Here is a 115,343-nt window from a genome sequence, read left to right as displayed (position 1 = left end):
AAACCAGTTCAAGCTGAATATTGCCGCTACCTTCACGGGCGGTGGAGCTCATTTCCTCAATGCTCTGGATACCCTGGACCGCCTCTTCGACGGGCAGGAGTATGCCCTGCTCCACTTCTTCCGGCGCCGCGCCGGGATAACTGACCGTGATCTGAACCAGATCAAGCTGGAATTCCGGGAAGACCTCCTTTTGCACCTGCGTGGCCATCCAGAAGCCGCCAGCCAGCAACAGGATCATCATCAGGTTGGCGGCGATGGAGTTGCGGGCCATCCATTCGATGGGCCCGACCCAGCCCTGCCCTCTGGGCGAATCACTCATCGCCGTCACCCTCCAGCCTCAGCCGGGCACCACTGACAACCGATGAGAGATCATTGGTTATGACCTGGTCACCATGTTCCAGTCCTGCCTGTATATAGGCGTAGTCATTATCACGAAAGGCGATTTCAACGTCGCGAATGGCCAGTTGGCGTTCCTCCATGACCCACACCGTGTTATTACGGCGAACCAGATCTCGCTCGATACGTACAACGTTGTCCAATGGCCGGCCCTGTATTTCAGCTCGCACAAACCCACCAAGAATCATCGGTGGCTTACCTTCCGCCCGATCCAGCGCCAGTGGGTCTTCGACAGTGATAAGAACCCGGGCCATGCGGGCGTTATCGTCCAGTTCGCCAACCAGTTGTGCCAGCCGGCCCTCGCGAGTCTGGCCGGCTGGCCAGACGGTGTCGTGGTGCAGGGTAACAGGGGCGCCGGACGTTTCCGGATCAGAGGTAAAAGTCAGCCAGCGGAGTCTGGATAGCGGAACGGTCGCCTCCACCCAATACTGACCGGTTCCCGCCAACCTGCCAAGAGACTGACCGGTGCTGACCTGTGAGCCCAGCGACACCTCCCGGCTGAGCACCTGGGCAGGAAACGGTGCGCGGATTCGTGTTCGGGCAAGATCAAGCTCGGCCTGCTTGACCGCAGCCTCAGCGCCAGCCACTCGGGCTTTGGCCTGTTTCAGCTGTGGCTCGCGGAGTATCAGCGCGTCATTAACCGCCGCAATATCGTCGCCCAGTAATTCAAATTCCTGCCGGGCAACAACTTGTTGTCCCTGTTCAAGCTCAAAATCAGCCTTTGCCTGCTGCAGCTCACTGCGTCTCTGTTGCAGCGTGGCTTCAAAATCCGCCGGATCGATCCGAAGCAGTTCTGTCCCCTCTTCGACTCGCCTGCCTGGCGTAAAAGCATCGGTCTGGCGAATAACTTCACCACTCACCCGGGAACCCAGCGTGATCTGGCGGGAAGGAACCACCTGCCCCATTACTTCTACGATGGGCGTGAAGCGCCCGCGGTTGACACTCTGGACATCCACCAGCATGGCGGTCTCACGGGCGGTATCTTTGCGGGTGGCAGTGGGTTCTGTGCTGAAGATCAACCAGATCAGGGCAAACCCCACCAGAACAATCATCAGCGACACCAACACGGTTTTCAGAAGGCCGGCTCTGCCTCTCTCAGGACGGACCGCTTTCTCATCAATGGGTTGGTTCATACCTCGTTGTTCTCCGGAGTTTTCGCGGATTCGATGCTTCCGGCCAGTGCCCGGTAAAGCGCCACACGGGTGGTGAGCAATTGCTGGCGAGTGTTCAGAATCGTGCGCTGAAGATCCTGTTTGTCCTTCAAGGCGGTCAACACCTCAATGTAACTGACTGTACCATTCAGATACTGGTTACGAAGCTGCCGATAGGTTGTATCAGCCAACCGGCCCTGATCATTGAGGCTCTGCAACCGCCGGCGCTGCTGCTGTTCCCGGGCCAGTGCATCTTCGACTTCCCGGACGGCAACAATAACGGCCTGCCCGTATTCCTGAATGAGTTCTTCGAGCACGGCCCCGGAGCGGCGAACCTCGGCACGGCGCTCGCCCCCGTCCACCAGGGGAACCACCAGATTGCCGGCCAGTGTCGACAGCCAGTTGTCGAACAAGTCCCCGGCATCATTCGCCTGCGAGCGGATGGACGCCTCGATGGAAAATCGCGGGAACCGGTTACTGATGGCGGCTGCCAGGTCCCGGTCAGCCGCCTGTACCACTCTCCAGGCCTGCTGCAGATCGGGCCTGCGCTGGACCAGTTCTGCAGGCACACCGGTTTCCGGCAGCGGCGGTAGCGCTGGCAGGGTATCGTCTTCTGGGAGGTTGCCCTGGCCCGGCGACTGCCCGAGCAGAACCGCCAGCTGATGCTGCAGTACACCGGCTTCGCCTTCAATGTTACTCAGACGTTCCCGGGAAGCGCTGACCAGCTGGCGTTGGCGAAGCACATCGGCACTGCTGTTCTGACCCATGGCAAACCGGGACTCAATCACCGTCAGTACCTTGTTATTGGTTTCCAGCTGGCTCTCTGCCAGGGCGAGCTGAGCCCGTTGTTCCACCAGCTGAAACCAGGTATTGGCAATTTCCCCGCTCAGGGAGACAGCGGCAGCCTGGTAATCCGCCAGGGACGCAGAGGCCCGAAATGACTCCGCCTCGCTAACCGATTGTACGCGCCCCCAGAGGTCTACCTCATAACTGGCACTCAGGCCGGCACTGAAGGTATCGGTTTCTGTATTGTCGGTTTCCTGTCGCTCTGCTCCAGCAGTGGCGTCCAGTGAGGGAAACAGTGCGGCACCCTGCCTGTCTGCCACAGCCCGGGCCTGACGTAATCTCTGATAGCTGGCACGAAGGCTCAGGTTATCGTCCAGGGCCCGCTCAACGAGTCTGTCCAGTTGTCTATCGTCAAACGCCTTCCACCATGTGTCGGAAACAGCCAGGTGGCCGGTTCGGGTATATTCAGCCGGCAATTCCACCGGAGCCCGGCTAGGTTCCTGACGGGTAGCGCAAGCGGTGAGAAAGAGAACGGTGACCAGCAGGACGAGCCGTAAGTGTGATCTGGTTATTGCGTCAATCATGGAGAGCCGGATACAGTCGTTGGTCCAGAGTTACGTTTGACCTGAACATAGCATTTTCCTGGCTGCAACGTTTTACCATATTTCTGTCTTCCACCGGGAAAATCGCCTCGAACAAGGAATGTCTCTATGAAAACCATTGGTCTACTTGGCGGCATGAGCTGGGAGTCCAGCCAGACCTACTACCGGCTGATCAATGAGGGCGTGAAAGCCCGCCTGGGTGGCCTGCACTCCGCAAAGCTGGTGCTCTACAGCGTGGATTTTGCCGAGATTGAAGCGCTTCAGCACAGCGGAGACTGGGCGGCCACTGCACGGATTCTTTCTGAAGCTGCCCTTTCGGTGCAGAACGCCGGCGCCGATTTCCTGGTGATTGGAACCAATACCATGCACAAGGTGGCGCCGGAGATAGAACAAAACCTTCGTATTCCCCTGCTCCATATTGCCGATGCCACTGCGAAGGTTCTGCTCCGGGACAGTATCGATTGCGTGGGCCTGCTGGGTACAAGATTTACCATGGAACAGGCGTTCTACCGCGACCGTCTGGAGGCAGCCGGCCTGGAGGTAATCACGCCGGATGAACCCCAGCGGGACAGGGTCCACCACATCATCTACGAGGAACTGTGCCAGGGTACGATCAACCCGGAATCCCGTCAGGCATATCTGGATATCGTCACCTCGCTGTCGGAGCGCGGTGCCCAGGCGGTTATTCTCGGATGTACCGAAATTGGCTTACTGATCCGACAGGCCGATACCCCGGTTCCGCTTTACGATACAACGGAGATTCATGCTGCGCAGGCAGTTGAACAGGCCCTTGGTGAGAGCAAGGCGCACTAGGAAAAAGCGACCTTCAAGCCAATGCACATCAACAGCAATGCAAAGACGTTGTTCTGAGCCTTCTGGTACCTGGCATTTTCCGCAGTAATGGCCCATAACCCGCGGCCCATCAGTGCATAGCCAACGTCGAAGGCAAACCCGGTCAGCACCAGTATCAGCGCCAGAATGGCAAACTGGCCCGCCACACCGGAAAGCTCCGGATGGATGAACTGGGGAAGCAGTACCGAGCAGAAAATCAGCGATTTCGGGTTGAGCAGATTGGTTGCCAGGCCCCGGCGGAAGGCAGCCAGATAGCCCCGGCTCGGCAACCCCGCAGCTGCCAGAACACTCCGGGTAGGCAAGGCGCTGGCCTTACGCAGAAACTGCCAGCCCAGGTAGAGCAGATAGCCAGCCCCCAACAGGCGAACGGTATGGTACGTCCAGGGTTGTGACTCAAAAAGCGCGGCAAGCCCCACTGCCGCCAGCAACACGTGGATGGACCGGGCCAGAGCAAGCCCTGTTGCGGTGGCAATGGCGTGTTTTGCTCCCTCGCTGACCGTTGTGCCCAGAACCAGGATCATGTCCGGCCCAGGGGCAAGATAGATCGCTACCAGGGCGGTAAAAAACAGAAAAAGGTCACTCACATCCATATTGCTCCTGCTGGATCAACGCATTGAGTATACCCCTACCCTGATAGCGAAGGGTTGCTTTACAAGCCAATTAATGCTTTAACATTGGCACATACAACTACTTTTTCATCATTTATAAGCCACGCATGCCAAATTATAAGCTTGACCGATTCGACCGGAAAATTCTGGAGGCGCTGCAGGCCAACGGCCGCTTGCCCAATATCGACCTGGCCGCAGACATTGGTTTGTCACCTTCCCCCTGTTCACGCAGGGTGCGCCTGCTTGAGGAATCCGGGGTGATCAAGGGTTACAGTGCGGTGCTGGACCAGGAGCAGGTGGGCCTTGGGCTTACCGTCTTCGTAGGCGTCAAAGTGGAGCGTCATCGCGAGAAAGAAGCGGAAGCCTTCCGCGAGGCGGTCAGCGTGTTACCGGAAGTCGTTATGGCCCACCTGGTTTCCGGCGAATCTGATTTCCTTCTGCAGGTGGTAGTGCCGGATCTCCGGTCCTACGAAAACTTTCTGACAGGAACATTGCTCAAGATACCGGGCATCAGGGACATTCGCAGCAACTTTGCGATTCAGACCGTTAAGCCCCTGTCACCGCTACCATTGATCCACCTGCCAGACTAATTAGGCGAGTTGCCGTTGTTAAGACTGTGTTTGTTATCAAAACCTGCCGCTATTCTATGCAGTTCTTGATCGTCTGCTATTTGTTACTTTGGAATGTGTAATCGAAGTCAGACCCATCAATGGCACAAGGAGGAACTCGCCATGGATACGTTATTGAAGGTTTCACTGATCAGCGTGTTGTTTGCCTCAGGCACTTTGCTGCAGGGATGTTCAGACAGCAGTGAGGAGGAACAGCCCATGTCGCAGAGTGAGGCGACTGCGGACGAAAGAGAAGCAGCAACGGAAGACCTCTCGTCGAAACGCACGAGTGCGCCGGCCAGCGCTGAAGTGACCATTCTGACCCCGGAGGATGGCGCCACTGTAACCAGCCCTGTGACCGTGGAATTCGGACTGGAAGGAATGGACGTCGCCAAAGCAGGCACTGACGAGGAGAATACCGGCCACCATCATCTGTTGATTGACCTGGATAAGCTGCCACCATTGGACGAGCCGCTGCCGTCCACGGATCAGGTGGTCCACTTTGGCGGTGGGCAGACCACCACCGAGTTGGAACTGGAGCCCGGGGAACATACCCTTCAGTTACTCCTGGGCGACCACATGCATGTTCCCCACGAACCACCGATCATGTCCGAAAAGATCACAATTACTGTGGAGTAATCCTGGCAACAGGGCCAGTAGCTACGACAACGGCAGGCTGACAGCGTCAGTGCCGGGAAACGAACGCGCTTTTACTGCGATTTAATACGCACGGGGTGGCAATGGACCGTTGAAGAGCGCATCGTGAGCGGCTCAGAACCCTCCGAGGTTCCCGGCACACTGACATTCTTCGATGAGCTATCTATGACCACTGCCACCTGGTTTATACTGCTTGGCTCACTACTGCTGGTAGTGGGCTTTACCGCCTCCTACATCAAGACCGTGCCTGCCACGTCCGCCATCGTGTACCTGCTGATCGGGTTTGTGGTCGGTCCCATGGGCCTTGGCCTGTTTCACTTCAATCCGCTGGAAGAGTCGGCGCTGCTGGAACTGCTGACCGAAATCGCAGTGCTGATTTCGCTGTATTGCGCCGGGGTGAAAATGCCGGCACCCGTTACCTTCAAACGCTGGCGCAACCCTCTGCAACTGGCAGTGATCTCGATGACGCTTACGGTCGGGCTGGTCGCGTTTTTCGGATACTACTGGCTTGCCCTGCCTCTGGGCGCGGCTGTCATCCTCGGCGCTGTGGTTGCCCCGACAGACCCCGTGCTGGCGACGGAAGTTCAGGTTCGCCATGCCGATGACCCTGACCGTTTGCGGTTCGCGTTGACCTGCGAAGCCGGCATGAACGACGGCACCGCATTTCCGTTTGTGATGTTGGGGCTGGGCCTGCTGGGCCTGCATGACCTCGGTGATGATGGTTCTCGCTGGCTGGTGATTGATGTGGTCTGGGCCACCGGCGCGGGAATTGGCATTGGCATTCTGGCGGGCTATGCCGTTGGCTGGTTAGTACAGAGACTGCGCACTACGTTCACCCATTCCGAGTTCCTTGAAAGTTTTCTGGGCCTGGGGCTGATTGCGCTCGCCTATGGCGTCAGCCTGTTGGTGAATGCCTGGGGCTTTCTGGCCGTATTCAGTGCCGCAGTGGCATTGCGCCACACGGAATTGAAGCTGAGCGGTCTCAAGCAGCAGTACTCGGATCCGACCTCCGGAGAAGCAAAGCCGGGCGAGGCGCCCAAGGCCATTGCCCATGTTCACCAGAGCTCGTTGGTATTCAACGAACATCTGGAAAGGCTGGCCGAAATTGTGTTGGTGCTATTGATCGGAGGGTCACTTTTCTGGGACTCCTGGAGCTGGCGGGCCGTTGGATTTGCCGCATTCCTGTTCTTTGTCGCACGCCCCATCAGCGTCCATCTCGGCCTGCTCGGAACCAATGCCCCTATGCGCATGCGCAACCTTGCAGGCTGGTTCGGTGTTCGCGGCATCGGTTCGCTGTACTACCTGATGTACGCAATCCAGCATGGGCTACCGGAAGAGATTGCACTGGAATTGATCCACCTGACCTTCGTGGTGGTTGCACTGTCGATCCTGGTTCATGGCGTAAGTGTAAAACCCACCATTGCCCGTTTCTGGCGCTCGCGGAAATCAACCAGCTGAGAATTGGACACTGTGCGCCGGTGATTCCTATACTCGAAGTTCATTCAGCTGGAAGACTTATTCTATGCGCGTTTTCGCAAACCCCGTCGGTTCCGGCTCACTCTGGTTCGATAATCTTGCCACTGCCGACGGTACTCCCGTTGCTTACGACCCACAGGCACGGGCCTTTCTGCCCATGCCGCCCTTCTGCGCCAACCGCGATGTGATTGGATGCAACTGGATTGCGCCTGAGCAAGGGGCTTTCTGCCGTTCCTGTGCCATGACGGCATTGGCACCAGACCCATCCATTCCCAACGCAATGCCTAATTGGGCTCAAACCGAGGCGGCCAAACGTTGGGCGCTCGACAATCTGGGGCGCTGGCACTGGTTCCGCCCGGAAGACCCGGGGGCACGGCCCGTTTTCCACATGCTTGCCGAAGGGCCCACCCCGGTACCCATGGGGCATGCCCAGGGTGTGGTGACTATCAGCGTGGCCGAGGCGGATCCGGTGTTGCGCACCACCCGCCGTGAAGCACTGGAAGAGCCCTACAGGACCATGATTGGCCATATGCGCCATGAGATCTCCCATATGCTCTGGTGGCGCCTGAGCCTGCGGGAGGATTTCCTCGATGCCTTCCGTGCAATGTTTGGTGATGAGCGAATCAGCTACCCCGGGGCGCTGCAACACCACTACGAAAACGGCCCGCCGCCGGACTGGAAGCAGTATTACCTGACCAGCTACGCTTCGGCCCATCCCCATGAAGACTGGGCGGAAACGGCTGCCCACCTGTTGCACCTGACAGATCTGACCGACAGCTTTGTGGCTGCAGGCCTTACCTCTCCGGATGTTCCGGGTACCAACTGGGACCCCTATTCCGAGCCCGATGCCCAGCGTCTGATCCACATTGCCGCATCGATTGCCGTGGGCGTAAACCACGTGAATCGGTCCATGGGTCTTTCAGACCTGTACCCCTTTGTACTGTCGGATTTCGCACGCCAGAAGCTCTCGTTTGTGCACGACTGGCTTCGCAGGGGGGCCCAGGGACTCTGACCCGGTTGGCCCGCCGGGCATCCATCCCCGGCAGCCAATCCGCATACCGGATGCCAGCGTAGCTCTTGTAAACAACCAAGGAGTCGGCTTATGAGCAATCCCGTAATCGCAGACAACAAACCCAGGAAAGTCTCGTTAAAGAAGGGCGAGGAGTACCTTTTCTGCACCTGCGGACGTTCCGACGACCAGCCTTTCTGTGATGGCTCCCACGCCGACACGGATTTCACGCCCAAGAGTTTTACCCCCGACAAAGACGAGGAGGCCGTGCTGTGCCAGTGCAAACACACTCACGATGCCCCCTACTGCGACGGCACCCATCAACGGTTCAGCAAAGACCAGGTGGGAAAAGAAGGGCCCGGTAAAGATAGTGAAGACAATGGGGAAAACGGAGATTCCGATAAGGCGCCGAAGGCGAAGGCAACAACGGAGGAGCCGACCGTTGCGTTCATCCACCAACTTGCCCGGGAAGGCCTGAGCAACATGGGCCCACACGGCCCCACAACGGCGATGGGCGTTCCGCGCCATACCCTGCCCCACTGGGACGATCTGCAGCTCATGGTGGCCCAATTGGCCTCCAGGCCGCTGATGGAAGATGCGGAAGTGTCCACCGAACTGGTTATTGGCCCGGAAGCAAAGAAGCCCCTGACTCTCAGCATGCCGCTGTTTGTGTCTGACATGAGCTTCGGGGCACTGTCTGAAGAAGCCAAAATCGCGCTGGCACGGGGGGCAGAGATGGCCGGAACCGGCATCTGCTCCGGTGAAGGCGGCATATTGCCGGAAGAGCAGCAGGAGAACTCCCGCTACTTCTATGAACTCGGTAGCGCGAAGTTCGGCTATGACGAAAAAATACTGAAGCAGGTTCAGGCGTTTCACTTCAAGGGTGGTCAGGGCGCGAAAACCGGCACCGGCGGCCACCTGCCCGGCAACAAGAACACTGGCAGGATTTCCGAGGTACGAGGCATCAAGGAGGGTGAGCCTTTTACATCACCACCCACCTTTGAGGATCTGCAGTCAGTGGAAGACTTCCGGCAGTTCGCCAACCGGGTTCGGGAGATCACCGGTGGTATTCCGGTGGGTTTCAAGCTAAGTGCCAACCACATTGAACGCGATGTGCAGTTCGCCCTCGACGCCGGTGCCGATTATATCATTCTGGATGGCCGTGGCGGTGCTACCGGTGCTGCCCCGGAGATTTTCCGGGACCACATCAGCGTCCCCACTATCCCTGCACTGGCCCGGGCCCGGCGCTACCTGGATGACCATGGGGCCAGCGGCCGGGTCACTCTGATTGTGACCGGTGGTCTGCGGCTACCCATTGATTTCGTCAAGGCCATGGCTCTGGGTGCCGACGGTGTTGCCATCGCCAACAGTGCCATCCAGTCTATCGGGTGTGTCGCCGCACGGATCTGCAACACCAACAACTGTCCCGCAGGCGTCGCCACCCAGAGAAAGGACCTGCGTCAGAGGCTTGATATCGAAACGTCGTCCAGGCAGCTCAAGAACTTCCTCGAGGCGTCCGTGTCCCTGATGCAGGTCATGGCCAGAGCCTGCGGCCACGACAGCCTCAGCAAATTCAACCGGGAGGATCTGTCGACCTGGCATCGGGACATGGCCCTGTTAAGCGGGGTACGCTACGCGGGTATGGTCGACCCCTCCGCCTGAGTCTCTTCTCTGGCCGCCAGGATTCGGACACGTTCGAAATCCTCTTCGGTGAACACCCCATTCACACCGGAGATGGCGGCCAGCTTCATGCCGTGTTTCAGGCCCAGTTTGTAGATTTCCCTTACTTTTTCCCACTCTATATTCCGGCCCAGCGTAAAGTTCTCGAACCGCCCTTCCAGGGCAAGCACAATGGTTTCCGCCAGGCAGGCATAGGCAATCCCTTTGGGCAGGCCAATATCTTTCATATGGACTTCACCGGGCAGCTGGATCTCACCGGATTCAATCACCAGAACGTCCGGGCGTTTGGCTACGTCCTCTGCGGGAATATCCAGTGGCCGGGCGACGTCTGTGATCACGCAGCCGGGCTTCACTTTCATGATGTCCAGAATGCGCTTACCGGCGCCGGAGGTGGCGGTGACGATCATATCCATCTCGGACAGATCCCGTTCTGCAGAGCCGGCAACGTGTACGATCGCTCCGGGGGTTTCCTGTTCGATGCTCTCTTTAAGCGCCAGCAGTTTTGCGGGCTCTGGCGCAGCCAGGTAGATTTCCTCCACAGCCTTGGCAAGCAGGCGCGCGCAGACTGAGCCGATGGCGCCCGTCGCACCCACCACCATGGCCTTGCCGGCGGCTTTTCCGCTAGGGCCGATGTCTACCCGCCCTATTTTTTTCATCGCGTCGTGAGCCGCCCAGAGAGCGCCCGAGGCACTGTAGCTGTTGCCGGTGGTAATGGGCAACGGTGCCCGCTTTGCCACCGTGATGCCGGCATCGCCCACTACTTTGGTGAAGGCACCAAGCCCCATAATCTGGGCCCCCAGCTTTTTCGCCAGTTCCGCAGCCTGCAACAGTCTGGCGTAGGTAAACTCCGGGTCATGAGCCATGATTTCCCGGGGCGTGCCTCCCACGGTTATCAGCCAACCCTCGACTTCATCACCCGTGGGTGACCGGACGCCGGAAACCTTCGAGTAGATAAACGGCGGCGTATAGGCAACAGCCTTTTCAACCAGGTTCATCACCATGGGCGGCGACACATTGGCAATCCAGTCCAGAGGTGGCGTTTTGGTGAGGTATTGCTGCGAAAGCGGATGGATCACAAAAGCAAACCGGTTTACCCGACGATAGCCGTCCGGGTAGAGAATGCGGGGCTCGATGCCAAGGTTCTGGATGACATCCAGATAGTCGTCCGGCCCCAGTTGTCCCGGAGTCCTGGACAATGCTGCACTGATCATTGCCTCCATTACGTTGACACCGACCGGCCGGCCTTCCAGCCAGGGGCTGTAGTCCACAACCATGGCGACACGCCGGGAACGCATCCAGTCGAGGGCGGAATCAGTGACACGGGAGGTGATTACCGTCTTGCCGTCCAGTTCCTTATGGGTGAAATTCTCCAGATCTCCAATGGCCGAAACAATAACGTGAGCCTCGGAAACGGCGTGGTTCAGAGACCCTTTGACCAGTCCCTCGCCAAGCCGGTACAACGGAGTCCGCAGGATGGTCTCGACGGCTCTCACCGCTGCGGGCCGGAACATTATCGGCGCTGTGAGTGAAGTATAGGTTTCCAGCTGTTTCAATGATGTCAGCAGTCTGGGCACACCGAAATCAGTGTAGGGATCAGCAAACAACAGATTGTCGGTGTGCTCTGAAAGCGCCTTCGCAATGCGATAACCTGCCTGGCCATTCAGGAACAGCACCCGCGCGTTGTCGAAAAAATGCCCGAGCTCCGATTGAGTGTGGCGCACCGCCCATTCCTGAAGAATGGCACGCAGACCGGCGCCGGTGGTAACCGACTTGTCCGGGACACAGGCCTCCAGCCGTGCGGTGTCCGGGTGCTCAAGCTGCTCGCGCCCCACTTCGTAGTGGTCGTGAAGCATGCTGAGGCCGATAGCATCCGCCTGCGAGTGGACCGATTCGAGCACTGATTCTGCCCTGGCAAGATCGCCGTCTGTCCCGATACGGATAACACGAAAGGGCTGGCCCAGAAACTCGGTTTCCAGCTCGTAATCGTATTCGGCGGATCCCTGGCTGATACTGACGACGGTTTTCATATTCAGGCATTCCCCCTTCCTTGTTGTTATCATCTATAGACTAAATCATGGCATCTGTTTTTGCCTTAGCGCAGATCAAAATCCGGAGCGCCATTCTCCGTCTACAATGGTGATTACAGCACAAATTACGCTCAGACCGTCACAGATCAATAAGGAGCTCTCCATGACCATTCAGGAAGATCTGAACGCTACAGTCCGGGAACTGGTTCAGCCCGGCAAGGGAATTCTCGCGGCGGACGAAAGCCACCCTACCATCGCCAAGCGATTCAAGGCGGTTGGCGTTGAGTCCAGCGAAGAAAAGCGTCGCCAATACCGCAGTCTGCTGCTTGAAACGCAAGGCCTGGGCGAATACGTCAGTGGCGTTATTCTGTTTGAAGAAACCCTGGGCCAGAAGTCGGACGATGGCAAGCCACTGCCATCGGTCGCCGCCAGAGAGGGGATTGTTCCGGGTATCAAGGTGGATAAGGGCAAAGGCCCTATGGTCAATGCCCCGGGTGATGAGATTACCGAGGGCCTGGACGGGCTGGCCGAGAGGCTTGAGCATTACAAGGAGTTGGGCGCGCGGTTTGCCAAGTGGCGAAACGTTTATCATATCACCGACACCAATCCCAGCCGTGCAGCCATTGAAGCCAATGCCGAAGTTCTGGCCCGTTACGCGGCAATCTGCCAGTCCTGCGGCATTGTGCCTATCGTTGAGCCGGAAGTACTGATTGATGGCAGCCACACCATCGAGCGCTGTGCTGATGTCAGTGAGGCGGTTATCAGCGAAGTCTTCAGGGCCCTGCAGCGCCACCGTGTTGAACTGGAAACCATGATTCTCAAGCCCAGCATGGTTACTCCTGGTAAAGCCACCGGCCATAAGGCCAGCCCCGAGGAAGTGGCAGAACACACCCTGCGGGTGTTTCGAAGAGTGGTTCCAGCGGCGGTCCCCGGCATCAATTTCCTCTCCGGCGGCCAGACACCCGAGGAGGCAACCCTGAACCTTAACGCCATGAACAGCGGCAACTCACTGCCATGGGTACTGAGCTTCTCATACGGCCGCGCCCTTCAGGAGCCCGCACAAAAGGCCTGGGCGGGAATTTCCTCTAACCGGACCTCTGCCCAGAATGCACTGCTGAAACGGGCAAAGCTCAACAGCCTGGCGACCCTGGGGCATTATTCAGCGGATATGGAAGGCTGACCCTAAGGGGCAGCCTTCAGGCTGCGCGGGGCCCGGCCACCGCTATCGGCTTCTCCAGGCAGGCCAGCATGGGCGCCACCTGGCGAATCTTGCGAGCTTCCGGCCAGAGGGCTTCGGCTTCGGCAAAACCCTGGCGCAGGAAGTTGAGCCACTGCTTGATGCGGCCTGTTACATAGCGGTCTTCCAGCCAGCCCTGCAGAACGGTGGCATATTCACGCACCAGAGCCACAGCTTCCGGCCAGGTCATGTCCGTTATGGTCTCGCCCTGCTGGCTTGCCTTGATCTGCCGCGCCAGGTCCGGCCGTGCAATCAGGCCCCGGCCAATCATCACATCGTCACACCCGGACACTTCCCGGCATCGCCAGTAGTCCGCCACGGTCCAGATTTCACCGTTGGCAATGATGTGAGTGTCAACCGCTTCCCGGGCCCTGGCAATTTCCTCCCAGTAGGCCGGGGGCTTGTAGCCATCCACCTTGCTGCGGGCATGGATGACAATTTCTTCAGCACCGGCCGCTTCCAGTGCCTGGGCACAGGCGACGCCCATGGAGCGGTCGTCATAGCCCAGCCGCATTTTTGCGGTAACCGGCACGCTCTCGGGCACAGCCTGGCGAACAGCGGCCACAATTTCGTGCATCAGCTCTGGCTCGCGCATCAGCACGCAGCCACCCTTGTGTTTGTTCACGGTTTTGGCAGGACAGCCGAAATTGATGTCGACCTGGGTTGCCCCCAGTTCGGCGGCTTTTACTCCGTGGCGCGCCATCTGGTGTGGGTCTGAGCCGAGAAGCTGAACGGCCACCGGCGTGCCCACTTCCGTCAGTGACTGGTTATGCAGTTCCGGGGCGTATTTGTAGAACACTCGCGGCGGCAGCATGCCGTGGGTAACGCGAATGAATTCGGTGACGCACCGGTCAATCCCGCCGACTCTGGTCAGGGTTTCACGGATAGGTGCATCGACCAGCCCTTCCATCGGGGCGAGGATAATTCGCATAAGTGCTCCAGCAAAAACGAGATATGTTCAGATCAAGGCTGATCAAAAATCAGGCGAGGCGGATTGTAAGTAATTTGGCGGGAAGTTGGTAGCTGGGCACCCCGTCACCGGGATGCCCTTTCGTTGGCAGGGTTTATTTAGCGTCGAAACGGTCCGCGTTCATGACTTTGGTCCAGGCGGACACGAAGTCCTTCACAAACTTCTCTTCGTTGTCGTCCTGGGCGTACACCTCTGAATAGGCACGCAGGATGGAATTGGAACCGAACACCAGATCAACACGGGTCGCGGTGAACTTGGTGTTGCCGTTCTTGCGATCCACAATATTGTAGGAGTTCTTTCCGGTAGACTCCCAAGCATTCGCCATGTCCGTCAGGTTCACGAAGAAGTCATTGGTCAGTTGGCCAACACGGTCGGTGAAAACACCGTGCGTGGTACCACCATGGTTGGTGCCCAGCACCCGCATACCACCGATCAGGACAGTCATTTCCGGCGCAGTCAGCCCCAACAGCTGGGCGCGGTCCAGAAGCATTTCTTCCGGTTTGACCACGTAGTCCTTCTTCTGCCAGTTGCGGAAGCCATCGGCCAGCGGTTCCAGCGGCTCGAAGGAGTCGGCGTCGGTCATCTCATCCGTTGCGTCACCACGGCCTTTGAGGAACGGCACATGAACTTCATGTCCGGCAGCCTTTGCAGCCATCTCGATGCCCAGGTTACCACCCAGAACAATCACGTCCGCTATGCTGGCACCCGTGTCGGCGGAGACCTTCTCGTAGGCTTTCAGCACTTTCGCCAGGCGATCCGGCTCATTGCCTTCCCAGCTTTTCTGGGGAGCCAGCCTGATGCGGGCACCATTGGCGCCACCGCGCATATCTGAACCCCGGAAGGTACGGGCGCTGTCCCAAGCCGTAGAGACGAGCTCGTTAATGCTAAGGCCGGCCTCGGCGATCTTCTCTTTGACCACTTCTTCGATGTAGTTGGTCTCGCCCTGGGGCACCGGATCCTGCCAGATCAGATCTTCCGACGGCACATCCGGACCGATGTAACGGGACTTCGGGCCCATATCCCGGTGAGTCAGCTTGAACCAGGCGCGTGCGAAACAGTCCTTGAAATACTCCGGATCTGCCATGAATTTCTCGCAGATTGCGCGGTACTTCGGATCCACCTTCATGGCCATATCCGCATCCGTCATCATCGGATTACGGCGCACGGAAGGGTCGGTTGAATCAACCGGCTTGTCTTCTTCCTTGATATCGACGGGCTCCCACTGGTTCGCGCCAGCCGGGCTCTTTGTCAGTTCCCACTCGTAACCGAACAGCAGGTCGAAGTAACCCATGTCGAACTGGGTCGGGTTGGTGGTCCAGGCGCCTTCGAGGCCTGAAGAAACGGCATTGGTCGCTTTGCCTTTCAGGTTCGGGTTGTGCCAGCCAAGCCCCTGTTCATGAACATCAGCGCCTTCAGGCTCTGGCCCAAGTGCTTCCGCATCGCCGTTACCGTGGGTTTTACCTACGGTGTGCCCACCGGCGGTCAGTGCTGCGGTCTCTTCGTCATCCATTGCCATACGGGCAAAAGTCATGCGAACCTGCTCGGCCGATTTCTGCGGGTCAGATACACCGTTCACACCTTCAGGGTTCACATAAATCAGACCCATCTGGACTGCGGCGAGAGGATTTTCCATGGTGTCAGGCTTCTCGACATCCTCATACCGGCTGTCAGACGGCGCCAGCCACTCTTTTTCTGCGCCCCAGTAAATGTCCTTCTCCGGATGCCAGATGTCCGCACGGCCGTAGGAGAAGCCGAACGTCTTGAGGCCAAAGGATTCGTAGGCGACATTGCCAGCCAGAATAAACAGATCGGCCCAGCTTACCTTGTTGCCATACTTTTTCTTGAGCGGCCACAGCAGACGCCGCGCCTTGTCCAGGCTTACGTTGTCGGGCCAGGAGTTAATCGGGGCAAATCGCTGGTTGCCGGTACCGGCACCGCCACGCCCGTCAGCTATACGATAAGTACCGGCAGCGTGCCATGCCAGGCGGATCATCAGACCGCCGTAATGCCCCCAGTCCGCAGGCCACCATTCCTGGCTGTTGGTCATCAGCTCGTGCATGTCTTTTTCGAGTGCTTCGTAGTCGAGCTTTTTGACCTCTTCCCGATAGTCGAAATCCTCCCCCAGCGGATTGGTCTTTCTGTCGTGCTGATGCAGTATGTCCAGATTCAGGTTTTCCGGCCACCAGTTGGCAGACACATCGGCTTTTTCCTGGGTATTGGACCCATGCATGACCGGGCACTTTCCGCCTGAGCTATTGTTCTCTGTCATTTCTCTCTCCTGATTCGGTTTGGCAAAACGACACTACATTTACGTGAGCAACCCTAACTATAGGTCAAATAAACTGCTCTGCTCTGAGGATTTATTATGTCCTGGATAGCGTATGCCTATTGAGTTCCGGGAGACCGCAAAAGCCACTCTCCCGTTTACGGAGCGCAGACAGGTTCGGTGGACTGATTCGCCAGAATCCGGTGCAACCGGGGTGGCCTGAAAGGTCAGATTCTTTCTATGGACGTGAACTTCCCGGCATCGTCGAACAGAATGCGGAAGCTTCCCTGAATACCATCACGGAGATAGAAGCGTGAAAGGATACGGGCCGGGAAACGGACAGAACGTCCATCCCGGGCCGTGGTACGGACATCAGTGGCAACGCCCTGATAGAGCTTTATCCACTCATCAGGGCTGATATCGACGTCCACAATTATCTGCTGCATGGCACCTTTACAGTCGTAACAGTCGTAGGTCGGATTAGGCGAAGCCGTAATCCGACACTACATTCGGCTCGGTTGTCGGATTACGGCTTCGCCTAATCCGACCTACACTGCCTTGCTTTAGTTAGCCAGTTCCAGCAGCAGACGGTTCAGGCGGCTGACATAGGCACCGGGATCAGGCAGCTGCTCACCACTGGCCAGGGTCGCCTGGTCCAGCAATACCGCAGACAGTTCCTTGAAGCGGTCTTCGCCCTGCTCCTTCTCAAGGCGCTGCACGAGCGGGTGCTCCACATTGACTTCGAAAATCGGCTTGCTATCGGGCACTTTCTGGCCGGCAGCTTCCATGATTTTCTTCATCTGGGCCCCCATATCAAAGTCGGCCACCACCAGGCAGGCTGGTGAATCAGTCAGGCGATTGGTGACGCGCACTTCCTGCACCCGATCCCCGAGGGCCGTCTTGATGCGCTCCAGCAGCTCCTTGTGCTCCTCTGCAGCCTCTTCCTTATGCTTCTTGTCTTCCTCGGTTTCCACTTCGCCAAGATCAAGATCACCCCGGGCAACGTCCTGGAACTGCTTTCCGTCGTACTCGTTCAGGTAGCCCATCATCCACTCATCAATCCGGTCAGAGAGGATCAGTACCTCAATGCCCTTCTTGCGGAACACCTCCAGGTGCGGGCTGCTCTTGGCCGCCATGAAGTTGTCAGCGGTGATGTAGTAGATCTTGTTCTGGCCTTCTTTCATGCGGCCGATGTAGTCGTCAAGAGACACCGTCTGCGCCTGTTCACCGGTATGGGTGGATGCAAAACGCAGCAGACCGGCGATCTTCTCACGGTTGCTGAAGTCTTCCGCCGGGCCTTCTTTCAGCACGGTGCCAAACTCGTCCCAGAACTGCTGGTACTTCTCAGGCTCTTTTTTCGCGAGTTTGGAGAGCATGTCCAGAACCCGCTTGGTGACGGCAGTGCGAATGCTGTCCACGGTGCTGTCGTTCTGAAGGATTTCGCGGGAGACGTTCAGTGACAGATCGTTGGAGTCAATCACACCCTTGGTGAAACGCAGGTAGAGCGGCAGGAACTGCTCGGCATCATCCATGATGAACACGCGCTGCACATACAGTTTCAAACCACGGGGCGCTTCGCGATTATAGAGATCAAACGGCGCGCGGCCCGGGATGTACAGCAGGCTGGTGTAATCCAGCTTGCCTTCCACTTTGTTGTGGGACCAGGTCAGCGGGTCTTCAAAGTCATGGGAGATGTGCTTGTAGAACTCCTTGTACTCCTCGTCCTTGATCTCGCTGCGGGACAGGGTCCACAGGGCAGTGGCGTCGTTGACGGTCTCGTACTTGTCCTTTTCGCCTTCCTCTTCGGATTCTGATTTCATGACCACCGGGAACGAGATATGGTCAGAGTACTTCTTCACCAGGTTGCGCAGGCGGAAGCCATCAGCAAACTCCTTGGCGTCGTCCTTCAGATGCAGAACGATTCTGGTGCCGCGTTCTTCCAGGTCCACGTTCTCGATAGTGAACTCACCGTCGCCTTTGGATTCCCAGTGAACACCCTCTTCAACCGGCGCACCGGCGCGACGGGTGAAGACTTCCACAGCATCCGCCACGATGAAGGATGAATAGAAACCGACACCAAACTGGCCAATCAGCCTGCTGTCTTTCTTCTCATCGCCGGAAAGCTGCTTGAGGAATTCAGCGGTGCCAGAGCGGGCAATAGTGCCCAGGTTCTGAACCACATCATCACGGGTCATGCCGATGCCGTTATCGGTCAGAGTAACGGTGTTTTTGTCGGCATCGTAATCCAGGCGAATCTTCAGATCCGGATCATTCTCGAACAGGCTGTCATCTTTGAGTGCAGCAAAGCGGAGTTTATCTTCCGCATCCGAGGCGTTTGAGATCAGCTCACGAAGGAAAATCTCCTTGTTGGAGTACAGGGAATTGATCATCAGGTTAAGCAGTTGCTTAACTTCCGTCTGAAAACCCAGAGTTTCTTTTTGCGATTCAACCGTCATGGCTTATTTTGTCTCCTGCTGTGTTTGCTTCGGTGGAGCGGTGCGGCTGGGTACTTCTTTCCAAAACACGCTGTGAATACGTCCATGTAAGCTCCGCTCCGCCATCCATGGCTCCGCAGGGTTTTGGAAAGAAGTACCCAGCCACACCGCCCGACTGTTGAGTAATATCGATTCCTGCACGGAGCCTGGGCGAGCAGTTGGGGATGGGTTTACGAAACCGTGCGGAGCCATGGATGGCGGAGCCCGAGCCGCACAGGGACGTCTCGAGGCGTGTATCGTAAACCCATCCCCAACTGCTCGCCTGCACCAATGCCTGAATTGTTAGGACCAGAAATGGGGTTAGACCGGGGCATTTCAACCCCCGACAGGCTGAATTCAGTCTTCCAGCAGGAAGTGCGCCCGGGCCGTTGCGATGGGCTGGGAACGGGATTTCTGCCAGGCAGTGATCATCACGTTGGCCACGCGATTGCCCTGGCGGGTGAGCTGGCACTCGGCAAAGGTTTCCCGGTTCAGCCCGGCTCGCAGGTAATCCAGGGAGAAGTCCACAATACGGGGCATACGCAGGGTTTCCTGGGACATCATCAGGTAGATAATTGCGGACAGCTCCATAAAGCCACCGATTACGCCCCCGTGAATAGCCGGTAGTACCGGGTTCCCCAGGTTTTCTTCCTTTTTCGGCAGGCGGAAAATCAGATCATCACCGAAGCGGTCGCATTCCAGACCGATAAAGCGCGCGTAGGGAATGCTCTCAAGCATGCGAGAGAAATCACCGGTTTCCTGGGTGTAGCGAAGGATTTCCGGGTTCGTCATTTTGTGTCTCCGTCGATCAGCTCACGGAAAGACTTGGGCATTGCCTCCTTGCCAATCCTCATGAAAGTGCCAACACAGTTGGCGATGGTCTCGCCAGGGTCCTGGAAAGCCTCACAGCGGGTAAAAATGATATTGCGGGTAACCCTGTAGGTTTCAGCGCGGGCATATACCGGCTTATGGGGTTCGGCCGGGCGCATGTAATCCACTCTCAGATCCAGCGTGGGGCACAGCTCGAAATCTTCCAGGGCACACATAATGACCGAACCAGAAGCAGTATCCATCAACGTGGTGATGGCGCCACCATGGATCACGCCGGTGTCCGGGTTGCCGATAATACGGTCACTGTACGGCAGGCACAGAGTCAGTTGTCCCTTCTTTGCCGACGTCACTGTCAGGCCCAGTTCACGACACTGGTTGAGGGTCGCTATAAAACGGCGAACCCGGTCCATTCTCATGGCATTGTTCATAAAGTCTGGCTCGTCAGATCAGCTTCGGGTTTCTTTATCGGTTTCCTGCCTGGATGGTGGTTCCTCGAATACCTTACCCGAACGCAGTGCCTGTAAGGCAGCGGAACGGAACTCCCGGCGGTACAGGATGATCACAGTCAGGGTAGAGGCGCCCATGAACACAACGGGATGGATGAACCAGGACACCACGGCCAGCGCATAGTAGTAGGAGCGCAGACCCAGGTTGAAAGCATCTCCAGCCATGTTGCAGACATTGCCGGCGCTTCTGGCGAATGCCTCCCTTGAGGCCGGGCTGGCCTTGGTGTCGGAGGGAAGCGGCGCACTGCCAATCAGTACCGCCACGAAATTGTACATCCGCATCGACCAGGTAAACTTGAAGAAGGCGTAAATGAAGATAACCATCAACACCAACATGCGCATTTCCCAGATTTCACGGCTGGGCAGGGTTCCGAACGGCATGGTGCTGAACACTTCCATCACTTCCTGTGTATAGCCCAGGGCTGTGATAATACCCGCTACAATCAATAGGCAACTGGACGCAAAAAAAGCACCGTTGCGCTCCAGATTGCCCACCACGGACGCATCCGAGATGCGGTTTTCCCGCTTCAGCATCACCCGCATCCAGTCTTCACGGTACAGGTCCAGCGTATTTGACAGGCATGGTCGCTCGTTCGCCTTGCGTTTGGAGTACTCGGTGTAACCGAGCCAACAAATGAGAAACCAGACGAGTGCAATCAGTTCCAGGTAAATACCCATGAAGGGATTCCGGGTGTTGATGAACAATAGAAGAGTAATAGCCAATGATGATAACGCAACGGGGGAGCAGCCTCCACACGCCTGGCGTTTCGCTGTGGTAACACCGTACAGAACGGGGATATGGTATAAACGTAGCAACGCTCGCAGAAGGCGGCGAAGGCAATCGAAAACGTCGCCCAGGGACATCGACCAAGGAGTTTTATCCGTGAACATTCACGCTGGATTACGTTACCTCACCGTTATTGTTGCACTCGCGATTCTTTCAGGGTGTTCCGTTAATCCGGTTACCGGAGAAAAACAGCTTTCGCTGATCCCGGAAAGCCAGGAACTGTCGATCGGCAGTGAACAGTACAAGCCCACCCAGCAAACCCAGGGCGGCCAGTTTTACCTGGACCCAGAACTGAACCTGTACGTCAGTGAAGTGGGCCAGAAGCTGGCTGACGTGAGTGATCGACCCGACCTCCCCTATGAATTTGTGGTGCTGAACAGCAGCGTGCCCAATGCCTGGGCCCTGCCCGGTGGCAAGATTGCCATTAACCGGGGACTACTGATGGAGCTGGATGATGAAGCCCAGCTCGCCTCGATTCTCGGCCATGAGATTGTCCATGCCGCCGCACGCCATAGTGTCCAGCGCATGCAGCAAGGCATGCTGATCAGCGCCGGCGTAGCCGGGCTGGGGTTTGCCCTGTCGGATAACGAATGGGCCGGACTGATCATGGGTGGCGCAGCCATGGGCGCCCAGCTTGCTCTTGCACAGTACAGCCAGGCAGACGAGCTCGAGTCAGACCATTATGGCATTCGCTACATGAAAGAAGCTGGCTATGACCCACAGGCGGCCGTGGAACTGCAGGAAATCTTTGTACGGCTTTCCGAGAACCGCAATACCAGTTTTATAGAGGGCATGTTCGCCACTCACCCACCCTCCAGGAAGCGCGTGCGTGAGAATCAGGAGTTGGTGAACGAGATCGGCGCTGGCGGTTACCGTGGCCGGGAAACCTACCAGAAAAAACTCGCCTTTCTACGCAGCCGGCAGCCCGCCTACGATGCCCATGATGAAGCGATGAAGCTGGCAAGCGATGACAAGTTTGACCAGGCACTTGCCAAGGTAAACGAAGCCATCAGGATCGAGCCAGAGGAAGCAGCGTTCTACTCCCTTCGCGGTCGCATCCACAAGGCACAGGACAATCCGGGGAAAGCCGAAGCCGACTTTGACAAGGCCACATCCCTCTATCCGGAGATGTTCACCTACCAGCTCTACAGTGGCCTGAACGCCCTTGAGCTGAGCAAACTGGACAAAGCGAGACAGCGGCTGAACAAGGCCAATGAAACAGTCCCGACCTCTATTGCCTATTTACGCCTCGGGGATATCGCGGTGAAACAGGGTCGCCGGAACGATGCAATCCAGTATTACAGCACCGCAGCAGAGGCTCAGGGGCAGGTTGCACAGGAGGCGAGACAGAAGCTGGCCCAACTGACGCAGAATTGATGTCATCGTCCGCATTGACTTTTAGAGCAATAACTCTAAAAATCAGGGTAATCATACAACAACCGGACGATTGCCATGCTCGCGAAACGTATCCAGCCGATGGTCTTCCAAGCCCGCCGGCTTTATGTGGAGCTGATGTTCCAGGTCATGGGGCGTGCGCTTCAGGCCGTCAGTGAAATTGACGCTGATGTACAGAAGGAAGCCCGGGCCCTGCCTACGGGCTTCCTGTTTGAGATGATGGTGATGCCGAACGGCTCCCGTCTCATTGTGGAGCACCTGGGTGACGGCTGCTTCCACTACCACGGCGACTCGGCACCCCGGCCGGTGAACCTGTCCATTCAGTTCAAGCACATCGTTCATGCCTTTCTGGTGCTCTCCTTTCAGGAAAAAACATCGGTGGCTTTTGCCAATGACAGAATGCTGGTGGACGGGGATATCAGCTACGCCATCCGGATGACCCGGATTCTGAACCGGCTTGAGACCTTTATTCTTCCCAAGCTCGTGGCCAAGCGGGCGGTGAAGGAATACCCCTCAAATCTGCACCTGCCCGAGAAGCTTCTCAGTGCAGCCCGCATTTACCTCAAGGTAGCAACCAATTTTGTCGAGACGGTGAGAACATAATGACCAATCAATACTACGAATTTTTCTGCCCGGTTAAGGTAATCGCCGGCAAGGCGGCACTGGAACACATTCCCTATGAACTGACCGGCCTGGGTGCCAAGCGCCCGATGATCGTGACCGACAAGGGCGTGCGTGCTGCCGGCCTTCTCGATCCCGTGATTGCCGCCTGTGAGGAAAGCGGGCTGGAAATCATCAGCATTTACGATGATGTGCCCCCGGACTCTTCCACCGGTGTGGTCAAGGATATTGCGGGGATCTATCGCCGCGAGAAATGCGATTCACTGATTGCCGTGGGCGGCGGTTCCGCCATTGATACCGCCAAGGCTGTGAATATTCTGGTGTCTGAAGGAGGCGACAACATAGCCGAATACAGCGGCGCCGGCATCATCAAGCACCCGTTGAAGCCGTTCCTGGTGGTTCCAACCACCGCCGGCACTGGCTCTGAAGTCACATCCGTCGCAGTGATTACCGACACTGCCAAGTCAGTGAAACTGCCATTCACATCGTCGTTTCTACTGCCCAACGCTGCAGTAATTGACCCGCGGATGACCCTGACACTGCCGCCGCATATTACTGCCGCCACCGCCATGGATGCCATGACCCATGCCACGGAAGCCTTCACCTGCATGGCCAAGAACCCGCTCAGTGATGCCTACGCAACCGCAGCAATCAAGAAAATCAGCGGCTCACTGTTGAAGGTTATGGATAATCCCAAGGACAGCGATGGCCGGCTGGAGCTGGCACAGGCGTCCACCATGGCTGGCATTGCCTTTTCCAACTCCATGGTTGGGCTGGTTCATGCGCTTGGTCATGCAACTGGCGCTATCTGCCATCTACCCCATGGCCTGTGCATGAGCCTGTACCTGCCTTATGTACTGGAATACAACCTTGAGTCCATTCGGCAACCGCTGGGCGAACTCCTGCTCTACCTTGAAGGCCCGGAGGTCTATTCCGCCACACCATCAAGCCGCCGGGCGGAGGCCAGCATTTCCGCCCTCCGCAAGCTACGTGACGAACTCCACAAGCGTTGTAAGCTACCCCGCACGCTGAAAGAAACCGGTAGCGTGGAGGAGCATCAACTGGACACCATCGCCGAACTGGCCATGGACGACGGGTCCATGATGTTCAATCCGAAAGAAGTCACTTTGGACGACGCGCGCGCGGTTCTGAAGAAGGCCTGGGCCTGACCCCATGGCCCCGACCCCCGTTGTCGTCGGGGTGTCGGGGCCATAGCGGCTCCGGGAACTCAGACACTTTGCTGCAAAACATTCTCCCCAAATCCTTGAAATCAACACCGGAAAAAGTGACAATTCTTCCTGCTGGCAGGGATGTAGCCGGGTTAGTTCTTTATTTGAAATCAGAGCCTCGCATCTATGCGCAACGCATCATCCACCCGGCCACTGCCGATTACCCTCGCGTCATTGACACTCCTTGTCTATTCCCTGTTCGGAACAGGCGCTCTCACCGCAGAGGAGGCCTCCTCACAGGAAGATGAGCGGGTTTTCCGGTTCAATGTATCTCCCAATGGCTATCCGCCCTATCTGATCAGCGAGAATGGGAAGCAGTCCGGCATTATGTGGGATGTAGTCACCGCGATTGCGGACCGGCTGGATTACCGGGTCATTCCCGAAAAGATCCCCCGCAAGCGTGTTGACCAGATGATTATTGAAGGCTATATCGACGGCACAACCCGGGCCAGGGAGTGGACCAAAAACGCTGACAATTTCATCTTTACCGATCCAGTGGTGAGTATCGAGGAAGTATTGTTTGTGCCCAGGGACTCGAACCTGGAATTTGAATCACCTGAAGACCTCTTCTCACTGACGCTGGTCACCCATCTCGGCTACCACTATCCTGCGCTGGAGCCCCACTTCCAGGCTGGCCGGATCACCCGTTTTGATGTTTCCAGGGATAGGGACATGTTCAGATACGTGCTCCATGGCGACGACCTGGATGCCGCCGTTGCTGACCGCCTTGTCGGCAGATGGATTCTGCTGAACGAGGGCATGCAGGACGACTTCCGAACCACGTCGACAGCACTGAGCGAATACGGCTTCAGATTGATGCTCAGAAAAGACTGGGCAGACTTTGCCGAATCTTTCGACCGCGAACTTCAAGCCATGCGGGAGAGCGGCGAGCTGGACGAGATTCTGGCCAACTACCGCTAACTCCCTGGCCAGACAATGATTATTCCAGGCGCCGTAGCAAAAGCATCGGCGACACGCTCAACACTGGCTTGAGCTGCCAGCGGCCAAAAAGCGCCAGCACCAGCGCGCTGAGCAGTGGAATAGGCAGGATAGCCTGCCAGTGCCAGCGGAACTCCCCTTCAAACATCCGGAACTGCAGCGCCCAGACAGCACCTTCGGCCGCTGCAACCCCCAGGATGCCGGCAAAGAACCCCAGCAGGGCAAACTCCAGCATGGTGCTTCTCACCAGCAACGACTGCCTGCCACCGAGGGTTCGCAGCAGCGCGCCTTCCCGCTGTCGGTCCTGCATGGTGGCGCTGACCACCGCCGCCATCACTACCAGGGCTGCCGCCAGAATCAATGCCAGTATTGCTTCGATTGCCTGCGTTACCTGGCGCACGATTTCCTGGATACGTTCAATCACGTGGTCAATCTCCAGGACGGAAACGGTAGGGAACCGACGGGAAAAGTCGTTAAGTTCGCTTTTTTTGTCTGCAGGCAGGTAAAACGCGGTTATCCAGGTAGCCGGCATGTCTTCCAGCCCACCACCTGGCGGAAACGCCATGTAGAAATTCGGCTTCATGCTGTCCCACTGGACCGTACGGATGCTGGTCACGGTCTCCGTTACCTTGTCCGATCCGATAGTGAATCCAAGCTCGTCCCCCACTTGAACCCCGAGTTTGCCGGCCAACTCTGCCTCGATGGAAACACCGTCTGTCTGGCCCTCCTGGAACCACTCTCCCGCCACGATCTCGTTATCTTCGGGCAGTTCCTCCATCCAGGTCAGGTTGAGTTCGCGGTTCAGGGCGCCCACCCGCTCTTCCTTGGTCACCGCTTCTTTCACTGGCTGACCGTTCATTTCCGTAAGCCGGCCACGGACCATGGGGTACAGTTGCTCCAGAGGATGCCCACGCTCGGCCCAGAACCTGTCCACATCATCCACCGCTTGTGGAGAAATATTGATCAGAAAGTGGTTTGGTGTATCCTCCGGCAATTGCGCCTGCCAGTCGTCCAGCAGGGACGTTCTGACCAGAATCAGAGTTGCCGCCAGCATCAGCGTCATGGCAAACACGGCGATCTGAGACAGACTGGCGCGGCGATGCCGGTACAGACCGACCAGAGCCAGCCGCCAGGCATTTCCGCCGCCACTGATTCTGCGCAGCGTGCTCACCAACAGCCACCCCAGCAACGCAAGCGTGCCAAGCAACAGAACCAGGCCACCCAACAACGATAGCACCAGAGAAACTTCCCTGGCGTACATCCACACCAGGCCGAAAATCGCTATGACTGCAATTGCAAGATCGGGAATAGCCTCGCGGCCCGATTCACCTGGCTGACTTCGCAACACCCGCATGGCCGGCACGTTGCGCAATCTCCGAATCGGAGGGTAGGCAAAGGCAAACAGGGACACCAGCGCCGTCAGAAGCGCCGGTGCCAGTGCGTTGGGGTCCAGTTGATAGTCGATCTGCTGTTCCAGCACATCACCCAGCACACTGGACAGCAGCCAGTACAGCGGCAGAGCCACCAGAAGCCCTCCGAAGGCTCCAACGATGCCCCAAAGCGCCAGCCGCCGGAGGTACAACCGGCCAATCCCTTTGCTGCTTACACCCAGAGTTTTTAGCAGGGCAACGGTATCCCTCTGCGACAGCGCATACTGGCGGCTGGCCACCGCCACGGCAACAGCCGCCAGCATTACCGCCAGACTGCCACCGAGTAGCAGAAACCGCTCGGCCCGCTCGAGGGACCGGGAGAAGGTCTCGCCATCGCGCACACCCTCCCATTCATGGCTGGGTTCCAGTTGTGGTTTCAGCCAGCGGTAATAATCGTTGAGGACAGACTCTTCCCCGGCAAACAGGTACACATACTCCACGCGGCTGCCTTCCTGAATCACGCCGGTGGGCTCCACATCGTCCACGTGCATCATCACCCGGGGAGCCAGCGATGACATGCGGAACCCGCCATCCGGTTCCCGGACCAGCAGCCCGGAAATGGTCAGCTCATGGTTACCCACTTCCAGGCTGTCGCCCAGTTCAAGTTCCAGTAATCGCAACAGGCGCGGGTTGATCCAGGCCTCGCCGCGGCCGGGCCCATGGGCGACGGTCTGTCTCGGTGCATCCGCGCCTTCCTGATATTCAACCTCGCCACGCAGCGGGTACTGGTCATTAACGGCTTTTACCGACACCAGCTGGAAATTGCCAGCGCCAAAGACCATGGTGGAAAACTCGATCATGCGGGCGGTTTCCAGACCCTGCGCCTCCGCTTCCTGCATCCAGGCTTCAGGGATTGGGCGGCCGTTTTCCGCTTCCAGTTGTCGGTCCGCGGCCAGGAAGGAACTGGCGGATGTCACCAGAGTACGCTGCAACTGGCTGGCAAACAGGGCAATGGTGGCGACGGTAGCAACGGCGATAATCAACGCCGACAGAACAACCCGAACATCCCTTTCACGCCAGTCACGTTTGACCGACATCAGTTTCTTCGATGCCGCCATCAGTTCACCACTTCCGGCTGCTGTTCCATGGACGGCTCAGTGAGAACGCCCGCCTCAATGTTGAACTGCCGCCCACAGCGGGCCGCAAGCCGCTCATCGTGGGTGACCATGACCAGCGTAGTCCCCTGCTCCCGGTTCAGGGTCATCAACAGGTCGGATACATCCGCGCCGGTGCGGTTATCCAGATTGCCCGTGGGTTCGTCCGCAAACAGAATGGACGGTTCCGAGGCGAAGGCCCGGGCGATGGCAACACGCTGCTGTTCGCCGCCCGAGAGCTGTCTCGGGGTATGATAGAGCCGCTCGCCAAGGCCGACACGCTCCAGCAGTTCCCGTGCCTTTACTTTGGGTGAGTCAAAACCGCCCAGTTCCAGTGGCAACATGACATTTTCAAGCGCCGTCAGTGCCGGCAATAACTGGAAAGACTGGAAAACAAAGCCAACCCTGCGGGATCTGAGTTTTGCACGCTCATCCTCTGTGAGCTGGCTGATCACGGAACCATCCAGCTCGACTGTCCCCTCCGAGGGTGTGTCCAGCCCCGCCAACAGGCCCAGCAAGGTGGTCTTGCCTGAGCCAGAGCGCCCCACGATCGCAACGGATTCACCACGGTTGATTTCCAGACTGACCCCCTGCAAGATCGTCAGCGTATCTGTCTCAAGGCTGACTTTATGTGTCAGGTTACTGACCTTCAGCATGGGGCGCTGACTATCCGGTTTGTGATCACTTAGGTCGCTCACGGGCTCTCCACCACGGTTGTATTGGAAACATATCCTGTATGCATACGGTATTTTTACGTCTCAGATCAATACTTTTCCTCGCTTTAATTTGTGTCGGTGTGCAAGCACAAGCCGCCCGGAACACGCTGATGATTGTAGGTGACAGTCTCAGTGCAGCCTACGGCGTGCAGACCGAGGAAGCCTGGGTGACGCTGCTGAAGGAGCGGCTTGACGAGGAAGGTCTGGACCAATGGCAGGTGGTGAATGCCAGCATCAGTGGCGAAACCACCGACGGCGGCCTGCGTCGCCTGCCCCAATTGCTGGATAAAAACGACCCGGATGTTGTCATCATTGAACTGGGCGGCAATGACGGACTTCGTGGATTTCCCCCGGGTGTCATCCGCAAGAACCTCGCCAGTATGATCGAACAGGTGAATGAAACAGGGGCCCGGGCTTTGCTGATAGGGATGCAGATTCCCCCGAATTATGGCCAGCGCTATACCCGTGCTTTCGCTGACATCTACCCGGAATTGGCGCAGGAACACGATACAGAACTGGTTCCCTTTTTCCTGGAAGGGATCTACGACCAGGAAGACATGATGCAGGGTGATGACATTCACCCGACGGCCGAGGCCCAGGGTCAGCTGCTGGACAACGTCTGGCCTGTGCTGGAGCCAATGCTGCGCCAGTAAGCCCCTGCGTTATGCCAGTAGCGCCGCGGCATGTGCGACGGCCCGGCGCTCGGACCAGTAATAGCCGTCCAGGGCATGCTCGACAAAACCCACATGCCCGCCCCAACGAGGTGACTCCAGCCGGACATGTGCTCCCAGTTGCAGGCGGGATTCGGGGAAGCACTTTCTGGACAGGAACGGATCGTCGGCGGCATTAACGATCAGCGAAGGCACACGAATGTCTTTCAGTTTCCATAGTGCGGAACAGCTGGCCCAGTAATCCTGCGCATCCCGGAAACCATGCAACGGCGCGGTGTAGCGGTCGTCAAACTCATGGAAGCTGCGAATATTGTCAAAACCTTCGAGATCAATAAGATCGGGGAAAAGCCTTGATTTCTCTTCTATCTTCTCCCGCAGGTCCCGCAGAAAGCGCTGCATGTAGATACGACGGCTGGGCAGGGCCAGGGTATCGGCACTGCCAGCCAGATCGCAGGGCACAGAGTATGTGACGGCGCCGCAAATGCGGCTGTCCACCTGCTCTGACTGCTGCCCCAGATAGAGCAGGGTCAGATTTCCCCCCATACTGAAACCGGAGAGGAATGCCGTTTTATAGCCCTTGCCCAACCCGTGCCGGACCACCCGGTCCAGATCTGCGGTAGCACCGCTATGATAGAAGCGGGGTTGAAGGTTCATCACCCCGCCACAGGAGCGAAAATTCCAGGCCAGCACGTCCCAGCCGTCATTCAACAGCGCACGCGCCAGCCCAAGCATATATGGGCGCTGGCTATTCCCTTCCAGGCCATGGGACAATACCGCCAGCCGATCACTACCCTGGCGGTACCAGTCGAGATGTAGTTCGTCATCGTCATCGGTGGGCAATACCTCCCGTTCCGGCTCCGCAATTATCACGTTGCGGAACAGCGTCGGCCATACCGATTGAATATGGCCGTTACGCAGCCAGAGCGGTGGTTTGTAATCCAAAGACCGGTAGTACAAAATTTAACCTTTCAATTCATGGGGTTGACGCCGCCGGGGAAAGCCCCTATCATGCGCGCCATTCCGACTTTGTTCCCCGATAGCTCAGTTGGTAGAGCAACGGACTGTTAATCCGTTTGTCGCTGGTTCGAGCCCAGCTCGGGGAGCCACCTAAAGCACTTCCTCTCGCTGCATGAACGCCCGCAGCACCCTGAACAGCGTCACACCATCCCTGGTTCCAGCCATCTCCCGAATAGAGTGCATGCCGAACTGTGGCACGCCAATATCCAGTGTTGTCACACCCAGGTTGGCAGCGGTCAGTGGGCCAATCGTGCTGCCGCACCCCATGTCACTTCGCACCACAAAGGTCTGGTATGGCAGATCCAGCTCATCGCTGATATGGCGGTACAAGGCGGCTGAACGACTGTTGGTTGCGTAGCGCTGGTTGTGGTTGACCTTGATCACCGGTCCCTGGTTCAGGATGGGGCCGTGATTCTCATCGTGCCGGTCCATGTAATTGGGATGAATGCCGTGGGCGTTGTCCGCCGAAATCATCATGGAGCGTGCGATGGCCCGCGCCCTGCTCTTGCCGCACCAGCGATCCAGAACCGAAGACAGAAACGGGCCCTGGGCGCCCTCAGCGGACATACTGCCCACCTCCTCGTGATCATTACACACCAGCAGGGCAGGCTCGTCTCCCGAAGAGTCGATCAGTGCCTGAAGCCCGATGTAACAGCTCAGCAGGTTGTCGAGCCGTGCCGAGGCAATAAAATCGTCCCGCAGCCCAACGAATGACGCCGGCTGGGCATCGTAGAAACCGAGCTCATAGCCGAGTATCTTGCGGAGCTCTATACCTGGCTGCTCTCTGGAAAGCTGCTCCGAAAGCAGGTCAGAAAAAGCCGTAGTGTCATCTTCGGGAACCTGCATCAGCACGGGCGGCAGGTCCGTTTGCGGATTGACGGTGCGGTTGCTGTTGGCCTCCCGGTCAAGGTGAATGGCCAGGCTGGGGATGTATGCAACGGCCTTGCGGAAGTCCACCAGTGTATCGCTCACCCGGCCGGACCCATCCACATAAGTCACTCGCCCAGCCAGGGACAGGTCGCGGTCGAACCAGGGATTCAGCAACACGCCACCGTAGACTTCCACACCCAGCTGGAAAAACCCCTTGCGTCGCAACTCAGGGTTTGGCTTGACCTTCAGGCAGGGGCTATCGGTGTGGGCGCCAACCATGCGAATCCCCGCCTCGGCAACGTCCCGACGACCGGTACGGAAGGCGACAATGGAGGAGCCATTACGAATGGCGTAGTAGCCCTCGCCGGCCTCCAGGTTCCAGTCCTCTTTTTCGTCAAGGGCCTTGAAACCGGCCTCATCCAGCCGCTGCTTCATGGTTGCGACTGCGTGCCAGGGTGTGGGCGAAGCGTTGAGAAATTCAATCAGATGGTTGTTAAATTCAGCGTGTTCCATGATGTTCCTGATAAACTGATAATTGCGGCGCCAGTATGGCATGATGGCGCCCGACGTCATATCCGTACAAAACGGCTGCCAGAGTGCAGCCCGGCTACCCGGAGAGTGTACCTTGCCCGCACCACGTTTTCTCGATATCGAATACTGCCAGACCGACGACGTGCTGTTTCCCGTGGCCATGGCCTGGTCGCTGGAAGACGGACAGATGAAAACGGTCGTCATCGCGCCTGCCGACGAATGGATTCCCGAAGATGCCGATCTTGGCGACATTGACCTCCTTTATCTGGAGGAACAGGGCGTGCCGCTGATCGAGCTGGCCCAGGAGCTCCACCAGGATCTGCCCGACCAGACCGTTTACGTTGACGGCATGGACCCGGATGAAATTCTGGTGGACCTTATCTTCACCGCCGTCAGCATGGATGCCCCCTTCGAAATCGCCGGCGTTGAGGAACTCATCACCACCATGCCCCGGGAAGACCTTGATGACCGCCGCCGTCAGCTGTTGTCAGACGAGGGCCTTGAACCTCAGCTTCCGGAAAATGGGGTCTATGCGTTACTTCTCATCGCCCGCGAAGAGGGACTCTTCGACCAGACCTGAATAGTACAACCCCGCGAGCAGGGCGAACTGTGACTTGTGTCGACGTAACAAACAGTTACAGAAGGCAGAATCTGTCGGAATCCGACAACGCCAGGAAGCCTGATAACAATGAACACCCTGTTGCGACATATCTCCACGGCTGCCCTGCTAACGGCAGCCCTGCTGACCGCCACAACGGCCATCGCCCAGAATAAGAAATCGCGCGAAGGCATGACCTATATCGGGATACTGGCCACTGCCCTTAATCACCGTTCCGTGGGTCAGAGTACTCTTGAAACAACCTGGTCCTCCACGGGCTCAATGGTACTGGGGACACACATCTCAGACCATTTTCATGTTGAGATCCGCGCGGGCGCGGGCACCACAACGGGTGAAATCGACAACGAGCTGGAACTGGACATCAATTATTTTGCCAGTTGGTACATTGGCGGCCATTACCCCATCACCAACTACGCCAATGCCTACGCCCAGTTCGGATTTTCCCATATTGACGGGGTAGCCACTCTGACTCCCCTCGGCAAGGCGCGCGAAGCCGACCCGGATGACCGCTCTCCCTACGCCTCACTGGCAGACGAATACCCCGACAGCTCGTTCAGCGTCAGCTGGATCCTTGGCATGGATTTCGAAGTGGTCGATAACGGTTTCATCGTCCTGGAAGGCGGCCGGCTGTTTGAGGATACCGAAACCGGCGCCAATACCTTCCAGTTCTCTACAGGTTTCAAATACGAGTTCTGATGTGCCAGCAGCGGTGAATCCGCGCATTGCGCTGAAAGTCCCGGTCGAGCGTGTCGCGGGTCACCTCTTCAATGGCAAACTCGTCCTCCAGGCTTTCATCGAGTTTGAAGCGCCTGAAATTGGTCGAGAAAATCAATAATCCCTCAGATGTTAACCGCTGCATCGCCTGCCGGATCAGCCGGCCATGATCCTTCTGGATATCCAGCACCCCGGCCATGCGGGCAGAGTTCGAGAAGGTGGGCGGGTCCATGAAGATCAGGTCAAACCGCTGGTCAGCGGACGGCTTGCCAGCCAGCCAGGCCAGGCAGTCCGCCTGCTCCACCCGGTGATGGGTCAGATCGGCACCATTAAGTGCGAGATTTTCCTGCGCCCAGTTAACATACGTCTTCGACATATCCAGGCTCAGTGAACGCGTCGCGCCGCCCACCGCAGCGTGAACGGTGGCCGCCCCGGTGTAACAGAACAGGTTCAGAAACCGCTTGCCAGCGGCATGCTGCTGAATCCAGTGCCGGACCGGGCGGTGGTCAAGAAACAGACCCGTGTCCAGATAATCCTTGAGGTTCACCTTCAGCACGCAACCATGCTCGTGAACGTTGAAGAATTCACCACTGGCCGCCTGCTTTTCGTACTGACTGGTGCCGGTCTGCCGCTGGCGCTGCTTGCAGACCATAGCTTCACGATCCACACCAATCGCTTCCGGGATCACTGCAAGTGCTTCTGCCAATCTCTCCCGGGCAGAGCGTTCATCGACAGATTTGGGAGCCGCGTATTCCTGGACATGCACGCGGCCCTCGTAAATGTCGATAGCCAGGGCGAATTCCGGCATATCCGCATCGTACAGGCGATAGCATCCAATGCCCTGCTTGCGGGCCCACTGGCCCACCGTTTTCAGGTTCTTCCGGAGACGGTTGCGCAGCATGGCGGCACGCTCCTCGTTTGCGATCCGCGGCGTCACCTCCCCTGGCACATCCGGTTCCCTCGGCGTCATGGCGCTGACATCGTCCACATTGAACAGCAGCAGCTGGGCCGGCAGTTTGCCATTGTAAAGGCGGTACTGCTTGTAGCTACGCAACCCTATGGATTTGCCGTATTCCGGGGCGCCGGTGAACACCCCCAGCCGCCAGCCGGGCAGTGAGGCCTTTACGGCTTCGCCCAGACTTTGATACAGACTGCCCAGCTCTTTACGTTCGCTCAGACGCTCGCCATAGGGTGGATTCACCAGCACCAGACCTTGTGCCGCCCAGTCTTCGCCTCGGGTGAACTCATCAACAGCCCGCTGCTCAACCTTTACGATGCTTTCAAGGCCCGCGCGCTGGAGGTTATTTCTGGCTGTCTGGACAACCCCCCTGTCCTGGTCGAACCCAAGAAACAGGGGCATACGGCCATCGATGCCCTGTTTGCCTTCATAGGCACGCTTCTCGGCCTCCTGGCGCAACGCCAGCCAAAGATCAGGCTGGTGACCCAGCCAGCGCTCAAAACCGAACCGCTCGCGCTTGCGGCCCGGCGCCAGGTCCAGGGCCATCATGGCTGCCTCGATCACCAGCGTGCCGGAGCCACACATGGGGTCGATGAAATCACCCCCCGCTTTTGCCATGTCCGGCCAGCCACATCGAATCAGCAAGGCCGCCGCCAGGTTTTCCTTCAGCGGCGCAGCACCTTTCTCGGTGCGATAGCCGCGCTTGTGCAGGCTGTCGCCACTGAGCTCAACGCCCACCGACAGCTTGCCGCGATTGAGGCGGGCGGAAACCGTCACATCCGGGTTCTTTGCATCCACCGAAGGCCGCTGGCCACTGGCGCTACGCAAACGGTCGACAATGCCGTCCTTTACGCGCTGGGCACCGTATTGGGTGTTGCGGATGGCCTCATTCTGGCCCACAAAGTTGACGCGGAAACTGCCGTTTGCCGGAATATGCTGCTGCCACTCAAGATCGGTCACGCCACCGAGCATCTGTTCATCAGAGGTGGCGTCTACATCCGCCAGGTGAAGAATGACGCGGTTCGCCAGCCTCGACCACAGACAGGCACGATAGCCGCTCTCCAGGTTGCCGTTGGCCCAGACGCCTGCCGGCGCATTGCGGACCGGGTCCATGCCAAAGGTACGCAGTTCGTCCTCCAGCAGATACTCCAGGCCCTTCGGGCAGGTTACGAAAAAGTTAAGGTCTGACACGTGCGACTCCTGAGTCGTTACTGGTGTAGCTAAGGCCGTGGGATTAGCGCGATTTCCACGGTTTTCACGGATTTGTTATGTCACACAACTATAAGAGAAGCTTCATCTAGATGAAATAAATAGTGTACAAGGGCGCTGGCTTAGTCTTACCTTGTAGGTGACGCGTCGTTCCGGGGAGCCGAAAAAAAAGCTCTCTGTTAACAGGATCCTGACTGCTCTGGCCACACGTGACAATAGTGGGTTACCCCGGAAGGGTTGTCCCAAGTCCCGGCCACTGCAGATGTGTACACGCTTGTTCTGTTAATCCATTAGTGAGGAACGGCATGAAAAGACAGAAAAGAGATATGTACGCTCGTGCATTCAAACGGGGTTATCTGGCCGGCGTGTCCGGTAAAGCAAAAGACAGCTGCCCGTTGGAACAGCCGGAAGTTCGCCAGGAGTGGCTCAACGGGTGGCGAGAAGGCCGCACAGATCAATGGGAGGGCATGACCGGCGTATCCGGTATCCACAAACTGGCAAACGTAACTGCATGACGGTGTTTGCCAAAGCCCCGAATCTTTAATCTGATCTTTCAATAATCAACAACACAATTTGACGCAGTACTCAGAGCAAACCAAACGGGTCCTCCCGACCCGTACCATGCGATGAAGCGCCACGGGGTTCGTTCCCCGCACGGGCCCGCTTAGCGGGCCCACCTTATTTCTGCCCCCACGGTTGCCAGAAACCCTCATCCCAGACGTCGAATTGCCTCAACCGATTCCCTTATCAGTGCCGGCCCGCGATAGATAAAGCCGGTATACACCTGTACCAGCTTTGCCCCGGCCCGGATCTTTTCAGCTGCGCTGTCACCATCCGTAATACCGCCTACCCCGATAATGGGCAATGAATCCCCCAGCTCTGCGTAAAGCGCCTGGATCACCCGGGTGGAAGGTTCCCGCACCGGGGCACCGCTCAGACCGCCGGCTTCGTCTGCATATCTGTGCCCGGCAACGGCTTCGCGGCTGATAGTGGTATTGGTGGCGATAACCCCATCCAGCCCCGACTCTTTCAGGGCCGCAGCCACAAAACCTATTCCATCATCATCCATATCAGGAGCGATTTTCACCGCCAGAGGCACATAACGACCATGCTCTTTTTCACAACGGGCCTGCTCATCCTTGATGGCGTACATAAGGCCTTTCAGTGAGTCACCGAATTGAAGATCCCGCAGTCCGGGCGTATTGGGGGATGAAACATTCACGGTGATGTAATCGGCACGGGAGTATACAGCCGCAATACCCTTGCGATAATCCGATTCCGATTCCTCATTGGGCGTCACTTTGTTTTTGCCGACATTGATGCCCAGTACACCGTCGTAATGACGCCTGTCCACACGCTCCAGCAAATGATCAAGGCCGTGGTTATTGAAACCCATCCGGTTGATAATGGCCTGATGCTCAGGAAGCCGGAACATGCGCGGCCTGGGGTTGCCCGGTTGGGCGAGGGGCGTGACAGTGCCCACTTCAATAAACCCGAAACCCAACTGCCCCAGGGCGTCCAGATGATCCGCATTCTTGTCCAGACCGGCAGCCAGGCCTACCGGATTCGGGAAATCCAGGCCCATTACCCGCACGGGGAGCGGCGCCGGCCGGCTCACAAATGTATTGAGCAATCCAAGCTTTCCGGCCACGTCCAGGCTGGACAGGGTCAGGTTATGGGCAGTTTCCGGTGGCAGCCGGAACAGTAGTTCACGCATAATGCCGTACATACAGAATCTCCCTGATCGAGAATGACGCGGAGTATACCGGAACTTTTCCACAGCATCGCCTTACACCACTCACATGACAGCTAAATGTCTGTAGCGTTAAGGTGTTGTGACCTTTTCCACGGAATCTGTGGATAACCCTGTTGAAAATCGCGGGGCAACCCCGTCGAACCCTTGATATCCGCGCCAGTCTACAGATTGATCATTTTTTAACCAGTTTATTTTTTCAATGTTTTCAATAGGTTAAACTTGTTTTTATCAGGGTGACGGCAGAGACGATACGAGATGTCACCTTGAAGCCAGCTCGCAGGCATGTGCATAAATCATCCAGGGTTGGCTTTGCCAGGCTTGTTACAAAGTCAATCGGAAATATCGTTATACTGGCTATCTCAGCCGCTGGAGAAAATTAATGAAAGACCACCAGAGCCGGGCCTCAGAACATCAGGAAAACCTGACTGCGGAACTCAGAGCCGCTTCCCGGGTGACCGTGATTGGCATGGTCCTTGATGCCGTTCTGGGCGTCATCAAGGTAATCGGCGGACTACTGTTTCATTCCCAGGCCCTGTTGGTGGATGGTATTCACTCATTCAGTGATGTCGCCTCGGATATTGTGGTTCTGGGGGTCATGCGTGTGTCCCGTCAAGGTCCCGATGCTGACCACCCCTACGGACATCAGCGCATTGAAACCATGGGCACCATGGTGCTGGGCAGTTTTCTGATTGCGGTTGGTGCAGCCCTGGCGTGGGACAACACGCTTCGGCTTATGGGAGAAAGCGCCGTGAACCTTCCCGAGTGGCCTGTTCTGGTGGCCGCTGCGATATCGGTTGGTAGCAAGGAATGGATTTACCGCTACACCCGTCACGTAGGCATCAGAATTCGCTCTGACCTGATCATTGCCAACGCCTGGCACAGCCGTACCGACGCATTTTCATCCATCATTGTGCTGTTTTCCACGGCCGGCGCCATGCTTGGCTACGTCTGGATGGATATCCTGGCTGCTGTTGTTATTTCCATCATTATTATTCGCATTGGCTGGAAATTTACCTGGGACAGCGTCAAAGAGCTGGTAGACACTGGCCTCTCTCCGGAAGACACCAGAATGCTCAAGGAAGTCGCTACCAACATTGACGGTGTGCGGAACGTTCACGAGCTCCGTAGCCGGCGGATGGGTCACGACATAATGCTGGATATTCACCTGGTGGTGCGACCTGAAATCAGTGTTTCCGAGGGGCATCAGATCGGAATGCAGGTAGTAGCCGCAATGCGGGAGCAGTTGGACAATATCTTGGATATCAATTTCCACATTGATGCCGAGAACGACGAGGACCATCCCCAGACTTCAGAGCAACTGCCCAGCCGACAGGAGATCCGGGAGCGGTTGGACCAGCACATCGACAAGCTGCCGGCCAACAGCCGGCTGAGACTCCACTATCTGCGTAACAAGGTCCATATGGAACTGTTTATGGAGATTCCCGAATCCGAAGAGCTGCCGGATGCTCGCCGAATCAGCCGGGAGCTGGAACGCTACCCATGGTTTGGCAGCCTGCGAATCTGGCACGCTCACACGGACAACCATCTGACCACCTAACGGCGGCGATTGTCTTCCATGCGGGACAGGAACTCCTGCATGATCAGGGTATACAGTTCTCCCCCCAGAAAACGGTCCTCTACCCCCGCGTCGATGCTGGGGTTGTCGTTCACCTCGATGACAGCCACCCGGTTGCCGGACTGCTTTATATCCACTCCGTAGAGCCCGTTACCGATCAGCCGGGTTGCATTGAGCGCCGCCTGGATCACGTTCCGGGGCACCTCATAGGTCGGCATGGTTTCGAAACCACCACTGTCCACTTCGGCGCCACCATGCTGGTAGATCTGCCAGTGCCCCTGCACCATGAAATACTTGCAGGCATAGATAGCACGGCCGCCCAACACACCGATGCGCCAGTCATAGTCGGTATAAAGGTATTCCTGGGCCAGCACCAGTGCAGACTGTTTGAACAGCTCCTTCAGACCAGCCCGCAGGGATTTTTCATCCTCAGCCTTGGTAACGCCTCGCGAGAAGGCGCCGTCGGGTATCTTGATAACCGCAGGAAAGCCCAACTCGCGGATGACCTGCTCAACGCTATCTTTCTGGTCCTTGGAAAGGATCAGAGTTTTCGGCGTGGGTATCCGGTTGTTATTCAGAAGATCCGCCAGATAGACCTTGTTGGTGCAACGCAGGATGGACACCGGGTCATCTATGACCACCATGCCCTCGGCTTCGGCCTTGCGGGCAAAACGGTAGGTATGATGGTCGATGGCCGTGGTTTCGCGAATGAACAGGCCGTCGTATTCCGGCAACCGCATGTAGTCCCGGCGGCTGATCTGCTCCACATTGATGCCCAGTTTACGACCGGCTTTCTCGAACTTGTTCAGAGCTTCCCTGTCGCTTGGCGGCATTGCCTCTTCGGAATTGACCAGCATAGCCAGATCAAAGCGATAGCGACGGCGGGTGCGGGGCTTTCGCCAGACCATACTGCTGAAGCGGTCAAACGCAGCCGCGAAGTCATCCTGTTCTTTACCTTTGAGGTCGGCCGGACAACCCGGCTTCATGGAGGCAATCTGCCAGGTTTTCCCCCGGCGAAAGACCACTTCCAGAATCGGACAGGGAAAGCGGTCAAACAGCGCCCGCGCGACCGGCTTCAGGTCAGCATGTTCTGCCTGGCCAAAATAAGTGCGGATACGCACTTCATGGGTCGCGTTCTTCTCGTCAGAAGCCGGATCAATTTCAGAACCGGACGCCTCGAGCCAGTTAATAACACTGGCATCCAGTTCATCCAGCTGCAGGGAGAACAGTCCCTTGCGGCTGAGGTCGTTGAGGGTTATTACCGATGGCACAACATGATGGCCGCGGGCCTCCGCCAGCAACGAACAATAGTAGCCACGGCTGAGGTAACGGGCGCTCTGACAAAGATTGATGACCCGCACCCGGCTGGACGCCGGCGCTGTAAACTGCAGATACTGGTCAAAGGTCAGCACGTCTTCGCTGGGGTAATAAGGCGCCCAGTCCCTGGCACGATCAACAACAATCAGCAAACGAGACATCAGAGGCATTCCTCCATGAAGGCAGTGCCGTATAGCAGAGGGTAAACAGGTCGGGCGCAAGGCGCCCGGTCCTGTACAATGTCGCAACAATACGCCGGAAACCGTCGGCCTACAATTAGTAAAAAATGCGTGCTTTTACGCATAATTGCCTGCTTCCGGCGAGGTCGGCACTCCCCCATAATAGCCAACAGAGCTGAACCCGGCCAAGCCGCCACTTTTGCGTTACCCAGAGCCTCGTAACCATGACATCACTTCAATACCGTCACGCCGTCAGCGAAGACCTGGACGCTCTGGTGAAGCTGGAAGACCGCTGTTTTACCGAGGACCGCATTTCCCGCCGAAGCTTCCGCCGTTTCCTGGACATGCCCAGGGACAGGTTGATTGTTGCATTGGATGGTGAGGAACTGGTGGGCTACTGCCTGGTGCTGATGAGTGCGGCCACACGACTGGCGCGAATCTATTCCATTGCCGTATCCCCCTCGGAACGCGGACGTAACATCGGTGAACAATTGGTCCGCCACGCCGAAGCCGCCGCTGTTGAAGCCGGCCGTATCGTGATGCGACTGGAGGTACGGGAAGATAACACCCCGGCAATACGCCTATACCAACGCCTGGGCTATCGTCAGTTCGGTACCTATCGGGACTACTACGAAGACCACGGCACCGCCCTGCGCTTTGAGCGCCGCATCCTGTTCTACGCTCCATCGCGGGAATTTCCGGCGGTGCCCTATTATCCCCAGACCACGGAGTTCTCATGTGGCCCAGCGGCCCTGATCATGGCCATGGCAACCCTGGACGAGCAGCAGCCCATGACCACACTGGAAGAGCTGAAGCTCTGGCGTGAGGCCACCACCATCTTCATGCTCGCCGGCCACGGCGGCTGCGGCCCCCACGGCCTGGCACTGGCTGCCTGGCACCGGGGGTTCCACGCCAGCGCCTATATCAGCAAAGAGGGCGCGCTATTCAAGGACACGGTTCGCAACGACGATAAGAAGCGGGTTCTGGAACTGGTGCACGAGGGCTTCCTCCACGACATCGGCCAGACTGGCATCGAACTGCACCACGACCCCCTTACCCTGGACGGCATGCAGGCCGCACTCCATGACGGCCGTATACCGGTGATCCTGATCAGCACCTGGCAGCTCAACCGCAGCCGCGTTCCCCACTGGGTAACCGTGTGCGCCATCGACGACCAGTTCGTGTACCTGCACGATCCGGAGATTGATACGGAGATCGGTGAAACCGTCGCTGACAAGCAATACCTGCCAATAGACCGCCGCGTGTTCGACCGCATGTCGCGATATGGCAAGAACCAGCCTTTGCAGGCTGCGGTTATTGTTGGGCCTAAGCGGGATTCTTCGGCTACCAATTAGCCTGAGGGTTTGGTGGTTACACAAGGTGGGGAACCCCTGTTCAGGAAACGCCCGTGAATACTTCCACGTAGGTCGGATTAGCGAAGCGTAATCCGACAAATCATAGGCACGTATGGCCTTTGAGGGGACACAGAAATTGTCGGATTACGGCTTCGCCTAATCCGACCTACGTGAACCAGGGCGATAACGCCGATGCCAAAACAAGCACGGCCGGTGACCCTTTGCAAAACCGTGGAGCGCCAGGGATGGCGCGACCGAGCCCCACATGGACGTGCTTGTGGGCGTGTTTTGCAAAGGGTCACCGGCCGGGCGGCAAACTCCCCAATGCAGCAGGCTACGTAAGCACGAACTAACCGGTCCGCAAAGCCGCCTCTTTAAGCTCCGAAATATCATCCCGCAACCGAGCTGCAGTCTCGAAATCCAGGTCGGCGGCGGCCTTGTACATATCGTCTTCCAGACGGGTGATCTCCTTGAGGATCTCCTCCGGAGAGCGATTGCCAGTCTTCGCACGGTACCTCTCGGCTTCCTCGGCAGCCTTCTCGCCGGGACGCTCGGCCTTGCGGCGACCGCGGCCACTGCCACCACCGGCACCTTCCATGATATCGGCGATCTTCTTGTTCAGGCCCTGTGGCGTAATGCCGTGCTCTTCATTGTGGGCGGCCTGTTTTGCACGGCGGCGTTCGGTCTCGTCGATTGCCCGCTGCATTGAGCCGGTGATCCGGTCGCCATAGAGAATTGCCTTGCCATGGAGGTTACGCGCGGCACGGCCAATGGTCTGGATCAGCGAGCGCTCGGAGCGCAGGAAGCCTTCCTTGTCGGCGTCCAGGATGGTCACCAGTGACACTTCCGGCATGTCCAGGCCTTCACGAAGCAGGTTGATGCCCACCAGTACATCAAACTCACCCCGGCGCAGGTCGCGGATAATCTCCACCCGTTCGACCGTGTCGATATCCGAGTGCAGGTAACGCACGCGGATGTCGTGCTCCATCAGGAAATCGGTGAGGTCTTCGGCCATGCGCTTGGTGAGTGTGGTCACCAGCACCCGTTCGTTGACGTTGGTACGCAGGCGAATCTCCGACAGCAGATCATCCACCTGAGTGGACGCCGGACGAACCTCGATTTCCGGATCCAGCAAGCCGGTTGGCCGGACAACCTGTTCAACCACCTGCCCTGAATGTTCGGCTTCGTAGTTGCCGGGGGTCGCCGAGACAAACAGCATCTGCGGTGCTATCCGTTCCCACTCGTCAAAGCGCATGGGCCGGTTGTCCAGGGCCGACGGCAGTCGGAAGCCGTATTCTACAAGGGTTTCCTTGCGGGAACGGTCGCCCTTGTACATGGCTCCAATCTGGGGAATGGTGGCATGGGATTCGTCCACTACCAGCAACGCGTCGGGCGGCAGGTAATCGAACAGTGTCGGCGGTGCCTCACCCGGCTGGCGCCCGGAGAGATAGCGCGAGTAGTTCTCGATGCCGTTGCAGTAGCCCAACTCCAGCATCATTTCGATGTCGTAACGGGTACGCTCCTCCAGCCGCTGGGCCTCCACCAGGCGGTTGTTATCACGCAGTTGCTGCAAGCGCTGATCCAGTTCCACCTTGATGTGTTCCACCGCATCCAGAACCGTCTGCCTTGGCGTTACATAATGGGACTTCGGGTAGATCGTAACTCTTGGCACCCGGCGCAGCACTTCTCCGGTCAGGGGATCGAAGTAGCTGAGATTTTCCACCTCGTCATCGAACAGTTCGATACGGATAGCTTCCTTCTCGGATTCCGCCGGAAAGACATCAATTACGTCACCTCGCACCCGATAGTTGGCACGGTGAAACTCAACATCGTTACGAGTGTACTGCAGTTCAGCCAGCCGCCGGAGGATATAGCGCTGGTCAATCTGGTCACCCCGGTCCAGATGCAGCATCATTTTCAGGTAGGACTTGGGATCACCCAGACCATAAATGGACGACACCGTTGCCACGATGATGGCGTCCGGCCGTTCAAGCAGCGCCTTTGTGGCAGACAGACGCATCTGCTCAATGTGCTCGTTGATGGAGGCGTCCTTCTCGATAAAGGTGTCGGACGACGGCACATAGGCTTCCGGCTGGTAGTAGTCGTAGTAGGAAACGAAGTACTCCACCGCATTGTCCGGAAAGAATTCCCGGAACTCCCCATACAGCTGGGCTGCCAGGGTTTTGTTATGGGCCATGATAATGGTTGGCCGTTGCACCTGCTGGATAACATTGGCAATGGTGAACGTCTTGCCCGAACCGGTCACACCCAGCAATGTCTGGTGCGCCAGCCCGGAGCGAATACCATCCACCAGCCCATCAATAGCCTTGGGCTGATCGCCCGCAGGCTGGAACGGGGAATCCACCTTGAAAGCACCGTCTTTCATCAGCGCGCCGGTTTCTGAAGTGGCCATAGTCGGGAGACATCCTCCGTTCAATCAATTTTGTGTTGGATAGCCGGTTGCAAAGGTTGCAATCTGCAGAGAAACTTATCGTCACGCAGGCATCATGGTACCATCTGTGCCATTCAAGGCGGCCTGAACATGGTGAAATCCACTACCTCACATCCGCCGGAGCCCTATCAGACGCAGCTTTAAGGAGCGCAAGTTTGGACCTTCAACTTTCCAGCCGAGTACAGGCAATCAAGCCCTCTCCCACCCTCGCAGTCACCAACAAGGCAGCGGAACTCCGCGCGGCCGGCCAGGACATTATCGGCCTTGGCGCTGGCGAGCCGGACTTCGACACCCCGGACCACATCAAGCAGGCAGCCATTGAGGCCATTAACAACGGCCAGACCAAGTACACTGCCGTGGATGGTACGCCCGCCCTCAAGAAGGCGATCATTGCGAAGTTCAAGCGGGACAACGGGCTGGAATACGAAGCCAACCAGATACTGGTATCAAGTGGTGGCAAACAGAGCTTTTTCAACCTCGCCCTGGCCACACTGAACAAGGGTGATGAAGCCATTATCCCGGCTCCCTACTGGGTGTCCTATCCGGACATGGTACTGGTCGCCGAAGGCAAGCCGGTCATCATCGAAACCGGCGCCGACACCCGCTTCAAGATCACCCCGGAACAGCTGGAAAACGCCATAACCGAGCGTACCCGCCTGTTCGTGATCAACAGCCCGTCCAACCCCAGCGGCATGGCTTACAGCCTGGACGAGCTAAAGGCGATTGGCGAAGTGCTGAAAAAGCACCCGCAGATCATGATCGCCACCGACGACATGTACGAGCCAATCCTGTGGACCGGCCAGCCGTTCTGCAACATCCTGAATGCGACACCAGAACTGTACGACCGCACCTTCGTGCTGAATGGTGTTTCCAAGGCCTACTCCATGACGGGCTGGCGCATCGGCTATGCCGCGGGTCCGGCAAAGATTATCGGCGCCATGAAAAAGATCCAGTCCCAGAGCACTTCCAACCCGGCCTCCATCTCCCAGGCGGCGGCCACCGCGGCCCTTGATGGCCCACAGGACTGTGTTCAGGAAATGGTTACCGCATTCAAGGAGCGCCACGACTATCTGGTAGAAGCCCTGAACGCCCTGCCAGGCGTTGAGTGCCTGCACGGCGATGGCACCTTTTATGTATTCCCGAGCTTCCAGGGCGCCATTGAGGCGGATCCCGATGTCAGCAACGACGTGGAGTTTGCCGAAAAGCTGCTGAAGGAAGCGGGCGTTGCCCTGGTACCCGGTTCCGCCTTCGGCGCGCCTGGCCATATGCGCCTGAGCTTCGCCACCAGCCTGGACACCCTGAAGCAGGCAATTGAGCGCCTGCAGAAAGCCCTCGGCTAAAATTTCCAGCAAGGGGTTGACGAGGCGTTGGGGTAACCTTAATATACGCGCCTCGTCACACGACGACGTTCCCCGATAGCTCAGTTGGTAGAGCAACGGACTGTTAATCCGTTTGTCGCTGGTTCGAGCCCAGCTCGGGGAGCCACTATTCCGAAAAGCCGCTAGTCCTCTGGATTAGCGGCTTTTTTCGTTCCAGCCCAACCACTTCATTCGCCTCCAGCACCCGTAGGTCGGATTAGCGCAGCGTAATCCGACAATACCCGTCAGCCTGGCCCCCCAGCCTTCCAATGTGGCGCCACGGCGAGGTAGGACTTCCTTTCCAAAAAACGCTACAAGCACCCCTGCGGGGTCCGGCCAGCAATCGTAGATTGCTGTCGTTCGGCTGTCGCATGAAGCTTCGCTTCATAAGCGCTCGGCCGAACCCATGTGCGCTTGGGCTCCGCCATCCCTGGCTCCGCACATTTTTGGAAAGGAAGCCCTACCTCACCTGTTTGAACCTCTGGAGTTATCGCGTCGGAAGTCTTCAACAGGTAGGTCGGATTAGCGAAGCGTAATCCGACAAATGGCGGACCACTCACAAATCGAACGTGCCTTCGGTTTGTCGGATTACGGCTTCGCCTAATCCGACCTACGTTCTACGTTCCTTTTACGGCGATATCAGAGATGTCAAAACCGGTGCGGTGGGGGCTCCCTCACAAAAATGTGCGGAGCCATGGATGGCGGAGCTCAAGCGTACATGGATGTACTAGAAGCGGTTTTTGGGAGGGAGCCCCCACCGCACCGAAACACCACACCATCAGGCTAGGGCCAGACTAAAGGCAAGAACCAAAATCAGAGCCCAATCACCTCAGAGTGAATAGCCTCCAACGCCGCCAGAGGGTCTGCAGCCTGGGTTATCGGGCGGCCGATGACCAGGTAATCAGAACCGGCTTTGAGGGCGTCCGTGGGTGTCATGATGCGTTGCTGGTCGCCCTTTTCGGCAGTCAGTGGGCGGATGCCTGGTGTGATGAGTTTGAAATCGGCGCCCTGCTCCGCTTTCAGTGCCGGAGCTTCCTGCGCTGAACAGACCACGCCGTCCAGGCCACAGTTACGGGTCAGGGTTGCCAGACGGGAAACCTGAGCTTCCGGGGAGCCCGCGATACCGATCGCGGCCAGGTCCTCGGCTCCCATGCTGGTCAGCACGGTGACCGCAATCAGCAATGGCCGCTCCTTGCCGAAACTCTCCAGCCGTTCGCGGCAGGCAGTCATCATTTTTTCGCCGCCGGAGGCATGCACGTTAACCATCCACACGCCAAGATCCGCAGCGGCCGCCACCGCAGCCGAAGTGGTGTTGGGAATGTCATGAAACTTCAGGTCCAGGAAAACATCGAAACAGCGGCCCTGGAGGTCCCTGACCAGGCTCGGGCCGGAACGGGTGAAGAGTTCCTTGCCCACCTTAAGACGGCATTTGGCCGGATCCAATTGGTCAACCAGGGCCAGCGCCGGCTGCTCTGATGGAAAATCCAGGGCCACAATGATTTGGGGAGAGTCGGGGTTTTGCACAGTCGGTTTCCTGAAGAATGTCGTGTTATCGGATTATTCGGCTTCCACACCCTGGATCGGGCGAACGGTTTCCCATTGCTTGCAACTGGGACATAACCAGTGCAGTTGCTGCCCGGAGAAACCACAGTTCACACATCTGTAAATGGGCCGGTTCGTCAGTATCAGATGACCAATGCGGCTAACCAGACGGCCTTCGTCAGTCGTCATGCCTTTTTCGTAGCCTGCCAGCTCCACCAGCCGCAGCAAACCACGAACGCTGGGGCGAACCTCCAGCTCACGACGGAGCAGCTCAATGGCCGCCGAACGACCGGAAGTACGTTCAACCGCTTCCACCAGCGCCAGCAACAGACTGGTGCTTGGCCAGGATTCGTATAATTTGCCAAGTTTCTTGACCAGCCGCCCCACATCGCCATGCTCTCTTTCAAGCTTCATCAGACGGTCGACAGCCTCGGAGCCGAATTCGGGGTTCTGACCAAAAACCTTCAGGCTCTGATTAGCCGCATCCCGGTAATTACCCTGACGAACGAGGAGCTTCATCATGATGAACGTGGCTCTGACACAGGAACTGTCGTATTCCAGCGCTTCCTTGGCCAGTTTCTGGGCCATCCAGCGATCGTCATGCTTGAGAGCATCTTCCGCCAGCTCACAGGTAATGTAGGCCAGCATCTTGTATATGCCGCCATCCTGGTTTCCAGTGGTCAACGTCCGGGCTACCTGTCCGGCCTTGCCCCACTCTTTTTCCTGCTGGTATAGCTCGATCAGTTGCAGCGAGGCCTTGCGACCGTACTCCCTGTCTCCCATGAGTTGCTGGAGCAATGCTTCCGCCCGGTCCAGCAGTCCGGCGTTCAGGTAGTCAATGGCCAGCTCGTATGTGACCTGCTGTGAATAGCGGGCGGGCAGTTCGGGACGGGCAAGCAGATTCTGATGAATCAGGATCGCACGATCAGTCTCGCCCTTGAGGCGGAAATGGGCACCGATGGACAGATGAAGTCCCACAGTTTCTTTATTGACCGCCAGAGACTGGACAAAATTCTCTACCGCCTGATCGGAGTAGTTGGTGAACAGGAATTGCAGGCGGTCCTTGACCGATTCTTCATCCGAAATGGGCGTTTTGGAGCTGTCCCGGGTGTTGCCCATACGCCCGACAAACCAACCTGCAGCCACTGCAACGGTCAGCAGCAGCCACTGAAGTACTATATCCATTAAAGCGTCCGGTCGTTCTGGGCCCTGGATTTCTCCAATGCCTGCTCGGTGCGAGCAAGTCGTTTCTCTAGTTTGCGACGGGAAACCGATGTGCGAACGGTTGCAAGCATGGTAATCAGAACTCCAATCAAAGCGCCGATCACAAAGGACATAATAATCCAGACCGCAATGCCGTGGGGCGCAGTCTCGAAAAGAAGGAAGTTGAGGGAGACAGCCATTTGATTATTGAGGGAAAAAACAAGTGCCACCAGAACCAGAAACAACACCAGCAGAATGAGAAGGACCTTCTGTAATCCGGCCATAGTCGCAACGCTCCACGCGGGCCCGATGGTTTACACCAGGACCTGGTTAGAATCTTTTCCCGAAAGGGTAATCAGAAACCCTTTTTCAGGCTATCGTTAACCTGTTCCCGCAATTCCTTACCTGGCTTGAAGTGCGGAACAAACTTAGCCGGTAACTGAACAGCTTCGCCGGTTTTCGGATTGCGCCCGGTTCTGGCTGCCCGGTGATGCAGTGAAAAACTGCCGAAACCGCGGATCTCGATTCGCTGGCCATCCGCCAGTGACTGGGACATGTGTTCAATTATTGTTTTTACAGCCAGTTCCACATCCTTCACTGAAAGCTGCGTCTGTTTGGACGCAATCAGCTCTACCAGTTCAGATTTCGTCATTGGGCTCATCCCTCTTCACATTATTATTGGATAGCCGGTTACCAGCTCCTCGCTCTAGTTTAGCCAAACCAGAAAAAAACACAAAAAAAACGGGCTCTTAGAGCCCGTTTTTTTATACCAACCGGAAAACTTATTCCTTATTGGCGTTTTGCTGCTGCATCTGCTCCTTGATGAGATCACCGATGGTGGTCGCACCAGAGGAAGATTCAGCCGTCTTCGCACGAACACCTTCCAGTGCCTGCTTGTCGTCTTCAACGTCCTTGGACTTCACAGACAGGTTGATGACGCGGTTCTTACGGTCAATGCTGATAATCTTGGCTTCTACTTCGTCGCCTTCGTTCAGCGCGTTGCGTGCATCTTCAACACGGTCACGGCTGATTTCAGAGGCTTTCAGAACGGCTTCAACTTCGTCGTTCAGGGTGATGGTGGCTGCCTTGGCGTCAACAGCGGATACCGTACCCTTAACAATGGAGCCTTTGTCGTTCAGCTGGACAAACTCGGCGAACGGATCGCTTTCCAGCTGCTTGATACCCAGGGAGATACGCTCGCGCTCGGGATCAACAGACAGGATAACGGTCTCAACTTCGTCGCCCTTCTTGTATTCACGGACAGCTTCTTCGCCAGTCTCGTTCCAGCTGATGTCTGACAGGTGAACCAGACCATCGATGCCACCGTCCAGGCCGATGAAGATACCAAAGTCAGTGATTGACTTGATCTTGCCGGAGATGCGGTCGCCCTTGTTGAACCTGCTGGAGAAATCTTCCCAGGGGTTGGGTACACACTGCTTGATACCCAGGGAAATACGACGACGCTCCTCGTCGATATCCAGAATCATCACGTCCACTTCGTCGCCTACCTGAACGACCTTGGACGGATGGATGTTCTTGTTGGTCCAGTCCATTTCGGACACGTGAACCAGACCTTCAACACCTTCTTCCAGCTCAGCAAAGCAGCCGTAATCGGTCAGGTTGGTTACACGCGCGGTAACCTTGGTGCCTTCCGGATAACGACCCTTGATATCCACCCAGGGATCTTCGCCCAGCTGCTTCAGACCCAGAGATACGCGGTTGCGCTCACGGTCAAACTTCAGAACCTTTACGTTGATCTCGTCACCGACATTGACGATTTCGCTCGGATGCTTGATGCGCTTCCAGGCCATATCGGTAATGTGCAGCAGGCCGTCAACACCACCCAGATCCACGAACGCGCCGTAGTCAGTCAGGTTCTTGACGATGCCCTTGATTTCCAGACCTTCGGTCAGGGTTTCGAGCAGAGCTTCACGCTCGGCACTGTTTTCAGCTTCCAGAACGGCGCGGCGGGAAACAACCACGTTATTACGCTTCTGGTCGAGCTTGATAACCTTGAATTCGAGTTCCTTGTTCTCCAGGTGCGCAGTGTCGCGAACCGGACGAACATCTACCAGAGAGCCCGGCAGGAAGGCACGGATGCCAGCCAGATCGACGGTGAAACCACCCTTGACCTTGCCGTTAATAACACCCTTAACCACTTCTTCAGCTTCGAAGGACTTCTCGAGTACCTTCCAGGCTTCTGCACGCTTGGCTTTCTCACGGGACAGACGGGTTTCGCCGAAGCCGTCTTCAACAGCGTCGAGAGCTACGTCAACAACGTCGCCAATAGCAACTTCCAACTCGCCTTTTTCGTTGAGGAACTGGGAGGCGGGGATAACGCCCTCGGACTTCAGTCCGGCGTTAACGGTGACCCAGTCGTTATCGACGTCAACTACGGTTCCCTGAACGATGGAACCCGGTTGCATGTCAATTTCTTTTAGGCTTTCTTCAAAAAGATCCGCAAAGCTCTCGCTCATTATGTGTCCTATGTGATCAACGCAAGTTTACTCCGTGCTACCAGCAACACGGTCTGTTAGTTTCGATCCGGATTCAGCCAGTGGCTGGCCGATAACGCCAAATCCGGAATTTCAACGACAAAAAGGTGTAGTCAGGCCTGACCTGCAGCGGCCATAACCCTGACTAGCACCTCTTCTATACTCAGACCTGTCGAATCAATGACTTGCGCATCATCCGCGGGCCTGAGCGGGGCGGCGGCGCGGTTCATGTCCCGCTCATCGCGCACCCGTATCTCCTCTAAAAGGGCATCAATATTAACATCGACCCCCGCGTCCTTCAACTGGCTGTAACGTCTTTGCGCACGCTCTTCGGCGCTGGCGGTCAGAAATATCTTCACCGGCGCGTCCGGAAACACCACCGTGCCCATATCGCGGCCGTCCGCCACAAGCCCCGGGGGCTTGCGGAAATCGCGCTGGCGCTGCAGCAGCGCGTCCCGCACCGGCTGCATCACGGCGACCTTCGACGCGTTGTCGCCACAGGTTTCCGTACGTATATCTGCGGTCACGTCCGTACCGTCCATCAGCACCTTAACCGGCTCACCCGGCGGCGTTGGCTCAAACGCCACATCCAGATTGGCGGCAACGTCCACCAGCGCGGGCTCATCGTCCAGCGACACACCCTTGCGCTCTGCAGCCAGGGCAGTCAGGCGATACAGTGCTCCGCTATCCAGCAGGTGCCACCCCAGCTTTCGGGCCAGCATCTGTGTGATGGTACCCTTCCCCGAGCCGCCCGGGCCGTCAACCGTGACAACGGGTGCCTTGTCTTCAGCCATCAGTCAGCCCCTTCGGCCAGGATATTGATGCCCGTGCGCCTGGCGAGGTCTACAAAACCCGGGAAAGAGGTTGCCACATTGGCGCAATCCGTCACTTCGATGTTGCCTTCGGCCCGCAATGAAGCCACCGAGAACGCCATGGCAATGCGATGATCCCCGTGGCTGTTGACGGTACCACTGCCCATGACCTGGCCACCGTCGATAACAATGCCGTCTGGCGTGACCGTGGTTTCGACGCCCAGGGCGCCCAGGCCATCGGCCATCACCTGAATGCGGTCGCTCTCCTTGACCCGGAGCTCTTCAGCCCCACGGAGCACCGTTCTGCCCTGCGCACACACTGCAGCGATAAACAGTACCGGAAATTCGTCAATAGCCAGAGGCACCTGGTCTTCGGGAATATCGATGCCCTTCAGATCTGCGGAGCGAACACGAAGATCGGCAACCGGCTCACCACCAATCACTCTCTCTTCAAGCACTTCGATATTGGCACCCATCAGACGCAGAATGTTGATTACCCCTACCCGGGTCGGATTCATGCCCACGTGGCGGATGGTCAGGTCTGAACCGGGGGCGATGCTGGCGGCAACCAGGAAGAACGCTGCCGAGGAAATATCTGCGGGCACATCGATGGCAGTTGCAGTCAGGCGCCCGCCACCGGTAACGCTGGCCGTGGCCATATCGCGGTGTACATGGTAGCCGAAGCCCTCCAGCATGCGCTCGGTATGATCCCGGGTGGGCGCCGGCTCAGTCACCGAGGTCACACCTTCAGCATAGAGCCCGGCCAGCAGCAGGCAGGATTTTACCTGGGCGCTGGCAACCGGCATTTCATAATGAATACCGGTCAGCACCTGGCCACCCCGTATCTTCAGCGGCGGTCTCCCACCCTCAGCGGTGTCGATCACCGCGCCCATGGCACGAAGTGGATCGGCCACCCGGCCCATGGGGCGTTTGGAGAGGCTATCGTCGCCGGTAAGCTCGGAATCGAACGGCTGCGCTGCCAGCAACCCTGAGAACAGGCGCATGGCAGTACCCGAATTGCCCAGATAGAGCGGCCCGCGCGGTGCCTGCAGGCCATTGATACCCACACCATGAATACGAACAAAGCCTTCGTCCGGCCCTTCAATGGTGACGCCCATATCGCGAAAGGCCTGCAGGGTGGCAAGACTATCTTCGCCCTCCAGAAAGCCTTTCACTTCAGTAATGCCATCCGCGAGAGCGCCCAGCATGATGGAGCGGTGAGAGATGGATTTATCGCCCGGCACGCGGATCTCGCCGGAAATCCGGCCACCGGGCTGAAGACGGAACGTTACCTTTTTCTGACTGTTGTTTGTCACGTAAGCCTGTCCTGAAAGCATCTTTGAAAAATGTTCCCGCGCCGCCTTGGCGCGACTGAAAACCCGCAACAGGGTTGTGCTGTCCTGATCAGCAATGGCAGTGCGGAGCTGATCCAGATCGTGGGTGAAATGATCAATCACCCGTAGCACCGCATCACGATTAGAGAGAAAAATATCGTGCCACATCACCGGGTCGCTGGCTGCAATACGGGTGAAGTCCCGAAAGCCGCCTGCCGCGTAACGGAAAATATCGAGATTCTCATCCTCACCAGCCAGCGTGTCCACCAGTGAAAAGGCTATAAGGTGCGGCAGGTGGCTGGTGGCGGCAAGCACTTCGTCGTGATACGCCACCGACATGGTAAGCACCGTTGCGCCGCAACCTTCCCAAAGTGCCTTCAACTTGTCCAGATCCGGCTGACTGACGTTCTCCGGTGGGGTCAGGATCACCTTGTGATTCACAAACAGCGCCGGATTGGCCGCCCGGATACCGCTTTTTTCAGAACCTGCAATTGGATGGCCCGGTATCACCCTGGCCGGCAGCTCACCAAATACCTCGCGCACATCGTTAATGAAACTGGTCTTGGTACTGCCCACATCCGTTAACACGGCGTTGTTGCCAAGGTGTGGCCGAATCTCTTCCAACACAGACTTCGCGGCCCTGACAGGCACTGCCAGCACCACCAGGTCGCTGCCGGCCACTGCCTCGGCGACAGATCCGGCGGCCTCATCAATAATGCCCAGCTCCCTGCCAAGAGCGAGCTCGTCCCCGCGCTTGTCGGCACCGACCACGGTTACGGCAAGTCCGTTTTCCCGGATGGCCCGGGCCAGCGAGCCGCCGATCAGACCAAGGCCAATGACAGCAACACGCTGGAACAGTGGCTGCACCTCGGGCACTTTATGCTCCCCGCCCGGATTCAGCGAGAGACAGGCTGTCCAGCGCCCGGGACAGGGACTCAATGAATCGGTCGTTCTCCCCGGGTAGCCCTATGGAAACCCGCAGGTGTCGGGGCATGCCATAGCCGGCGATGGGCCGCACAATCACACCCTGCTCCAGCAGTGACTGGTTAATGTCGTGGGCTTTTTCCCCTACGTCTACCGCGATGAAATTTCCCGCAGACGGAATGTAATCCAGCCCCATTTCGTCAAATGCAGTCTCAAGCTGTTTCATGCCTTCCGCATTCACATCACGGGAGCGCTGTAGGTAGTCTTCATCGTCCAGAACGGCAGTCGCCGCTGCCAGCGCCAGAGTATCCACATTAAATGGCTGACGCACCCTGTTAAGAACATTGGCTATTTCCGGCGAGCTGATACTGTAGCCAACCCGCAGCGATGCCAGACCCCAAGCCTTGGAAAAAGTCCGCGTAACGATCAGGTTGGGGTATCGTTCAAGCAATGACAGACCGTCTGCATACCCTTCGCCCTGCAGGTATTCACAGTAGGCTTCATCCAGAACAACTATTACGCGCTCTGGAATACGGGCCAGAAATGCCTCGATTGCTTCTGCGCCGTGGACCGTACCGGTGGGATTGTTCGGGTTGGCAACGAACACCAGTCTGGCGCGATCGGTTACTGCCTCTGCCATGGCATTGAGATCATGACCATAGTCTCTGGCGGGCACCGAGACGCCAGTGGCGCCAATCGCCTGAGTCACCAGCGGATACACGGCAAACGCGTACTGGGAAAACACCACTTCCGACGCGGGATCGGCAAAGCATCGGGTAATCACTTCGAGAACATCGTTGGAGCCGTTACCGAGGGTAATCTGCGCTGGTTTTACATTAAAACGCGAGGACAGCGCCTGCTTGAGTGTATATCCATTACCGTCAGGATAGCGGCAAAGCTCATCCAGTGCGTCCCTGACCGCCGACAGCGCCTTTGAACTGGGCCCCAAGGGATTCTCATTGCTGGCCAGTTTGATAATGCTGTCCGGGTTGAGACCCAGCTCCCGGGCCAGCTCATCGATGGGCTTGCCCGGCTGATAAGGGGATAGCGCCTGCACACCTTTGACTGCCAGACTTTGGTAATCAATCGACATCTCACCCTTCCTCAACAATCCGTGATTCGTTACAAAACCCCGATGGGATAAGACCCCAGGCGCTTCAGTTCCACCGCCTCTTCTTCAATCTCGGAAAGCACCCTGCTGACCTGTTCGTCATCAACATGGCCTTCAAAATCGATATAGAACACATAGGCCCAGGTGCCGCTCGGAGACGGCCGGGTTTCGATGCGCGTCAGGCTCAGATTGTGCTTGTGGAACGGTTCCAGCAACTGGTAGAGCGCGCCCGGCTTGTTGCGCATGGACACAAGTATGGAGGACTTGTCATTGCCGCTGGCCGGCACTTCCTCGCGTCCGATGATCAGAAAGCGGGTGGTGTTGTCCGGCCGGTCTTCAATGCTGGTCGCCAGCATCTCCAGACCATAAAGCTCCGCCGCCATATCGCCGGCGATGGCGGCCGTGCCCGGCTCTTCCGCGGCACGCCGGGCCGCCTCTGCATTGCTGCTCACTGTGACCCGCTCGATACCATAGCGGTGGGTATCCAGCCATTGCCGACATTGGGCAAATGACTGCTGATGGGAATAGATGCGGACGATTTCTTTGTCTTTATTCTGCGGAGACACCATCAGGTGATGATGGATACGCAGCTGGACTTCGCCACAGATCTTGAGAGGCGAGGACATGAACATGTCGAGGGTATGGTTGATCATGCCCTCGGTGGAATTTTCTACCGGCACCACACCATAGTGGGCCGCACCGGATTCCACCTCGCGGAAAACCGCATCAATGGCCGGCAGTGGAACGCTGACCACGGAATGACCAAAGTGCTTGAGAGCCGCCGCCTGGGTAAAGGTGCCAATGGGCCCCAGGAAAGCGATGTGCATGGGTTTTTCCAGGGCAAGGCATGCGGACATGATCTCCCGGAACAACCGCGCCATTTCCTCACCGGACAGAGGGCCAGGGTTACTTTCCTTGATTCGCCGCAACACCTGCGCTTCCCGCTCGGGACGATAGAAAAACACATCCTCGCCGGGATGGGCTTCCATTTTTACCCGGGCCACTTCCTGAGCGCACTCTGCCCGCTTGCTGATCAGCTCCATGATCTCCCGGTCCAGCCGGTCAATTTCGTCCCTCAATTGCCCGAGACGGGCCTGCTCATCACCGCTCATGATCAGCCCCGCTCCTTCGCAAATACGGTCATGTAGTCAATCAATGCATCAACCCCGGCCTCTGGCATCGCGTTGTAGATGCTGGCTCGCATACCACCAACGGAGCGATGGCCCTTGAGATTCAGCAGGCCACGCTCCTCTGCCCCTTGCAGGAACGCGCTGTTAAGTGACTCATCCGCCAGGGTGAAAGGCACATTCATCCAGGAGCGGAAACGCGGAGAAATCGGGTTGGCGTAGAAATCATTCTCGTCGATAAAGCCATACAGCTTGCTGGCTTTGCGACGATTGATCTCACCCATCGCTTCGACACCGCCCTGCTCTTTCAGCCATTTGAACACCAGGCCGGCGAGGTACCAGGAATACGTAGCAGGCGTGTTGTACATAGAACCATTATCAGCAATCACCTGGTAGTTCATCATGGTAGGCGTCATCTTCAGGGCGCTGCCCAACAGATCCTTGCGAATGATCACCACCACCAGGCCGGACGGGCCGATATTTTTCTGGGCACCCGCATAGATCAGACCGAACCTGGACACATCCACCGGTCGAGAAAGCATGGTGGAGGACATATCCGCAACCAGCGGCACGGAACCGCTCTCCGGCACGAAGTCGAACTCCAGCCCCCCGATGGTTTCGTTGGGCGTGTAGTGCAGGTACGCCGCATCGGCATGGGTGTCCCAGCTATGCTGGTCAGGAATACTGGTGAACCCATCGGCTTCGCTGCTGGCCACCACGTTGACCTGGCCGTAGCGACTCGCTTCAGCAATCGCCTTCTTCGACCAGATTCCGGTGTTGACGTAATCCGCAGAGGTCTTGTCGCCCAGCAGGTTCAACGGAATGGTCGCAAACTGGCTGGACGCACCGCCCTGCATGAAGAGCACCGCGTAGTCGTCCGAAACTCCGGCCAGTTCCCGAAGATCTTTTTCGGCAGTTTCAGCGATTTCCACGAACGCATCACCGCGATGGCTCATCTCCATCACCGACATGCCGGTGCCGCGCCAATCCAGCATTTCTTCCCGTGCCTGTTGCAGCACGGGCTCCGGCAGGGTTGCCGGGCCTGCACAAAAGTTATACGCCCTGCTCATCGTCCTCACCATCTACGCTGGCCTCACCATCTACAACGGTCTCGTCTTCCGCATCGGTTTCAGCAATACGCTCAACGCCCACAAGGCGCTCATCTTCCTGGCTCAGCTTGATCAGGCGAACACCCTGGGTATTCCGGCTCAGAACCGATACTTCGTCGGTGCGGGTACGCACCAGCGTACCCTTGTCCGAGATCAGCATCATTTCGTCGCCTTCGAACAGCTGCAGTGCTGTCACCAGGTTACCGTTACGCTCGGAACACTGCATGGCGATGACGCCCTGGCTGCCACGACTGTATGTGGGGAACTCGTCGAAAGCAGTGCGTTTGCCGTAGCCGTTTTCGCTCGCCGTGAGCAACATCCCACCTTCCTCGGGAATGATCAACGACACCACGTGATGCCCTTCTGGCATCTTGATACCACGCACGCCGCGGGCTGTCCGGCTCATGGGGCGCACAGCTTCCTCATTGAAACGAACAGCCTTGCCAGCTGTGGAGAACAGCATGGCTTCCGCATCGCCCTTGGTAATGGCGGCGCCAATCAGGGTGTCGCCTTCATCCAGCGACAGCGCAATCAGACCACTGCTGCGCGGGCGGGAGAAGTTCGGCAGTGGGGTTTTCTTGACCACACCAGCCGATGTTGCCATCAGCACGTACTGGTCTTCCGGATAATCGCGCACCGGCAGGAACGTGGTAATCCGCTCACCCTCTTCCAGCGGCAGGATATTAACCATCGGGCGACCGCGGGAAGCACGGCTGGCCCGGGGAATCTCGAATACCCGCAACCAGTACACCTTGCCACGGTTGGAGAAGCACAGGATGGTGTCGTGGGAATTGGCAACCAGCAGCTTCTCGACGAAATCCTCGTCTTTCATGGACGTTGCAGCCTTGCCACGACCGCCACGGCGCTGAGCCTGATAGTCTTCAACCGCCTGGGTCTTGGCGTAACCACCATGGGAAATCGTCACCACCAGATCTTCCTCATCGATCAGATCGGCGATGGTCAGGTCACGCTTGGAACTGGTAATTTCAGTCCGACGCTTGTCGCCAAACTCGGTAACAATGGCTTCCAGCTCTTCGCGAATCACCGCCATCAATCGGTCCGGATCACCCAGAATTTCCAGCAGACCCGCGATCTTCTCGAGGATCTCCTTGTATTCATTCTGAAGTTTTTCGGTTTCAAGACCGGTTAGGCGATGCAGGCGCAGATCCAGAATGGCCTGGGCCTGTTCCGGCGACAGATGATAAAGGCCATTGCGCAGGCCAAATATTTCCGGCAGGTCGTCAGGACGACAGGCATCTTCACCTGCCCGCTCCAGCATGCCCAGAACGTCACCCGGTGCCCAACCCTGGGCCATCAGTTTTTCTTTTGCCTCGGCAGCTCCCGGAGAAGCCTTGATCAGGGCAATAATCTCATCAATGTTCGCCAGCGCAACCGTCAGGCCTTCCAGGATATGGCCACGGTCGCGGGCCTTGCGCAATTCGTAGATGGTACGACGGGTAACCACTTCCCGGCGGTGGCGAACAAACGCATCGAGCATTTGCTTCAGGTTGAGGGTCTTCGGCTCACCGTTGATCAGGGCAACCATGTTGATGCCGAATACGGTCTGAAGCTGGGTATGGGCAAACAGGTTGTTGACGATAACGTCCGGATTCTCACCACGGCGCAGTTCGATCACCACCCGGATGCCTTCCTTGTTGGACTCGTCCCGCAGCTCGGAAATGCCTTCCAGGCGCTTTTCTTTAACCAGCTCTGCTATTTTCTCGATCAACCGTGCCTTGTTCAGCTGGTATGGCAGCTCGGTGATAATAATGGCATCGCGGTTGGTTTTCTTGTCGTGCTCGATTTCATGACGGGCACGGATATAGATACGCCCACGACCGGTGCGATAGGCCTCAACAATGCCGGCGCGACCGTTGATAATACCTTCGGTGGGAAAGTCGGGGCCCGGGATATGCCCCATGAGATCGTCAACGGTCATGTCCGGGTTGTCGATCAGCGCCAGGCAACCATTCACGATCTCGGTGAGATTATGGGGCGGAATGTTGGTCGCCATGCCCACGGCAATACCGGAGGAGCCGTTAACCAGCAGGTTCGGTACCCGCGTGGGCAACACTTCCGGAATCTGCTCGGTGCCATCGTAGTTGGGGACGAAATCCACCGTTTCCTTGTCCAGATCCGCCAGCAGGGAGTGGGCAATCTTCTCCATGCGGATCTCGGTGTAACGCATGGCGGCTGCGTTGTCACCGTCGATGGAACCAAAGTTGCCCTGGCCGTCCACCAGCGGATACCGCAGGGAGAAAGGCTGGGCCATACGGACAATGGTGTCGTAAACAGCGGAATCGCCATGGGGATGGTATTTACCGATGACATCACCCACCACACGGGCGGACTTCTTGTAAGACTTGTTCCAGTCGTTGTTCAGCTCGGACATGGCGAACAATACGCGGCGATGTACCGGCTTGAGGCCGTCCCGCACGTCCGGAAGCGCACGGCCAACGATAACGCTCATGGCGTAATCGAGGTAGGACTGTTTCAGCTCGTCTTCAATATTTACCGGCAGGATCTCTTTGGCTAACTCACCCATCGAGAAAGGTTCCTTTGCATTTGCTGGAAGTCGTTTCAGGGCCCTTCAGAGCACCCCATAGTTATTCTTTAACAAGCGGCCAATACTACCACATTCAACCCTTTAGCGGAGCATATGGCAGTGTCCGTCAGTCAAAAACCACGGTCTTGTTTTCGTAGGTGATCACACGGTCTTCAATGTGCGCCCTCAACCCCCGGGACAGGGCATTTTTCTCCACGTCCTTACCCAGGCGCACCATATCCTCGATGGAGTCGCTGTGGCTGATGCGGATCACATCCTGCTCGATAATGGGGCCTTCATCCAGATCCTGCGTTACGTAGTGGCAGGTGGCGCCGATAAGCTTCACACCCCGGCTGTACGCCTGGTGATATGGCCGGGCGCCGGCAAACGATGGCAGAAAGCTGTGATGGATGTTGATGACCTTGCCCGAGTATTTTTCGCACAGACTGGCCGGCAGTATTTGCATGTACCGGGCCAGAACGACCACATCGGCCTCGTACCCTTCGATCAGACCGTCCACTTCGCCGAAGGCTTCGTCGCGGTTGTTCTTGTTCACAGGGATGTAGTGGTAGGGTATTTCGTGCCACTCCACCATTCGCCTGAGGTCTTCATGGTTGGAGATAACGGCAACGATCTCGGCGTTGATTTCCTTGCTGTGCCAGCGGTGAAGCAGGTCTGCCACGCAGTGGGACTCCTTGCTGCACATGAGGATAACTTTCTTGGGCTGGGCCGAATCAGCAATATGCCAGTCCATATCAAACTCGCGGGCAATAGGCTCAAAGGCAATGCGGAACTGCTCAAGTCCAAACGGAATCGAGTCGGCCTTGATTTCGTGCCGCATGAAAAACCTGCCTGCCTGGGTATCCGAGTGGTGACTCGCCTCGGTAATCCAGCCATTGTAGGTCGACAGAAAGTTACTGACCTTGGCAACGATCCCCACCCGATCCGGGCAGGAAATCACAAGACGATAGGTATGCTCCATGGAAGCCTTTCCTTAATCTGATCCGGGAAAGCGGGCGTGCGGGTTCACACCCTAAAAAATGACCGGCTATGATAGCCTATCTGAGCACCAGAAACGAGGCACAGTAACATGGACAGACACCCCCTACAGGTACGCATGAAAAAAGCCGTGCTGCGCCATTCACTGGCCGGCAGGCTGATTGTCGCCCTGACACTACTTTTACCGCTGCAACCTGCGCAGGCTGATGCCATTCTGGAGGGTGAGCGACACCACCCGGTCAAGGGATCGAACGGCATGGTCGCCACCAGCCATACACTGGCTACAGAGGTGGCGCTGGAGGTCCTCAGAAATGGCGGCAACGCCATGGATGCGGCGGTAACGGCGGGTTTTGCGCTGGCGGTCACCCAGCCGCGCTCAGGGAATATCGGCGGAGGCGGGTTCATGCTCTATGCCCCCGGCAACGGCGAGGCGATTGAAGCGATCGACTACCGCGAGAAAGCGCCGGCAGCCGCCACCGAAACCATGTTCCAGGACGAAGACGGCAACGTGGTGCCGAACCGCAGCCGGTTCACCCACAAGGCGGCGGGAGTGCCCGGCACTGTTGCCGGCTTGGCCATGGCACTGGAGCGGCATGGCACACTTTCCCTGGAGCAGGCCCTGGCACCGGCGATCAGGCTGGCAAGGGATGGATTTACAGTACCCGACCGATTTACCGAAGGTCTGGAACAGGCCCGGGATCGGCTGGCGCGCTGGCCGGCGACCCTGGAAACCTTCTACAAGGAAGACGGCTCTGCCTGGCAGCCCGGGGAACGCTTCCGGCAACCGGAACTGGCGGACACCCTCCAGCGCATTGCCGATCAGGGCATTGAAGGCTTCTATGAAGGCAAGACCGCGCAACTGATCGTGGAGGAAATGGAACGTCATGACGGCCTGATTACCCTGGACGACCTGAAAAACTACCAGCCGCAAATCCGCCAGCCGGTTCATGGCAACTACCGGGGACACGACATCTATTCCATGTCGCCACCCTCTTCCGGTGGCACTCATATTGTCCAGATTCTCAATATCCTCGAGGGCTACCCGCTGGCCGAGTTTGGCCACAACTCCGCTGCCAGCATTCACCATATGGCGGAAGCCATGAAACTCGCCTATGCCGACCGGGCCGAGTTTCTGGGGGATACGGACTTTGTAGAGGTTCCCCTTGAAGGTCTGACCAGTAAAGCCTATGGCGAGGCTTTGCGGAAAACCATCAACCCGGACAAAGCCCGACCCTCCTCCGAGATCAGCGCCGGCAACCCAAGCGCCTATGAGAGCCCGGAAACCACCCACTTTTCCATTGTTGACCGCTGGGGCAACGCCGTTTCCAATACCTACACCATCAACTTCAGTTACGGTTCCGGCATCACCGTTACCGGTGCAGGGTTCCTGCTGAACAATGAAATGGACGATTTCAGCGCCAAACCGGGCGAACCCAACGCCTATGGACTGATCGGCGGCGAAGCCAACAGGGTGGAACCCGGCAAACGCATGCTGAGCTCCATGTCGCCAACCATTGTCAGGCGTGATGGCCGCAACTACCTGGTCACCGGCAGCCCCGGCGGCTCGCGGATCATCACCACCACCTTGCAGGTGCTGCTCAATGTGATTGACCATAATATGAACATACAGTCTGCAGTCAGTGCCCCCCGGATTCACCACCAGTGGCTGCCAGATGAGATCCGCATTGAACAGGGAATCAGTCCCGACACCGTGCGGTTGCTGGAAGGTAAAGGCCACAAAGTGGTAACCGGTAGCGCGATGGGCGCCATCCAGAGCATACTGATTGACAGCGAAGGAACACTGCATGGCGGTGCGGATCCGCGCCGCAGTACATCGTCAGCCATGGGTTACTGAACCCGGGAGGTTGTTATGTTTTTATCAGTACAGTTGAGTTGTTATCCGCTCACCGATGACTATAAACCACCGATTCGCGCCGTCATTGAACGGCTGGAGAAAAGTGGCCTGGAAGTGCATTCCGGGCGCATGAGCACGGAAATGTTCGGTGAGTACGATGAGGTTATGCGGGTGCTTTCCGATACCATGAAATGGTCGTTCGAGGAGTACGGCAAATCGGTATTCGTGGCGAAGATTATGGAAGGCGACCGCAGGCCAAGGTAGCTTCACCCGGGCAGGCAACGAACCGGGCCGTGGGTAGTCGCCCTACCCGCGGCCAATAAACAGCGCACCCACCAGCACAAGGCCCAGAAAGGCCACCACCATATTGACCGCCAGGCCCCAGCGAAATCCATATCCGGTGGGAAACTCCGCCGGGCTGAGGGTACGCAGCAGGGCACGGAACTGGCGTGACGACCATACCGCGGCAAAGGCCCCAAGCAGTATAAACAGGATGCCAATCCAGAACCCCAGCATCGCGTTCATTACGCCCACACTTTCCGGCGCCAGAACATGCAGGAGCAGCCCTGCCCGCTCAATCAGAAAACCGAAGGCAATGAAGGACAGACTGGTGCGGTTCCAGGCCAGCAACGTGCGTTCGGCAGCAAACAGAACTCTCGGGTCTTTCAGGTCGGACATGGGCTTCCTTTAGTTATGCCTCTCTTTAACTGCAGGCTTCATGCAGCCAATGCCTGGCGCATCATGTTCAGCAGGCCGCCCTCTATGACCATACGGACCTGGCGTTCACTCAGGTTGTGCGTCAACTCATAACGTTCGCCGGTGCGGGTGTTCTCAGCAAAAATACTGTCTCCCGACTTCAATGCTTCCACCAGCCCCTTAAGTACCAGATTGTCACCCTGCTCGATACTGTCAAAGTCGTCCTGCGTCACAAAATTCAGCGGCAGTACACCGAAGCTGCATAGATTCTGCCAGTGTATTCGTGAATAGCTTTTGGCAATGACCGCCCGCAAGCCAAGATAACGGGGCGCCAGCGCCGCGTGTTCCCGGCTCGAGCCCTGGCCATAGTTTTCACCACCAACAATCAGCGAGCCGCTGTCCTGGTATTGTTTTGCCCGTTCCGGATAGGTGGGATCCAGCCGAGTATAGGTGAACTCGCTGATCGCGGGAATATTACTGCGAAACGGTAAGATTCTGGAGCCTGCAGGCAGGATATCATCCGTGGAGATGTCATCACCAACCTTGAGCAGAACCGGCCCCTCCAACGAATCCGGAAGCCCCTCAAACGTCGGCAGTGTGCTGATATTCGGCCCTTTTTCAACCACGCTCAGTTCCGGGTGCCTGGCCGGTGGGCGAATATTGCGATCTTCCACGAAAAAGGTGGTGCGCTCATCGAAGACGGGATAACTCATATCCAGATCACGGGGGTCTGTAATAACGCCCCGGAGTGCCGAAGCAGTCGCCGTTTCAGGACTGCAGAGGCAAACCTTGTCTTCACTGGTACCGGACCGACCCGCAAAATTCCGCGGAACCGTGCGCAGGCTTATCTGGTCCGTCGCCGGCGCCTGCCCCATGCCAATGCAGCCATTGCAGCCGGTCTGATGCAAACGCGCGCCGGCACTGAGCAGATCCGTAAGATGGCCCAGCTCGACCAGGTTCTCCAGCACCTGACGCGAGGTGGGGTTAATGTCAAAGGAGACCCTCTCATGAACCTGACGTCCCTTGACCATCATCGCCGGAACTGCAAAATCCCGCAGCCCCGGATTCGCGGAAGAACCGATATAGGCTTGGTAGATGGGCTCTCCTGCCACTTCCCTCACCGGGAATACCTTGCCAGGACTGCTTGGTAGCGCAATCAACGGTTCCAGTTTACCCAGGTCGATCTCATCGTACATATCATAGGTGGCACCACTGTCGGCCTCCAGTCTCTGGAAGTCGTTTTCCCGCTTTTGCTGCTTGAGAAAATCATGCACCACATCATCTGCCGGGAACACCGTGGCGGTATGACCCATCTCCTGCCCCATGTTCGCAATCACATGGCGATCCATGGCAGACAGCCCTTTCAGGCCCGGACCATAGTATTCAATGATTTTCCCGGCACCGCCTTTGACGCCATGGCGCCGGAGCATTTCCAGAATGACATCCTTTGCACTCACCCACTCCGGAAGCCTTCCTGTAAGTTTTACTCCCATCACCCTGGGCATATTGAGATAGAAAGGCTCGCCACACATTGCCGTGGCAACGGAAAGACCGCCTGCGCCCATCGCCAGCATGCCGAGAGACCCTGCTGCGCAGGTATGGCTGTCAGAACCAAGAAGGGTTTTGCCCGGTTTACCAAAGCGCTCCATGTGTACGGGGTGGCTCACACCGGAACCGGCGGGGCTGAACCAGATGCCGAACTTCTCGCAGGCACTGCGCAGAAACACGTGGTCGTCCGGGTTGCGATTATCGGTCTGCAGAAGGTTGTGGTCGACGTACTGAGCAGACAACTCGGTCTTGACCTGGTCAAGCCCCATGGCCTCCAGCTCAAGCATGACCAGGGTTCCAGTGGCATCCTGAGTAAGCGTCTGGTCAATCTGCAGCCCGATTTCCTCGCCGGGCTTGCCCTTTCCCGACACCAGGTGCGACTCAATCAGCTTGTGGGCAAGATTACGCGGTTGACTCTTCGTCTGTTTCGTCATTGGATAACCCCCATGCGAGCCAGATTTCAGAAATTCATACCCTTAACTATAGCTGCCCCACGCTGACTCTGCTGTCAAGGCGGGGAAAACCACCTTTCCTATTCAGGCGTCACCCTCAGCAAGCGCCCATCAGAACTGTCCGTGAGTAGGTATACCGCGCCATTCGGACCAGTCTGAACAGCCCTGATACGCTCTCCCAGTTCACCGAACAGAGTTCCCACTTCCCTTGCCTGACCGTTCTCCAATCTGACGCGATGCACCTGCCTGGTAACCAGTGCGCCCACCAGCAAGTCACCTCGCCACCGGGGAAACAGGCCCCCGGTGTAGATCGTCATACCCGAAGGCGCGATAGAAGGCGTCCAGTGCAGCAGGGGTGACTCAATCCCCTCCTGATCCTGGAATGGCGTTACCCGGGCGCCGGTATAGTCCAGCCCGTGGGTGGTAATGGGCCAGCCGTAATTAGCTCCCGGGCGAATGATATTGATTTCGTCACCGCCACGGGGCCCGTGCTCATGGGCAATGAGCCGGCGCTGTTCGCTATCGTAGACCAGCCCCTGAACATTGCGGTGGCCATAGCTGTAAATCTCACTCTGATACGAGTCGCTGCCGAAAAAGGGGTTGTCATCCGGCGCAGTGCCGTCGGGGTTCAGGCGAACAATACTGCCAATGTGGTTTTCAAGACGCTGGGCCTGCTCCCGGTAATCAAAACCGTCTCCAAGGGTCAGCACCAGCGTATTGTCAGGCAACCATGCCAGACGGCCACCGTAGTGGGCATTACCCTGCTTGGCCGGCTGAACCCGGAAAATCTCGGTCACATTGTCCAGGCCCTGCTCACCAAGTTCGCCCCTGGCCAGACAGGTGTGGTTGGCCTGCATGGTGCCGCAGGCATAACTCAGGAAGACCCGTCGGCTCTGTTCAAAATTCCTTGCGGGCAACACTTCAAACAGGCCGGCCTGACCAGATGCAAACACCTCCGGTACGCCAGTCAGCGCGTCGGGCATGAGCTCCCCTTCCGCGGTCAGCATTCGCAACCTGCCGGGCCTCTCTGTAACCAGCATTCGCCCGTCTGGCAGGAACGCCAGTGACCAGGGGTGCTCGAGGCCGCTGGCGACTGTCTCTACTTTGTAGCCCAACGTCTCATCCGCCAGGGCCTCAGACTCGGGCAGAGCCAAACCGGCACTTGCGAGCAACGCCACAACAGGCACGGCAGACGATTTGCCGTTCCTGTTGGGCAGCCGGGAAGCAAGAACGGTAAACACCCAGCCCGATATGGCGGCAGTCAGAAGCATCAACATCAGACCACCCGTATCACGAGTCGCTGCGATTAACGTGGGCATGGGCGCCAGGGCGTCCACTATTCGCAAGGTTGCCCAAAGACCGACCGCCGCGGCAACGGGGTGCAACCACAGACGACCTGAATTCCCTGCCAGCCTCACCACCAACGATGCAGCCACCTGTGAAACCAGAAAACTCAACCCGAACAGAATGGCGTAAAGAGGCGCAAAGTTGATCAGGTCAGCGAGCGTGGTTTCCAGCCGGACTTCCGGGCTGATCTCAACCCCCAGGCCTGCCAGTGCCTGGAGATTGATCTGGGTCTGCACAAGACTGCCCAGCACCGAGCCCAGCAGAAGCGCAATGACAAAGGCCAGAACAACTTTCCACCTGCTGACCGATGCCATCATCACTTTTCCCCGGAAGGCGCCAGCTTGTCCTGGGTACGAAGCTCGAAGTCACTTGCGTCATGGCGTTCGTGCAACTGTTTGCTCTCGTCACCCCAGGTGCGGTTGACCATCAGCCCGCGTTTGACGGCCGGGCGCTGGGCTATTTCATCGGCCCAGCGCACAACGTTTCTGTAAGTGTGGACCTCAAGGAACTCCCCTGCCTCGTACAGCTTGTTTTTGACCAGCGCGCCGTACCAGGGCCAGATGGCCATATCGGCAATGGTGTACTCATCCCCTGCGATATAGTGATTATCCGCCAGATGGCGGTCCAGCACATCAAGCTGGCGCTTCACTTCCATGGTGTAACGGTTGATCGGGTACTCGTACTTTTCCGGTGCGTAGGCGTAGAAGTGGCCAAACCCGCCACCCAGGAAAGGTGCACTACCCATCTGCCAGAACAGCCAGTTCATAGTTTCGGTGCGGGCTACAATATCGGTAGGCAGGAATTCACCGAATTTCTCCGCCAGGTACAGCAGGATGGAGCCGGATTCGAATACCCGTACGGCCGGCTGATGGGTGTGATCCATCATGGCCGGAATCTTGGAATTCGGATTCGCCTTCACAAACCCGCTGCCAAACTGGTCGCCCTCGGTAATGCGGATCAGCCAGGCATCGTATTCCGCCTCTTTGATACCTTTCTCCAGCAATTCCTCAAACATGATGGTGGCTTTTACACCATTAGGAGTTGCCAGCGAGTAAACCTGGAATGGATGCTTACCCACCGGCAGCTCTTTCTCATGGGTAGGCCCGGCAATCGGCCGGTTGATCTTCGAGAAGGCTCCACCACTCGCGGCGTCCCATTTCCAGACTCTCGGAGGCGTGTAGGTATCGTCGGTCATTCAATCATCCTCGTCTCGTAAGTAATTCATGGCTCTGGGTTGTCAGGAGTTTGGCAGGCAGACCTCTCTGCTTCTTGATGAAAGCCTGCTCCACTTGCCTTTGTTGTTATTACGTACCTTGTTCAGATAACTGGTCACATCGGAAAAGTGCTTCTCAGTGGCGCCCATTTTCCGTGCCTCATCGCCGTGAGTGTCCGACATGAACACGAGGGCCTTGTAGTCCTTACCTTTCTCGGGAAGCAACTCACTGAGAATAGCCAGGTGACTTGCACAGAAAATGTGCAGGTTGCGCTTGTCATAATCCATCTCCTGGGCCCACACGTTAAGGCTTGAAGCTGCCAGGAGCGCCGAGAAAAAGAGCGCTTTTTTCATAAGTATCTACTCCGAAGACTGGGCTCTACCCTGCTGCGCGGGCCGCATGTAGCTTTTTATAGCTCTCGACAAGACGCAGATGCTTCTCCAGCCCTTCCAGTTGCATATTGGTCGGTGTCAGCCCGTGGAAGCGAACACTGCCATTCACTGAGCCTACCACGGCTTCCATGGTTTCCTCACCGAACATACGCTGAAGGTTTACCAGGTAGTCATCAAGCTCCAGCTCATCATCCACGGTAATTTCCAGCACCGCATTGACCGCCCGGTAGAACAGATTGCGTTCCACGGTGTTGTCATTGAATTGCAGGAAGGCCTCTACTCTCTCAAGCGCTTCCTCATATTGCTGCAACGCCAGATTGATCAGCAGCTTCAGCTCCAGAATGGTGAGCTGGCCCCATACGGTGTTCTCGTCGAACTCAATACCAATGAGGGTAATGATATCGGTGTAGTCATCCATCTGGCTCTCTTCCAGGCGCTCCACCAGATCGGCCAATTGGTCATCGCTCAGGGAATGGAGGTTCAGGATATCTTCCCGGTAGTCCAGGGCCTTGTTGGTGTTATCCCAGATCAGGTCGTCGGCCGGGTAAACCTCGGAATACCCGGGAACAAGGATACGGCATACCGGCGCTCCCAGTTCTTCATAGACGGCTACGTAGACTTCCTTGCCCATGTCTTTGAGGATATTGAACAGACAGGCTGATTCTTCCTGATTGGTACCCGAGAAATCCCACTCGCAGAATTCATAGTCCGACTTCGCACTGAAGAAGCGCCAGGACACCACGCCGGTGGAGTCGATAAAGTGCTCCACAAAGTTGTTGGGCTCGGTAACCGCAAGGCTATTGAACGTGGGAGGTGGCACATCGTTCAGCCCCTCGAAACTGCGGCCCTGCAGCAACTCCGTGAGACTGCGTTCCAGCGCCACTTCCAGACTCGGGTGCGCGCCGAAGGAAGCGAATACGCCACCGGTTCGCGGGTTCATCAGGGTGACGCACATCACCGGGAACTGGCCGCCCAGAGAGGCATCCTTGACCAGAGTTGGGAAGCCCTGCGCTTCCAGCGCCTCCACGCCTTCCAGGATGTCCGGGTACTTCTCCAGTACCTCCCGGGGCACATCCGGCAGGGCAATTTCTTCTTCGATAATCTGCTTCTTCACGGCCCGCTCGAAGATTTCCGAGAGGCACTGCACCTCTGCTTCATGCAGGGTATTACCCGCACTCATGCCATTGCTGAGATAAAGGTTTTCAATCAGGTTCGAGGGGAAATACACCACCTCACCGTCCGACCGGCGCACAAAAGGCAGGGAGACAATCCCACGCTCGGTCTTGCCGGAGTTGGTGTCGATCAGGTTGGAGCCATACAGCTCGCCATCCGGGTTGTAGATGGCCAGGCAGTAGTCATCCAGAATCCCTTCGGGCAGTTCGTCGTCAGGGCCAGGCTTGAACCACTTTTCGTTCGGGTAGTGAACGAACTCGCTATTGGCAATGTCTTCCCCGAAAAACTGGTCGTTATAGAAGAAGTTGCAGTTCAGCCGTTCAATGAACTCACCCAGCGCCGAACACAACGCACTCTCCTTCGTGGCGCCCTTGCCGTTGGTGAAACACATGGGGGAAGCAGCATCACGGATATGCAGTGACCAGACATGGGGCACGATATTGCGCCAGGAGGCGATCTCGATTTTCATGCCCAGATTCTCGAGAATCCGGGTCATGTTGGCGATCGTCTGTTCCAGGGGCAGATCCTTGCCCTCGATATAGGTACTGGTGCCACCCTCCGGTCTGGTCATCAGCAAAGCCTGGGCGTCTGCGCCCAGGTTTTCGACAGTTTCAATCTCGAAGTTCGGGCCCGTTTGCACCACCTTCTTGACGGTACAGCGGTCAATAGACCGCAGAATGCCCTGACGGTCCTTGTCGGAGATATCTTCCGGCAGCTCTACCTGAATCTTGAAAATCTGGTTGTAACGGTTTTCAGGGTCCACGATATTGTTCTGGGACAGGCGGATATTCTCGGTGGGAATGTTCCGGGCCAGGCAATAGACACGTACAAAATAGGCCGCACACAGTGCCGAGGACGCCAGAAAATAATCGAAGGGGCTGGGCGCCGATCCATCGCCCTTGTAGCGGATTGGCTGATCAGTAACGACGGTGAAATCGTCAAACTTGGCTTCAAGCCTGAGGTTGTCGAGAAAATTGACGTTGATTTCCATGACGAAGTATCCGGATTGGAGAATTTTGCGAGCCGTAGCTTTGAATGGTCGCCATTATCCAGTTTTTACCGGTCTTCGTCTTGGTCAGTCGTCCACATACACCAAATGTGGAACCTTACCACCTGAACAGAAGGATCTTTATTCGTTCAATATCAGCGGCTTTTCAGGTTAATCTGCTTGGGACCTGCGGATACGAGCTGTCCACTTTTACCCTTGACCACATATTCAACAGCACCACCGGACTTTAAAAAAGCAGCGGTTTGCTCCTCTATAGCAGCGGTAGTGATTGTCTCTTTTATGGGTTTCTTACTCATTATGTTCTCCCGGTTGAATGTTGGCTTGCTCGCCAACTTCTACCGCCTATAGTATATGAAATAGGCAAACATTGATGTAGTGAATGATGAAACCAGATTTTCACTATAGCCATGACGGAAATAATCCGTGCAAAAACAGCAATGAAGGGGCCAGACATTCACCTGAACCGCCAACCATATCGCCATCCGGGATGAAGTGCCTGCGGCACGTCCACTGCACTGGGGAAGCTCACCCCCGTGTGCAGCGACTTGTTATCGGTCAGGAGCACAACATCCTGCCCCTTGTTGAATTGGAGGGCACGGTACTGTGCCGTAAGAACAAAAGACACAGCAGTCTCCATGCTTGGGCTTCAGTAAAACATGGCAAGACTCACACTCGTAAAAATACTGGCACGAGTCGGTAGGCATGATTTCCGTTTTCTGGTGTCCACAGTTTGGACACTTGATCGTTGATTCCAAGACTACATCGGCCATAGCCATGCCCTCCCGAAATGTATGAATTCAGCCAAATCCACACCGGCCTGGACTCAGCACAGAAGCTGACCGTGCCTGTAAGGCGGCAGGGAACGGGAGCTATCCGACAACCCTTTACCTCGCTCCAATGTCAGGACCTGTAGAAAGCGCTTTGGCATCGTACCAGCCCAACGACAAAATAGCCGTTGGAAGCGATAGGGACTGAGATGCACTTGGGCGGCTATCTCCTCCAGACTGGGCTGATCAGCCGCACGTTCGACCAAACAGGAAACAGCGCTTGCGATTCGGTTATAGTCCGACATGGTGCGGCCTCTCAGACCCGATTTATGGAAACACCGCCGTCGACCAGCATTGCAGAACCCGTAGTGAAGCTGGAAGCGTCGGAAGCCAGGTACAATGCGGATTGAGCAATTTCCTCTGGCGTCGCCATACGCTTGAGAGCATGCAGATTTTGCACAAACTCTAGTGCTTCGGGCGTATCGGCAAACTCCCGCCCCGTCGGCGTATCAGTGCCACCAGGCAAAAGGGCATTGACCCGGATATTCTGAGATCCGTGCTCAGAGGCCAGTACTTGGGTCAGCCCAACAAGGCCCGCCTTACTAGCTGCGTAGGCAGCCATGCCCGGCATACCAGCGGTATAACCAACGAAGGTAGAAGTGAAAATTAATGAGCCGCCTCTTCGGGCTGCCATAGCAGGCAACTGGTACTTTGCCCCTAAGAACGCACTGGTTAAGTTGGTCGCAATGACTTGATTCCAGTCTTTTTGCGACATCTCAGGGACAGGACCCATGGCACCCAAGGTGGCTGCATTGTTGAAAGCAATATCCAGTCCGCCAAAATGGCTTACTGCCCTATCAACCAAAGCTTTGGCAAAACCTTCATCGCCAACATCGCCTGCTATTGCTAGTGCCTGCCCGCCTTCAGCGTTGATTGAGTCTGTAAGGTTATCGAGCTCCTTCTGTCTCCTTGCAGCCACCACTACGGCAGCACCTTCTCTCGCAAAAAGTTTCGCGGCTGCGTTGCCAATACCGGTGCTGGCGCCAGTAACAATAGCAACTTTATTGGAAAGCATCGTCATCACTCATTCCTCCTAGCTCTGTTCACTATAAAAGGGCAAATGCCCGAACAGGTTCGATATTAGGAGGCCAAACTATTGCTGCCGACCCGAATCTTGCGGTATTTCAACTGGCATCATCACGCGAAGCTTAGCGGCAATTTTGGAGGTCGAGTAGGCAATGGGAACCGCCCCCAAAGCCTCTCACAGAACCGTACGTGAACCTCTCGATTCATACGGCTCTTATTACCCAACCGCTACCTGTTATCCCACCCAATGGGCAAATAGCCGAGGGTGTCGCCACCTCAAAGCATTTACCCTACGGGCAGCCTGTATTAGTCCCCTGAGCTTCTTGTACTTCCCTTTTGCCCACCGGCTTAGTCGCAAGTCGAAGTGAAACAACACATTACGAATATAGCGGCGACCAAATAGGCCATAGTACTGCATCCAACCACGGATTCGGGACTGGCAGAACCGGACAAATTGCCCAAACTCCCGCTGACGCCACCGTTTCCAGGGCCACTCAGTGATCTTCGTACGGATCTCTTTTGCTGCCCGTTGGCTAATGGCTCCCATGAAGTACACTCCACGGCGACCCTGCCGGTTGCGCATCCAGCGCGGCCGGAAGGTGAAACCGAGGAAGTCGAACGCGAAAACCGGGTAATCCTGCCGATGCTGCCCACCCTTACAATAGACAATTTTCGTCTTCTCTGGGTGCAGCATCAGACCACAAGCCCTGAATCGTTCCTCAAGGACAACTTTAAGCGCTTTGGCTTCTCGCTCACTGGAGCAGTGACAGACAATATCGTCCGCATAGCGTTCGAACTGAATGCCGCCCCAGCGCTTTTCTATCCAGCGATCAAAGACGTAGTGCAGGAATAGATTCGCAAGTAAGGGACTGATCACACCGCCTTGCGGCGTGCCCCGGTCGCGCGATTCGATGGCACCATTCGCCAACTGAACCGGAGCGCTTAGCCAGCGCCGGATGTACATCTTCTGCCAGTCTTGCGTCACATGCCGATCCACCGCCTTCATTAGCAAGCCGTGGTCGATGTTGTCGAAGAAGCCCTGGATATCCATGTCCAACACCCAGGCACTCTTCCAGCATCGGGCCTGAACTTGTCTCAACGCATCATGCGCCGATTTTCCAGGTCGATAGCCATAAGAATCTGGGTGGAAGTGCCGTTCCAGTTCCGGTTCGATTTGCAGCTTAACCACCGTCTGTGCAATACGGTCCGCTACGGTCGGAATGCCCAGAGGACGTGTTCCTCCCGTTGCTTTCTCAATATCTACACGCAAGACCGGTGGTGGATGATAACTTCCCGACGATAAACGGTTCCAAAGCTTGTAGAGGTTGTTGCTGAGGTCAGCATCAAAGTCTTCCAGACTCTGACGATCTACTCCCGCGCTACCTTTGTTGGCCCGAACCCGTTTGTAGGCTTGATACACCAAGCCTTTCGGGATGGTAAACGGTTTTGTCGAATTCACACGGCTCCTCCCGGAATCCGGTTGGCCATACGAACCCAACGGGATAATTTGCCCCCTTCGCTCCACACCCATTACAGGTGCTTCAACACTACTACGGGGCAATCCGTCCCTGTGTCCTGCATCGGTACTCTCGCCTCGTGGGGTTGCCACTTGTGCTTCTCCCTTAACATCAGGACGACAGGTTCTCATGTTCCATACTCAAGCCTGTACCCAGGTCATGCCGCCTCTATGCCGGCTGCCGCTACGCCCGTCACCAGTCCTGCGTCGTAGCGCATCCCGGAGTATCGCGGGAACCCCGGTTTTGACAGCAACATTCACCGTTTCGACACCTCATCGGCGGTTCACTTACGTTCATCTCCTTGGGCACGTACCTGACAGCTCTCGGCTGCCTTTTCCTCTGTCGCTCACGACCCGCACTCTTAATGCGAGCCGCACAGGGCGGTTTGATCCCGGTGTCTGGTCACCGAGACCGAGGGGCCTTCCCTCATCTTGAGTACAGCAAGAAAGACCGGAGTCTTTCGTCATGACACACCCGCGAAGCGGTGGAAAAATTGTCCGGCAACAGCGACTGGTTATGCATTATTCATAGTGGCTCCAGAGCCTGAGGACTTTCACCACTTGCTCGTCCTCCAGCACTTGGTAGACCAGACGGTGCTGAATATTGATTCGGCGTGAATAGGCCCCCGCAAGATCACCAATGAGCTTCTCAAACGGAGGCGGCTTGCGGTATGGATCTTCCGCTATCAGCGCTAAAAGTTCCTGGGCCTTTGGTTTGAGGCCGCTGGAGGCCAACTTCTTTGCATCTTTCTGGGCTTGCTTGGTGTAAACCAACTTCCATGTCACCAGTCCAGCTCCTCATCGCATTCATCTACAGGGGTATCCATCCCCTCACGAATAGACTCCCGGATACCTGGTACGGAGAGCAGGTAAAGTGTTTCCTGAATTGCAGACCAGTCTTCCTCGGAAACCAGGACGGCTTTGTTCCGCTTACCCATGATGACGATTGGTTAGTGGGACTCGGCGGTCTCGTCGATCAACCGATATAGGTTGCTGCGCGCCGGAAAACCGGTCCTGTAGAGGCCCGCAAGGGCCGGAACGTACTTGAATGACTGGTTATGTGCTTGGACTACTGGGTGCACGGTTGCAGTGAAAAAATGAACAAACCAAACCATACATTACCCAGTAATATCAGTAGGTTGATCGCTTCCCGAGCAAATTTGGGAATATTTTGATAGCGGTATAGATAGCCAATGACCACCCATTGCACAGCTAGCCAAACCGCTGAGAAATACAACATGCCTTTGTGGCACTCTATGTCAGAGGCGGTGTGATAGGCATACCACCAACCCGAAACCATACCCGTCGTGAAAAGCACGAGAATCGTGCAAGACAGCAAATTTCGCCAACGCGGGTACTCTGTGCTTAAAAGCTTTTCCTTCGCTTCAGTCAAATTTTCCGTCATTCAAATCTCTTCACGAACTGCCACATAACGCCAGTGGTAATGGGCGCCAACGGAGCGAAGCGTAGTTGGCGTGGACTTTGACACGTTTGTCAGGCTTGCGGGCCATCATAGGACATTACCCCGACAAGCTCCGCGTTGGGCTCATCATCAACAGTGATTACCCATTGCTCCATAAGCTGCCCCTTACGAAATATCTGGTACGACGTCGTCGAAAGCGGCCCTGAACGCGACTCCATCATTTCCCTGTAAGTACCAGCGAGCAAGCTCCCATGAAGACTTTAATCGGGAATGTTTTTCTCAATGCGAGCGATTCGTCGCTGTCTTGTGCTGTAGCCCAGCCTGTAAGGGACAGAAGCATTGCTATAAATGCTGGCAATCTCTTCATCTTATTTTTGCCTAACACCTATGCTCACCGGTAAATTGAGAGCGCAGCGAGTAATTTATCCGAGTGCAGCAGCTGGTTAGGCACACTAGGCCCACCCCCTCAGCCGCGCGGCAATGTACGGTGCAAGGGCGGTTGCCGCGAGAACAACAGGCCAGATGTTGCCGCCCTTGAATGTATACGCCTCAAGCAACTCGGGCCACGACTTGCCCTGCAAGAGCCCCAATGAAAACTCAAAAACGAGTGTGAGTGCTAGCCAGCCCAACCCAACGGCCCAGAGCTGAACGGGGCGGCTAATTTGCAGCCAAGGAAGCGATAAGTACGCCACGCCAATGATCAAGGTTGAAAGTAGCAACCCGCTCACCACGAGTGCGGCCGGTGTTCCGACCCCCGGTATAAGTACGGACTCGCGAAGTGCTCCATTGGCAACAGCTAGAACAAGAATGCTGGCCCAAATCACCAATGCTTTTAAAGCGACTACCGTAAGCATCGATTGCTCCTATATCGCCTTACGCGGCTTGTTATCACTGTCTCAGTCGTACTCTGCATACTGAGGCAAATCATCCGTAATCTCGAACCAAGGCGCCTTGTTTTCCACGAACACATGGCGCTCGGCTTTTACGCCCGGGTTGGTGTCGAGCGTTCCGAGAGGAAATCCGTAAATTTCGGGATTTGCGTCGAATTTAGTGTAAAGGCTGGACCCGCAGTTTGAGCAGAAACCTTTGTGCTCACCCGGAGAAGATTCGTAGAACTTGAGCAACTCCTGACCTTTGGCGGTGTGCCAATCTGAGGATTGCACCTTAGCGCGGGTCCTGAAAGCCGAGGCATGAAGTTTCCGACACATTGAACAGTGACAGTTCAGAACATCGGTCAGCGGACCGTTGATTTCGTATTGAATGCCTCCGCAGAGACAGCTACCTGTTTGCTTCATTAATGCACCTCCTTGTGTGATAACACCCTGGCTTTGCGGCGTGCCGGAGCGCAAGCACAGGCGCGTCCGACAACAGCCACTGGTTAAGCTGCATCGAAGTCCAGGGGATGAATTTTATCCAGATTGACCGTATTGCGGGCCACCCACAGATCGTACATATCCTGCATTGCCAACCAGCTTTCAGGTGTACGCCCGAGAACCTTGGATAGCCGCAGAGACATTTCCGGGCTAACACCGCTATCCCCTTTGAGCAGACGAGACACCGTAGAGGGTGAAACCCCCAGACTGGACGCGAGCTGACGGGAACTGATACCGAAAGGCTCAAGGTAAACCTCCCGAATGAACTCACCGGGATGCGGCGGATTATGCATAGTCATTAGTGATAATCCTCATAATCAAGAATGTAGGCGTTGCCATCCTGAAATTCGAACGTCATGCGCCAGTTTCCGTTAACCCGAATCGACCACCGCCCTTTGTCTTTATCCTTCAATGGATGAAGCCGAAAACCAGGGATGTCCATGTCTTCCACCGAAGTGGCGGTATCCAAAGCAGCCAACTGCATACGCAGTTTCTTGGCGTGATCCGGCTGGATGCCAGAAGTGCTGCCAGTCGAGTAGAACCGTTTCAGTCCTTTGTGACGGAATGATTTAATCATGAGGCAATGGTAGCGTGTTGCGCATCACGCAACAACAAAGCTTTACAGCGCATTATACGAACCGGTTCGTATAACTCCGGCATGTAGCGTCCGTTGACGAGATCGTGCACCCGGATATCCTGTATATAAAAACAGTAAAGAGGCACGGAAATGGATATGGATGTCCCGCCAGCTATCCCTGCGCAACCAACCCGTGTGTTGAATTACTGCATTTCCTCGTAGGCTGCATCAGTTCGTGCCGCCATGATGTAATCGTTTTTGTGCAGGCCACCGATCTTGTGGGTCCACCAGCGTACCGTCACCTTGCCGTATTCCAGCAGGATGGCGGGGTGGTGGTTCTCGGCTTCGGCCAAGTCGCCTACCTTGTTGGTGAATGCCTGGGCCTGGGCGAAATTCTTGAGCTTGAACACTCGCTGGAGCTGCTCTTCCCCATCCAGTTCAACAACCTGCCACTCTGGCACGTCTTTGCCCAAAGTCTGTTTTTCCTCATCAGTAACCTTGGGTGCATCCGCGCTGCAGGCTTCGCAGCTTTGTTGCGTCAATTCACTCATTTCAACCTCCGTGGTTGATGGCTGTCCTACAAGCGTGGGTTCATTCAGCGACATTATCAACCCGGCGCTTGAAATCACCTGCCTTTCAGAATACTGTATATTTAAACAGTATATGAGAGCTTTCCATGAGCGAGATTCTGAGTACGCTGATGCAGGATGCCCGTGTCTGGCAGGGGCACCGCCATATTCAGACAAGCCAGCCATCGGAGCCAACCGGTTACCAGGTTCTGGACAACCAGCTCGGCGGTATTGGCTGGCCCAGGGGCGCATTGAGCGAGTGTTTGCTGGACGAGCCCGGCATTGGTGAGTTGCACCTGCTGCTCCCCTTGATGCAACGGTTGTCCCATGGCGGCAAGACCGTATTCTGGCTGAACCCGCCACACACGCCTTACGCCCCTGCCCTGGCCCGGGAAGGTGTCAACCTGGACCAGGTGGTGCTGATTAACACGGAAGACGACGGCGACTTCCTGTGGACGCTGGAAAACTGTCTGCGCTCACCCGTAACCGGCCTGGTAATGGCCTGGCCCGGAAAACTCGCGGCGCGGGAAATAAGGCGCCTGCAACTGGCAGCCGAAGCCGGAAGCAATGTGTGCGTGCTGTTCCGTGAACGCCGTTACGCCGAGCAAAATTCCCCGGCAGCACTGCGCCTGGAACTGGCTGCGGGAGATCAGCAGGATCTCAGGGTAAATGTACTGAAGCGTCGCGGTAGCTGGCCCGGGCAGTGCTGCTCACTGGCCATGAATCACCGGGCAGACCTGGCCTTCCGGGAAGTACCCTGTGTTGTTCAGGGCCCCTGGTCTGGCCGGGCCAGGTAAGGCGCATTATGCTCTGGCTGTACCTCCACTTTCCTCACCTGCTGCTGGACCATGTTCGCCGTTCCCGTGAAAATCAGGGGGCGCTGGCCGTTGTGGATGGTTCTGGCCAGAAGGTGGTCCAGGCCTGTCCGGAAGCTCAGGCGCAAGGAGTAAAGGCCGGCATGCGCCTGAAAACCGCCATCAGCCTGGTGCCAGGCCTGGGCATGGTAAGGGCGGATCACCATCAGGAAGCCCGGATACTGGAGGACCAGGCCCGCTGGCTGTACCGTTACGCGGCCCATATCGTACTGGTGCCACCGGATGGCCTGTTGGCGGAAGTGGGCAGCCTGCAGCGGCTTTATGGGGGGTTATCCGCTGTCTGGCAAACCGTGGAACAGGGCCTGAATGAACGCCAGCTTAATGCCTGGATGGCCATCGGGCATACACCTTTGGCGGCCCGGCTGATTGCCCGCACGGGCAGAGGTGAATGTACGGCAGACAAGGGTCATATCCTGCGCACACTGGAGCGGATGTCTCTGTTGAGTGCGGAGTTTGATGATAAAACCCGTATCCGGCTGCAGCGGATTGGGCTGAACACCCTTGGTGAAGTCCTTGCATTACCCCCCAATGAGCTGGCCCGACGTTTGTCGCCGGAAACCCTGGCCCATGTCCAGAAAATCCAGGGCAACCGGGCAGACCCCAAAGTCCCCTGGCAACCACTCCACTATTTTCGCCAGCAGGCAGACTTCGTGCAGGAAATTGAACAGTCCCAGGGCCTGCTATTTCCACTGCAACGCATCCTCTCCGAACTGGAGGAAGACCTGTGCTGGCGACAGCAGGATACCGACAGCCTGTTACTGGTGCTGCAGCACCGGCATCAGGAACCTACCCGCCTGCGGGTACGCACATCCGGCCCTGAACACCGCGCTGAAGCATTCCTGAACCTGATTCGCTTACGGTTGGACCAGCACCCGCTGCGGGCACCGGTGATCTCTCTGGTGCTGTCAGTCAAACGGTTCCTGGGGCGGGAGGCCACCACTGGCCAGGATCTGCTGGGTGAAACACAGGACCTGAACGAAGCCTGGCACACCCTGGTCAGCCGCCTGCAGGCACGACTGGGTGATAACGCCCTGCGGCAGCTATCACCGCAGGCGGATCACCGGCCGGAGCGGGCTTGGTCGGCCTCTGAAGTGCTGCGCGTACAAAACTCCCGGTTGCCGGATTACACCCAACTCCCCCGCCGCCCGCTGTGGCTACTTAAAGGCCCGCAACCGCTTACCGAAGCTCCAGCCCTATGGTTTTCAGGGCCGGAGCGCATCAGCGGTGGCTGGTGGGATGGTCAGCGGGTACACAGGGATTACTACATTGCACAACTGGCCAGCGGCCAACTTGCCTGGGTATTCAGGGATGTCCGGGATGGCTGGTTTGTACACGGATGGTTTGGCTGATGAGCGAGGCTACCTATGCAGAGCTGTTCTGCTTCAGCAATTTCACCTTCCTGACCGGGGCCTCACACCCCCATGAACTGGCAGAGCAGGCCGCAAAGCTGGGCTACAGCGCCCTGGCAATTACCGACGCATGTTCCGTGGCCGGTATCCCACGTGCCTGGGCGGCACTGAAAGAAAGCCAGGTAAAGCTGATTACCGGTAGCTGGTTTGAGCTGGAAGATGCCCCACCCGGCGCTGCTGTCCCTCGTTTTATTCTCCTGGCCCGTACCCGTAAGGGATATGGCCAACTCTGCCAGCTGATCACCACAGGGCGCCGCCGGGCGGAAAAAGGCCAGTATCATCTGTTCTTCCGGGACATTGAAACCCACACCCTGTGCGACTGCCTGTGCCTCTGGTTGCCGCCTTCACCCGGCGAGGCAAATGCAGATCAGGCCCTGGCCTGCGGCGAGTGGCTTCAACGCCTGTTTGACCCCTGTCTCTGGATAGCCGCAGCTCGCACCCTTGAGTCCGGGGAAGAACTGCAACTGGCCCGCGTGCGTTGGCTGGCCGACCACTTGCGTTGCCCTGTGGTCGCCACCGGTGAGGTGCACATGCACAGCCGCAATCGCCAACCCCTGCAGGACGTGCTCACTGCACTTCGCAACCATACCAACCTGGAGAACGCAGGCCACTGCCTGTTCCAGAACGGAGAGCGCTACCTGCGGCCGCTACAGGTTCTAAAGCGCCTGTTCCCGGATGCCTGGCTAAAGGAAACCCTGGCTATTGCCCGGCAATGCACCTTCGAGCCTGGCAGCCTGCGTTATGAATACCCGCCAGACCTGGTGCCGGAAGGGGAATCACCGGCGCAATACCTGAAACGGCTTACCCGCGAAGGTGAATGCCGGCGATACCCTGAAGGTACCCCTTTGAGTGTTCAGGGACTGATCCGCAAGGAACTGGCCCTGATTTCAGAGATGAAGTACGAGCATTACTTTCTCACCATCCACGACATCGTTGCCTTTGCCCGCAGCAGAGACATCCTCTGCCAGGGCCGGGGCTCCGCGGCCAACTCCGCCGTGTGTTATTGCCTGGGAATCACTGAGGTTAATCCGGCACGGGTGGAGTTGCTGTTCGAGCGCTTTATCTCCAAAGACCGGAACGAGCCACCGGACATCGATGTGGATTTCGAGCATGAGAGGCGGGAAGAAGTTATCCAGTACATCTACCGTCGTTACAGCCGTGAACGGGCCGCCCTGGCCGCCACCGTGATCCGCTACCGGCCACGCAGCGCCATCCGCGACGTGGGCAAGGCCCTGGGCTTTGATCCGGCCATGGTGGAGCAATTACTGGAAGGCATCGACTGGCGCGACAGGGCCAGCGACTGGCGGCAGCAGATTCTCGACAAACATCTCACCCGCAATCCCAAGGTGGCCGACCAGTTCTTTAGCCTGGTAAACACTCTGCTCGGTTTCCCGCGACACCTGTCCCAGCATGTGGGCGGTTTTGTCATCAGCGCCGGTCCGCTGGCCGAGTTGGTACCGGTGGAAAATGCCGCCATGGCTGACCGTACGGTGATCCAGTGGGACAAGGACGACCTGGAAAGCCTGGGCCTGATGAAAGTGGACGTACTTGCCCTGGGCATGCTCACCGCCATCCGCAAGGCACTGGCGCTGATCAGCCAGGAAAAGGGCATCCCTTTTTCCATGCAGGATATCCCCCAGGAAGACCCCGCCACCTATGCCATGCTACAGAGAGGCGACAGCATCGGCGTTTTCCAGGTGGAATCCCGCGCCCAGATCAACATGCTGCCACGCCTGAAACCGCAAACGTATTACGACCTGGTGATTGAAGTTGCCATTGTGCGCCCTGGCCCCATCCAGGGCGATATGGTTCACCCCTATTTACGGCGCAAACACGGGCTGGAACCGGTCGAGTACCCCAACGACGCCGTGCGGAAAGTTCTTGAGCGTACCCTGGGCGTACCCATCTTTCAGGAACAGGTGATCAAACTGGCCATGGTAGCCGCCGGCTTTTCTGCCGGTGAAGCCGACCAGCTCCGCCGCGCCATGGCCGCCTGGAAGTCCCACGGTGATTTGACCCCCTTCCGGGACAAACTCGTCAACGGCATGCTGGAAAGAGGCCACGATGCCGATTTTGCTGAACGGCTATACCTGCAGATCTGCGGCTTCGGCGGTTACGGCTTCCCGGAATCCCATGCCGCCAGCTTTGCACTGCTAGTGTATGTGTCCTCCTGGATCAAGCGCCACTATCCGGCTGCTTTCTACTGCGCCCTGCTCAACAGCCAGCCCATGGGATTCTACTCACCCTCCCAACTGGTTCAGGACGCCCGCCGCCATGACGTCACCGTGCTGCCACCGGATGTGAATTATAGCAACTGGGACCATACACTGGAGGGCCCCGGCCGCCACCTGCGACTGGGCCTGAGGCTGATACAGGGCCTGTCCACCAAAGGCGCTGAACAACTCTGCCAAAAGCGCCCGCTACAGGGCTACCGCACCACCGACGAACTCCGCCGCCTGGCGGGCCTGAACCAGCGGGACATGGAACTCCTCGCCGGCGCCAACGCCATGCCGGACTTCACCGCCAACCGCCACCAGGCCTACTGGCAACTCCTCGGCCACGAACAACCCACCGAACTCTTTATTGCTGAAACAGCTGCCGAAAGCAGCACCGACTACCTGCCGGACATCACCTGCGTAAACTTGCCAGAACCCACGGAAGGCCAGAACGTACTCGCCGACTACGCCAGCCAGGGCCTGACCCTGCAACGCCACCCCCTGGCCCTGCTCCGCGAACAGGGGCACCTGAAATTCTGCCTCAGCGCCGAACAGTTAAAAGCCATCCAGCCGGGCCGGCCCGTCCAGGTTGCCGGCCTGGTCACCGGCCGCCAACGCCCAGGCTCCGCCTCCGGCGTTACCTTTGTCACTCTGGAGGATGAAACCGGTAACGTTAACGTAGTGGTGTGGCTGGAAACGGCACGGCGGCAGCGGAAACCGTTGATAACGGCGAGGTTGTTACATGTGAAGGGTGTTTTGGAGAGAGAGGGGGATATTGTTCATGTGATGGCGGGGAGGTTGTCGGATTTGAGTCATTTGATTCAAACCTTGCCCGTTAATTCACGGGATTTTCATTAGTTTGTCGGATTACGGCTTCGCCTAATCCGACCTACGATAAAGGGAGGGGGTATTAGGCGGTAACTGTGGAGTTCGAAGCGCCATTGCGGAGGCCCTTTCCAGGAATGTCTCCGGCCAGGGACGGCCGGAGTCAAGCGCACATGGATGTGCTTGTAGCGTTTCCTGGAAAGGGCCTCCGCAATGGCGCCACCACCAAAATCCACAGTCTGCAAAAACAAGAAAACCCCGCCAAAGCGGGGTCTCCTTATTCACAAAAGTGAAACGATCAGCCCAGAAGCTTGATCATTACACCGGCAGCGACCGCAGAGCCGATAACGCCGGCCACGTTCGGGCCCATAGCGTGCATCAGCAGGAAGTTGTGCGGGTTCGCCTCAAGACCAACCTTGTTGGACACCCGCGCTGCCATCGGCACCGCAGACACACCGGCAGAACCGATCAACGGGTTGATGGGTTCACTGGTGAACTTGTTCATCACCTTAGCCATCAGAATACCGGTTGCCGTACCAACACCAAAGGCCACGATACCCAGGCCCAGGATACCCAGTGTCTGAGCATCCAGGAACTTGTCCGCCATCAGCTTGGAGCCAACCGACAGCCCCAGGAAAATGGTCACGATGTTGATCAGCGCATTCTGTGCAGTGTCGCTCAGACGCTCCACCACGCCACACTCACGCATCAGGTTACCGAAGGTGAACATACCCAACAGCGGAGCCGCATCCGGCAGGAACAGAACCACCGCAATCAGAACCACCAGCGGGAAGATGATCTTTTCCTGCTTGCTCACCGGGCGGAGCTGGGACATCTTGATGGCCCGCTCTTTCTGGCTGGTCAGCGCCTTCATGATCGGCGGCTGAATCATCGGAACCAGCGCCATGTAAGCATAGGCGGAGACCGCAATGGCACCCAGAAGGTGCGGCGCCAGGACGCTTGATACATAGATGGACGTGGGGCCATCTGCACCACCGATGATACCGATGGCAGCCGCTTCCAGAATGGTGAAGTCCAGAATCCCGGCCCAGTCCAGCAGCGCGGCACCAATCACCGTACCAAAGATACCGAATTGAGCAGCGGCACCCAGCAGCAGGGTCTTGGGATTAGCCAGCAAAGGGCCGAAATCCGTCATCGCACCCACACCCATGAAGATCAGCAGAGGCCCGACGGTGCTGCCAATAATCACGGAGTAGAAGTTATACAGCATGCCATTGCCGTAACCGAAGTCCTGGGCTAGGGAATTTGCCATCGCCATTTCAGAGTAGCTCGCCTCCTTAACGGCCTGCTTGAAGGCTTCCTTAAGCTCAGGCGTTACTGCCTGCCCGGCCTGATAAGCGATATCCAGCGGCGAGGCCAGCGCAGCCAGAATCTGCGTTGACTCGCTCTTCAAGGCGAAGTGAATGGCATTTTCCGCCGCAGTCAGGGCAAGCCCTGCCTCCGGAATATTCGCCAGAATGCCGCCGAACCCGATGGGTACCAGAAGCAACGGCTCAAATTTCTTGTTGATCGCAAGATAGAGAAGCAACAGGCCAATGGCGATCATGATCACCTGGCCGAGCTCGATGTTGAACAGGCCACTACCTGTCCAGAGTGTCATTAATTTATCCATGGAATGCTGGCCCTTATGCGATTGTCAGCATTTCGTCATCAGGGGAGACGGCATCACCGACCTTGATGAAGACTTCGCCGATCGTACCGGCTTTCGGTGCGCGAACCTCGGTTTCCATCTTCATGGCCTCGAGGATAATCAGCACATCGCCCTCTTCCACGGCATCACCAGGAGAAACCAGAACCTTGAATATGTTGCCGCCCAGCGGCGCCAGCACAGGCTCACCGTCACCGGCAGCAGGAGCCGGAGCGGGGGAGGCAGCTGGCGCAGAGGCAGCACCGCCCTCACCCTGGATCTGGGTGATCTCGCCACCTTCGGAAACGGCAACCACGTACTTCTTGCCGTTTACCTCAACGGTGTAGGTCTCAGGGCCACCAGCCTTTTTGGCGGGCGCTGCATCTTCCGCTGTTGGGACCGGCTCAAACGCATCCGGGTTATCCCGGTTTTCCAGGAACTTGAGACCAATCTGGGGGAACAGGGCGTAGGTCAGAACATCATCAACGGTGTTCTCCGCCAGCCTGATGTTCTTCTCTCCAGCCAATTTCTCCAGCTCTTCGGTGAGCTTGTCCATTTCCGGCTCAATCAGATCGGCCGGACGGCAGGTAACTGGCTCTTTTCCGTCCAGAACACGGTCCTGCAGCTCCTTGTTCATTGGCGCCGGTGCAGCACCGTACTCACCTTTCAGGATTGCAGCCGTTTCCTTGGAGATGGACTTGTAGCGCTCACCGGTCAGAACGTTCAGTACCGCCTGGGTGCCCACGATCTGGGAAGTCGGCGTAACCAGCGGGATGAAGCCCAGGTCTTCGCGAACCTTGGGAATCTCGTCCAGAACCTGGTCGAACTTGTCGCTTGCGTTCTGCTCGCGCAGCTGGTTCTCCATGTTGGTCAGCATGCCACCCGGCACCTGGGCAATCAGAATGCGGGAATCGGTACCACGGAGGCTGCCTTCAAACTTCGCGTACTTCTTACGTACCTGACGGAAGTAGCTGGCGATCTCTTCGAGCAGGTTCAGGTCCAGACCGGTATCACGGTCAGTACCTTCAAGAATCGCAACCACGGCCTCGGTGGGCGAGTGGCCGTAAGTCATGCTCATGGAGGAAATAGCGGTATCGACGTTATCAATACCCGCTTCTGCTGCCTTGATAGCGGTGGCTGTCGACATGCCAGTGGTCGCGTGGCACTGCATGTGAATCGGGATATCCAGCTCTTTCTTCAGACGGCTGACCAGATCAAAAGCGACATAAGGCTTGAGAATACCCGCCATGTCCTTGATCGCGATGGAATCCGCGCCCATGTCGGCGACTTCCTTCGCCAGCTCAACCCACATCTCGATGGTGTGTACCGGGCTGGTGGTGTAGGCGATGGTGCCCTGGGCATGCTTGCCAGTCTTGCGAACGGCCTTGATGGCGCGATCCAGGTTACGGGGATCGTTCATCGCGTCGAAAATACGGAACACGTCGACGCCGTTTTCAGCGGCACGCTCACAGAAACGGTCCACTACATCATCCGCGTAATGCCGGTAGCCCAGCAGGTTCTGGCCACGCAGAAGCATCTGCTGCTGGGTATTGGGCATGGCTTTTTTCAGCTCACGAATACGCTCCCACGGGTCCTCGCCCAGATAGCGAATGCAGGAGTCAAAGGTAGCTCCACCCCAGGATTCCAGAGACCAGAAGCCTACCTTGTCCAGCTTCTCGGCAATGGGCAGCATGTCATCCAGCCGCATACGGGTGGCCAGCAGGGACTGGTGGGCGTCACGCAGAATAACGTCCGTAATCCCCAGCGGTTTCTTTGTGTCAGTCATCGTGTCAGCCTTCTGTTTAAAGGTTCTAATCTTCTACCGGGTCACTTCTTGTGGCGTGACCGGAATTGTGCAATCGCCTTCTTGATGGCCTCGGCGGTGTCAGGATCAACCGACGCGGGCGCCTTCGGCTTGGCACGTGGCGTTCTGGCCGGGGTTGCCGGCTCTGGCGGCGCAAACCGTCTGATCAATTTGGACATCAGGCCGGTCGCGAACACCAGAATAATCAGGAACACGAACACGAACCCCATGCCAGCGATCATCAGATCAACGGCTTGTGACATCAGCTCATTCATAGCGAATAGCTACCTGTATTGAGTTGTTGATTTTCCCGATTTGCCAGGCATATCCGGTGGGGCGAACCCACAATGCAGGCGTTACGGAAGACAAAATCCCGCGTAATTTACCGTTTTCCGAACCACCGGGCAACCTAATTGCAGGTTTCAATAGGTGGTTTCCGAGCTCCCCGGCCCATACTGACAGGCTCCGGGCAGTTAAAATCAATTCTCATTCATGCATAACGTACACGCATTTTTCGGCCTTTGATGCGACCTTGCTCCAACCTTTTAAGGGCTGTAGCCGCTGAATCTTTCTCAACAGCGACAAAGCATTGAAAATCAAAGAGATCAATCTTGCCGACTACCTTACCCGGAAGCCCGGCCTCGCCGGTGAGAGCTCCGAGGACATCCCCGGGCCTGACCTTGTCTTTCCTTCCGCCGGCAATACACAGGGTTTTCATCGCAGGATTGGCAGGCCGCAGCGGGGTGGCCAACAGCTCACTGGTATTGCCCCACTCTACGGACTGTTTGCGCGCCGCCTCCAGCCGATTGATCTTGTGGGCCTGCGATGGGGTACAGAATGTGACTGCCAGTCCCTGCTCCCCCGCACGACCAGTCCTTCCCACACGGTGTGTGTGCACTTCAGGATCCCGGGCCGGCTCAACATTCACCACCAGCGGCAGGGATTTGATATCCAGCCCCCGGGCTGCAACATCGGTCGCCACAAGTACTGAGCAGCTCTGGTTGCCAAAACGCACCAGAACACTGTCACGGTCTCTCTGCTCCAGGTCTCCGTGCAGGGGCAGCGCCGCAAATCCGAGTGCATTCAGCTCGCCGGCTATCTCATCGCATTGCTGCTTGCGGGTACAGAAGGCAATGCAGGACGCCGGTTGATGCAGCGACAGCAAGGCGGCCAGTGCCTGAACCTGCTGCCCCGGTGCTATTTCATAGAACCGCTCGCTAATATCGGAATCGACGGCCTGGCTGTCGATTCGCACATCCACCGGGTTGCTCTGATATTGCTCGCTGAGCTTGCGGATATTTTCCGGCCAGGTAGCTGAAAACATCAGGGTCTGCCTCTTCACCGGCGCCTGGCCAATAATGTCTTCGACCGCATCCTGGAAGCCCATATCCAGCATCCGGTCTGCCTCATCCAGAACCAGCGTCTTAAGCTGGTCCAGCTTTAATGTGCCTTTGCGGAGATGATCCTGAATCCGCCCCGGGGTCCCTACCACGATGTGGGCGCCATGGCTGAGCGACCCGATCTGCGGACCGATGGAGACGCCGCCACACAGAGACAGGATCTTCACATTATCCCGGGCAACGGCCAGCTCCCGCAGCGATTTGGCAACCTGATCCGCCAGTTCACGGGTTGGGCAAAGCACCAACCCCTGAACTGCAAACCTGCGAGGTTGAAGGTTCTCCACCAGAGGGATACCAAACGCAGCCGTCTTGCCGCTGCCTGTCTGCGCCATAGCGATCAGATCACGGCCCTCCAGCGCGTGAGGCAGGGCGCCGGTCTGGATGGGTGTGGGGTTTTCGAAGCCAAGTCTCGACAGGTTATCGAGCATTGGCCGGGAAAGACCCAGCTGACTGAATGACGGCATATGAATTCCTGGAGGTAACAATAAGGGATGGGTTCGACCGCGACGATTCCGGGCGTATACTGAAGACAGTTTACCAGAAATAGCAAACCGTCACGGAGCATTGAATGCCATCACTACAGGATCAGCTTTTAAAAGCCGGCCTGGCCGATGAAAAAAAGGCCAAGGCCATTCGCAACGAGAAGCACAAGAAGCGCAAGCAACAACCCAAGGGCACTGTCGAAGTCAATGAAGCAGAGGTCCGCGCCCGTCAGGCACGGGAAGAAAAGGCAGAGCGCGACCGGCAGCTCAACCTGCAGCGCCAGAAAGAAGCCGAGAAAAAGGCCATACAGGCGCAGATTCGGCAGCTCGTGGAGACCAATCGACTTGACCGGGCCCGGGGTGAGACTTCCTACCAGTTTGTACACGACAAAAAGATCAAGAAGATCCTTGTGGATGACACCATGGTTGACCAGCTCTCACGTGGTCGACTGGCGATTGTTTATGTCAACGACAATTACGAGATCGTGGCTGAAGGCGTTGCCAGAAAGATCATGGAGCGCGATGAAAGCGCCGTGGTTGTCCTTCACGACCGCAAGAAAGACGATGTGGGAGAAGATGACCCCTACGCGGGTTATGAGATCCCTGACGACCTGATGTGGTAAACAGTTGGCCTCTTTCTGATAGCGCTCAGGTCTGGAGGCCCCTCTTTCCGTATCACGTATAAAACATCCCGCAATCAACTGTAACTGTAAAGTTCTGGAATACGCAGCCGTAAACCGCCTTAATATAAGTCAATTAAATTCCACCTTTACTCTCCATCGCGTATCGGAAAAGCGCCCCCCGCTTTTGATCCGGGCCCGCAAGCGTAGAGGTATGGCTGGCAAATCCCAAATCCGAGGAAATATAACAATGCGCTTTCCGGAACTTTTCACCAACATGACTATACGCACCAGACTGGCGGGCGGCTTCTCCATCCTGCTGCTGCTGACCATTGTGGTGGGTGTGGTTGGTGACCGGGCTCTGGACAGATATAGCCAGAGGTCAAACATCGTTGCCATGCTCGGGCAGGTGAATACCGGCCTTACAGAAGCTCGTGTGGAGGAAAAGAACTTCCTTCTGACTGGCGAAGCAGACGCTGTTACAAGAACCCGGGCACAGGGAGATCGCGTTCTCGAGCTGACCAACAAGATCAAACCCTTGCTGGCCAATACCGAGGACAAGGACATCCTTGGCAGCATTCAGGCTGAGGTAAAACAGTATCAGCGACTGATGAGAGATGTTGAGGAGAATATCAACGTGCGGGAGGAGGCTCTCACGCGCCTTGAAACCAGCGCCCGGATCTTTGGATCCTCCCTCAAGGCTCATAGCTCGCTGTTTTTTGCTTCAGCGATGTTTGAAGATATGCGCCGGTCCGAGCGAAAGTTCCTTATCGAGAACGATGAAGCCAGCGTGAAGGCCTATCTGGACGACGCCAAAAGAATCCAGGCACCTTTGAAATCCGCCAGCATCACCGATGAAGAAAAGGCCCAGATCAACGAAGCGCTCGACACCTACGTCAGTAATTTCCAGACCGTGGTGACACTGACAGAGTCCGAAAGCCGGCTATCGGACGAAATGGTCAGCACCGCCAGGAGCGCAATCAAGTCTGCAGACCATCTCCGGACACGCCAGTCCGAAAAAATGGAGTCCGATCGTCAGCAGGCCTCCGGACTGATATTCGGTGCCACCGGTATTGCTGTGGTGCTTGGCATACTGATGGCCTATCTGATTACCCGCGCCATTGTCTCCCCAATCAAAGAAGCCGTTGCAGCCGCATCGGAGGTTGCGTCCGGCAACCTGACCGTCGATATAAATGCCACCGGAACCAATGAAATCGGTCGCCTGATGGCCGCCCTTGCAACCATGGTGACGAACTTGCGGGAACTGGTCAGAAGCATAGAATCCGGCGCTACGAATATCGCGGCATCGGCCGAAGAGCTTTCAACCGTAACCAGCCAGACCAGCGATGGCATCAATCGGCAAAAGCAGGAAACGGATCAGGTCGCCACGGCCATGAATGAAATGACCGCGACCGTGGCCGAAATTGCAAAAAGCGCCGAGCAGGCCCTTGAAGTGGCAACGGACGCTGCCAGCCAGGCAACCGATGGTGAGCGTGAGGTCAGGGAAACCGTCGACCAGGTCAACAATCTCGCCAGAGAAGTCAGCCAGAGCAGGGAAACGATTGAGGGGCTGCAAAAGGAAACTGCAAACATCGGAACTGTCCTGGACGTTATCAAATCCGTTGCCGAGCAAACCAACCTGCTGGCCCTGAACGCAGCCATTGAGGCAGCCCGGGCCGGTGAGCAGGGGCGCGGTTTCGCAGTGGTTGCCGATGAGGTTCGCTCTCTGGCCCAGCGTACCCAGACGTCCGCCCAGGAAATTGAAACGCTGGTGACCGCCCTGCAGAATAGCGCGGGCCATTCAGTGGCCGCCATGGGCTCAAGCACTGCCATGGCCTCCAATACACTGGAACGTGCCACGGCAACGGGCAAAACCATAGAGCGCATAGCCCGGGCTGTTGAGGACAGCAAGCAGTACAACAACCAGATTGCCACTGCAGCAGAGCAACAGACATCGGTCGCTGAAGAAATCAGCCAGAATATTACACGTATCCGGGACGTTACCGACCAGTCAGCCGCATCCTCCAATCAAACAGCCAGTTCAAGCAACGAACTGGCCAGACTTGGCAGCGAGCTCCAGAACCTCGTATCCCGCTTCAGGCTGTAAAGCGGCCGGGACCTGAAGACAGAGAACCCCGCTCAAGGGCGGGGTTCTCTGTCTTATATGGCGCGGCTGGGAGGATTATTCGGGCCTACGGCCCTCACCCCTTCGGGGTCGTCGTCGCGCTGCTCCGACGTTCCTCAGCACACTTCGTGTGCTTCGGTCGAACCTCTTTCGGTTCAAATCCTCCCAGCTATACATAGCAAAACGCCTCAGCCTGTGGGATTCACAAACTGAGGCGCTTTGGTCTTGATATGGCGCGGCTGGGAGGATTCGAACCTCCGACCGCCTGGTTCGTAGCCAGGTACTCTATCCAGCTGAGCTACAGCCGCTTGAAAATCTGAATCTTTACCGGAAGTGGCGCGGCTGGGAGGATTCGAACCTCCGACCGCCTGGTTCGTAGCCAGGTACTCTATCCAGCTGAGCTACAGCCGCGCATCCAGTCTTCCTGATTCAGTATTGTTCCCTTACTCTTCTTTGAAAAGTAATGGCGGAGAGGGAGGGATTCGAACCCTCGATACGCGCAATGCGTATGGCTCCTTAGCAGGGAGCTGGTTTCAGCCACTCACCCACCTCTCCTTGAGAACGGGGCGTATACTACCATAATTTTTCTGATTTCATAGGGTTGACACGAGTTTTTTCAAACCCCGCTCCCCCGGGAACAAAAAAGCCGTCCGGGTTTCCCTCGAACGGCTTTTATATCACTCTCAGCTATTGCCGGGTTCCGGCTCCTCAGAGTCTTTCTCACTCTGAATACGCTGATAGATTTCTTCACGGTGAACCGCCACTTCTTTAGGGGCGTTTACGCCAATACGTACCTGATTCCCCTTAACCCCTAGCACGGTTACGGTGATGTCATCACCGACCATCAGGGTTTCGCCAACGCGGCGAGTCAAAATCAACATGTCCTTTACTCCCTTATCCAGAGCTACCTGTTCCGACAAATGTATACTGCTTACTTTTATAGTGGGATCACTTGCCAATCAATAGACGCATAATCACTTATACGCATATTGGAACTCAACGGCCCGCAAATGATGCCCTTTTATACGGAAGCCCCGGGCAAACCGACTTTTGCGTCTGCAAGCCTCAAGCTTCCTCTACCCCGGGCTTGTCCAGTTCGAACGCACTATGCAGCGCCCGAACGGCCAGCTCAAGATATTTCTCGTCAATCACCACAGAAATTTTTATCTCCGATGTCGAAATCATCAGGATATTGATTCCTTCGTTGGACAGCGCGGCAAACATTTTAGTTGCAACACCGGCATGAGATCGCATGCCCACGCCCACAATGCTCACCTTGGCAATCTTGCTGTCACCACTGACCTCCCGGGCGCCGAGCTCGTCCGACACCTTCTGGAGAACCCCCTGGGCACGCTTGAAGTCATTGCGATGCACAGTGAACGTGAAGTCAGTACGGTTGTCGGCGCCGACATTCTGAACAATCATGTCAACTTCGATATTGGCATCACTGACCGGCTGCAGAATTCGCAACGCACTGCCAGGTGTATCCGGCACACCAGCAATGGTCAGCTTGGCTTCATCACGGTTAAAGGCTATGCCGGAGACGACCGGTTGTTCCATGGCGCTTTCATCCTCAAAAGTAATCAGGGTACCTTCACCTTCCTGGAAGCTGGAAAGAACCCTTAAAGGAACATTGTATTTGCCTGCAAATTCCACAGCGCGGATCTGAAGAACCTTCGAGCCCAGACTGGCCATTTCGATCATTTCTTCGAAAGTGACCCGATCAAGCCGGCGCGCACTATCAACCACCCTTGGATCAGTGGTGTAGACACCGTCCACATCAGTGTAGATCTGACACTCATCAGCCTTCAATGCAGCAGCGAGGGCGACGGCTGTAGTGTCCGAGCCACCACGGCCCAGGGTGGTGATGCTGCCGTTCTCGTCAATACCCTGGAAACCTGCAACGACAACCACACGGCCGGCATTCAGGTCTTCCTTCATGCGCTGTTCATCAATCTGTTTGATGCGCGCCTTGGTATGGCTGCTGTCGGTCAGGATCCTCACCTGGGCTCCGGTATAGGAGCGCGCATCGCAGCCACGCTTCTGAAGAGCCATGGACAGCAGTGCTATCGTTACCTGCTCGCCGGTAGACACCAGCACGTCCATCTCCCGGGGCGTGGGTTCTTCCATGATTTCATTGGCAAGGCCAATCAGGCGGTTGGTCTCCCCGCTCATGGCGGACACCACAACCACCACATCATGACCTTCCCTGCGGAAGCGGCAGACTTTCTCTGCAACCGCTTCAATCCGTTCGGTGGTGCCTACCGAGGTACCACCAAATTTCTGAACCAAGAGCGCCATTGTTTTCCCGATACCAAACGTGGACAAATGGCAGGACAGGGCCCTGCCTCAGACGATCAAACGGGCGGAATTATAAACGTCTGCCCGCTTACGCGACAGCTACCTAAGCAATATTTTTCTCAACCCAGGCTGGAACGCCGGCGAGTGCATCCGCCAGCTTTGAGGGATCGTTACCCCCGCCCTGGGCCATATCCGGACGGCCACCGCCCTTACCGTCAACCTGTGCGGCCAGGTGCTTCATCAGGTCACCAGCCTTGATCTTGCCTGTAGCGGACTTGGTCACACCGGCTACCAGGGTGACCTTGCCGTCCTCAACGCTGGCAAGCACCACAACACCCTCACCCAGTTTATTCTTGAGCTGGTCTGCGGTTTCCATAAGCGCCTTGCGATCAGCGCCCTGCATTTCCGAGGCAACCACCTTCAGGTCACCCACCTCAACAGCAGAGCCGACCAGGTCAGTTCCTGCAGAACTCGCCAGCTTTGCCTGGAGAGCGTTCACCTCTTTCTCCAGTTGCCGGTTGCGATCCAGGGTTTGCTGTACTTTCTCCACCAGTGACTCACGGGAGGCTTTTACCAGCTTCGCCACCTCACGCAGTGTCTGCTCGGTTTCCTCAACCCACTCCAGGGCCCCAAATCCGGTCACCGCCTCAATACGCCGAACGCCAGAAGAAATACCGCTTTCCGAGGTAATGCGGAACAGCCCGATATCACCCGTGCGCGCAACGTGGGTGCCGCCACAAAGCTCCACGGAATAGCCGTCGGAACCCATGCTAAGCACCCTGACGGTATCGCCATATTTCTCACCAAACAGCGCCATGGCGCCCTTGGCCTGGGCCTGCTCCATATCGGTAATTTCTGTCTGAACCGGCGTGTTATCCAGTATCTGCTCGTTTACCTGACGCTCGATTTCACGCAACTGGTCCGGCGTAACCGGCTCAAAATGGGAGAAATCGAACCGCAGCTTGTCCGGGTCCACCAGCGAGCCCTTCTGGGTAACGTGCTCGCCCAGCACTTTGCGTAGCGCAGCATGCATCAGGTGCGTTGCCGAATGGTTCTTCTTGGTTCGCTCGCGGCGGGCATGATCGATACGGGCATCCACTTCCAGGCCGGGGAAGAGTTCGCCTTCAATCACAGTACCGATGTGGAGATGATTGCTGCCTTCCTTCTGGGTATCGGTCACTTTGAAGCGGCCACCGCTCCAGGTCAGCAGGCCGGTATCACCCACCTGGCCACCGGATTCCGCATAGAACGGCGTGCGCTCCAGAACCACCACGGCTTCGTCCCCCGCCTGGGCATTCTTTTCCTTGCCGTCGACAATGACGGTGCGAATGGTCTCGTGGCCGTCAATATGTTCGTAACCGGTAAACTCGGTGGAACCCTCGAGATTCAGGCCGGCGGCGTTGTAATCAATGCCGAACTTGCTGGCCGCGCGGGCGCGTTCCCGCTGGCGCTCCATCGCCTTTTCGTAGCCCTCGTAGTCGAGGGTCAGGCCGCGCTCACGGGCAATGTCATTGGTGAGATCTACCGGAAAACCGTAAGTATCATAGAGGGTAAAAATGGTCTCACCCGGTATTTCTGACCCCTTCAGCTCTGCTATGTCCTGCTCCAGCAGGCGCAGCCCCTTATCCAGAGTTTTGGCAAACTGCTCTTCTTCCTGCAACAGCACCTTTTCAATCTGCTTGCGGCTACTGACCAGTTGCGGGTAGGCGTCGCCCATCAGTTCAACCAGGGCGCCGGTCAGTTTGTAGAAGAACGGCTGGGTTGCACCAAGCTTGTTTCCATGGCGTGCGGCCCGTCGGATGATCCTGCGAAGCACGAACCCTCGACCTTCGTTGGACGGCATCACCCCATCGGATATCAGGAACGCACACGAGCGGATATGATCTGCCACCACCCGCAGCGAGGCCTCGGTAGTGTCCACACCGCCCAGAATGTCAGAAGCGGCGCTCAACAGGTCCTGCATCAGATCGATTTCGTAATTGCTGTGTACGCCCTGCAGCACGGCAGTGATGCGCTCCAGCCCCATACCTGTATCCACCGAAGGCTTGGGCAGCGGCAGCATCTCACCATCCGCCTGACGGTTGTACTGCATGAAGACAACGTTCCAGATTTCGATGTAGCGGTCACCGTCTTCTTCAGGGCTACCTGGAGGCCCGCCAGCCACATCCGGGCCATGGTCGTAGAAAATTTCAGTACAGGGACCACAGGGGCCGGTATCACCCATCTGCCAGAAGTTGTCGGAGGCGTAAGGGGCGCCTTTGTTGTCACCAATGCGCACAATACGGTCTGCCGGAACACCAATCTCCTGGTTCCAGATATCAAAGGCCTCGTCATCGGAGGCGTAAACCGTTACCCAGAGATTTTCTTTCGGCAGGTTCAGCCAGTCATCACTGGTCAGGAATGTCCACGCAAAGTTGATGGCTTCACGCTTGAAATAGTCACCGAAACTGAAGTTGCCCAGCATCTCGAAAAAGGTGTGGTGTCGCGCGGTGTAACCTACGTTTTCCAGGTCATTGTGCTTGCCGCCCGCCCGAACACACTTCTGTGATGTGGTCGCCCGGGTATAGTCGCGCTCTTCCCGGCCGAGGAACACGTCCTTGAACTGGTTCATTCCCGCATTCGTAAACAGTAATGTCGGGTCGTCTGCTGGTACCAGCGAGCTGCTTGGTACAACGGTATGCCCCTGCTGTCTGAAGTAATCGAGAAATGCCTGTCGCAACTCTGCGGTTTTCATAGCCCTTTGATACCCTTGTATAAACCCGATTGGGTCCACGTTTGAAGACACATACTTACATGCGTGTGCAAATCCGCTACTCTAGCACACGCCGAGAACAGGAAAAACGTGAAACATCACAGGAGACGCCATGCCCCGCCGCTTTCATTCCCCCGAGGAATTGCTACCCCCCGCCCCTTTCATCAAACGACTCATGGCCGTGATTTACGATTCACTGATCAGTGTTGCGGTGCTGTTGGTGACCACCTGGGCATACACCCTCGTGGCGGGCTGGATAACCGGCTGGGACAAGTATGAGGAAATGGCAGAAGCCGGCACTCTGGAGGCGGACCCGCTGCTCACGTTCGTACTGTTCCTGGCCCTGTATCTGTTTTTCGCTTATTTCTGGACCAGAAACGGCCAGACACTCGGTATGCAGGTGTGGCGAATCCGCATTGAAAACCTGGACGGCACGTCCGTTTCCTGGACGCAGGCACTCAAACGTTACGTGGCGGCGGCTGCAATCCTGTTCGTGGCATTGCTGGGCGCCTACTACCTGAACGCCGCCACACTGTTCATAACCGTCCCGGCCATTATCGCGCTGTTCTATCCCATCAACGGCATGTCCCTGACAGACAGGGCTTCCGGCAGCATTGTTGCATCCGTGCCCAAAGAGCCCAAAAAATAGCGCTACCCTGCCCGCCTCATCAGTATCGCGCCAACCACCGCACTAATGGCAATCGGCAGAATAATGGCCAATGCCGGATTAAAGCCGAAAACCAGGCTCATGGGCCCCAGAAGGTCCTGCATGTATTTGAACAGCAGCCCGACGATCAGGCCGGTAAACACCCGGAACCCCATAGTGGCGGATCTCAGCGGGCCGAACACAAACGAAATCGCCACCAGCACCATCACCGCGGTGCCCAGTGGCATCAGAACTTTTTTCCAGAACGCCAGCCAGTAGGTGGCGGCGTTCAGGCCCTGCTCCCCCAGGTAACGGGCATAGGTATACAGGCCCGAGATGGCCAGATCTTCCGGCTTCACTATCAGCACACTGAGCACATCCGGAGACAGGCCGGTTTTCCAGCGCAGGACACGGTGTTTTTCCTGGCTGGCTCTTTCGTCACTCAGCTTGGTGGTGGTGACGTTTTCCAGCAACCAGTAGTCGCCCTGGTAAATACCTCGCTCAGCGAAGCTGACAGACACCAGCCACCGCTCCTCATCGAAACGAAACAGCGATACACCATGAAGAACACCGTTGGGCTGCACGGCATTAAGGTGCATGAACACCTCGCCCTCCCGGTGCCAGATGCCCGATGCCGAGGCGATGTTCTCTCCCGCGCCCTGGGCAACCGCCTTCCGGCTCTGCGCCATGCGCTCTGCGGGCGGGGCAACGTATTCACCGATCAGAATACCAATGACAACCACCACCAGCGCTGGCTTCATCGCTGACCAGACAATGCGTTTCAGGGACACGCCAGCGGCTCGAATAACCGTCAGTTCCGAAGAGCTCGCCATGGAACCCAGCCCAACCAGGCAGCCCATGAACGCTCCCAGGGGCAAGTAATCGTAGATGCGGCGTGGCAGCGTCATCCCAACATATAGCAGGGCCTGCAGTGTCTGATAATCATTTTTGGCATCATCAAGTTCGGCAATAAACGCAAAGATCAGATCCAGAGACAGCACCACCACCATCACCAGGAATATCGCTCCGCCGACTGTGCTCATCACATAGCGATCAATCTTACGCACGGCTACGGCCCTCCCTGGTCAGGCGCCGCCGGTAGAGCCACGCAGGTCCGAATTGCAGCCACAGCCCGAGCACAAGAAAGATAGCGTGAACCCAGAGCAGGCCGATCCATTCCGGAACCTTTTCGCTCTCAAGGGCGTCCCGGGCGACAATAAGCAGGCCGAGGTAGGTGATATAGACCAGCATGGCCGGAAGCAGGTGAAAAAAGCGTCCCTGGCGTGGATTAACGCGGCTGAGGCGCACCGCCAGTAATGTGACGATTGGCACGATCAGCGGCAGGGTAAACCGCCAGTGCAGCATTGCCCTGTGTGCCGGATTGTCCGAGACCATCAGATCTGCGGTACTCAGTCCTTCCTCGAGTTCCTTCTCACGGGCATTGCCACTGCGTATCTTCAGTCCGTAGGCATCAAAACCGGTCACATCGTAATCCAGGCGACCAGGGACACCTTCAAAGCGGGCACCATCTTCAAGAACCAGAAACCGGCTACCAGTCTCATCATCAACCAGTTGCGAGCCCTCACGGGCAGTAATGATCGACAGACCCTTGCCATCCTGGCTGTATTCGGCAATAAAAACGCCCTCAAGCCGACGCTTGTCCTGACTGAGACCTTCGGTGTAGGTGACCCGCCCCCCGGAGGACAGGGACTGAAAACGCCCTGGCGCAAGCATTTCAAACTCCGTCGCCTGACGCTGCTCATTAAAAATAGCCTCTACCTGTTTCATACCCCAGGGCGACACGTAAAGGCTCATGGCCCCCACAGTCAGCATCACAGGAATACTGCCGATCAGGGTTTTGCCCAGTAACTGTTTGTCGCTGACGCCACAGGCAGACAACACGGTCATTTCGCTTTCCAGATACATGCGCCCGTATGCCAGCAGAATACCGATAAACAGCCCCAGAGGCAGGATCAGTTCCAGAAACCCCGGGAAGCGGTAGGCCATTATCTTGAACAGTACATCTCCGGCAAGCTCGCCGGCGGCGGCATCCGCCAGATACTTGATAAACCGGCCACTCATGAAAACCATCAGCAAAATGCCGGAAACGGCAAGCATGCTGACAATCACCTGGCGGTTTAGGTATCGGAAAATGATGCTCAATTCGGTCTCTCAGAGCCGGATGCGACCGGAGTCGTTGGAAATTCAGGATTCGCCGTATTCTAAGTAACCTTGGGACCGAATGACAGAGCACAGCGGTTAACAAGCTGTCAGTGCTTGATAATTTAACGCCAAACCCCAATGCTATAGGCATTCGGACAGCAAACCCGGGCGGGACTGTCCTCCATCAGAATAACCAACGGGAGTTGCCATGAATTTTACCCTGAGCAGTAAGCCCATTTCCGATATCAAAGCGGACTGCCTTGTTGTCGCCCTGCCGGAGAAAGGCGACTGGCCTGCCTCCACCACACAGGCAAACGAAGCTCTGGGCGGACTGATCAAGACCCTGCATAAAAACGGGGACGCCACCGGTAAAAACGCAACCACCCTGCAGATTCCGCTGGAGGGCCAGCCCTGGGCGCGCCTGTTGGTGGTCGGCACCGGAATAGACAAGGACCGCACCCCTGCCAACTACCGCAAGGCTCTTATTGCCATGGCGAGCCAGATCAAGGACGGCCCATCCAAGCACGTCCTGGTCGGAATGGCCGACACCCTGGTGACCGGCGAAGACGCCACCAGTTCCGAAGCGGCGCGCCTGAACCTGATTGGCCGCACCCTGGAAGAGCAGTTCTACCGTTTCAGTGAATTCAAGAGCGAGAAGCCGTCAGACCGCAAGCTCTCGAAAGTCACCGTTGCCGCCTCCTCCACCGGCAAGGCACTGAAGGATGCCTTCACCCTGGGGCTGGCCACCGGCCGTGGCATGAACTTCACCCGCGATCTGGGTAACACGCCACCCAACGTTTGTCACCCCACCTGGCTGGCGGAACAGGCCGAGCAGCTGGCAAAAGACAACGACGTTATCAAGACAGAAGTGCTCGACGAAAAACAGATGAAGAAACTGGGCATGCACAGCCTGCTTTCTGTATCCGCCGGTAGCGCTCAGCCCGCCAAGCTGATTGTTATGGAATACCGTGGCGGCAAGGCTAAAGACAAACCCTACGTACTGGTGGGTAAAGGTATCACCTTCGACACCGGCGGCATCAGCCTCAAGCCCGGCGAAGGCATGGATGAAATGAAGTATGACATGGGCGGTGCGGCTGCCGTTTTCGGCGCCATGAAAACCATCGCCGAGACCAAGCCGAAGATCAACGTGGTCGCTGTCATCGCCGCCGCCGAAAACATGCCCAGCGGCACCGCCACACGTCCGGGCGACATCGTCACCTCCATGTCTGGCCAGACCATTGAAATCCTCAATACCGACGCCGAAGGCCGCCTGGTGTTGTGTGACGCCCTCACCTACGTCAAGAAGTTCGACCCGGAAGTGGTTGTCGACATGGCCACCCTCACCGGCGCCTGCATCATTGCACTGGGCAGCCACGCCACCGGCCTGCTGAGCAACAACGACGAACTGGCCAACGACCTGCTTGCCGCCGGCGAACGCGCCGGCGACCGCGCCTGGCGCCTGCCGCTGTGGGACGAATACCAGAGCCAGCTCGACAGCAACTTCGCCGACATGCAGAACATCGGCGGCCGTCCTGCCGGCACCATTACAGCAGCATGCTTCCTGTCCCGGTTTGCCAAGGATTACCGCTGGGCCCACCTGGACATTGCCGGCACTGCCTGGAACTCCGGCAAGGCCAAAGGCTCCACCGGTCGCCCGGTGCCGCTACTGGTCGACTACCTGATGTCCCATGCCGGAAAGTAGCTCCAGCTCGCAAAACCCGGGCGCACAGGATGAAAGGAACCAGTCCTACTGGTTCCACATCCTCTCCCAAAGCTCCCCTGCTGCCCGCAACCTCCATACCGCCAAACTGGTAGCCAAGGCCCGGCAGCAGGGTGATCGCGTGGGCATTGTCTGCGACACCATGCAACACGCCCAGGAACTGGATGACCTGCTCTGGAATTTCAGTCCCGAGGCGTTCATTCCCCACAGCATCGTCCCCGATTCCACCACCACCTGTACTGATCCGGTTGGGATATTGCTGTGCCCGCCGGTGGCGGAGGACTGGGATACGGTGATCATCCTTTCGGAGACATTGCCGGCGGATGCGGACCGATTCAAGCGGTTGGCGCTGGTGGCCCATAATGACGAGTCGGTTCTGGCGCAGGCGCGGTCGCATTTCAAGCAATTGCGGGCGCTGGGGATTGAGCCTCGGGTGCATGATCAGAGGAAGCGGTGAGATTTTTTGCCTGATTTTAAGCCTTTTGCAGGACTGCTCGTTTGGGGGAGGAGCGGGGTGGTGATATTTATTTCCCTTGGAAAAGAACTCGCTGCGCTCGGACACCTTTTCCTGGCGGGAAATAAATATCACCACCCCACTCTTATAGGCCAAACAGGTATCGCTCAAACGGCGCAAGGTCTGTCTTTGGTTTGTCCGCAAACCAGGGATAGACAAAACAGACTCACAATCAAACCCAGGTAAAACCATGGAATACCGTCGAGATAACTCGGACTCCATAAGGGTATGGGGGTGGTTTGAATTTCAGGCGAGAAAAGGTGTCTGAGTGAAGCGAGTTCTTTTCCCGCCTGAAATTCAAACCACCCCCGTACCCCTCCTCCCATGGTTCGCCGAGAACCCAAGGAGCATGTATAATCGAGCGTCTCAATTTTCCCTTGTGAATCAACCAAACGGTCACCAGAAGAAACCCATGGAAAAAACCTACCAGCCAGAAAACATCGAGCGCCAGTGGTACGAAAACTGGGAATCCAAAGGGTACTTCCGCCCCTCAGGTGAGGGCGAATCCTTCAGCATCGCCATCCCACCGCCCAACGTCACCGGCAGCCTCCACATGGGCCACGCGTTCCAGCACACCATCATGGACACGCTCACCCGCTTCAAACGCATGCAGGGCCGCAATACGCTCTGGCAGGTGGGCAGCGACCACGCCGGCATCGCCACCCAGATGGTGGTCGAACGCAAACTGGCGGCCGAAGAAGGCAAAACCCGCTACGACCTGGGCCGGGAAGAATTCATCAAGCGCATCTGGGACTGGAAAGAACACTCCGGTGGCACCATTACCGGACAGATGCGCCGCCTGGGCAACTCCGTGGACTGGGATCATGAACGCTTCACCATGGACGACGGCTTCTACAAGGCTGTGCAGGAGGTCTTCATCCGCCTGTATGACGAGGGCCTGGTGTACCGTGGCAAACGTCTGGTTAACTGGGATCCGAAACTGCACACCGCCATTTCCGACCTGGAAGTGGAGAACAAGGAAGAAAAGGGCTTCTTCTGGCATCTGCGCTACCCGCTGGCCGACGGTGAAAAGACACAGGACGGCAAGGACTACCTGGTAGTGGCCACCACACGCCCGGAAACCATGCTGGGCGACACCGCCGTGGCAGCGCACCCGGACGATGAGCGTTACCAGCACCTGATCGGCAAGTTCGTCAATCTGCCTTTGGTGAACCGCCGCATTCCCATCGTTGCGGACACACACGCAGATCCGGAAAAAGGCAGCGGCTGTGTGAAAATCACCCCTGCCCATGACTTCAATGACTATGCCGTAGGCAAACGCAACAATCTGGTGATGATCAACGTCATGACCCAGGATGCCTGCATCCGGGATGTGGCCGAAGTGGTCAACGCCGATGGCACTGAGAATACAGACGTGGACGGCAGTCTGCCCGCCGCCTACGCAGGCCTGACCCGCGAGGAAGCCCGCAAACAGATTGTGGCGGATATGGACGCTGAAGGCCTGGTTGAGGAAGTGGAAGACCACGTATTGAGCGTACCTCGCGGCGACCGCTCCGGCCTGATCATCGAGCCTATGCTGACAGACCAGTGGTTCGCCGACGCCAAGACCCTGGCGAAGCCTGCCATTGAAGCCGTGGAAGACGGACGTATCCAGTTCGTGCCCAAACAGTACGAGAACATGTACTTCTCCTGGATGCGCGATATCCAGGACTGGTGTATTTCCCGCCAGCTCTGGTGGGGCCACCGTATTCCCGCCTGGTACGATGCCGAAGGCAATATCTACGTCGGCCGCAGCGAAGACGAAGTCCGCCATAAGCATAATCTGGCCGCTGACGTGGCACTGAACCAGGACGAAGACGTTCTCGATACCTGGTTCAGCTCTGCCCTGTGGACTTTCGGCACCCTGGGCTGGCCGGAAATCACCGAGCGCCTGAAAACCTTCCATCCCACCGATGTGCTGGTCACCGGGTTCGACATCATCTTCTTCTGGGTTGCCCGGATGATCATGATGACCATGCACTTCATGAAGAACGAGGACGGCACCCCGCAGGTTCCGTTCAAGACTGTCTACGTCACCGGTCTGATCCGCGACGAGCACGGCGACAAGATGTCCAAGTCCAAGGGCAATGTCATCGACCCACTGGATATGATCGACGGTATTGAACTGGATCAACTGCTGGAAAAACGTACCGGCAACCTGATGCAGCCCAAGCTGGCCGAGAAAATCGCCAAGCGCACGAAAAAGGAATTTCCGGAAGGCATCACCGCCCACGGCACCGATGCCCTGCGCTTCACCCTGGCTGCCATGGCCACCACCGGCCGGGATATCAACTGGGACATGAAGCGCCTGGAAGGCTACCGCAACTTCTGCAACAAATTGTGGAATGCTGCCCGTTACGTATTGATGAACACCGAAGGCGAGGATTGCGGTGTCAACGGCGAGCCAGTGGCGCTGTCCCTGGCGGACCGCTGGATCATCAGCGAACTGCAGAGCTGTGAGCAGGACGTGATCCGCCACCTGGACCAGTATCGCTTCGACCTGGCCGCCTACGCCCTGTACGAGTTTATCTGGAACGAATACTGCGATTGGTACCTGGAACTTTCGAAGCCGGTGCTGAACGACGACAACGCCAGTGCCGAGGCCAAGCGCGGCACCCGGCGCACACTGGTTCGTGTGCTTGAGGCGGTTCTGCGTCTGGCGCACCCGATCATGCCGTTCATCACCGAGGAAATCTGGCAGCGTATCGCACCGCTGGCCGGCAAAACCGGTGACAGCATCATGCTGCAACCCTTCCCCGAGCCGGACGAGAGCAAGCAGGACACCGCCGTTGCTGCCGATATCGAATGGCTGAAAGGCGTGATTGTTGCGGTCCGGAATATCCGTGGCGAGATGAACATCTCCCCTGCGAAGCATATCCCGGTTCTGCTGCGCGGCCAGGACCCGGAAGACAAACGCCGGCTGGGCGACAACCGTCAGTTCCTGTCATCCCTGGCCCGCCTTGAAAGCGTTGAGTGGTTCACCGACGGCGAAGCCCCCATGTCTGCTACGCAACTGGTCGGTGAGATGGAGGTGCTGGTGCCCATGGCCGGCCTGATCGACAAGGACGCCGAACTCAAGCGCCTGGACAAGGAACTGGAGCGGCTGCAGAAAGAAGTGGGCCGGCTGGAAGGCAAGCTCGGCAATGAAAAATTCACCGCCAAGGCCCCGGCTGACGTGGTGGAAAAAGAAAAGGACAAACTCCGGGATGCCCAGGGCAGCATGAGCCGTCTCAGTGAACAGCGGGCTGCCATCGAGGCCATGTAAGCCATGAACGGCCGCATTGCCATTCTGGGGGCCGGCGCCCTCGGACAGCTTTGGGCGGGGTATCTGCCAGACGGAAAAGTGGCATTTATACCCCGCCCCGGTTCCTCTGGAGGGCCGGGCAAAGCCGCACTGGAATACACGCTTGAACGGTTCGATGGTGTTACCATCCCCGTCACCGTACCCTGGCTGACCAGCCCTGCAGACAGTCCCTCCCTGCTGCTGGTCACCACCAAGGCGGGCGATACCCTCAGCGCTCTGGAAACCCTGGTGCCGGAACTGTCCCCAGACACACCCATTGTGCTGTTCCAGAATGGCATGGGCAGCCAACAGTCCGTCGCAGAGCGCTGGCCGCAAAGGCCAGTCCTGGCGGCCAGCACCACCGAAGGAGCCAATCGCCCGGAGCCCGGTCATACAGTCCATGCCGGCAGGGGGCAAACCTGGGTCGGAGCCCTCACCGACAGCGCAAAACCGGTTCTGGAGCCGGTGGTTCGGGCCCTCGCCACCAGCGGCCTTGCCATTCACCCTGCCACCGACATCCACCAGAGACTCTGGGACAAACTTGTCATCAATGCCGGCATCAATGCCTTTACCGCCATTCTCAACTGCCGCAACGGCGACATTCTGGGTAACGGGTTCTATCAGCAACATATCGACGACCTGTGCAGGGAAATCGCGGCAGTGCTCTCAGCGGAGGGCTGTCAGCCATTAACACCTGCCACAATCCGCGAGCGCATTGAAGGCGTGGCCCGAAGCACGGCAAAGAATACCTCGTCTATGCTGAGCGACCGGCAACAGGGCCGGACCACCGAGATCGATTTCATCAACGGCTATATTGCGCACCGCGGACAGGCACATGGAATCGACGTCCCGGTGAACCAAATGCTGACAGAACAGGTACAACAACTGTCGGCTGATGCAAAAGCCGGGACACCAACCAACCAGATCACGCCGGGAGCATCCTGATGGGCAATCGCCTTTCCAAAATCTATACACGTACCGGGGACGACGGATCCACCGGGCTGGCCGACGGCAACCGCATTGCCAAGAACGCCCAAAGGGTGGAAGCCATGGGCACGGCGGACGAGCTGAACTGTCAGATCGGGCTGCTGATCGAGTGCCTGGATAGCGATGATGAGCTCGTGGAGAGCCTGCGCCGTATCCAGCATCACCTGTTCGACCTGGGCGGGGAGTTTGCGATTCCCGGCAGCAAGGTCATCGGTGACAGCCACATCCAGTGGCTGGAACAGACCCTGGATTCCCACAACGAACACCTGCCGCCCCTGAAGAACTTTGTTCTCCCGGGCGGGTCCGCGGCTGCAGCCCAGTGCCATATGGCCCGCGCCATCTGCCGCCGCGCTGAACGGGTCGTTGTTGCCCTGAGCCATGAGGACTCTATCAATACCGACTCCAGACATTACCTGAACCGGTTATCGGATCTGCTGTTCGTGTTCGCCCGTAGCCTGGCGAGACGTAATGGGGGAGAGGAAATTCTGTGGGAACAGAAAAAGTCCGGAATCTAGACTGCTAACATGGGCCTCCGGTTCGGAGGCCCTGTCGCCATCAGACCTTGAAGGCTTCCACCAGTCGTTGCAACGAGGCGGTCAGCTGAGACATCTCGCGGGAGGACGCCAGCGTCTCCTCTGCATTGTCCGCCGTTTTCTGGCCCAGCACACTGATCTGCTCAACATTGGTATTTACGTTTTTCGCCACCGCAGACTGCTCTTCCGCGGCCTGGGCAATCTGGTGACTCATATCCACGATGGTCGAGATGCCCTGGGCTATCCGGTCCAACGCCTCGGTGACTTCCGAGGATTTCCTGACGGTAGTTTCGGTGACATCATGACTATTGGTCATGGCCGCCACTGCCTCTTTCACGCCGCTTTGCAGACGGGAAATCATACCTTCAATTTCTTCCGTGGACTTGTGAGTGCGCTGGGACAGCGATCTCACTTCATCTGCAACCACGGCAAAGCCCCTGCCCTGTTCTCCGGCGCGAGCTGCCTCAATAGCGGCATTCAACGCCAGCAGGTTGGTTTGCTCGGCAATAGCCTTGATTTCCACCAACACCTGGCTGATGTTGTCGCTATCCGTGTTAACACGGTTAATAACCCCAACCGCACCGGAAATTTCGGTCGCGAGCCGGTTAATGGTTTCAACGGTATCAGCGACCACTTCGCGTCCTTTTTCGGTATCTTTCTCCGCCGTACTGGCGCTATCAGAAACCCGGTGGGCGCTTTCCGTTACTTCGTTAACCGCCTCGACCATCTGGCTCATGGCCTCGTTGATCTGGCCGGACTCTTCCATCTGACGGGCCACCGCTTCACTGTTGGCGGCGGCGGTGTCGTTGACCCGGGTTGCCTGGCTATCAACGTCTGACGTAGTGCTGCTGACTGACCGGATCAGCTCGGCAATGCGGTCCGTCATACTGTTGAACTCTGTGGTCAGCTCACCCAGTTCATCGCGGTTATCCAGCTCAATGTGTGCCGTCATATCGCCTGCGGCAACACTGCGCGCCGCTTCGCTGAACCGGTTGATAGCAAGGCGCACCGACATGAAGAAACCAACGTAGAGATACACCACCACCAGCAGCACGACAACCAGAGCAACAATAATCAGCCGCCGCTGTTCAATCTCATCATCCAGACGTGCATTGAGGTTCTGGCTGACCACGTCGAATATGCCCTTCGTAAAGGCGTCATAGTAGAGCAGCTGGCTCTCTACCGTGCTGTTGAAATCCTGCCATGGCAGCTCCAGGCGCATGGGGGTGATAACATTTTGATCAAGTTCGTCGCGAATATCGATCAGACTTCCCTCAATGCCCTGCACAGCATTGCCGGCTTCCTGCGCCAGCGTCGGAGACGCATCAAGTGCAACAGAAAGGGCGGGGCCCAGAAGCGAGGATCGATTAGTCAGTTGATCGTAGATTTCGTTGAGCACATCACTGAGGCTGTAACCCACCTGCCCTTCCAGCAAGGCATAGATCCCGAAAGAGCGGGCCCTGCCGATAATGCCCTCGGCATCCGGAAGCGCCTCACGCACAAGCCCGAGCAACAGAAGGTTCTCCCGCGAGGCATCCTGTCCCAGACCGGAAATCTCAATGGTGGCCGAAAGCATGGCACGGACCTTCTGGACAAACTCCTGATAATACTTGAACTGCGGGTCGATGTTGCCCTGGTAACTGTCGGTTGCCCTCAATTCCTGCCACTCTTCCTGCAGCGTCGCAACCTGGTCCGACCAGTTACCGGAGGTATCGAAACGAGCGTTGGCACTGACCAGCTCGCCCAGAATGCTGTCAATCCTGTCGGCGGCCTCGTCTGACCTGGAGAGCAATTCACTCTCATCCTTGATCTTGCCCGGTGCCCGGAAGTCACGGTATTCAACAGACGCCTGGAGGAGAGTGTCGACTTTCTCCAGCTGCTCCAGCCCCTCGACACCCCGGGTAATGGTTTCCACCGAACGGTTCAGCTCACTGATCACCAGCCAGGAAAGGGCAACGATAGGCAGCAGGAACAGGACGCTGATCAGACTGAACTTGTAGAACATCGGCAGCCGGTTCATCAAGGACACTGCAGGCTTGATAAGCTGGTTCACGTTTACCCCCACAAAAGGCATGGAACGAATGAAACTTTATTCTATTTGTTTATATTGTCGACTAAAGTACTACAAACTTGAGTATTTTTCGGCGAATAAATGTAACTTTTATTAACATACGAGGCCTATCTGACCCCGGCAATCACCAGCAGGGCCAGCGCACAGATCCAGACCAGCATGCTGCGGCTCAGCAGGTCCCGGATGGCATCCAGGCTGCGGCGACCATAATTCGCCCATTCATCGGGGTGAATCCGTGAAAATCGCCCCGGATCCAGGGCATAACCTGTCAATGCTCCGTTGGCGGCGTCCATCAACACCTCGTCAGTTTTCAGCGCCACACCGGTCAGAGTACGTTTGCCTTCACTCATCCAGCCGGCAAGGTCCCCGGCCACGCCAAAGGTGAGCGACAATAGTCGGGAAGGTAACCAGTTCAACACCTCGGCCAGGGCAGCAAAGCCGGGCCTTGCTGCTGCCTGTGGCCAGTGGTCCCGCAACGCTATTACGCCCCTTGCAAAAAAAGCGACGGTAATACCTCCCAGCACGTACCAGAAGGCAATCAGGAAAAACCGTTCGAAAACAGTCACCATCAGGGTGCGCGACAGTATCAGGTGCATGGCGTCTGGCGAGACCGCGGCTCCGCGCTCTCCTGCCGGGAGCAGGTCCTTGATATGGTGCCATGCGGCCTGCATGTCGCCCCTGGCCCACGATGCACTGTAAGCTTCCAGGGGAGATCGCCAACCTGGCGCGCCCATCAGCATGACCAGCAACAGAAACTCCAGTGGGTAGGCAGCCACTCTCCAGCCCTGCTCACCCAGGAACCACTCGCAAAGACCGAGCAACAGCGCCGGCAGAGCCACCATGAACAACCCTTTCCACTTCGCCGATTCCTTCCCTGCGCGCACCTGGCTACTGCGACGGAAGGCCGCACGCCAAAGAGGATCGACAGACCAGAGATTTGCTGCATCGAGCTTGCGACGCGTCAGATACGCCAGCAGAAACACCACCAATACCATCAGCCGCCCCCCTCTTCGTTATGCCGGGAATCCAGCATTTTCCGGTAGTGGGACCAGTCAAAGGCGGGCCCAGGGTCGGTTTTGCGGCCCGGTGCAATATCACTATGACCTGTGATTCTGTCCGGGGTGATCTCCGGCCAGGCCGCAATGATCTGCTGCGACAGTTCCACAAGCGTCTGGTACTGGGCAGCGGTATAGGGAATGTCGTCCGCTCCTTCCAACTCAATCCCGATTGAGAAGTCGTTGCACTCTTCTTCTCCCCGGAAGCAGGATCGACCTGCATGCCACGCCCTGTCCAAAAGGCTGACAAACTGCACGGGCAAGCCATCACGACGCACCAGCAAATGGGAGGACACCCTCATGCCGGCAATGGTCTGGAAATAGGGGTGTTCGGCAGCATCCAGCTGATTGCAGAAAAAGCGCTCTATGGCGTCACCACCGAACTTCCCTGGCGGCAGGCTGATGTTGTGTACCACCAGAAGTGAAATGCGCGCGTTATCCGGGCGCGGGCCGAAGTTCGGTGAAGGGCACCAACGGGCCATGGTCACACGCCCGGTGCGGCGCAGCCTTGAAGCCGGAGTTTCAGAAGGGTCAATGGAACGGTCGGACGTATTTTGTTCAGACAATGTGTTTCCAGCAGGCCGGCGACGGATGTTTCATAACCATCCGTCTCTGTTAGGTTTATGCCTGTGATTGAAGCACAAACTTACCGGCTGCGCTATACGGTCAGTCTTTGCGACTGCTTCGCAGGTTATCGATGATCGACTCCAGGGCACGGTCAAAAATGAGGCCATCATCAAGCATGGTGATTTCTTCAGCAGCCAGGGCGGCCGCGAGCTCCTCACGCTGGTATTCGGCCACTTTCGCACCACTGCGATTAACGAAGATGTATTTGCCGGTCGCCTTGATAAAGGCAGCCAGTTTGCAGCGAATCTTGCTGCCGTCGCGGGTCAGCTCAATCCAGGACCCGACTCGAAGACCCTCGGCACGCGCCAACCACTGTGGGTCAGGTTCACTGTCAGCCACAGGGGCTACAGCAGGCTCGGTACTGGCGGTTTCCAGCGTGGACGCCTGTTGCGGTTCCGGAGCCGCTGGCGCGGGTGCCGGCACTGCGCTTTCCCGTGCCTCTTCCGGCGCGGGCGCTGGATGCTCAACCTCGGGCGCTTTCGTCTGTGCCGGCTCTTCGACTGGTGCGGGACGCCGGGATGTTGTCACCAGCCGCTGAAATACGTCCACATGGGCCAGCTCAAGATCGCGAATGGCCGCATCGGTGGCGAACGGGTCCCAGGCTATTTCCTGTAACGCAGATCGCAGCCCGTCCACAATGCCGGGGATTGCCCTCAGCAATTCACTGCGGGTGCCATCTTCAATCGGCTTCGGGTCAACACTCCAGACCAGGCGACGGGTCAATGCGGCCGCTGCCTGCCATCGGTCACTGTCCTCGCCTTCCCGCAGCACGATCCACTGCAGATATTTGGACCAGGCTTCGTTCAGCAGGGTGACTACCTGGGGCGGCAGCTCACGGCCAGCCATCTCTTCGGCCAACAGGGCTTCCGTGGCCTTCGAGGCCCTTTCCTGTTTGGCCCGACCCTCCTCCGCATCGCGAAGACGCTGCTCTACCAGCTCTCGGCGGCGGCGATCCAGGTCCATGAAATGACCAAAATCACTCAGCAGCTCGCTGAATATTTCGACGTTGTCGGTGAACTCATTGAGGACGCGGTCAACAACGGATTCAATTTTCTCCCGTAACGGGTCACGCTGGCCTGCTTTTTTCTCGGTCCAGCCAATGGCTGACATGGCAAGCTCGTTCAGGAGCTTCCTCACCGGATGCCCGCCGCGGTTAAAGAAGTTCCTGTCGCTCAGCGCCACCTTTAACACCGGAATCTGCAAACGCCCGATGACTGCCTTCATGACGGGGTGCAACTGGCGGTCTTCAAGGATAAAGTCAAACAGCATGGAGACCAGGTTGATAACATCGCTGTCTACCTGGCCGACATTGAGCCTGCCCCCTGTTTCCGCCCGGAAAACTGGCTGCAGCTGCTCAGACAGTGGCACCACTTCGCCCTGCCCCCAATGGACAGACTGCGCCTGTATATCGCTCAATCGCGACATCAGAACACCGGTATCCATCAACCCGGCGCTTCCGGACGGGAATCCGGCCTCGCCGCCCTGCCCTTGCCCCTGATGCAACAGTGCACTGAGTTCAGAGAAGGTGGCGCGGACATCATCGGAGGGCGCTGTCAGAGGTCCTGTGGATTCATCCCCGTGTCGCGCTGACAATACACCCCCACCCTGGACTGCCCCCTGAGCTGCCCGTCCGGAAGGGGAGCGACCGCCTGTCGGGGCGCGGCGCATATCTGGCAGGACACCCTCGGCAATCAGGGTCTTGTTGGCATCCCTGTACACGTCGCCCAGAATTCCCACCAGCAAACGGTCAAACAGCTTCAACACCACCAGTTTGGCCCGGATGTCTATTTCCAGGTCAGCGCAGGCTTCCGCAACGCCACCGCAGATTACCTCGGGGCTCAGGGGCATCTGGCTGTCATCAAGCTTTACAGATGGCACCAGGTGAGAAACCCGGACATTCAGCAGACGAATCAGTTCGGCGTGCTGGTTACGAAGCTTGTTGATCAGGTTGTCTATGGCCACCTGCTGCTCAAGCTCGGAGTGGTCCACCAGCGCCAGTGAGTCCTGGTCGACTTCATCCAGACTGCCGCTTCCACCCCCCGGGCGGAAGCGGCCTATTTCGTTGAAGGCACGACTGACGTATTGCAGAACTGAAACCGTCATGCTCTTGCGGCGCAACCTGAGTTCCCGCATCGCGTCGAAATAGGCGGTCTGGTCCTGATTGGTGCCGGCTTTGTCCGCCAGCTCGAAAAGAGCATCGTCGGCTCTGTCAAAGAAACCGGACATCACTGCCTTCAGCGACTGACCCGATACGTCACGCAGGCGCACCAGCGAACCCGGCAGGGAAAACCTGTCTGGCAGCTTCCGGGTATTGAAACTTACAACCTTGTTATCCTGCGCCATTCGGCTACTCCGGACGGTGACAAAAGAGATGTGTTATTGCACATCTTAGGGCCTACCCACGTCACCTTGTGTCAGAATTTGTCACCTTTTGTGTTTAAGTGATGGACATCACAGTTTAGCAGTGTGACTCACTTCTGTTTGGCGAATTCACTGGCGGGCTTTAGAATCAGTGTCCCGAATCAATTGCGTCACCCATACCCAGAAACGACCGGAATTCCAACCATGATCCCAGCCGAACTGCTCCGCCAGTCCCGTATCGAAAATGTCGCCCAAAGCCTCAGGGAAGATGTTGGAGATGGCGACATCACCGCTATGCTGATACCGGAAAACCGGATAAGTCGTGGGCAGGTTGTCACTCGTGAAACCGCCATCATTGCTGGTCGAGCGTGGGTTGAAGAAGTTTTCAGGCAGGTGGATCCCCAGGTTTCTCTGGCGTGGAAGGTTAGCGACGGGGATAAGGTCGATCCCGACCAGCTGCTGTTTACGATGGAAGGACCGGCCCGCAGCCTGCTCACCGCAGAGCGCACGGCTCTGAACTGGCTTCAGATGCTCTCAGGCGTTGCCACTGCCTGCGCAGGATACGCCCGTCGGGTTGCCCATACCGGGGTGCAGCTACTCGATACCCGGAAAACCCTTCCGGGCCTGCGCCTTGCCCAGAAATACGCAGTGACCTGTGGTGGCTGCCATAACCACCGCATTGGCCTTTGGGATGCGTTCCTCATCAAGGAAAATCATATTGCCGCCTGCGGGTCGATCGCCAACGCAGTGAAGGAAGCCCGCCGCATAGCCCCTGGACGTCCCGTGGAAGTAGAAACCGAGAACTCTGATGAGCTCGAGCAGGCCCTTGCCGCCGGGGCGGATATCATCATGCTGGACGAGTTTTCGCTCGACGATATGAAGAAGGCAGTCAGCCGCACCGCCGGTGCAGCAAAACTGGAGGCTTCTGGCAGCATTAACAGCGAGACCCTGGTGCCGGTGGCAGAAACAGGCGTGGACTACATCTCCATCGGGGCGCTGACCAAGGATGTGCGCGCCGTGGACCTGTCCATGCGGCTTGAAACAACAGGCTGACGGATCAGGACTGCGCCGAAAGCAGCCGGTCCATTTCCGCCAGCTCCCGAATCAGGCGATGACCGGATTCGGTTCTGCCCCGGAAATGCTCCTCCGCCATAGGCGCCATTCCCGATACTTCTGGCAATGGGTGCTCGTTTTCAATCAGCACCTTCATGCGGCTGACAAATACAAACTGAAGCCACTGGGTAAATTCCAGGGTATCCACCGCAAACGGTTTTGTACTCTGTAATGCCTCGTCAGGTGGTGGATCAGTTTCCCAGGCGTCAATCCGCCGTAACTCGATCTCGATCTGCAGCAGGCTGTCCGCCACGCGGGCGGTATGGTCAGACCGTCTTGCCATGGTTCACTCTCAGTCGGCCAGTGGTTCCAGTTCAACAGTTTCTCCGTGAAGCACCCGGTAAAGGTCTTCATACTGTCGTGTCAGAGGGTGCTTCGGAGCCATGTGAATCAGCGGCTGACGGCTCTGGTGGGACTCTTTCATCTTAACCGAGCTGGACAACCTCACCGGCAACACAGGAAGCCCCTCTTCAATCAACTCGCGGACCAGTTGTTTGGGCAGGCTGGCCCTTGGCTGGAACTGGTTCGCGACAATGCCTTCCACGACCAGATCCTCGTTGTGATCTTCCTGCAATTCCTGAATTTCGTGGAGAATACTGTAGAGAGCCTGTCGGGAAAAGTCGTCACAATCAAAAGGAATAAGGCACCGCTGTGCGGCGATCAGCGCCGAACGGGTATAGAAGTTCAGCGCCGGAGCCGTATCGATATAAATCTCGTCGAAGGATTCCCCCAGTTTCTTGAGCGCTTCCCTCAATTTATAGATCTTGTGCTTGGCTTCCAGCTTGCGCTCAAGAAAGTCCAGCTCGGGACTCGACGGCATGACAAACAGATTGTCAAAAGGCGAGGCATGAACAAACTCGTCGGCGCGGCGGTTAAACACCGTAAAAGCGACAGTCTGCTCCAGATAGTCCGCTATCGTGTCCTTGAGCTCCGCTGCCGGCCTGCCAAGCAGATAGTGGGTCGAATTGCCCTGGGGGTCGAGATCGACGACCAGTGTGCGTTTGCCCCTGGCAGCACTGATGGCAGCCAGGTTACAGGTGATACTGGATTTACCGACACCGCCTTTCTGATTGAACACGACTCGTCTCATATCTGTCCCCTGACCTGTTCCCTGTATTTTTTCAGCTACCAGCCCATCACTGACTTCACAAACGGTATCGTGAGTCGGCGCTGGGCACGTAAAGAGTTTTCGTCCAGACGATCCAGAATCGCCAGAAGATCGGCAAGCTTTCTTGGCGCACGCTTGAGTATGAATGCCGCCACATCATCACCGAGGACCAGCCCCCGCTGCTCGGCCCTGGCCATCAGAATCCGGAGCCGGTCATCGTCACGGTTGATGCCCAGTTGAATCGTCAACCCGTGGCGCAACCGTGATACCAGATCCGGCAACAGGAATGGCAGTTCGCCCGGCACTTCGGACAGGCTGACGACCATCAGGTTGCCACCATCATTAACCCGATTGTACAGATGGAAGACCGCTTCTTCCCAGTTTTCCCGGCCGGCAATGAGATCCAGGTCGTCAAGGCAGATCACCGACTGGTTTTCCAGCCCTGCCAGTGCGTCCGGCCCGAACGGCAATAACTCCTCCACACTGACGCACACGGCACTCTGTCCGCGACGCTCGGCAAGGTGACAGACGGCCTGCAACAGATGACTCTTGCCGGTATCGGCGTCGCCACAGACCGCGACAACGGGCACCGGTGATCTTTGCTCGCAGGCATCCTTCAGGCGCGCCGCTGCCGCCGCATTCCTGTCCCCGTGGAAATTATCGAACCGGGCATCGTCCCGAAGCTTGACGCCCAGCACCAGTTGAGAAGCACTCACTGTCTCTTGATCCTCCAGGCTTTCAGGCTCCAGATGCCGATGTAATGCCCTCCACTGAACACTGCGGAAACCGCTACCAGCAGGATACCAGCGTCAATTACCCATGGCTGCATTGGCAGGCCTGCCAGCAGAATGATAATCGCGAGAGCCACCAATATCTGAATCAGTGTGTTGAGTTTTCCGGGAATGCTGGGCTGCAACTCGAACCGACCGACGCCATAGTGGAACGCCAGCCCACCGCACACAATCAGGAGATCCCTGCCCAGAACCAGCCAGAACAGCCATGGCGGCAGGACGCCGGTCAGGGTAAGCATGAGGTAGGCCGTAATCAACAGCGCCTTGTCAGCCAGAGGGTCCGCAATGGCGCCCAGCCTGGTGCGCCAGTCAAAGTGGCGGGCGAGGAAACCATCAATCGCATCGGTGGCTGACGCAACGAAGAAGATTACCAGGGCAAGCCGGTATTCCTTGGCCAGGAGAGCAGCAGCGAAGGGGGCGATCAGCAGTATGCGCAGAAACGTCAGCGCATTGGGAATCCAACGCCAGCGGTGCGCACTCATGACACGCCTCCCTCGACCTTCAGCACCCGAAAATTACTCTCCGTCTTCCGAGTCAATGATAGGGGAAGGCTGCCAGCGGTAATGCAGCACCTGGTATAGCGACTCGAATGCCTGCTCAGACTCCTGCTCATCCACCAGTAGTGGTTGATACACAAACAGGGGGTTGGCGGAGGCATCGGCATTCTCAGTGCTGTCTTCTGCCAGCGCAACACCGCCTTCCGGGGCCTCCAACACCTGCTCGTCAGCCTTGTCTTCAGTGGTGTCGTCGCCGCCAGCAGCGGGCATCCTGGACACTTCCGCATCAG

99 protein-coding genes, 5 tRNA genes and 1 pseudogene (2 of these 105 cut by a window edge) are annotated in these 115,343 nt (G+C 57.1%); 34 read left to right on the top strand and 71 right to left on the bottom strand.

The window, feature by feature from the left end; all coding sequences use genetic code 11:
• The 3 genes in view from QPM17_RS16010 to QPM17_RS16000 are tightly spaced (each overlapping or abutting the next) and all read right to left on the bottom strand, a layout consistent with a single transcriptional unit that may run on beyond the window.
• A protein-coding gene (locus QPM17_RS16010; protein ID WP_285391863.1) for an efflux RND transporter permease subunit crosses the window boundary here: on the bottom strand, positions 1–319 show its beginning. Its footprint begins 2,798 nt before the window's first position; 319 of the gene's 3,117 nt are visible here — the first part of the coding sequence; the start codon lies at positions 317–319; the stop codon falls past the left edge of the window.
• A complete protein-coding gene (locus tag QPM17_RS16005) occupies positions 312–1,529 on the bottom strand; it encodes an efflux RND transporter periplasmic adaptor subunit (RefSeq protein ID WP_285391861.1) in 1,218 nt (405 codons plus the stop codon). Before QPM17_RS16005 ends, QPM17_RS16010 begins: the two co-directional genes overlap by 8 nt.
• A complete protein-coding gene (locus QPM17_RS16000) occupies positions 1,526–2,917 on the bottom strand; it encodes an efflux transporter outer membrane subunit (protein WP_285391859.1) in 1,392 nt (463 codons plus the stop codon). The genes QPM17_RS16005 and QPM17_RS16000 overlap by 4 nt, the downstream gene beginning before the upstream one ends.
• Positions 2,918–3,043: 126 nt before the next feature.
• Between QPM17_RS16000 and QPM17_RS15995 the strand changes: the two genes are divergently transcribed.
• Complete coding sequence (locus tag QPM17_RS15995) at positions 3,044–3,748, top strand: aspartate/glutamate racemase family protein (protein ID WP_285391857.1); 705 nt, start codon at positions 3,044–3,046, stop codon at positions 3,746–3,748.
• Here QPM17_RS15995 and QPM17_RS15990 read toward each other — a convergent pair.
• The gene (locus QPM17_RS15990) at positions 3,745–4,371 is read right to left on the bottom strand and encodes a LysE family translocator (RefSeq protein ID WP_285391855.1); all 627 of its coding nucleotides are present in this window, start codon (positions 4,369–4,371) and stop codon (positions 3,745–3,747) included. The two genes, QPM17_RS15995 and QPM17_RS15990, sit on opposite strands and share 4 nt — an antisense overlap.
• Positions 4,372–4,502: 131 nt before the next feature.
• Between QPM17_RS15990 and QPM17_RS15985 the strand changes: the two genes are divergently transcribed.
• The 5 genes from QPM17_RS15985 (at position 4,503) to QPM17_RS15965 (ending at position 9,807) form a co-directional block, all read left to right on the top strand.
• A complete protein-coding gene (locus tag QPM17_RS15985; protein ID WP_285391854.1) occupies positions 4,503–4,985 on the top strand; it encodes an Lrp/AsnC family transcriptional regulator in 483 nt (160 codons plus the stop codon).
• Between the two features lie 141 nt (positions 4,986–5,126).
• Positions 5,127–5,642, top strand: a complete 516-nt coding sequence (locus QPM17_RS15980; protein WP_422732776.1) for a DUF4399 domain-containing protein — start codon at positions 5,127–5,129, stop codon at positions 5,640–5,642.
• A 123-nt stretch (positions 5,643–5,765) separates the two neighbouring features.
• Positions 5,766–7,118, top strand: coding sequence for a cation:proton antiporter (locus tag QPM17_RS15975; RefSeq protein WP_285391851.1), 1,353 nt, complete (start codon positions 5,766–5,768; stop codon positions 7,116–7,118).
• A 64-nt stretch (positions 7,119–7,182) separates the two neighbouring features.
• On the top strand, positions 7,183–8,148 hold the full coding sequence (locus QPM17_RS15970) for a zinc-binding metallopeptidase family protein (protein ID WP_285391849.1): 966 nt from the start codon (positions 7,183–7,185) through the stop codon (positions 8,146–8,148).
• Between the two features lie 90 nt (positions 8,149–8,238).
• Positions 8,239–9,807, top strand: a complete 1,569-nt coding sequence (locus QPM17_RS15965) for a glutamate synthase-related protein (protein WP_285391848.1) — start codon at positions 8,239–8,241, stop codon at positions 9,805–9,807.
• On the opposite strand, the gene QPM17_RS15960 is transcribed toward QPM17_RS15965, so the two are convergent.
• Positions 9,777–11,852 carry a dehydrogenase gene (locus tag QPM17_RS15960; RefSeq protein ID WP_285391847.1) on the bottom strand — a complete coding sequence of 692 codons (2,076 nt, stop codon included), beginning with the start codon at positions 11,850–11,852 and terminating at the stop codon, positions 9,777–9,779. The genes QPM17_RS15965 and QPM17_RS15960 overlap by 31 nt on opposite strands.
• A gap of 163 nt (positions 11,853–12,015) precedes the next feature.
• Here QPM17_RS15960 and QPM17_RS15955 point away from each other — a divergent pair, with 163 nt between their 5' ends.
• On the top strand, positions 12,016–13,032 hold the full coding sequence (locus QPM17_RS15955) for a class I fructose-bisphosphate aldolase (protein ID WP_285391845.1): 1,017 nt from the start codon (positions 12,016–12,018) through the stop codon (positions 13,030–13,032).
• A 16-nt stretch (positions 13,033–13,048) separates the two neighbouring features.
• On the opposite strand, the gene QPM17_RS15950 is transcribed toward QPM17_RS15955, so the two are convergent.
• The 7 genes from QPM17_RS15950 to QPM17_RS15920 all read right to left on the bottom strand — a co-directional run bounded on the left by QPM17_RS15950 (position 13,049) and on the right by QPM17_RS15920 (position 20,814).
• The gene (locus QPM17_RS15950) at positions 13,049–14,020 is read right to left on the bottom strand and encodes a tRNA dihydrouridine synthase (protein ID WP_285391844.1); all 972 of its coding nucleotides are present in this window, start codon (positions 14,018–14,020) and stop codon (positions 13,049–13,051) included.
• Positions 14,021–14,153: 133 nt separating this feature from the next.
• Positions 14,154–16,328, bottom strand: a complete 2,175-nt coding sequence (gene katG / locus QPM17_RS15945; RefSeq protein ID WP_285391843.1) for a catalase/peroxidase HPI — start codon at positions 16,326–16,328, stop codon at positions 14,154–14,156.
• A gap of 224 nt (positions 16,329–16,552) precedes the next feature.
• Entirely contained in the window at positions 16,553–16,771 is a 219-nt protein-coding gene (locus QPM17_RS15940) for a DUF2835 domain-containing protein (protein ID WP_285391842.1), read from the bottom strand.
• 117 nt (positions 16,772–16,888) lie between these two features.
• Positions 16,889–18,781: a molecular chaperone HtpG gene (gene htpG / locus QPM17_RS15935; RefSeq protein ID WP_285391841.1), complete on the bottom strand. Its 1,893-nt coding sequence runs from the start codon at positions 18,779–18,781 to the stop codon at positions 16,889–16,891.
• A gap of 375 nt (positions 18,782–19,156) precedes the next feature.
• Positions 19,157–19,591 carry a PaaI family thioesterase gene (locus QPM17_RS15930; protein WP_285391840.1) on the bottom strand — a complete coding sequence of 145 codons (435 nt, stop codon included), beginning with the start codon at positions 19,589–19,591 and terminating at the stop codon, positions 19,157–19,159.
• A complete protein-coding gene (locus QPM17_RS15925) occupies positions 19,588–20,058 on the bottom strand; it encodes a PaaI family thioesterase (RefSeq protein ID WP_285391839.1) in 471 nt (156 codons plus the stop codon). The genes QPM17_RS15930 and QPM17_RS15925 overlap by 4 nt, the downstream gene beginning before the upstream one ends.
• Before the next feature lie 18 nt (positions 20,059–20,076).
• On the bottom strand, positions 20,077–20,814 hold the full coding sequence (locus QPM17_RS15920) for a DUF599 domain-containing protein (RefSeq protein ID WP_285391838.1): 738 nt from the start codon (positions 20,812–20,814) through the stop codon (positions 20,077–20,079).
• A 205-nt stretch (positions 20,815–21,019) separates the two neighbouring features.
• On the opposite strand from QPM17_RS15920, the gene QPM17_RS15915 reads away from it, so the two are divergent.
• The 4 genes from QPM17_RS15915 (at position 21,020) to QPM17_RS15900 (ending at position 25,089) form a co-directional block, all read left to right on the top strand.
• The gene (locus QPM17_RS15915) at positions 21,020–22,300 is read left to right on the top strand and encodes a M48 family metalloprotease (RefSeq protein WP_285391837.1); all 1,281 of its coding nucleotides are present in this window, start codon (positions 21,020–21,022) and stop codon (positions 22,298–22,300) included.
• 75 nt (positions 22,301–22,375) lie between these two features.
• The gene (locus tag QPM17_RS15910) at positions 22,376–22,921 is read left to right on the top strand and encodes a hypothetical protein (RefSeq protein WP_285391836.1); all 546 of its coding nucleotides are present in this window, start codon (positions 22,376–22,378) and stop codon (positions 22,919–22,921) included.
• Positions 22,921–24,108 (top strand): iron-containing alcohol dehydrogenase, encoded by a 1,188-nt coding sequence (locus tag QPM17_RS15905; protein WP_285391835.1) that lies wholly within the window; start codon positions 22,921–22,923, stop codon positions 24,106–24,108. Before QPM17_RS15910 ends, QPM17_RS15905 begins: the two co-directional genes overlap by 1 nt.
• Before the next feature lie 186 nt (positions 24,109–24,294).
• Positions 24,295–25,089 (top strand): substrate-binding periplasmic protein, encoded by a 795-nt coding sequence (locus QPM17_RS15900; protein ID WP_285391833.1) that lies wholly within the window; start codon positions 24,295–24,297, stop codon positions 25,087–25,089.
• Between the two features lie 19 nt (positions 25,090–25,108).
• Here the strand turns inward: QPM17_RS15900 and QPM17_RS15895 are convergent, their stop codons facing one another.
• Both QPM17_RS15895 and QPM17_RS15890 read right to left on the bottom strand, forming a co-directional pair.
• Complete coding sequence (locus QPM17_RS15895) at positions 25,109–27,595, bottom strand: ABC transporter permease (protein ID WP_285391832.1); 2,487 nt, start codon at positions 27,593–27,595, stop codon at positions 25,109–25,111.
• The gene (locus QPM17_RS15890; protein ID WP_285391950.1) at positions 27,595–28,287 is read right to left on the bottom strand and encodes an ABC transporter ATP-binding protein; all 693 of its coding nucleotides are present in this window, start codon (positions 28,285–28,287) and stop codon (positions 27,595–27,597) included. Before QPM17_RS15890 ends, QPM17_RS15895 begins: the two co-directional genes overlap by 1 nt.
• A gap of 80 nt (positions 28,288–28,367) precedes the next feature.
• On the opposite strand from QPM17_RS15890, the gene QPM17_RS15885 reads away from it, so the two are divergent.
• Positions 28,368–29,000: an arylesterase gene (locus QPM17_RS15885; protein WP_285391831.1), complete on the top strand. Its 633-nt coding sequence runs from the start codon at positions 28,368–28,370 to the stop codon at positions 28,998–29,000.
• Between the two features lie 9 nt (positions 29,001–29,009).
• On the opposite strand, the gene QPM17_RS15880 is transcribed toward QPM17_RS15885, so the two are convergent.
• Positions 29,010–29,975: a YheT family hydrolase gene (locus QPM17_RS15880; RefSeq protein ID WP_285391830.1), complete on the bottom strand. Its 966-nt coding sequence runs from the start codon at positions 29,973–29,975 to the stop codon at positions 29,010–29,012.
• A gap of 73 nt (positions 29,976–30,048) precedes the next feature.
• On the opposite strand from QPM17_RS15880, the gene QPM17_RS15875 reads away from it, so the two are divergent.
• Positions 30,049–30,124: transfer RNA gene (locus QPM17_RS15875), tRNA-Asn, on the top strand.
• Position 30,125: 1 nt separating this feature from the next.
• On the opposite strand, the gene QPM17_RS15870 is transcribed toward QPM17_RS15875, so the two are convergent.
• Positions 30,126–31,418, bottom strand: a complete 1,293-nt coding sequence (locus tag QPM17_RS15870) for a M18 family aminopeptidase (RefSeq protein ID WP_285391948.1) — start codon at positions 31,416–31,418, stop codon at positions 30,126–30,128.
• 112 nt (positions 31,419–31,530) lie between these two features.
• On the opposite strand from QPM17_RS15870, the gene QPM17_RS15865 reads away from it, so the two are divergent.
• Together QPM17_RS15865 and QPM17_RS15860 are read left to right on the top strand one after the other, a co-directional pair.
• On the top strand, positions 31,531–32,016 hold the full coding sequence (locus QPM17_RS15865; protein ID WP_285391829.1) for a hypothetical protein: 486 nt from the start codon (positions 31,531–31,533) through the stop codon (positions 32,014–32,016).
• 108 nt (positions 32,017–32,124) lie between these two features.
• Positions 32,125–32,751 (top strand): outer membrane beta-barrel protein, encoded by a 627-nt coding sequence (locus tag QPM17_RS15860; protein ID WP_285391827.1) that lies wholly within the window; start codon positions 32,125–32,127, stop codon positions 32,749–32,751.
• Here QPM17_RS15860 and rlmKL read toward each other — a convergent pair.
• On the bottom strand, positions 32,735–34,918 hold the full coding sequence (gene rlmKL, locus QPM17_RS15855; RefSeq protein WP_285391825.1) for a bifunctional 23S rRNA (guanine(2069)-N(7))-methyltransferase RlmK/23S rRNA (guanine(2445)-N(2))-methyltransferase RlmL: 2,184 nt from the start codon (positions 34,916–34,918) through the stop codon (positions 32,735–32,737). The genes QPM17_RS15860 and rlmKL overlap by 17 nt on opposite strands.
• Before the next feature lie 323 nt (positions 34,919–35,241).
• On the opposite strand from rlmKL, the gene rmf reads away from it, so the two are divergent.
• Complete coding sequence (gene rmf / locus QPM17_RS15850) at positions 35,242–35,451, top strand: ribosome modulation factor (RefSeq protein ID WP_027831734.1); 210 nt, start codon at positions 35,242–35,244, stop codon at positions 35,449–35,451.
• Positions 35,452–35,645: 194 nt separating this feature from the next.
• Here the strand turns inward: rmf and QPM17_RS15845 are convergent, their stop codons facing one another.
• On the bottom strand, positions 35,646–36,665 hold the full coding sequence (locus tag QPM17_RS15845) for a quinone-dependent dihydroorotate dehydrogenase (protein ID WP_285391823.1): 1,020 nt from the start codon (positions 36,663–36,665) through the stop codon (positions 35,646–35,648).
• Between the two features lie 406 nt (positions 36,666–37,071).
• Between QPM17_RS15845 and QPM17_RS15840 the strand changes: the two genes are divergently transcribed.
• Entirely contained in the window at positions 37,072–38,250 is a 1,179-nt protein-coding gene (locus QPM17_RS15840; RefSeq protein ID WP_285391821.1) for a cation diffusion facilitator family transporter, read from the top strand.
• Here the strand turns inward: QPM17_RS15840 and QPM17_RS15835 are convergent.
• Positions 38,247–39,746: a RimK family protein gene (locus QPM17_RS15835; protein WP_285391820.1), complete on the bottom strand. Its 1,500-nt coding sequence runs from the start codon at positions 39,744–39,746 to the stop codon at positions 38,247–38,249. The genes QPM17_RS15840 and QPM17_RS15835 overlap by 4 nt on opposite strands.
• A gap of 242 nt (positions 39,747–39,988) precedes the next feature.
• Here QPM17_RS15835 and rimI point away from each other — a divergent pair, with 242 nt between their 5' ends.
• A complete protein-coding gene (rimI, locus tag QPM17_RS15830; RefSeq protein ID WP_285391819.1) occupies positions 39,989–41,119 on the top strand; it encodes a ribosomal protein S18-alanine N-acetyltransferase in 1,131 nt (376 codons plus the stop codon).
• 349 nt (positions 41,120–41,468) lie between these two features.
• Here the strand turns inward: rimI and uvrB are convergent, their stop codons facing one another.
• A complete protein-coding gene (uvrB, locus tag QPM17_RS15825; protein WP_285391946.1) occupies positions 41,469–43,505 on the bottom strand; it encodes an excinuclease ABC subunit UvrB in 2,037 nt (678 codons plus the stop codon).
• 221 nt (positions 43,506–43,726) lie between these two features.
• On the opposite strand from uvrB, the gene QPM17_RS15820 reads away from it, so the two are divergent.
• Both QPM17_RS15820 and QPM17_RS15815 read left to right on the top strand, forming a co-directional pair.
• Complete coding sequence (locus QPM17_RS15820) at positions 43,727–44,911, top strand: pyridoxal phosphate-dependent aminotransferase (RefSeq protein WP_285391818.1); 1,185 nt, start codon at positions 43,727–43,729, stop codon at positions 44,909–44,911.
• A 69-nt stretch (positions 44,912–44,980) separates the two neighbouring features.
• Positions 44,981–45,056: transfer RNA gene (locus tag QPM17_RS15815), tRNA-Asn, on the top strand.
• A gap of 686 nt (positions 45,057–45,742) precedes the next feature.
• Here the strand turns inward: QPM17_RS15815 and pyrF are convergent.
• The 12 genes from pyrF to purU form a co-directional block, all read right to left on the bottom strand.
• Complete coding sequence (gene pyrF, locus QPM17_RS15810; RefSeq protein WP_285391817.1) at positions 45,743–46,453, bottom strand: orotidine-5'-phosphate decarboxylase; 711 nt, start codon at positions 46,451–46,453, stop codon at positions 45,743–45,745.
• A 33-nt stretch (positions 46,454–46,486) separates the two neighbouring features.
• Positions 46,487–47,656, bottom strand: coding sequence for a lipopolysaccharide assembly protein LapB (gene lapB, locus QPM17_RS15805; protein ID WP_285391816.1), 1,170 nt, complete (start codon positions 47,654–47,656; stop codon positions 46,487–46,489).
• The gene (locus tag QPM17_RS15800) at positions 47,656–47,958 is read right to left on the bottom strand and encodes a LapA family protein (RefSeq protein ID WP_285391815.1); all 303 of its coding nucleotides are present in this window, start codon (positions 47,956–47,958) and stop codon (positions 47,656–47,658) included. The genes lapB and QPM17_RS15800 overlap by 1 nt, the downstream gene beginning before the upstream one ends.
• A 71-nt stretch (positions 47,959–48,029) precedes the next feature.
• Positions 48,030–48,326 carry an integration host factor subunit beta gene (locus QPM17_RS15795; RefSeq protein ID WP_007154691.1) on the bottom strand — a complete coding sequence of 99 codons (297 nt, stop codon included), beginning with the start codon at positions 48,324–48,326 and terminating at the stop codon, positions 48,030–48,032.
• Positions 48,327–48,456: 130 nt separating this feature from the next.
• Entirely contained in the window at positions 48,457–50,151 is a 1,695-nt protein-coding gene (gene rpsA / locus QPM17_RS15790; protein WP_285391813.1) for a 30S ribosomal protein S1, read from the bottom strand.
• 131 nt (positions 50,152–50,282) lie between these two features.
• Positions 50,283–50,963, bottom strand: coding sequence for a (d)CMP kinase (gene cmk, locus QPM17_RS15785; RefSeq protein WP_285391812.1), 681 nt, complete (start codon positions 50,961–50,963; stop codon positions 50,283–50,285).
• A complete protein-coding gene (locus QPM17_RS15780) occupies positions 50,963–53,191 on the bottom strand; it encodes a bifunctional prephenate dehydrogenase/3-phosphoshikimate 1-carboxyvinyltransferase (protein ID WP_285391811.1) in 2,229 nt (742 codons plus the stop codon). Before QPM17_RS15780 ends, cmk begins: the two co-directional genes overlap by 1 nt.
• 1 nt (position 53,192) lies before the next feature.
• Positions 53,193–54,332 carry a histidinol-phosphate transaminase gene (gene hisC / locus QPM17_RS15775; protein WP_285391810.1) on the bottom strand — a complete coding sequence of 380 codons (1,140 nt, stop codon included), beginning with the start codon at positions 54,330–54,332 and terminating at the stop codon, positions 53,193–53,195.
• Positions 54,333–54,361: 29 nt separating this feature from the next.
• Complete coding sequence (pheA, locus tag QPM17_RS15770; RefSeq protein WP_285391809.1) at positions 54,362–55,462, bottom strand: prephenate dehydratase; 1,101 nt, start codon at positions 55,460–55,462, stop codon at positions 54,362–54,364.
• A 2-nt stretch (positions 55,463–55,464) separates the two neighbouring features.
• A complete protein-coding gene (serC, locus tag QPM17_RS15765; RefSeq protein ID WP_285391808.1) occupies positions 55,465–56,547 on the bottom strand; it encodes a 3-phosphoserine/phosphohydroxythreonine transaminase in 1,083 nt (360 codons plus the stop codon).
• Positions 56,531–59,131, bottom strand: coding sequence for a DNA gyrase subunit A (gene gyrA / locus QPM17_RS15760; RefSeq protein WP_285391807.1), 2,601 nt, complete (start codon positions 59,129–59,131; stop codon positions 56,531–56,533). The genes serC and gyrA overlap by 17 nt, the downstream gene beginning before the upstream one ends.
• Positions 59,132–59,258: 127 nt before the next feature.
• Positions 59,259–60,113 carry a formyltetrahydrofolate deformylase gene (gene purU / locus QPM17_RS15755; protein ID WP_285391806.1) on the bottom strand — a complete coding sequence of 285 codons (855 nt, stop codon included), beginning with the start codon at positions 60,111–60,113 and terminating at the stop codon, positions 59,259–59,261.
• Positions 60,114–60,248: 135 nt separating this feature from the next.
• Between purU and ggt the strand changes: the two genes are divergently transcribed.
• Together ggt and QPM17_RS15745 are read left to right on the top strand one after the other, a co-directional pair.
• Positions 60,249–61,985, top strand: coding sequence for a gamma-glutamyltransferase (gene ggt / locus QPM17_RS15750; protein WP_422732777.1), 1,737 nt, complete (start codon positions 60,249–60,251; stop codon positions 61,983–61,985).
• A 15-nt stretch (positions 61,986–62,000) separates the two neighbouring features.
• Complete coding sequence (locus QPM17_RS15745) at positions 62,001–62,249, top strand: YkoF family thiamine/hydroxymethylpyrimidine-binding protein (protein ID WP_285391804.1); 249 nt, start codon at positions 62,001–62,003, stop codon at positions 62,247–62,249.
• A gap of 42 nt (positions 62,250–62,291) precedes the next feature.
• On the opposite strand, the gene QPM17_RS15740 is transcribed toward QPM17_RS15745, so the two are convergent.
• From QPM17_RS15740 to QPM17_RS15655, 18 genes and pseudogenes are all read right to left on the bottom strand, one after another.
• Positions 62,292–62,663: a YidH family protein gene (locus tag QPM17_RS15740; protein WP_285358881.1), complete on the bottom strand. Its 372-nt coding sequence runs from the start codon at positions 62,661–62,663 to the stop codon at positions 62,292–62,294.
• Positions 62,664–62,701: 38 nt separating this feature from the next.
• The gene (locus QPM17_RS15735) at positions 62,702–64,663 is read right to left on the bottom strand and encodes an aconitate hydratase (protein ID WP_285391803.1); all 1,962 of its coding nucleotides are present in this window, start codon (positions 64,661–64,663) and stop codon (positions 62,702–62,704) included.
• A 98-nt stretch (positions 64,664–64,761) separates the two neighbouring features.
• Positions 64,762–66,345, bottom strand: coding sequence for a PQQ-dependent sugar dehydrogenase (locus QPM17_RS15730; protein WP_285391802.1), 1,584 nt, complete (start codon positions 66,343–66,345; stop codon positions 64,762–64,764).
• Positions 66,345–67,223: a glutathione-dependent disulfide-bond oxidoreductase gene (gene yghU / locus QPM17_RS15725; protein ID WP_285391801.1), complete on the bottom strand. Its 879-nt coding sequence runs from the start codon at positions 67,221–67,223 to the stop codon at positions 66,345–66,347. The genes QPM17_RS15730 and yghU overlap by 1 nt, the downstream gene beginning before the upstream one ends.
• A 42-nt stretch (positions 67,224–67,265) precedes the next feature.
• Positions 67,266–67,595 carry a hypothetical protein gene (locus QPM17_RS15720; protein WP_285391800.1) on the bottom strand — a complete coding sequence of 110 codons (330 nt, stop codon included), beginning with the start codon at positions 67,593–67,595 and terminating at the stop codon, positions 67,266–67,268.
• Positions 67,596–67,620: 25 nt separating this feature from the next.
• Positions 67,621–69,798 carry an OsmC domain/YcaO domain-containing protein gene (locus QPM17_RS15715; protein WP_285391798.1) on the bottom strand — a complete coding sequence of 726 codons (2,178 nt, stop codon included), beginning with the start codon at positions 69,796–69,798 and terminating at the stop codon, positions 67,621–67,623.
• Positions 69,799–69,950: 152 nt separating this feature from the next.
• Positions 69,951–70,112, bottom strand: coding sequence for a hypothetical protein (locus QPM17_RS15710; RefSeq protein WP_285391797.1), 162 nt, complete (start codon positions 70,110–70,112; stop codon positions 69,951–69,953).
• A gap of 252 nt (positions 70,113–70,364) precedes the next feature.
• A complete protein-coding gene (locus QPM17_RS15705) occupies positions 70,365–70,586 on the bottom strand; it encodes a GDCCVxC domain-containing (seleno)protein (RefSeq protein WP_285391796.1) in 222 nt (73 codons plus the stop codon).
• Positions 70,587–70,899: 313 nt separating this feature from the next.
• Entirely contained in the window at positions 70,900–71,664 is a 765-nt protein-coding gene (locus QPM17_RS15700) for an SDR family oxidoreductase (protein WP_285391944.1), read from the bottom strand.
• Between the two features lie 240 nt (positions 71,665–71,904).
• Positions 71,905–73,128: a group II intron reverse transcriptase/maturase gene (gene ltrA, locus QPM17_RS15695; protein WP_285391795.1), complete on the bottom strand. Its 1,224-nt coding sequence runs from the start codon at positions 73,126–73,128 to the stop codon at positions 71,905–71,907.
• A 579-nt stretch (positions 73,129–73,707) separates the two neighbouring features.
• A complete protein-coding gene (locus QPM17_RS15690) occupies positions 73,708–73,971 on the bottom strand; it encodes a Txe/YoeB family addiction module toxin (protein WP_068440496.1) in 264 nt (87 codons plus the stop codon).
• Positions 73,968–74,165 (bottom strand): annotated as a pseudogene (locus QPM17_RS15685) (type II toxin-antitoxin system Phd/YefM family antitoxin). Before QPM17_RS15685 ends, QPM17_RS15690 begins: the two are co-directional and overlap by 4 nt.
• 89 nt (positions 74,166–74,254) lie before the next feature.
• Complete coding sequence (locus QPM17_RS15680; RefSeq protein ID WP_285391793.1) at positions 74,255–74,590, bottom strand: hypothetical protein; 336 nt, start codon at positions 74,588–74,590, stop codon at positions 74,255–74,257.
• 470 nt (positions 74,591–75,060) lie between these two features.
• A complete protein-coding gene (locus tag QPM17_RS15675; RefSeq protein ID WP_285391792.1) occupies positions 75,061–75,462 on the bottom strand; it encodes a hypothetical protein in 402 nt (133 codons plus the stop codon).
• Positions 75,463–75,504: 42 nt separating this feature from the next.
• Entirely contained in the window at positions 75,505–75,903 is a 399-nt protein-coding gene (locus QPM17_RS15670; RefSeq protein WP_285391791.1) for a GFA family protein, read from the bottom strand.
• An 83-nt stretch (positions 75,904–75,986) separates the two neighbouring features.
• The gene (locus tag QPM17_RS15665; RefSeq protein WP_285391790.1) at positions 75,987–76,280 is read right to left on the bottom strand and encodes a HigA family addiction module antitoxin; all 294 of its coding nucleotides are present in this window, start codon (positions 76,278–76,280) and stop codon (positions 75,987–75,989) included.
• Entirely contained in the window at positions 76,280–76,558 is a 279-nt protein-coding gene (locus tag QPM17_RS15660; RefSeq protein ID WP_285391789.1) for a type II toxin-antitoxin system RelE/ParE family toxin, read from the bottom strand. Before QPM17_RS15660 ends, QPM17_RS15665 begins: the two co-directional genes overlap by 1 nt.
• Before the next feature lie 203 nt (positions 76,559–76,761).
• Positions 76,762–77,109: a 4a-hydroxytetrahydrobiopterin dehydratase gene (locus QPM17_RS15655; RefSeq protein ID WP_285391787.1), complete on the bottom strand. Its 348-nt coding sequence runs from the start codon at positions 77,107–77,109 to the stop codon at positions 76,762–76,764.
• A 125-nt stretch (positions 77,110–77,234) separates the two neighbouring features.
• Here QPM17_RS15655 and imuA point away from each other — a divergent pair, with 125 nt between their 5' ends.
• From imuA to QPM17_RS15640, 3 genes are read left to right on the top strand one after another with little or no spacing between them, the layout of a single operon-like run.
• Complete coding sequence (imuA, locus tag QPM17_RS15650) at positions 77,235–77,924, top strand: translesion DNA synthesis-associated protein ImuA (protein ID WP_285391786.1); 690 nt, start codon at positions 77,235–77,237, stop codon at positions 77,922–77,924.
• A gap of 8 nt (positions 77,925–77,932) precedes the next feature.
• Positions 77,933–79,351, top strand: coding sequence for a Y-family DNA polymerase (locus tag QPM17_RS15645; protein WP_285391785.1), 1,419 nt, complete (start codon positions 77,933–77,935; stop codon positions 79,349–79,351).
• The gene (locus tag QPM17_RS15640) at positions 79,351–82,485 is read left to right on the top strand and encodes an error-prone DNA polymerase (protein WP_285391784.1); all 3,135 of its coding nucleotides are present in this window, start codon (positions 79,351–79,353) and stop codon (positions 82,483–82,485) included. Before QPM17_RS15645 ends, QPM17_RS15640 begins: the two co-directional genes overlap by 1 nt.
• 265 nt (positions 82,486–82,750) lie before the next feature.
• Here QPM17_RS15640 and QPM17_RS15635 read toward each other — a convergent pair whose 3' ends face one another.
• The 4 genes from QPM17_RS15635 to dbpA form a co-directional block, all read right to left on the bottom strand.
• Positions 82,751–84,085, bottom strand: coding sequence for a sodium ion-translocating decarboxylase subunit beta (locus QPM17_RS15635; RefSeq protein WP_422732775.1), 1,335 nt, complete (start codon positions 84,083–84,085; stop codon positions 82,751–82,753).
• A 13-nt stretch (positions 84,086–84,098) separates the two neighbouring features.
• Positions 84,099–85,886 carry a sodium-extruding oxaloacetate decarboxylase subunit alpha gene (oadA, locus tag QPM17_RS15630; RefSeq protein ID WP_285391782.1) on the bottom strand — a complete coding sequence of 596 codons (1,788 nt, stop codon included), beginning with the start codon at positions 85,884–85,886 and terminating at the stop codon, positions 84,099–84,101.
• Between the two features lie 41 nt (positions 85,887–85,927).
• A complete protein-coding gene (locus QPM17_RS15625) occupies positions 85,928–86,179 on the bottom strand; it encodes an OadG family protein (protein ID WP_285391781.1) in 252 nt (83 codons plus the stop codon).
• Between the two features lie 215 nt (positions 86,180–86,394).
• Entirely contained in the window at positions 86,395–87,768 is a 1,374-nt protein-coding gene (gene dbpA, locus QPM17_RS15620; protein ID WP_285391780.1) for an ATP-dependent RNA helicase DbpA, read from the bottom strand.
• A 104-nt stretch (positions 87,769–87,872) separates the two neighbouring features.
• On the opposite strand from dbpA, the gene QPM17_RS15615 reads away from it, so the two are divergent.
• Together QPM17_RS15615 and QPM17_RS15610 are read left to right on the top strand one after the other, a co-directional pair.
• The gene (locus QPM17_RS15615; protein WP_285391778.1) at positions 87,873–88,409 is read left to right on the top strand and encodes a DUF2058 domain-containing protein; all 537 of its coding nucleotides are present in this window, start codon (positions 87,873–87,875) and stop codon (positions 88,407–88,409) included.
• A gap of 247 nt (positions 88,410–88,656) precedes the next feature.
• Positions 88,657–90,513 (top strand): HAMP domain-containing methyl-accepting chemotaxis protein, encoded by a 1,857-nt coding sequence (locus QPM17_RS15610; RefSeq protein WP_285391777.1) that lies wholly within the window; start codon positions 88,657–88,659, stop codon positions 90,511–90,513.
• A gap of 249 nt (positions 90,514–90,762) precedes the next feature.
• On the opposite strand, the gene QPM17_RS15605 is transcribed toward QPM17_RS15610, so the two are convergent.
• The 6 genes from QPM17_RS15605 to alaS form a co-directional block, all read right to left on the bottom strand.
• Positions 90,763–90,839 (bottom strand) — tRNA-Arg (locus QPM17_RS15605).
• A 26-nt stretch (positions 90,840–90,865) separates the two neighbouring features.
• A tRNA-Arg gene (locus QPM17_RS15600) sits at positions 90,866–90,942 on the bottom strand.
• Between the two features lie 53 nt (positions 90,943–90,995).
• Positions 90,996–91,086 (bottom strand) — tRNA-Ser (locus tag QPM17_RS15595).
• Positions 91,087–91,214: 128 nt separating this feature from the next.
• Complete coding sequence (csrA, locus tag QPM17_RS15590) at positions 91,215–91,412, bottom strand: carbon storage regulator CsrA (RefSeq protein WP_135956501.1); 198 nt, start codon at positions 91,410–91,412, stop codon at positions 91,215–91,217.
• A gap of 184 nt (positions 91,413–91,596) precedes the next feature.
• Positions 91,597–92,832, bottom strand: a complete 1,236-nt coding sequence (locus QPM17_RS15585) for an aspartate kinase (protein ID WP_285391776.1) — start codon at positions 92,830–92,832, stop codon at positions 91,597–91,599.
• Positions 92,833–92,935: 103 nt separating this feature from the next.
• Complete coding sequence (gene alaS, locus QPM17_RS15580) at positions 92,936–95,566, bottom strand: alanine--tRNA ligase (protein WP_285391775.1); 2,631 nt, start codon at positions 95,564–95,566, stop codon at positions 92,936–92,938.
• A 130-nt stretch (positions 95,567–95,696) separates the two neighbouring features.
• On the opposite strand from alaS, the gene QPM17_RS15575 reads away from it, so the two are divergent.
• A complete protein-coding gene (locus tag QPM17_RS15575) occupies positions 95,697–96,233 on the top strand; it encodes an RDD family protein (protein WP_285391773.1) in 537 nt (178 codons plus the stop codon).
• 2 nt (positions 96,234–96,235) lie between these two features.
• Here the strand turns inward: QPM17_RS15575 and lptG are convergent, their stop codons facing one another.
• Positions 96,236–97,297: an LPS export ABC transporter permease LptG gene (gene lptG, locus QPM17_RS15570; RefSeq protein WP_285391772.1), complete on the bottom strand. Its 1,062-nt coding sequence runs from the start codon at positions 97,295–97,297 to the stop codon at positions 96,236–96,238.
• Positions 97,290–98,393, bottom strand: coding sequence for an LPS export ABC transporter permease LptF (gene lptF, locus QPM17_RS15565; protein ID WP_285391770.1), 1,104 nt, complete (start codon positions 98,391–98,393; stop codon positions 97,290–97,292). Before lptF ends, lptG begins: the two co-directional genes overlap by 8 nt.
• Positions 98,394–98,601: 208 nt before the next feature.
• Between lptF and QPM17_RS15560 the strand changes: the two genes are divergently transcribed.
• From QPM17_RS15560 to QPM17_RS15540, 5 genes are all read left to right on the top strand, one after another.
• On the top strand, positions 98,602–100,095 hold the full coding sequence (locus tag QPM17_RS15560) for a leucyl aminopeptidase (RefSeq protein ID WP_285391769.1): 1,494 nt from the start codon (positions 98,602–98,604) through the stop codon (positions 100,093–100,095).
• Entirely contained in the window at positions 100,082–100,570 is a 489-nt protein-coding gene (locus QPM17_RS15555; RefSeq protein ID WP_285391768.1) for a DNA polymerase III subunit chi, read from the top strand. The genes QPM17_RS15560 and QPM17_RS15555 overlap by 14 nt, the downstream gene beginning before the upstream one ends.
• A 469-nt stretch (positions 100,571–101,039) precedes the next feature.
• Positions 101,040–103,892, top strand: coding sequence for a valine--tRNA ligase (locus tag QPM17_RS15550; protein ID WP_285391767.1), 2,853 nt, complete (start codon positions 101,040–101,042; stop codon positions 103,890–103,892).
• A 3-nt stretch (positions 103,893–103,895) separates the two neighbouring features.
• A complete protein-coding gene (locus QPM17_RS15545; protein WP_285391766.1) occupies positions 103,896–104,855 on the top strand; it encodes a ketopantoate reductase family protein in 960 nt (319 codons plus the stop codon).
• On the top strand, positions 104,855–105,412 hold the full coding sequence (locus QPM17_RS15540; protein WP_285391765.1) for a cob(I)yrinic acid a,c-diamide adenosyltransferase: 558 nt from the start codon (positions 104,855–104,857) through the stop codon (positions 105,410–105,412). Before QPM17_RS15545 ends, QPM17_RS15540 begins: the two co-directional genes overlap by 1 nt.
• A 40-nt stretch (positions 105,413–105,452) precedes the next feature.
• Here QPM17_RS15540 and QPM17_RS15535 read toward each other — a convergent pair whose 3' ends face one another.
• From QPM17_RS15535 to QPM17_RS15520, 4 genes are all read right to left on the bottom strand, one after another.
• Complete coding sequence (locus QPM17_RS15535) at positions 105,453–107,483, bottom strand: methyl-accepting chemotaxis protein (protein WP_285391764.1); 2,031 nt, start codon at positions 107,481–107,483, stop codon at positions 105,453–105,455.
• A gap of 125 nt (positions 107,484–107,608) precedes the next feature.
• Positions 107,609–108,496: a regulatory signaling modulator protein AmpE gene (gene ampE, locus QPM17_RS15530; RefSeq protein WP_285391763.1), complete on the bottom strand. Its 888-nt coding sequence runs from the start codon at positions 108,494–108,496 to the stop codon at positions 107,609–107,611.
• Positions 108,496–109,122 (bottom strand): 1,6-anhydro-N-acetylmuramyl-L-alanine amidase AmpD, encoded by a 627-nt coding sequence (gene ampD / locus QPM17_RS15525; RefSeq protein WP_422732774.1) that lies wholly within the window; start codon positions 109,120–109,122, stop codon positions 108,496–108,498. Before ampD ends, ampE begins: the two co-directional genes overlap by 1 nt.
• A gap of 100 nt (positions 109,123–109,222) precedes the next feature.
• On the bottom strand, positions 109,223–111,526 hold the full coding sequence (locus QPM17_RS15520) for a DUF1631 domain-containing protein (protein ID WP_285391762.1): 2,304 nt from the start codon (positions 111,524–111,526) through the stop codon (positions 109,223–109,225).
• A gap of 222 nt (positions 111,527–111,748) precedes the next feature.
• Between QPM17_RS15520 and nadC the strand changes: the two genes are divergently transcribed.
• The gene (gene nadC, locus QPM17_RS15515; protein ID WP_285391761.1) at positions 111,749–112,597 is read left to right on the top strand and encodes a carboxylating nicotinate-nucleotide diphosphorylase; all 849 of its coding nucleotides are present in this window, start codon (positions 111,749–111,751) and stop codon (positions 112,595–112,597) included.
• A 4-nt stretch (positions 112,598–112,601) separates the two neighbouring features.
• On the opposite strand, the gene QPM17_RS15510 is transcribed toward nadC, so the two are convergent.
• The 5 genes in view from QPM17_RS15510 to QPM17_RS15490 are tightly spaced (at most 35 nt apart) and all read right to left on the bottom strand, a layout consistent with a single transcriptional unit that may run on beyond the window.
• A complete protein-coding gene (locus tag QPM17_RS15510; RefSeq protein ID WP_285391760.1) occupies positions 112,602–112,940 on the bottom strand; it encodes a YqcC family protein in 339 nt (112 codons plus the stop codon).
• A 9-nt stretch (positions 112,941–112,949) separates the two neighbouring features.
• Positions 112,950–113,747 (bottom strand): ParA family protein, encoded by a 798-nt coding sequence (locus QPM17_RS15505; RefSeq protein WP_285391759.1) that lies wholly within the window; start codon positions 113,745–113,747, stop codon positions 112,950–112,952.
• Positions 113,748–113,782: 35 nt separating this feature from the next.
• A complete protein-coding gene (gene hda / locus QPM17_RS15500) occupies positions 113,783–114,481 on the bottom strand; it encodes a DnaA regulatory inactivator Hda (protein WP_285391758.1) in 699 nt (232 codons plus the stop codon).
• On the bottom strand, positions 114,478–115,038 hold the full coding sequence (locus tag QPM17_RS15495; protein ID WP_285391757.1) for a CDP-alcohol phosphatidyltransferase family protein: 561 nt from the start codon (positions 115,036–115,038) through the stop codon (positions 114,478–114,480). The genes hda and QPM17_RS15495 overlap by 4 nt, the downstream gene beginning before the upstream one ends.
• A gap of 33 nt (positions 115,039–115,071) precedes the next feature.
• Positions 115,072–115,343 carry the 3' portion of a DUF2066 domain-containing protein gene (locus tag QPM17_RS15490; RefSeq protein WP_285391756.1) on the bottom strand. The gene runs 1,021 nt beyond the window's last position, so only the last 272 of its 1,293 coding nucleotides appear in the window; the start codon falls outside the window, past its right edge; the stop codon is at positions 115,072–115,074.

The sequence above is a fragment of the Marinobacter azerbaijanicus genome (genome assembly GCF_030250645.1).
GTDB lineage: Bacteria > Pseudomonadota > Gammaproteobacteria > Pseudomonadales > Oleiphilaceae > Marinobacter > Marinobacter azerbaijanicus.
This window is presented reverse-complemented; position numbering and strand designations above follow the sequence as displayed.

What these genes read in the sequence shown, in the direction of transcription:
- oadA (WP_285391782.1), bottom strand. Translation starts at nt 85,886, where the DNA reads ATGACTGACACAAAGAAACCGCTGGGGATTACGGACGTTATTCTGCGT.
- htpG (WP_285391841.1), bottom strand. Translation starts at nt 18,781, where the DNA reads ATGACGGTTGAATCGCAAAAAGAAACTCTGGGTTTTCAGACGGAAGTT.
- QPM17_RS15895 (WP_285391832.1), bottom strand. Translation starts at nt 27,595, where the DNA reads ATGGCGGCATCGAAGAAACTGATGTCGGTCAAACGTGACTGGCGTGAA.
- QPM17_RS15985 (WP_285391854.1), top strand. Translation starts at nt 4,503, where the DNA reads ATGCCAAATTATAAGCTTGACCGATTCGACCGGAAAATTCTGGAGGCG.
- QPM17_RS15665 (WP_285391790.1), bottom strand. Translation starts at nt 76,280, where the DNA reads ATGACTATGCATAATCCGCCGCATCCCGGTGAGTTCATTCGGGAGGTT.
- cmk (WP_285391812.1), bottom strand. Translation starts at nt 50,963, where the DNA reads ATGGCTGAAGACAAGGCACCCGTTGTCACGGTTGACGGCCCGGGCGGC.
- QPM17_RS15745 (WP_285391804.1), top strand. Translation starts at nt 62,001, where the DNA reads ATGTTTTTATCAGTACAGTTGAGTTGTTATCCGCTCACCGATGACTAT.
- QPM17_RS15840 (WP_285391821.1), top strand. Translation starts at nt 37,072, where the DNA reads ATGAAAGACCACCAGAGCCGGGCCTCAGAACATCAGGAAAACCTGACT.
- QPM17_RS15795 (WP_007154691.1), bottom strand. Translation starts at nt 48,326, where the DNA reads ATGACGAAATCTGAACTGGTAGAGCTGATTGCGTCCAAACAGACGCAG.
- QPM17_RS15995 (WP_285391857.1), top strand. Translation starts at nt 3,044, where the DNA reads ATGAAAACCATTGGTCTACTTGGCGGCATGAGCTGGGAGTCCAGCCAG.
- QPM17_RS15520 (WP_285391762.1), bottom strand. Translation starts at nt 111,526, where the DNA reads ATGGCGCAGGATAACAAGGTTGTAAGTTTCAATACCCGGAAGCTGCCA.
- QPM17_RS15545 (WP_285391766.1), top strand. Translation starts at nt 103,896, where the DNA reads ATGAACGGCCGCATTGCCATTCTGGGGGCCGGCGCCCTCGGACAGCTT.
- nadC (WP_285391761.1), top strand. Translation starts at nt 111,749, where the DNA reads ATGATCCCAGCCGAACTGCTCCGCCAGTCCCGTATCGAAAATGTCGCC.
- QPM17_RS15560 (WP_285391769.1), top strand. Translation starts at nt 98,602, where the DNA reads ATGAATTTTACCCTGAGCAGTAAGCCCATTTCCGATATCAAAGCGGAC.
- QPM17_RS15950 (WP_285391844.1), bottom strand. Translation starts at nt 14,020, where the DNA reads ATGCGAATTATCCTCGCCCCGATGGAAGGGCTGGTCGATGCACCTATC.
- QPM17_RS15555 (WP_285391768.1), top strand. Translation starts at nt 100,082, where the DNA reads ATGCCGGAAAGTAGCTCCAGCTCGCAAAACCCGGGCGCACAGGATGAA.
- QPM17_RS15735 (WP_285391803.1), bottom strand. Translation starts at nt 64,663, where the DNA reads ATGACGAAACAGACGAAGAGTCAACCGCGTAATCTTGCCCACAAGCTG.
- QPM17_RS15900 (WP_285391833.1), top strand. Translation starts at nt 24,295, where the DNA reads ATGCGCAACGCATCATCCACCCGGCCACTGCCGATTACCCTCGCGTCA.
- QPM17_RS15905 (WP_285391835.1), top strand. Translation starts at nt 22,921, where the DNA reads ATGACCAATCAATACTACGAATTTTTCTGCCCGGTTAAGGTAATCGCC.
- QPM17_RS15575 (WP_285391773.1), top strand. Translation starts at nt 95,697, where the DNA reads ATGCCCCGCCGCTTTCATTCCCCCGAGGAATTGCTACCCCCCGCCCCT.
- QPM17_RS15715 (WP_285391798.1), bottom strand. Translation starts at nt 69,798, where the DNA reads ATGGAAATCAACGTCAATTTTCTCGACAACCTCAGGCTTGAAGCCAAG.
- QPM17_RS15965 (WP_285391848.1), top strand. Translation starts at nt 8,239, where the DNA reads ATGAGCAATCCCGTAATCGCAGACAACAAACCCAGGAAAGTCTCGTTA.
- QPM17_RS15675 (WP_285391792.1), bottom strand. Translation starts at nt 75,462, where the DNA reads ATGCTTACGGTAGTCGCTTTAAAAGCATTGGTGATTTGGGCCAGCATT.
- QPM17_RS15495 (WP_285391757.1), bottom strand. Translation starts at nt 115,038, where the DNA reads ATGAGTGCGCACCGCTGGCGTTGGATTCCCAATGCGCTGACGTTTCTG.
- QPM17_RS15740 (WP_285358881.1), bottom strand. Translation starts at nt 62,663, where the DNA reads ATGTCCGACCTGAAAGACCCGAGAGTTCTGTTTGCTGCCGAACGCACG.
- QPM17_RS15800 (WP_285391815.1), bottom strand. Translation starts at nt 47,958, where the DNA reads ATGGCCGGATTACAGAAGGTCCTTCTCATTCTGCTGGTGTTGTTTCTG.
- QPM17_RS15845 (WP_285391823.1), bottom strand. Translation starts at nt 36,665, where the DNA reads ATGTACGGCATTATGCGTGAACTACTGTTCCGGCTGCCACCGGAAACT.
- katG (WP_285391843.1), bottom strand. Translation starts at nt 16,328, where the DNA reads ATGACAGAGAACAATAGCTCAGGCGGAAAGTGCCCGGTCATGCATGGG.
- QPM17_RS15885 (WP_285391831.1), top strand. Translation starts at nt 28,368, where the DNA reads ATGCATACGGTATTTTTACGTCTCAGATCAATACTTTTCCTCGCTTTA.
- QPM17_RS15660 (WP_285391789.1), bottom strand. Translation starts at nt 76,558, where the DNA reads ATGATTAAATCATTCCGTCACAAAGGACTGAAACGGTTCTACTCGACT.
- QPM17_RS15705 (WP_285391796.1), bottom strand. Translation starts at nt 70,586, where the DNA reads ATGGCCGATGTAGTCTTGGAATCAACGATCAAGTGTCCAAACTGTGGA.
- pheA (WP_285391809.1), bottom strand. Translation starts at nt 55,462, where the DNA reads ATGAGCGGTGATGAGCAGGCCCGTCTCGGGCAATTGAGGGACGAAATT.
- gyrA (WP_285391807.1), bottom strand. Translation starts at nt 59,131, where the DNA reads ATGGGTGAGTTAGCCAAAGAGATCCTGCCGGTAAATATTGAAGACGAG.
- QPM17_RS15585 (WP_285391776.1), bottom strand. Translation starts at nt 92,832, where the DNA reads ATGGCGCTCTTGGTTCAGAAATTTGGTGGTACCTCGGTAGGCACCACC.
- QPM17_RS15700 (WP_285391944.1), bottom strand. Translation starts at nt 71,664, where the DNA reads ATGACGATGCTTTCCAATAAAGTTGCTATTGTTACTGGCGCCAGCACC.
- QPM17_RS15655 (WP_285391787.1), bottom strand. Translation starts at nt 77,109, where the DNA reads ATGAGTGAATTGACGCAACAAAGCTGCGAAGCCTGCAGCGCGGATGCA.
- QPM17_RS15730 (WP_285391802.1), bottom strand. Translation starts at nt 66,345, where the DNA reads ATGATGGCATCGGTCAGCAGGTGGAAAGTTGTTCTGGCCTTTGTCATT.
- QPM17_RS16000 (WP_285391859.1), bottom strand. Translation starts at nt 2,917, where the DNA reads ATGATTGACGCAATAACCAGATCACACTTACGGCTCGTCCTGCTGGTC.
- QPM17_RS15510 (WP_285391760.1), bottom strand. Translation starts at nt 112,940, where the DNA reads ATGGCAAGACGGTCTGACCATACCGCCCGCGTGGCGGACAGCCTGCTG.
- QPM17_RS15960 (WP_285391847.1), bottom strand. Translation starts at nt 11,852, where the DNA reads ATGAAAACCGTCGTCAGTATCAGCCAGGGATCCGCCGAATACGATTAC.
- ampE (WP_285391763.1), bottom strand. Translation starts at nt 108,496, where the DNA reads ATGGTATTGGTGGTGTTTCTGCTGGCGTATCTGACGCGTCGCAAGCTC.
- serC (WP_285391808.1), bottom strand. Translation starts at nt 56,547, where the DNA reads ATGAGCAGGGCGTATAACTTTTGTGCAGGCCCGGCAACCCTGCCGGAG.
- csrA (WP_135956501.1), bottom strand. Translation starts at nt 91,412, where the DNA reads ATGTTGATTTTGACTCGCCGCGTTGGCGAAACCCTGATGGTCGGTGAT.
- QPM17_RS15640 (WP_285391784.1), top strand. Translation starts at nt 79,351, where the DNA reads ATGAGCGAGGCTACCTATGCAGAGCTGTTCTGCTTCAGCAATTTCACC.
- yghU (WP_285391801.1), bottom strand. Translation starts at nt 67,223, where the DNA reads ATGACCGACGATACCTACACGCCTCCGAGAGTCTGGAAATGGGACGCC.
- hisC (WP_285391810.1), bottom strand. Translation starts at nt 54,332, where the DNA reads ATGTCGATTGATTACCAAAGTCTGGCAGTCAAAGGTGTGCAGGCGCTA.
- imuA (WP_285391786.1), top strand. Translation starts at nt 77,235, where the DNA reads ATGAGCGAGATTCTGAGTACGCTGATGCAGGATGCCCGTGTCTGGCAG.
- dbpA (WP_285391780.1), bottom strand. Translation starts at nt 87,768, where the DNA reads ATGCCGTCATTCAGTCAGCTGGGTCTTTCCCGGCCAATGCTCGATAAC.
- QPM17_RS15710 (WP_285391797.1), bottom strand. Translation starts at nt 70,112, where the DNA reads ATGAGTAAGAAACCCATAAAAGAGACAATCACTACCGCTGCTATAGAG.
- QPM17_RS15860 (WP_285391827.1), top strand. Translation starts at nt 32,125, where the DNA reads ATGAACACCCTGTTGCGACATATCTCCACGGCTGCCCTGCTAACGGCA.
- ggt (WP_422732777.1), top strand. Translation starts at nt 60,249, where the DNA reads ATGAAAAAAGCCGTGCTGCGCCATTCACTGGCCGGCAGGCTGATTGTC.
- QPM17_RS15670 (WP_285391791.1), bottom strand. Translation starts at nt 75,903, where the DNA reads ATGAAGCAAACAGGTAGCTGTCTCTGCGGAGGCATTCAATACGAAATC.
- QPM17_RS15540 (WP_285391765.1), top strand. Translation starts at nt 104,855, where the DNA reads ATGGGCAATCGCCTTTCCAAAATCTATACACGTACCGGGGACGACGGA.
- QPM17_RS15980 (WP_422732776.1), top strand. Translation starts at nt 5,127, where the DNA reads ATGGATACGTTATTGAAGGTTTCACTGATCAGCGTGTTGTTTGCCTCA.
- rmf (WP_027831734.1), top strand. Translation starts at nt 35,242, where the DNA reads ATGAAAAGACAGAAAAGAGATATGTACGCTCGTGCATTCAAACGGGGT.
- QPM17_RS15645 (WP_285391785.1), top strand. Translation starts at nt 77,933, where the DNA reads ATGCTCTGGCTGTACCTCCACTTTCCTCACCTGCTGCTGGACCATGTT.
- lapB (WP_285391816.1), bottom strand. Translation starts at nt 47,656, where the DNA reads ATGGATATAGTACTTCAGTGGCTGCTGCTGACCGTTGCAGTGGCTGCA.
- QPM17_RS15930 (WP_285391840.1), bottom strand. Translation starts at nt 19,591, where the DNA reads ATGACGAACCCGGAAATCCTTCGCTACACCCAGGAAACCGGTGATTTC.
- uvrB (WP_285391946.1), bottom strand. Translation starts at nt 43,505, where the DNA reads ATGAAAGACGGTGCTTTCAAGGTGGATTCCCCGTTCCAGCCTGCGGGC.
- QPM17_RS15920 (WP_285391838.1), bottom strand. Translation starts at nt 20,814, where the DNA reads ATGGGTATTTACCTGGAACTGATTGCACTCGTCTGGTTTCTCATTTGT.
- QPM17_RS15955 (WP_285391845.1), top strand. Translation starts at nt 12,016, where the DNA reads ATGACCATTCAGGAAGATCTGAACGCTACAGTCCGGGAACTGGTTCAG.
- QPM17_RS15680 (WP_285391793.1), bottom strand. Translation starts at nt 74,590, where the DNA reads ATGACGGAAAATTTGACTGAAGCGAAGGAAAAGCTTTTAAGCACAGAG.
- QPM17_RS16005 (WP_285391861.1), bottom strand. Translation starts at nt 1,529, where the DNA reads ATGAACCAACCCATTGATGAGAAAGCGGTCCGTCCTGAGAGAGGCAGA.
- QPM17_RS15610 (WP_285391777.1), top strand. Translation starts at nt 88,657, where the DNA reads ATGCGCTTTCCGGAACTTTTCACCAACATGACTATACGCACCAGACTG.
- QPM17_RS15890 (WP_285391950.1), bottom strand. Translation starts at nt 28,287, where the DNA reads ATGCTGAAGGTCAGTAACCTGACACATAAAGTCAGCCTTGAGACAGAT.
- QPM17_RS15925 (WP_285391839.1), bottom strand. Translation starts at nt 20,058, where the DNA reads ATGAACAATGCCATGAGAATGGACCGGGTTCGCCGTTTTATAGCGACC.
- QPM17_RS15505 (WP_285391759.1), bottom strand. Translation starts at nt 113,747, where the DNA reads ATGAGACGAGTCGTGTTCAATCAGAAAGGCGGTGTCGGTAAATCCAGT.
- QPM17_RS15940 (WP_285391842.1), bottom strand. Translation starts at nt 16,771, where the DNA reads ATGCAGCAGATAATTGTGGACGTCGATATCAGCCCTGATGAGTGGATA.
- QPM17_RS15835 (WP_285391820.1), bottom strand. Translation starts at nt 39,746, where the DNA reads ATGTCTCGTTTGCTGATTGTTGTTGATCGTGCCAGGGACTGGGCGCCT.
- rpsA (WP_285391813.1), bottom strand. Translation starts at nt 50,151, where the DNA reads ATGAGCGAGAGCTTTGCGGATCTTTTTGAAGAAAGCCTAAAAGAAATT.
- QPM17_RS15720 (WP_285391800.1), bottom strand. Translation starts at nt 67,595, where the DNA reads ATGAAAAAAGCGCTCTTTTTCTCGGCGCTCCTGGCAGCTTCAAGCCTT.
- QPM17_RS15625 (WP_285391781.1), bottom strand. Translation starts at nt 86,179, where the DNA reads ATGAATGAGCTGATGTCACAAGCCGTTGATCTGATGATCGCTGGCATG.
- QPM17_RS15910 (WP_285391836.1), top strand. Translation starts at nt 22,376, where the DNA reads ATGCTCGCGAAACGTATCCAGCCGATGGTCTTCCAAGCCCGCCGGCTT.
- QPM17_RS15870 (WP_285391948.1), bottom strand. Translation starts at nt 31,418, where the DNA reads ATGGAACACGCTGAATTTAACAACCATCTGATTGAATTTCTCAACGCT.
- QPM17_RS15635 (WP_422732775.1), bottom strand. Translation starts at nt 84,085, where the DNA reads ATGGATAAATTAATGACACTCTGGACAGGTAGTGGCCTGTTCAACATC.
- alaS (WP_285391775.1), bottom strand. Translation starts at nt 95,566, where the DNA reads ATGAAAACCGCAGAGTTGCGACAGGCATTTCTCGATTACTTCAGACAG.
- QPM17_RS15550 (WP_285391767.1), top strand. Translation starts at nt 101,040, where the DNA reads ATGGAAAAAACCTACCAGCCAGAAAACATCGAGCGCCAGTGGTACGAA.
- rimI (WP_285391819.1), top strand. Translation starts at nt 39,989, where the DNA reads ATGACATCACTTCAATACCGTCACGCCGTCAGCGAAGACCTGGACGCT.
- purU (WP_285391806.1), bottom strand. Translation starts at nt 60,113, where the DNA reads ATGGAGCATACCTATCGTCTTGTGATTTCCTGCCCGGATCGGGTGGGG.
- QPM17_RS15615 (WP_285391778.1), top strand. Translation starts at nt 87,873, where the DNA reads ATGCCATCACTACAGGATCAGCTTTTAAAAGCCGGCCTGGCCGATGAA.
- QPM17_RS15970 (WP_285391849.1), top strand. Translation starts at nt 7,183, where the DNA reads ATGCGCGTTTTCGCAAACCCCGTCGGTTCCGGCTCACTCTGGTTCGAT.